This window comes from Treponema bryantii NK4A124 (assembly GCF_000421345.1).
In the GTDB taxonomy this organism is placed as follows: Bacteria; Spirochaetota; Spirochaetia; order Treponematales; family Treponemataceae; genus Treponema_D; species Treponema_D bryantii_B.
Map to the genome: position 1 here is coordinate 1 of NZ_ATWV01000007.1, position 115,343 is coordinate 115,343.

Sequence of the window (115,343 nt, forward strand, 5' to 3'; positions counted from 1 at the left end):
CAGAATTTATGGATTTCTCAGGAATTGAAAATTCTAAGGATGGAAGAAAAAGAACTTGTTTGTATTTTGCGCATCCTTATTGTGCAAGTGAGCGAGGAACTAATGAAAATCACAACAGGATATTCAGACGATTTTATCCAAAGGGAACAGATTTTTCTAAATTGAATCCAAAACTTTTTGCTGAAGTTCAGGAATGGATGAATAACTATCCGAGAAAAATCCTTAAAGGGTCAACTCCAGAATTGGAACTTCAAAAACATATAGGTATGAATTTTAAGATTCCAATATAAAAAAATATCACCAGTTTAAAGAAACTGGCGACATTATTATTTACAAGTTACAAAAAGATGTCTTTATAATCCTGAACGGTAGCCGCATGAACTATTCTGGCACGAAGGGCTGCCCCACCTGATATTCCTTTTGAATAGGCAGCAAAGCGCTTTCGCATTTCCAGGCAGGCATGCTGTTCACTTGTTTCTGCTACAAGACGTTCGAGTTCTGCAAAACCTGTTTTTACCCTTTCTTCCGGTGGAAGAGGTTCATAACTTCCTTTTGTCAGCAAATCTGTGGCATCACGGAATATAAAAGGGTTGCCCATAGCACCGCGCGCAAACATCACCGCGTCGGCCCCGGTCTCTTCCAGCATAGCCTTAGCATCCTCTGGCTTAAAGAGGTCTCCGCTGCCAAAAACAGGAACGTGGCGGCCAGGCTCACGGCTTTCCCACTCGCGAACCAGCTCAACAAGCCCCTTCATAATGCCCCAGTCCGAATGACCTTCGTAACCTTGCGCGCGGGTACGCGGATGAATCGTAATCGCGCTAACCCCGGCATCTAAAGCAGCCTGAGCCGCTTCCCGCCAGGTCATCTGTTTAGACTCCCAGCCAGAACGGATTTTTACTGTTACAGGAACTCCGCCTTCTTCCGGTCTGCCACCGGCCGCTTTCACAACCGCTTCTGCAATCTTGTACAAGCGATCCGGGTCACGGGTAAGGGCCGAACCAGCACCGGTTTTTATGATTTTAGGCACAGGACAGCCGCAGTTAATGTCTATAACCTCGCAGCCTGTTTTTTCAAGTACTATATGAGTCGCATCTGTCATGATATCAGGCTCGCCGCCAAAAATCTGAACAGAATAGGCTTTTTCGTTATAGGCTCGTCGCATAAGGATTTCTGTTTTAAGGTTTTTGCGGACAAGAGCCTCGGCGCTTACCATTTCGGTATAGGTAAAGCAGGCTCCGTTTTCTATGCAGACAGAACGAAAGGCCGCGTCACTGTAACCAGCGACCGGCGCTAAAAAGAGATTTCCTTTTAATTCGACATTTCCGATTTTTACCGGATGATAGAGTTTGGCGTCCACCGGCTACTCTGTTGGCAGGTTGAAAGCCTTACAGCTGTTTGTCCACAACTGCTCGCTGAGTGCTTCCAGATCCATATCCAGCATTTCTGCAAGGAAGCGGGCTGTAGAAGGCAGGTAAGCAGGCATTGTTCTCTTTTTCTCACGGAATTCAGCCGGAATCATAAACGGACTTTCTGTTTCAATCAAAATGCGGTCTACCGGAATGTTCAAAACTGTTTCGTGGAGGTTTCTTGCATTACGGTAAGTAAGGTTTCCTGCAAAGCTGAACCAGATATTCTTGTCGAGACACTTCTTTGCAAAAGCGGCATCCTCAGAATAGCAGTGCAGAATCGCACCTGCATCAGGCATACGCTCTGTAAGAACATCATAAAGGTCCTTGCCTGCGTCGCGGTTATGAATGATTACAGGAAGATTATGCTTCTGTGCAATTTCAAGCTGAGTAATAAAAAGTTCAATCTGGCTTCTCTTGTCGCCAAACTGTTTAAAATAGTCCAGACCAGTCTCGCCTACTGCGACAACATTAGGCAGAGAAAGAGACTTTTCAATTGTGTTAATCCAATCCTGGCCTGGGTTTGTAACTTCAGATGGAGCAACCCCTACAGCATGGTAAATTCCAGAAATAGATTTTAAATTAGGATAAACCTTGTTAAAATCGTAGAGACTATTATTAATGCTGACAATGCGGGCTACTCCTGCCTGCTTTGCCTGTTGAATTACGCGCAATTGCTCAATAGGATCATCGTATATCAGCCCGATGTGAGCGTGAGTATCAAAAAACTTCATGGCTTATTCTTCCTAAAGATGAGATATATGTATATTAAATATAACACTAGAATGATTTATCGTCAAATTTAAAAAACATGCCGATAATATGAAAGGAGGAAGAGCGTTTGACTTAATTCAACGCTATATGGTATAATTTTACGAATATGTCAAAAACTCAGAAAGCTTTAAAGAAGTTTGAAAAACAGGTAGCCTCAAATGTAAGCCATGGATTCGGTGCTTTTACGCATAAAATCGGTGGCTTCTTTGTGCGTATCTTCAAGGTTTTTGACAGCAAGCTTACCATCATGATTGTACCTCACTCTCAGAGTAAGGTTATCAACTTCCAGACAAATGTATTTGCACTTCTGCTTGGAGTTCTTGTTACTATCGGTATTCTTGCATCATTCTTCTATTATAACAGACGTTCTATTTCTGCAAACATGGAAATCTCTTCTCTCGTAGAACAGAACCGAGCAACACTTGCCAGCCTCGACGAACTTCGTGATGAAAACGCTAACCTCTTCCAGGCTGCAAAACGTTTCCAGACATCTCTTTCACAGAGCCTTTCTTTACTTGGAATTGACCAGGTTACAAATAATTCAGAAACATCAGCTTCTAACGGAGATCTTTCTGCTTTGTTCAACACAACAGAAGTTACCCAGGGCTCCCTCAAAGAAGTTGCAGATGTAAAAGAGCTTACAAGCTATCTTGAAGATGCTGTAAAGCCTATCGAACAGATTGGAAAAATGCTTAAGACTCAGCAGAACCTCTTTACAGAAATCCCAAGTATTTGTCCGGTTAAAAATCCTAACTATCATATTTCTATGGCCTTTGGTCCAAACATCCACCCTCTCAACGGAAGCTGGTACATTCACAAGGGTATGGACTTCTCTACCTGGCGTTCTGGAGATGCAGTTCTCGCTACAGCATCGGGTCAGGTTGTAACAGTAGGTTTTGACAACAGTTTTGGTAACTACGTAATCATTAAACATAATCATGGTATGTATACACGTTATGCACACCTCCAGTATGCAAGAGTTAAAAAAGGTGAGGCTGTAAGCCAGGGACAGATTATCGGAGCAATTGGTAACACTGGTGTTTCAACTGGTCCACACCTTCACTACGAGGTTCATATCGGTTCTGATGTAGTAGATCCTGCAAAATACATAAACATCAATTTTTCAAAATAGGTTTCTATGGCTTTACGAGTAGATGACATCTCCATAAACACAATAATCGGAAAAGGCTCTGCAATTTCCGGTAATATGAAGGTTAACGGATTTATCCGTATTGATGGTGATATCGACGGCAACCTTGAAACTGACGGAAATGTTATCGTAGGCGAAAATGCCAGAATCCACGGAGACCTTACTGCTAAATCTGTAATTATCGGTGGAATCATAAAAGGAAATATTACGGCAAACGAAAGCGTAAAGATTCTTGCAGAAGCTGCAGTAATCGGTGATGTTATTTCCCGCAAGGTTCAGGTTGATGGTTCTGCAATTATTCACGGACACTGTATTTCAATTAAAGACGAGGCTGAATTCGGAAAGACTTCCGGCGAATACCTTCAGTCAAAGGCAATTAAAGAAAAGGTAATTCTGTAAATGGCTGAAATTGATTCTCTGGGCACAAATTATTATTACTCTGGTGTTCAGAATGCCTCTAATGAAGCTATAAAACGTAACACAAAAAAAGAAGAAGTTAAAAAGGCCGGCGGTAAAAAGGTTAGCTTTGCTAAACTGATGCAGGGCGAAGAAGCCGAAGAATCCCAGTTTGTTACCGAAGGCTTAAATCTTCCACCTGAAGTTGCTGCAATGTCTATCGACGAAGCGGCAGTTTTTCTTGCAGATGCAGTTTCTATGGCAGGGAATGATTTTTCGGAAGAACAGACTCAGGAAAATCTGGATCAATTCAAAACCTCGGTACGACAATTTATAACCTTTATAGTAAATAATAATTTCGAGGTTAAAAATCACAAGCAGCAGCTCCGCCCTAAAAAAGGCCAGCTGCCTCCATCCAGATTATTTTATTTTTCTGATTATAATGTTCGCCCTAAAACTACCGAGACCCGTTTCAAAATTGATGTAATCAATAAAAAGCTTGATGAACTGGCTCGCGAAACTCTTTCCAATCAAATGAATAATCTGCAGATTCTTGCACAGGTAAATGAAATAAAAGGTCTCATCGTAGACTTGATGTCTTCTTAATTCGTGAGGTATACTGAATTATTATGAGTGATATTTTTGAAACTGATATAGATGATGAGAACGAAAACCTTTCGTCTCTTGAAGATAATGACATTGATGTAGCGGCATCAGAGAACCTTGTTTTTGATTATCCGCTTTATCATCTTAAACTCGACTATTCCTGCGAAACTCTTTATGCCAAAACTCCAGACAGCAAAATGCAGATTGCCGCCGGTGACTTTGTGATTGTTCCAACCCGTTATGGCAAAGACATGGCCCGTGTTCTCGGAGTTGCAAAAAAACCTATAGGAATAAAACAATCTGATATTGTAACTATTGACCGTAAAGCAAGTGAAGCAGATCTTAAAAGACGCGATGAACTGATACAAAAAGAGAAAGACGCCTTCCCGATTTTCAAGGAGAAGGTTGCATATCACAAGCTCGATATGAAGCTTGTTGAAACTCACTTTCTTTTTGATGAACAGAAGGCTCTCTTCTTCTTCAGTTCTGACAGCCGTGTAGACTTCCGCGAGCTGGTAAAGGATCTGGTTTCTGTTTTCAAGATGAGAATTGAACTCCGCCAGATTGGTGTTCGTGATGAATCCCGCATTACCGGAGGACTCGGAGTTTGCGGCCGTCCATTCTGCTGTCATGGAGTATCTGATAAGCTGCGTCCGGTTTCCATCAAAATGGCAAAAGACCAGAACCTTTCTTTGAATTCTATGAAGATTTCCGGTCAGTGCGGCCGCCTGCTTTGCTGTCTTTCTTACGAATACGACTGGTACAACGAAGCCCGCAAGAGTCTTCCTAATGAGGGCGTTAGACTTTCTTATGATGGAACTGATTTCCGCATTACAGAAGTAAATCCGCTTACCTCAATGGTAAAAATGCTTGGTGACGATGGCCGCCTCCTCGAGGTAAACGCAAAACGCTTCTACCGCGACGGCAACCGCTGGAAGATTAATTAGATTGCCACGTCGCCCTACGAGCTCCTCGCAATGACGAACAACTCTGTCATTGCGAGCGTAGCGAAGCAATCCATATTAAATAACTAAAAACTTGAATTTCTTCTGTTATGATTTATAATAGATAGTACTATGATTTACATTAAGAAGTGGACAGACTATTACGAAGATTTTTTCCCTATTGAACCGAATCAGTATGAATTTTTCTCGGCTATGGGAGATGAGTTTACGGCTCCGGCTAAATTTTTAAGCGTAGAGTGCGGGCCTGCATTACTTTCGGAAAAGCTGCAGGAAAAACACGATGTAACTCTTACAGACTCTTTTGCAGAGTTTGTTCAGATTGCAAATACACGTCAGGCAAATAAGGAAAACCCAGCCCATGTATTCAATTTGAATCCGGCAGATATTGCCCGCTATCTTGGTAAAAACTTTTTTAATGTTATCGTTTGTCTCTGTTACCGCATTATCTTTATGAAAGACCGCACCTTAATCAAAAAGTTCCTTTTTGATTCTAAAATGCTTCTTTCTGACGGCGGCTACCTCGTACTCGATATCTTAAACTTCTCTAAATATGATTTCTCTGAAACAAAAATCGATCTTCCTCCTAAAAAGGCTGAACGTGCAACCCTCTATTCTTCAGTAATCAAGAATTCTGATTCTGTTCAGTACAAGCTTTTCCAGCATGTTGTTACAGCCAGCGGAAAAGTTATTGATGAAGTAAAGGATGAACTTATCTGCCCAATCAGTATGGAAACAATCCGCTCTTACGCTAAGGAAGTAAAATATTCATCTTGCGAATTCTTCAGCGACTATAACCGCACTCCATACTCTCCAGATTCAGACAAAATCATCTGCGTGCTAAAAAAATAAAAACTCACGTCATGCTGAACTTGTTTCAGCATCTATCAATGAGACCCCGAACCCTGAAACAAGTTCAGGGTCGGGGTGACGGCGAACTATTGCCCGTTATCCTCATTTACACTAAAATAGTACGTTATGAAAGCTACAAAAACAATTATCTCTACACTGCGTGAAGCTCCAAACGACGCAGTTATTGCAAGCCATCAGCTTATGATGCGCAGCGGTCTTATCCGCAAACTTGGAAACGGACTTTATGCTTACATGCCATTCGGATTCCGTTCTTTGATGAAAGTTGAAAAAATTATCCGCGAAGAACTCGACAACGCAGGCCTTCTTGAAATCAAACCTACAGTAATCGTTCCCGGTGACCTCTGGAAGGAATCTGGACGCTGGGACAAAATGGCAGGCGAAATGCTTACTGCACAGAACCGCCAGGGTCAGGACATGGTAGTTTCTCCAACTGCAGAGGAAGCTTTTACAGCCATCGTTCGCGAAGGACTTTCTTCTTACAAGCAGCTTCCTTTCACCCTCTATCAGATTAATACAAAATACCGCGATGAAATCCGCCCACGTTATGGTGTAATGCGTGGCCGCGAGTTCACCATGATGGACGCTTATTCTTTTGATAAGGACCAGGCAGACCTCGACGCTTCTTACGACAACGTAGCAGCAGCTTACCGCCGCATCTTTAAGCGCATGGGTCTTACTACAATTTCTGTAAAGGCCGACACAGGTTCTATGGGTGGTTCTGGTTCAGAAGAGTTTATGGTTGAATCAGAAGTTGGTGATGATACACTTCTCCTTTGTCCAAACTGTGATTATGCCGCAAACGTTGAAAAGGCAGCTTGTAAAAGTGAAGTGCCTCTCGACAGCAATGGACAGCCACAGAAAAAGACAGACCTTGCAATTGAAGAAGTTGCAACTCCAAATGTATTCTCAATTGAAGACATGGAAAAGTTCTTTGGCGAAAAATCAACTACCTTCCTTAAAGCTCTCATTTACAAGGTTTATAACTGTGCTGTTGATTTGTCAGGAACAGAGTTCTATAAGAATGCCCAGACTGTTACAGAGGGTGGACAGACTTATATTCCTGAGACTTTCTTCTGCGTACTTATTCGCGGAGACCTGGATGTAAACGAAACAAAGCTTGCAGCTGAATTGAAGGCTTCGGGTGCTGAGTTAGCTAGTGATGAAGATGTATTGAAGTACAGCGGTGCTCCACACGGCTTTGTTGGCCCTGTTGGAATTAAGATTCCTATAATTGCAGATAAATCAACAATTGATATGCACGACTGTATCGCAGGTGCCGGCAAGAACGGCTTCCACATTAAGCACGTTGAACCGGGCCGCGACTACACTCCATTTATGACAGTTGATGTTCGCACCTGTAAAGAAGGCGACCTCTGTCCTGAATGTGGCGGAAAGTTCTACATGAAGAAGGGTAACGAGCTTGGACATATCTTTAAGCTTGGAACAAAATATACAAAATCAATGAACGTAACTTACCTTGGCGAAAGCGGAAAGCCTGTAACACCTCTTATGGGTTGTTATGGAATTGGTGTAGACCGAACTCTCGCAAGCATCATTGAAGGTCACCACGACGACAAGGGAATCATCTGGCCTATGACTGTAGCTCCATATCAGGTAGCAGTTATTCCAATCCAGTATAAGGACAAGATGAAGGAAGTTGCAGATAAGATTTATGAGGACTTGAAGGCAGACGGAATCGAAGTAATTCTCGACGACCGCAACGAACGCCCAGGCGTTAAGTTCACAGACTCAGAGCTTATCGGCTATCCTATCCGCATCGTAGTTGGCGACAAGAATCTTCCAAACGTAGAAATGAAGCTGCGTCAGGATGCTGAGGCTACTCTTGTCCCTGCTGACGAAGTTGCTAAGAAAGCAGCTGATATTGTGCGTGAAGAATTGAAAAAATTGAATGCTTAGATTGTGTAACGGTGGTTTCGATACACTTCGCTTCGCGAAGCACTCAACCACCGAGACATCTGAGACTTTCCGGTGGTTGAGTGACGCATAGCGTCGTATCGAAACCACCGTAACATTGCAAATACACCGGTGATTGAGTGATGCGTAGCATCGTATCGAAATCACCGTATTCAGGATCACCCATGAAAAAACTAATCCTATCCATCATAACATCAATTATCATAAGCGCTGCCGCTGTTGCCCTCCCCGGCTTTACATCCTTTATTCCGGACAGCGCCGGTGAATATGTTTACTACCGCGATTCTTCTTTTACCCGCGAAAGCTACATCGGAATACTTGGTTATGATGATGCTACAATACAAATCCGCTATTTTGCGCCGCAGGATGATGAAGCAAAACTTCCAGCCAAAGAAATTGCAATTTTAGTTACTGTAGACCCGAAGGCAGATGTCTGGACAATGACCGGCGAAAAAATCATCTCTACCATTCTTCCGGATACTGATGACACTGATATTGTAAACTACCTTCACGACCTGCTTTACGAATTCTCTGCCCGCCGCATTTCAGCTGTGGCAGTTGAAACAGACAGTCTGATTCTGGACCAGGATTTTGCTCAGTTTGGTGGTAGAGTGACACTCACTTTTGATGCCCGCATCCCACTTTTTAACATCAAAAGTATTACAGATGAAAAAGGAACAAAGGTTTTTGACTGTGTGACTATCGGTACAATCAAATCCAGCGAGGACAAAAGTTTCGAGGCCTTTACTGGAGTTACAGCACCTAAACCTGCAGTTACAAAAGAGACCCGCAAGGCTGCAAAAGCAAAAATCTGCAAGTTCGAAAACCGCCAGGTTACTTTAGACGAAGGCTGGGAACAGAAAATGGAAAACTTCTGGACTCTGGGAAACGACTCGCTTATTACAATGTCAGTACTCCCAAAGGTCGCAGAAAATCAGCTTTTGAACGATTTGTATGTTCAGCGTAAATTACTTGAAAGCACAGAAGGCTCATACACAGACTTCCAGAACTGCGAAATCATCTATACACAGGCAAAAGACTCTTACAAGCTTGTAAGTACATCTTTCTTCCTGGAAAGCAAGGCTTCGGTTTATCTTACTAAGATTCTTACAAGAAATAATGACGGAGGCTTTGATTATTTTTCGATTTCGACATATCAGACAGCGTATCTGAAAAATCCGTCTTATTTTGATAAGATTGTAAAGTCATACAAATAGACCCCTGCCCCTTCGCGGCACAGCCGCTCGGAGACTCGCTTAAAATGCTCCACTGGAGCATTTTATCGGCTTTCAGCCGTCGCTCCCTAAGTTCGGGGTGACGTAAACTTCTGTCATGCTGAACTTGTTTCAGCATCTCTAGAACGAGCTTCTCGAAAGAGGGCTCGCGATTAATACACCTTCACTTCCCAGATAATCTCGTTTTTCACCCTCAATTAAGAATTGTACACTGCTTACAGTTGAGAAGGCTGTAGCAGTATATACTATCTGCTCCAGCTGATGGATGTAGCCTTCTACACCATAAGTATTGATTTCAAAGGCTTCGTTAAAGTTCAGATAGGCAACACCACCCTGCACCTTGGCACTGAGCAGTTTAGTTCCGGCAGGAATCAGGCTCATCAGATTACGCTCAGCAGAGATGGTTGTATCCGGCCCTTTCAAAAGCAAATTGATAGAAGTTGTAAGCGGTGAATCACTCTTAGAAACCTTACGTTTTACAAGCTGACGTACAACAGAACCATCACCATCAATATTTACAAAGCAAAGCTGAAGCTCAGTGGTAGCTGTAGCGGCGGGCTTTTTCTCTGACTCAACTTTCTTTGGCTCTTCTTTTTTTTCTTTAGCAACGGTGCTTGCATTTGCAGACTCAGAACTGCTATTATCACCGGTGGTTGAGTAGTCCGAAGGACATATCGAAACCACTTCTTCGGCAGGTTTTGAAGGAGCAGCATCTTCCGTCTCAATCTTTATAGTAACCTCGTCATTTTTCAGAGGAATAGTTTCTGTTTTCTTAGGCGCAGCTGGCTCATGCTGTTCAATAGCAGTTGGAGTAGACCCAAAAACCTTATCAAAGAAAGCAGTTTCTTTAAGGTTAGTGAAAATCTGGTCTTTTTTTACAAGAAATACAATCAAAATAATCAGCAAGCCCAGCAAAACACAAGCAGCTGCAAACAAAGTTGAATTTTTTTTCTTAGATGATTTTTTCTTCTGTGCCATATTTTGATTATCGGAAGAAAAAGTCCGGTGGTTGAGTACTTCGCATAGCGAAGTGTATCGAAACCACCAGTATCCGTTTAAACGTATCGAATTCGCTACGTTTAAAATCTGCTTTATGAAAAAAACGTCACGCCTGCTTCATTTTTAACCGTGTCGAATTGCACACGGATAGAAATGGAAAGAAATCTCATCATCTGTTATATTAAAACAAAAATCGCCGAGAGGTGTCTTAGACGCCCTGTTCGCTGTTTTTTTTCAGCCGCGTCACTCAAGCCTTCGAATCTTTCGGGGGCTTAAATTTTTGCGACTCCTGATAATTAGAACTCTTTCTCATCTTCTATAAAAGATTCTTTAGTTCCGATTTCCTTTGCATTTTGGGAAGAAATAGTTTTACCACCACGTTTTTCGAGAGATTTCCGTGCATCAAGAGCTACCTCTGCACCAGACACCGCTATTTGTGCACTCTCTGTCAAACTTGATGGATTTTCATTCTGAGAAATCTCCGTAGCAGAAGCCTCTGCAAGCATATTCAGAATGAGTTCTATATTTGTCATATTATCGCGTAAGTTTTCTTTCTTGAGGCCTTTGAATTCCTTGTAATCTTTTGAAGACATTCCCGCCCAGATCTTATACATTAAATCTGTTAGGAGGGCATATTCTTTTCCCTTCCTTACACCAGACTTATCCCATTCATCAGTAAGAGCCTTTCGAACTTCTATAGCCTTTATTCTCTGATTAATCCAGCCTTCACTATAGCCAAGTTTTCTGTAATTCTGAATTGCCCTGTCTATTGAGAGCTCCGGATCCACTGACTCATTCAAAACTTCATTACCAACTTCAGCAAGCCACATCTTGAATGGTTCTGCTTTAGGAGATGGAATTGATTGAATTAAACGAAGAACATTTTTAGTTGAAAGGACGTCTGTTTCCCTTAATTTTCCATCAGGGGCAATCAACTTCAACTGTACGATTTTATCGTACAGTTCGCTACCTTCTTTCGTTAGTTTGATTTTTAAATCGCTCCAATAACGTCTTGGATTCTGACTTTCCGTCAGAACTTCGACAATATCCACAACTGAAAAATACCATTCCTCTTCCTCGGCATTCCAGACATAGCGAATCTTCTTGTTTTCAAATAATTTGAGATTGTTTTGAGATTTTTCCATACCTTTTCCTCATGAGTAAATAGTTTTTCAGCGCCTGTCCAACCCCCGGCCTGAATTATGGTAAAGAAAAAACGAAGATAATAAACTGTCATTGCCGTGCTCGCCACGGCAATCTAATAATCACGTGCATACTAATAAATGCAATTTGTTCGTTGGAAGCGGTCTTCTGCACGGAATGCTTTACAGTTTTAATATACTGAAAACTAAACGGAAAGACAATTATTGTACAGATTAAAAAATCCTGGCAAACTCTTGCCAGGATTTTTAATTGTCATAATTATTTAGAAATTAATATTTCTCAAATCTGAAAGATTTACATAGATTTCAGTTGGTACAGAATTGTGGTCGTTTTCATTCAGATTAGTATAAATTGTTGTGAAAACTCTCTGACTTGAACTAGTTCCACTAATTTTTGCTTTTGTTGGTTCTCTAGGTTCCATACCATATGAGAATCCATAACTTCCCAACTGTCTACCTAATGTACCATTATTTCCTACAGCGTTCTTCTTCAAAGTTCCTGAAGCATAAGTATAATCAACACCATTTGCTCGTTTCTTCTGAATACTTGATTTTTCAATCATAAATGTATAAATATAGTTATTATAAGTTACTCTATATGCAAGATAATTACTATAATTTATATCATCGTATTCATAAGGCTCACAAACGATTTTTGTGTATCCACTAGGAACATCTGATTCATCATACCAAGGATAAGTCCATTCTGTCCAGCAATATTTAATAGTAACATTTTCAGTAATAATGAAAGAACTATCTAATTCATATCTTACACCATTCACTTCAAAATGACTAAACCAATAACCACGAACATCTGGATAATATCTACCAATATTTCCTAATGTATACTGACCTTTCTTCATTGTTCTATTTGAAGGAAGATTACTATATGGTAAATCAGAAATATAAGTAATAGTATAATTCTTAATGGTAAAAGTTTTTTCAACTACTTCACTTGCTACAGTAACATGCTGATTATGATAGTAAGCAACTGCTTTAATAGTTACAGAATCAGCATTATAGGGTACATAATTTGCAAAATAGTTGCAATTGTTACCTCTCTGACCTCTATAGGTAGTGCAATTTCCTACATTACACCCATTATTTATTACACTAGGTTCTGAACCGTCTACTGTAAAGTAATAATTGATATACTGCAATTCATTTGCGTAGTTTGAAATACTTAAACCAAAACGATAATCCAAATCACAACTAGTTATTGAATCTGTGAAAGCAAGTATTGGTCTTTCATAAGTTGGTTCAGTTGGTGTTTCTGTCTGTCCTGTATTTCCAGTATTATTTTCTCCATTTTGATTTGTATTATTCCCAGAATTATTCTCTGTGCTTGTTTGTTGATTACCTGTAGTTTCACCACCAGTTGTAGTCTCTCCTTGTTCTGTATTTCCAGTATTATTTTCTCCGTTTTGATTTGTATTATTCCCAGAATTATTCTCTGTGCCTGTTTGTTGATTACCTGTAGTTTCACCACCAGTTGTATTTTCTGGTGAGTTCGAATTACTACCACTTTCATCTGGTGTAGCAGGTAATTGTTCATTCGGTGCATTATTTACTGGCTGATTACTTGTTGCCTGAGTTGGAGTATTTGAGGTGTCTGGAGCTGATGTCTCTGGGGATTGCGATTCTACTTTGGGTGTCTCAGATGTGGGCGAATCACAACTTGTAAATACAAAAATAACACTAAAAATAATTAATACAATCTTTTTCATATTGTGTCCTCCTTATGAATAAAAAAGTATTATTACAATATCTGTTCATTTTCTAACTGTTTTACTGTAGCCTCGAAGATTGCATGAAAGAGTTTTGCAGCAATTATTCTATTTTTTGCATTGTTACTCATTTTTTTTGGTAATTTGTTTTCAAAATCATCCTTTAGTAAAATTTTCGCATTCTCTAAATTTCTTACGACTTCTGTTGTCTCTCCTCTCTTTCTTGAAGAAACAACACCGATAAAACAATTGTATTCGTCTATTAATTTAATATTGTTTTTTACAGTTTTAGACTCATCCCCTTCTGTGCCTACATAAATATACTTCTCATTAATCTTAAACCATGCACAGGTATCCACATCTGATTCACGATAAATTTCAGCATAATCCGCAACTTCTGTAAGCAAATTGATAAGTATATTTAAAGTTGTAGATTTTCCTTCATCTTTATTGGCTACCAATGCAATAATTGAACTCATATCTATATTCCTCCTCCCTAAAATAATGTGATTATTTTGCAATTAGTAATCACATAATATTAGTACTAATTTATTATTATATCACTATATTATAGTATTAGCAAATTTTTTAACCACAGAATAATGTTATTATAGATTCATGACTTTTAGAGAACGCTTGCGTGAACAAATTGATTATTGCGGTTTTCTTGATAAGGAAGTTGCTTCTATGGCTGGAATAAGTAAAAGAACAATAGACAGTTATGTCGGTTCTGAAGCTTGTATGCCTTCAGCAGAAGTAGCTGTACGCATCGCAAAAGTTCTTGGAGTCACTGTAGAATATCTTGTAACAGGAGAAAAGGATTCTCGAACTCTTCAAAATAATGAAGCTGATATTTATAATGAAAAAACAAGAAACTTACTTAAGCATTTTTCGAAACTATCAAATCACGACAAAGACCTTCTAGTTTCGTTTGCAGAGACTATGGAAAAGGCTAAGTAATTTCCAAAATTGAAACTACTGAATTGTCAATAAAAACTAACTATCCAAAACCTTCGCAGCTTCGACAATATACGCAAATGATTCCAGATTTATTTTTCTCATAAAACTTAGTTTGCTGAATCTTGTTTTGCTTATATCTTCTTTTATATACAAATTGAAATCTGATATCTTTCTTAACGGCTTATTTTTCAAAATGCATGAAGCCACATACATAATTCTGCATGCATTAAAAGCCGCTGTTTCTCCTGTGTATTTTTCACTATAAATATGATTAACAATGCTTTTGATTCCCTTGAATAGCTGCGGATATTCTGTTCCTATTTTGCCTTTTCCAATGACACAACAGGCTGCATCAATAGTATCCAGCAAAACATCTTCTGATGTATTTTCTATTCCTCGGAAAGCCAGCTCTGCATTTACCGTTGCCATGTAAGATTCATAAATGTCTTCATAATTAGAAGAAGCCTCGAATAAGCAGGCTACATCATAAAGCTGTTTGATTATTTCAAGTTCTTTATCTTCCCCAAAATGTATTCCGGTTGTATGCGGAGCAAAGGCTGTTAATTTGTCTCCAAGAATACAGTCCGGTGTTGGAACAGAAACTTCCAGACAAGGATCTTCTGTTAACAGAAACTCATTCTTTATTGGTTTACTTATAAGTTTACTATAATGACATTCATCAAAAACTATATCCAGAAGTATGTAGAAATCTTCATTATTAACTGGCGAATCATAAATAAATTTATAATGCCGTTTTTCTATGTTGTTCTTTCCTATCCGAATTTGTTCTTTTACATCAACAAAAGGAAAGATTTTTGAAGCTTCTTCTATAAATGATTTTACATCGGTGCCAGGTTTTACAATAATATCAATATCTGTAGAAAGCCTGCGAGGACTTTCCAGAAGCAACATTAAACAACTTCCGCCTTTAAAAATAAACGGCATTCCAACTCTTGCCAACGCCTCAAGTAATCCTAAGGCATAAATGCTTCGTTCTAAAAGTAAAAGGTTAATACTCTTGCGGCTGCGCAGCTCATTTATATGTTCTAAGGTAAACGTTTCTTTTTTTATCACTGCATTTCCTCCGAATGAATTTTTACACTTGTTTTTTGCTTTAAAAAGTCTCTTATTTCATCTGCCTTGTTGCGTCGCTTTGCATACCGGAAGAGCTTTACCTGATCTATATAATATTTTGAAAACATATCTTCTATAGCAGCTGGATAATCTCCCCTTGTGAGAAATGAAGACATAAGTTTACTTGCAAACATATCTACAATTAGTTTTTCAAGAGTGATTTCATATTTGTCATTCCTTCCTCTTGGAGATTCACTTACAAGCCTTTGAATTATTATTCCGTCATCTTTTCCATATCTGTAAACTTCATCTGATGTTGGTTTTAACAAAACTTCATTTTGATATTTTTCTGATATGGTTTGATAAATAAAATCTGTTCCATCATTTTCAACTTCTACAAAGATTTTATTATGTGCAATCTGGTGATTAACAAATTCATTTAATAGCGTTAATTCCCATACACGAAAGTCTATTAATGGAAATTGTTCTGATATGATATCTTTTATTTCCTTTGCTTTTTTTGAATAATGAGGTTGATATTCTGAAAATCCGATTTCAGATTTTTTTTGATATTGATTTCTTCCAACCCGAACAATTAAATCTGAAGCAAGCAGTTTTTCTAATAAGTTGCGTATGTCGGTTTGTGAAAACTGCTGTTCTAAAGACACTGCAACCTTAAAAATGTCATTACGAGAAAAAGTCTGTTTATTAAGTTCAGAGATTATTGAAGTATCATTCATAACTTTACCATATCGGCAAATTATTATATTTTTGCCGATATGGTAATAATAACATATAACACTAAAAAATCAAATGAATTTCTGCTTTTATGTTAAAAAATATTCCCCGGTCAAGCCGGGGAATGACACATAGAGTGGCGGTGGTTTCGATACACTCGCTTCGCGAGTACTCAACCACCAGGGCTTTCTTTTATTTAGCGAGATATTCGTTTATGCCCGCAGCAGCCTTACGTCCTTCACCCATGGCGAGGATTACTGTAGCGGCACCGAGGACGATGTCGCCGCCGGCCCATACTTTGGCGTGGTGAGTAGCCTGCTTTTCGTCTACCAGGATGTGACCGCGCTTGTCGGCGTCGAGGCCTGGTGTTGTGCTTACGAGGAGTGGGTTTGAACCGTTTCCGAGGGCAACAATCATTGCGTCACAAGGAACGTCGTGCTCTGAGCCTGGAATTGGCACTGGAGAGCGGCGGCCAGATTCGTCTGGTTCACCAAGTTCGTAGCTGAGACAGCGAACACCTACAACCTTACCTTCTTCGTTACCGAGTACTTCTACAGGGTTTTCGAGGAAGCGGAAGTTTACGCCTTCTTCTTCTGCGTGGCCAATCTCTTCCAGACGGGCAGGCATTTCGTTTCTTGTACGGCGGTAAACTACATCAACAGTTTCTGCTCCAAGGCGGAAGGCCATGCGGGCAGCATCCATTGCAACGTTTCCGGCACCACAAACTACTACGTGCTTTGCTTCGTAGATTGGAGTTGCGGCGTGATCTTTATCGTAACCCTTCATAAGGTTTGCACGAGTAAGATATTCGTTAGCAGAGAATACACCAATAAGGTTTTCTCCAGGAATGTTTAAGAACTTTGGAAGACCTGCACCAGTTCCAACGAAAGCGGCATCAAAGCCCTTTTCTGAAAGAAGCTGATCCAGAGTATCTGTACGGCCAACAAGGAAGTTTGTTTCAAACTTTACGCCGATTTTCTTAAGATTTTCAATTTCATCCTGAACGATTTTCTTTGGAAGACGGAATTCAGGAATACCGTACATCATTACACCACCACACTTGTGGAAGGCTTCAAATACAGTAACTTCGTGACCGGCACGTGCACAGTCTGCAGCAACTGTAAGACCAGCAGGACCAGAACCGATAACTGCAACCTTCTTTCCTGTAGCTGGAGCAACCTCAGGCATTGTAACCTGATTGTTTTCGCGCTCCCAGTCTGCAACAAAGCGTTCCAGACGGCCGATAGAAACAGCCTTTTCCGGGTTCTTCCAAACCTTACCAACTGTACACTTACCCTGGCACTGTTTTTCCTGAGGACAAACACGTCCACAGATTGCAGGCAGAAGGCTAGTCTTTTTGATTGTATCAACAGCGGCCTTAAAGTTTTCGTTAGCGATTTCACGGATAAAGCCCGGAATATCAATATTTACAGGGCAGCCTTCCATACAGAAAGGTTTTGCACACTGAAGACAGCGGTTAGCTTCTACAATAGCCTGTTCCTTTGAAAAACCAAGGGCAACTTCTGCCATCTGGCGGGCACGAGTCTTTGGTTCAAGAGTAGGCATTTCCATCTGAGGAATGGCATTGCGGTCTTTAGCAGTGAGCTTGCCGTTAGCCTTAATCAAATCATTAATTTTATTAAGTTCTTCTGTTACATTAATTGCCATTTTCTTGCTCCTACTTTTCGATACCAAGACCAATCTTGCACTTGTGGAAATCTTCCTGCTCGCGTGGCTTGAAAGATTTCATACGCATCATCATGTTGTCCCAGTCTACAATGTGAGCATCGAACTCAGGACCGTCTACACAAACGAACTTTGTTTCTCCGCCAACAGATACACGACAGCCACCGCACATTCCGGTTCCGTCAATCATAATTGTGTTCAAAGAAACTGTAGTCTTAACGCCGTACTCCTTAGTTGTAGCAGCGCAGAACTTCATCATGATTGGAGGTCCGATTGCGATAACTTCAGCAGGTGGACACTGGCTTTCACACATTTCCTTTACAGGTACTGTAGAAACACCTTGGCGACCTGCAGAACCATCATCAGTCATAATGATTACTTCGTCTGCAAGGGCCTTCATTTCATCAACATAAATCAAAAGATCTTTATTGCGGGCACAGATAACCATGATTACCTTGTTACCGATAGCCTTGTGAGCCTGAACGATAGGGTAACATGGAGCAACACCAAAACCACCACCTACTACAAGTACAGGGCGGTCATATTTTTCGATTTTAGATGGATTTCCAAGAGGACCGAGCACAGCAGGAAGTTCTTCACCAGCCTCTTTCAAAGAAAGTTTCAAAGTAGATGCACCAACAGCCTGGAAAACGAGAGCAATCCAGCCCTCTTCGGCATTTGCATCAGCGATTGTAAGCGGAATGCGCTCACCAAAGTCCAGATCAACCTGAACGATAACAAACTGTCCTGCCTTGCGGTTGCGTGCAATTTCAGGAGCAGTAACCTTCATATAAAATACACCGGCAGAAAGCTGTTTTTTTTCAATAATTTTAAACATCTTCAGTCCTCTTAAAAAACAAATAGTAAATTATTTTACAATAAAAAAACGCGATGGGCAACATGCACCATCGCGTTTTTTTATGAAAAGGATTTTTTTTAGAATCCAAAAGTTACATAAGTATAAACACCAATTCCGGCGACAGACAGACTCTTTATGAAGTTTGAAGACTGTGTCGAAATACCAAGATCAAGCTGGAATACACGAACATTCAAAGTAGTACCAAACTGATGAATAAAGATCTGATCTGTATACTCTGTTGAAACTCCAACCTTTAAGATATTAATGAGATTAAGATTAATTCCAAGGTAGTATTCAGGATAGAATGATGCACTGTCGCTGAATGGTCTGCGTACTCCAAAACCGGCACCTGCACGGGCTGTAAACAATGAACCAAGAAGATTCTTGTCTGCATAAATGTTCAACTTGAGCGGACGAGTTACAGCAAGATCAGACTCTTCATTTGTAACAACAGTGTCTGATTTGTTGCTTTCAGAGCTGCCAAAATCTGTAAACTTCATAGCGTATCCTGATCCCTGCTGAATATCAGCTCTGTGATACAGATGTCCAGGAATAAGAGGAATGCGGCAGGTTGCCTCAAGAGCAAGGGTACCAGTCAACTGATATGAAACTCCACCACCAATATCAAATCCATAGCCTCTTGCCAGTGCTGTAGACAGCTGTGTAGAATCAAGCGAAATCTCTCCATCTCTTGACTCTAAGTCAGAAATAGAATAAACAGTCATGTTTGTATTCATATTTACAAAGAGGTTTCCGTCTGAATCATTAACGACATTTATAGTTCCTCCACTGTCACGAATTGAAAGGAGTGGCAGGAATACAGCCGGCTGAACATTAATCTTAAACTTTCCAAGTCTGAAGCCTACATCAACCTTTGAAAAAGCAAATATATCAGCATCTGTTTTGAAAGAAAAATCCATAGGTTCGCCAATGGTATTACCATAACCAAGGAAATCAAAAAGATCGTCTCCAACAGTCATGCTAGAATATACTTCTGAACCTGTAGAAAATCCTACATGAATATCTCTGATATTGATATTAAAAGCTATAGATGGCTGAGCATCTGCACGGATATTAAATCCACTGTCAGGACATTCATTAGCAATTTTTCTAAGATCGACAACAAGATCCTTCTTCAGAAAATCGTTGAGGCCAAAAAGGTTATTTGAAAAATCAGCCTCAGCTCCAACTTTTACTTCAAAAAAACGCTGAGAGAAGAAGTTCTTTGAAAAGGCAGCTGTAGTGATAACTGAAACTGCAAATATACAAGCAAGTAATTTTTTCATATCCTACCCCCTTATTTTACCTGAACAGTTCCATTAGTTGTAAAACCGATTTCGATATTCATATCAATTTTCTTTTCACGAGGAATTGAGAATCGTGTATCTTTATTGATAAAAATCTTAAAGTTAGGATTGATTTGAGATGCAGCCTTCATTCTCTGAATTGTAGTCTGCTTCAATTCCATAACACTCTTATCATCTTCTGTAATATTCTTGCCTTTTTCAACAAACTTTATTTCAGTTCCTCTTTCATAATTGCCGTCACCAACAAGGTCGATTCCAAGTGACATACCTGCCGAAGAATAAAGCGGAAGATTATAAATAATATATTTGAATGAAACTGCATCCATAACATTCAGATATTTAGAGAATTCATTTTCTTTTGTTTCTGTTACAGCGTCGTTGCTGGTTTCTGTTGCTTCAGCTGCTTCTTCTGAGCCGCCAGACATCTTATTTACGTCCATTGCGACATCTTCAAGAACGTCAAAGTACAGTGGAAGGTCGATTACGGCGTAAATTTGTATTGCAATACCATGTTCGTTTGCATATGCAACATCAAAACCTCGTTTAGCTTTTACGGCTGACAATTCATATGAAATACACAACTGTGACTCTTCCGGAATATTCTGCATGTTCAAATAGTCAGTAACAAAAACTTTGTTTACATAAGATGTATTGTCAAAATTTGTAATTACTGTATTATCTTCCATCTGAAAAGCAGGCTTAGGTTTATTTTCTATTCCATTATCAAAAATTACTTCTGGAGTAGTATTTTGAACCGGAGTGCTGTCTTTTGTTCCATAGAACATTTTCAATTCTACATTGGCATCCAGCCCTTCAGGCATAACACAATATAAATACATTGGAACTGAAGCAAACTTGATCTTACCTTCCAGGTCATTACCCATTGAAGAAGCCATATCGACAAGAATTGTTGAAGGATTAAAATCGAGACCAACAGTAGCAGTACTATTTTCAAGAGTATTAATTGGTACATCATCGGTTACTTCTGTTATTGATCCAAACACAGATGAAGATTTAGCTGTATCGCTAGATACTACCGTAGCATCAAGTACCTTTAAATCCAGCAGATAATGCTGGGTATTTTTATCGATTTTTCCAGGGAAATAATCGTACTTTGCAACGTTTGCAACTCCGTCCGAATTACCCAGCATAGAATCCTTATCCATGCTTTCATCAAGGTCATTTGTAAAATTACCTAAAGAAAAACTGTAATCTGCTTCTGTTTTTACAGCTACAGTCTGTGGAATCTGCCAGGAACAACCGGCAAATGCCATAACAACGCCCATAGAAATTATAGCTTTCGCTATTTTTTTCATAAGACACCTCCTGAAACCGCAGTTTCTGCGGAAAACTCTCATAGATATAACAATTTTCGGATTAAATTAAAAAGACTTTTTGTATTTTTAAATTGTACTCCTCTCTCGTGCCTATGGATTATAACACATAAGGCACGAAAAAAGAACACTTTTAGATGTTTTTTTGCTACTTTTTATTGTTGAAAAAAGCCGCAAATGGATTATAGCTCATTCCATCGTCATCACGGTCGGCCCGGTGGTTGAGTGAACGCGAAGCGTTTGTATCGAAGCCACCTTTTGATGAGGCACCGCCCTTCTTTACTACTACTACGCGGCGGCCTGTGCCATTTCCACTGCCTGAAGCGCCATCGCGTGGACTGTCGCGGCGGACAGAGCTCTTCTGGCCAGTACCTGCACGGCTTGCTGCATCACTCTTAAGGGAAAGTGCAATGCGGCGGCGGTCGCGGTCAAGTTCAATAATAGTAAACTCGTGAACATCACCGACCTTTACAACGTCCATAGGGTTTTCTACGAAGCTGTCTGAAAGCTCACTAAGGTGAACGAGACCTGTTTCGTGGAGGCCGATGTCAACAAAGGCACCAAAATCTACTACGTTTTTGATTTTTCCGGTTACCTTCATTCCTTCCTTGAGGTCTTCGAACTGCAAAACACCCTTCTGCATGATTGGAGCAGGATAGCCGTCGCGAGGGTCGCGGTTTGGCTTCTGAAGTTCGTCAACGATGTCTTTTACAGTTGTTTCGCCTATGTTATATTTTTCTGCAAGCTTTTTGATTAAGTCTGCAGGAACCTTTTCTTTTTTCTGAATATATGGAAGAACCTCGCGGGCTGCGTCGTAGTTTTCAGGGTGAACCCAGGTATTGTCCAGCGGGTCTGAGCTTTCTGCAATCTTAAGGAAGCCGGCACACTGCTCAAAGGCTTTTGGTCCAAGGCCAGGTACGTTTTTAAGGTCTTCGCGGCTCTTGATTTTGCCGTTCTGGTCGCGGTAGGCAACAATTTTCTTTGCTGTAGTGGCGTTGATGCCCGAAACGTACTTCAAAAGTGAGTAGGACGCAGTATTGAGGTTTACCCCAACGTTATTTACAACCGAGCCTACAACTTCATCAAGCTGTTCAGCAAGCTTTTTCTGATTTACATCGTGCTGATAAAGGCCTACACCAATTGCCTTAGGGTCAATTTTAACGAGTTCGCTGAGTGGGTCCTGCAGGCGGCGACCCATAGAGATGGCACCACGAATTGTAAGGTCCAGATCCGGGAATTCTTCGCGGGCAATATCACTTGCCGAATAAACCGAAGCACCTGATTCATCAACTACGGTGTAAACTACATCATTATAGTTATCGCTGATAACCTTGCTTACGATTGCCTGAACTTCCTGTGAGCCGGTACCGTTACCAACTGCAACTACCTGAATGTCGTATTTGTCGATGGCGTCGTTAATCATTTTGTAAGAGCCGTCCGGGTCTGTAACCTGAAAGAACTTAAAGTAGCCGAGGTACTTACCTGTTTCGTCGAGGGCAGCACACTTTGTACCTGTACGAATACCAGGGTCAACACCAAGCACGCGACTTCCCTTAATTGGCTGGGTCATCAAAAGGTTTTTGAGGTTTTCGCTGAAGATACCGATTCCGTGAACATCAGCCTCGTCTGCTTCGTCACTACGGATTTCGCGCACAACGGCAGGACTCAAAAGACGAACAACGCCGTCTTCAATAGCATCTTTATGATAGTTATTGTGAATGTCTGCACGACGCTGCAAATCAGCAATTGCTGCATCTACATCAACATCAATAGTAACTTCAAGGGCACCTTCGCGCTCGCCGCGGTTAATTGCGAGAATGCGGTGTGGTTTTACCTCGTTCAAAGGCTCACTGTAATCCCAGTACATTTTGTAGGTAGAAGTATTCTCTGCAACGGCAGCATCCTGTCCCTCAGGAACGATACCCTTTGTTTTAATTGTACCGGTTCTCATATAAAGGTCGTGAATTGCTTCGCGGTTAGAAGTTTCCTGGGAAACACGCTCTGCTATGATATCTTTTGCACCGGTGAGGGCGTCAGCGGCCGACTCCACATTCAAAGCCGGGTCTTCATTATCAGTTTTAATAAACTTTTCTGCTTCCTTCTCGCAGGCAGCGTCATCATTATCAGCCAAAATAAAATCAGCCAGAGGCTCAAGTCCCTTTTCTGCGGCAATCATTCCGCGGGTCTTCTTCTTTTTCTTGAATGGAGCCCAAAGGTCTTCAAGGGCAGTCATTGTAGTAGCCGACATAACGGCGTTATACAAAGTTTCAGTAAGTTTTCCCTGAGCAAAAATGCCTTTTACAATTTCAAGGCGGCGGTCTTCAAGGTTATGATATGATTTATAGAGGTGGTCACAGTCGCGAACCTGAACCTCATCAAGATTGTCATGCTTTTCCTTGCGGTAACGGCTGATGAATGGGATTGTACATCCTTCTTCAACCAGGCTGATAACAGCACTCACCTGCTGCACGCGGATATTAAGTTCTTCCGCGATTTTTTTCATAATTTCCACTTCATTAACTGAAAGTGCGTCGATAGTTTCTTGTGTAAATTCCATAGTGGGAGTAATTGTAGTGAAAAGAAGATTGTCGGGTCAAGTCCGAAAATCTCAGAACCATTTTATTTCTTCTACGCTGCAATTGCTCCATGCAATACATCAATCAATTCAAACACTGCGTCCGAATTATCATCAAAGATTTCTGTGTAATCAAGATTATTAAATGGTGCGTTTGAAATAATATTTGCTGGAACTATGTCGCCATTTTGTAATACATAAGTAACAATATGATGCAGGAACTCTTCCTGTGCAGAGTTAAAATTGTACTTTGACAAATATTCACTGAATATCTTATTTACAGCTTCTACATCAAGCCCTACAATCTTTCGTACAAAAACTGGCAGTGGTACACCATTTGCAATTTCTTCGTATTCTTCTTCAGAACCAAGTTCTTCACATAGAATATGCTGTAAAATATCGATATCCTTTTCTGTAATTGGAACAATGTTTTTGATTTTCCAGATAACAGCAGAATCATTGTTTTCAGCAAGGTAATCCAATACTCGCTGTTTGTAACTCTTAATACTTGGAGTTACATGGGTACCAGTCTTATCCTTATCAACAAGTTCATCTTCAAAATTTGTAACTTTGATAGGTGGTTTGATTTCAACCAGAAATTTCATCAAATCGCGTACTTCTGTTCTGACAAACTCAAGTTTATCTAGGCTTCTTTCCTGCCAAAACTCGGTAGAAATAATTTTCTTTAAGCTCTCAGTCTTTGCCGCGATCTGAGGAATCTGAGCTTTTTCCAGGAGCTGATAACATACAGTTGTTACTTTCTCAACAGCTTTGTTATAATCCTTTTCCCCAATGATTTCGGTAAGTTCCATGTTGAATAACCAGGCATCAAAGGTTTTTGCATATATATCATCTGCTTCACTTTCAACAAGATATGTAATCTGAGATTTTATCTGAGCAACCTTCAATTTATGCAAATCATACCACTCAGTTTCGTTTGAGTATTTGTCCACATAAGCAATTTCCCAGTTTACATTTACAAGATGACGATTCAAGCCTTTTACACAAGTCCATAGTTCTTTACGCCATTTGTCATAATACTTTTTATGATCTGGATTTTCCTGATGTTCAATTCCTTGAAGAGCTGCAACCATATCAAGCTTAAGATTAAAAATTCGTTCTGTAATTGAAAGTGTATGCTTTGGAATAACTCCCTTAGGGTTCATGCTGAAGAATGAAAAGTTATCGCAGAAATCAACAATAAAGAAGCCTTGTTTTGAATCATAATCTTTGCATTCAACTGGTTCTGCAGGTTCACTCTGCTCATGTTTTCCAAAAGTAGAAGCATCTGGAGAGAATACTTCAAAGTTTTTACAGATACGAGTTCCGCGACCTATCATTTGCCAGAACTTAATAGGAGAACGTACTCTCTTAAAGAAAACAAGATTTAAAACTTCAGGAACATCAACTCCTGTATCAAGCATATCAACACTAACAGCAATTACAGGTTCTTTATTTGGAACCTTAAAGTCATCAATTATGGCACTTGCATAATTAACAGAATAGTCTATCAGCTGACAGTAAGTGTCTCCTTTTTCTGGATATAAATACTTAAAACGCTCAACAATTTTTACCGCATGCTCATGGTCCACTGCAAACAAAATTGTTTTTCCAAGCTCCTCGCCACCTTTTGTTCTAAGACCTTGTGTCATCAATGTATTGATAACCAAATCTATGGTAGGAAGATTTATTATGTTTCTGTAAAATTCATCATGCGGGATTTCTTGAGGCATAACACCGTCTTCTGTAAATTCATCCTCATATTCTGATTTTTCTGAATCAGATAAATCAGAATACTTAAGCCCTCTTTTTAAAAGTTTTGTTGTCTTATCAATTACAGTATAATCAACAAGGAAGCCTTCTCTTACTGCAGTTTCATAATCATATTCATAAGTTGGTTTGTTTTTATCTACACCGAACAGAGTATAAGTATCTGCATCAACCTGGTCTTTTGGCGTGGCTGTTAATCCCAGAACCAGCGAATCAAAATATCTTAAGATTGCAAGGTATTTGTTATAAACAGAACGGTGACATTCATCAACAATTATCAAATCAAAATGACCTACTCCGAACTTTCTTTCATCAGCATCTATCAGGTTTAAGATACTCGGATAAGTTGAAACAACAATACGTGCATTTGGATCTAACTCTGTAGGTGAGCCAGAATAAACTGCACAACGTGAAGAATCCGGCAAATGTTTTTCAAATGCTTTAAATGCCTGGCTTACAAGTTCCTTTCTGTCTGCCAAAAATAAAACATGCTCTATCCAGTCATTACGCATTAAGATATCAACAAGAGAAATTGCAAAACGAGTTTTTCCAGTTCCTGTTGCCATTACATTTAAGGCACTACGGCGTTTTGCAGAATATGCATCACATACTGCAGTACATGCCATCTGAATAAATGGACGATCAGAAATATTTGTGTCTACACGATTATCTGTAATTTTATCTAGTTTTCTCTTTACTATAAGCGAATGTAACTCTTCTTTAGAATAATACCCAAAGACTCTTCTTGCAGGATATCCGCCATCCACCATATAAATCTGATACCCGTTAGTATAGAAGATTATAGGACAGACATTATATGTTTTTTCCAAACAGTCAGCATAAAGACGAGCCTGAACACTTCCGGCATCTACATCTTTTGATGTACGTTTAGCTTCAATGACTGCAAGTGGTTTATTATCATCATCAAAAAGAACATAATCCGCAAAACCATCACCACTTGTAGAAGGCATTCCTTTTACAGGGATTTCAATACTTGCAGTTCCAGCTTTTATAAGGCCTTTTGATTGACATACAGTCCAGCCAGCTTCTCGAAGTGCCGTATCAATAAAGATCTTACGAGTCTCAGCTTCTGAAAAATCAATTGATGAAGACATTTTTGAAGAAGTATCTATTTTCTTCTTATAGCCTTCAAAATCTTTTTTAACAATTACAACTTTATATTTTTTCTTTGGCTGCCCGTTTGAATCAAGGCTAACAGGTTCAGGAGTAACAGGACTGGCTGATGGGATTTTTGATTTATCAAAAACAGGATATGAATCTATTATTCCTAAGAATTTTAAAATCTCTCCTACAACGTTATGAAGAGCTTCCAGAACTTTTAATGATTCATTCTTTGATACAACTTCTGCATGACTGGCACTATTTCCAATCATACGAATTAAATGAATTGCGCTTAATAAAGGCTCATCAATATACGAAGTAAAATCAGCGGAGTTTACTAAATCAAATAAAGTTGAAGTTTCTGAATATTTACCTTTTTTAGTCAGATAAAAAAGTTTGACTACCCATTCCAACGCGTTACGAGCAGAGCGTGCTGAAACAGCAGGATAATTAACTGCAAAAATTTCTGTTTCATTACAAAGAGTGTACAATTCTTGAAGTTTTGTATTTCCCTTTAAATAATCAAAGTTCATTCTTCCTGCTCCATATATACAATTCTTCCGGAAGATTTTTCTTGATTTTCATCCGGATAATGTTTACAATATAATTAAAGCTAACTTGAGAAGGAAACAGGCTGGGTTCCCGAATGGGAGTAGGCGTAACGCTTAGAATCCTTTGCCCCTGGGGTTAGCTCTTTTTTTGTCCTTTTTCTTTTAGCTTATCCAAAATATTTTCTGGATCCTTTTTTATTTCTTCAATAATAAAATCAATTGCCTGCTGTGAATAAGAATATGTTGGTGTGGTATTTACTTTATATACATAACACCATTTTGGATTATCTTTAATTTTGTAGTATTTGCTAAAGAGCCCAAGATGGTACATGTTGAATGTACGTAGTTTCTCACCCTTATAAAGTATATTCAGTTTTTCACGTTCAATACGTTTTGCAACTTCGATACAAACTTTTTTAGAGGTATATCTATGAGTTTCATTTGGATCTTTGAGTTCTTTTACAATTTTAATTCCTGTAGTTGCATTCTTATCAATAAATACAGAATCTGTTGCTTTAGTCTTATCTTTTGTAATGTAAAAATCATGTTCAATTCTGATAGAAAAAGTAGAATTACTTTCAGATGAAATTTTAGAAATCTTTGTATTTAAACTAAGAAGTTTATCTGCAATTTGTTCTGAGTATTTTGCACGAACTTCATTTTCATCTAGTGCTTTTTCTTTTACAACAAGATTTAAGAAGTTTAAGGAAATTAGCTTTGTAACATCAAAATCATGAAATTGAAGCATTTTCTCAGAGAAATTAAAAATACATGACTGGAACAATGGAACATAGACCATTTCATATTCTTCTGTGATGAAATGTGTACTTGTATTACGAAGCTCAATGATTTTTTCCAGATTCATTCGGAGTGGATCTTTATCATTTGTAAAAACAATTTTTATACAGTTTTCCAATGTTTTGGTACGTTCTGGATTATCTTTATAGTAGATTTCCGATTCACCAAATTTGTTTATGATATGTGCTTTAAGCATTAATTCCCATGCGTTGCAAATAAAGAAAGCAAAACCTTCTACCCGATATCTAATGGTAGGTTTGTTATAAATTTCAATTGCGAGAACAAACGCTTCTTTTGACTTTTCAAGTAATTTTTCTGTTAAGCTGCTCATTTTATTTTCTTAAATATTATAGCATACTTTTTGATAAATTGTAGTTGTTGTTGCAATACAAATTTCGATTTGTCGATTTGTTGGACGAAAGCAGCAAATTTGTTTTGTAGATCTAATTCAATCATAGGTACAGTCATTTGCTTTAATCTATCAATTGTTAAAGCAGAATATGCGCTTCCAACAAGATTTTGTTGTTTAAATGCTTCAATCAGACTTTCAAGAATATATCTAAAGAAAGTTGAATTAAAAATCTTACATCTAATATAAACTAAATTTCCATCTTTATAATAAAATGGCTTATCTGTATTTACTTCCCAAAATTTGCCAATAGTTCCTACTGCAGTCATAAGAATATCACCAATTTCTGGAACACCATTTTTATTTTTTATTTCTTCATAACGTTCCTTTGATATAAATAACTCAACAGAAGGTTTTAAGTTTTTACTTAATTCGATTATTTCTTTACTGCGATAAAATGGAATTCCTGAAGAAACATATTCTGATGCAAATATACGCTTACTAGAACCAATTTCAGCAATCTTACCAAGAGTTGTAATTTTCCATTTTCCATTTTCAACGGGATTTTCTCCAAACATCTCGACAAATTCGGATTTGAAAATGTTCATACGCTAACCAATGTATTTTTTATGAGAAATTTTGACATTTTGCTGGTCAACCATGGCATATTCCATGGTTGTGTCTATTTTTTGATGACCTAAAAGCTTTTGGACCTGTTCTATAGGCATCCCCTTGTCTATTGCTTGGGTTGCCAGGGTTCTACGGAATTTATGAGGATGTACCTTGTGTATATTCAGGCTCCGGCCAAGCTTACGGAGTGCTATTTCAACACCACTGATTTGTAATCTGTTGTGCGGTTCAAGTAGGCTTACAAATAGAGCTGGATTATTATCTTTGCGCTCGTTCAAATAGTTTAGAAGATGAATTTTTGTTCGCGCATCAAAGTACACAGGTCGTTCTTTGGCACCTTTTCCAAATACCACACATTCACGGTTTACAAAATCTACATCTTGTTTGTTCAAAGTGATAAGTTCGCTTACACGCATACCTGTAGAAGCAAGCATATCTATAATTGCAAGATCACGAGCTGTTTTGCAATTATCACGAAGCAATACCAGCGTTTCATCAGAATAAGTTTCTTTTACAAGTTTTGCTGTTTTGATTTTGTGAATACGGCGAACAGGACTTTTTAGAATATAATTTTCATCTTCAAGCCAAGTGAAAAATGTTGAAAGAATGCGTCGGACATTATCTATTGTCATTCTGCTTGCATTGTTAATTTTCTGATAGTTAGAAAGATATTGTCGTAAATCTTCAGTTTCTATCTGGTTAAATGGTTTTTGTAGTATTGTAATGGCTTTCTGCAAAGTAGACTTATAATATTTTATAGAGCGTTCAGAACAACCTTCTACATGTTTTGCAGCTAGAAAGATTTCAAGTAAAGAAGAATTATCTTTAGCAGATTGATTGTTATCTGTTACGCCTGAAGAAACCGTTACTTCATAAAGACAATGTGTAAGGACTTCATGCAATTTTTGATTTTGTGCATTATTCAAGCTTGCACACATTTGCTGTTCGATGTTTTTTATAAGTGATTCTTTCATAGTTATAGACTCCTTATTTATCTATAACGAGTAAAAGAAGCTTTTCCTTGATATTATACTTTTTATATCATTTTTGTTTGAGGATAAATTTGAGTTCTTTAATAATTGTGATTCACATATCTAAAGAAACATAATATGAGATAAATTGTTTTAAGTACGCTGTATTCTCTTCCATCTCCTTTTGTATGCCTTTATCTTCGAAATAAAAAGTTTCATTTCCTTTTGTCCTTTCAAAATAAAATAACATAGAAGATTCAAATATTGCTTTCATTCTACTATCATGATTAATCCATAGTGGATAATCAGTTTGAAATCTTTGTATATGTCCATACATAACTGGATTGGATGCAATTAACGTATTAAAAATATCACGAATTGGATCCATATTATTATGATTTCTAAGTTCAAGAATTTGTTGATGATAATCATTATTTAAATGACTGTTTGCAAAATCAAAATTCGATTCTTGAGCAATGGCATAAAACAATTCATAAACGAGAACTGAAAAATCTTGTTTCTCATTATTTTGACATAGAATTCCATTAGCTAAAATTATTTTTTGAATAACCTGCTCAAGAACTCTAGGGGTTACAACAGCAGCTATAATTCTGATTTTTTCTATTATATCAAAAGTACATGTATTTATGTTGTCAAAAGAACTGAACAGAGAAGGATATTTCTTTTCAATTTCATTAGAATATTCGGCTTTAGGAACTTGCAGACCAAATGATATAAACTTGGAAAGATATTTTTTTATTCTATCTTGTTTTATTTTTTCATTATTATTTTCACTCATAAATATATGGGCAACATTATTCTCAATCTGTGTTTTATCAATTCCATATATGAATTGAATATTATTTACATTTTGGCTGATATGGTGCATCCTTTCCAAAACCTTTATTGCGTGTTTTGGTAAACAGCGATCCAATTCATCAACTAAAACTACAATAGTTTTATTGTCTGCAATTTTATTAAGTCCCTCAATTATTGAATTCATTAAAGTATTTAAATCATAATGAGGATCGTATTTTCTAATTTCATCCTTTATAGTTTCCTTATATTGTTCAATTTTTCTTTTTACTGTTGCGGCTGAACAGATTAAACCTGAAATATGAAAAAGACTTGAATCAATAACATTTATTAACGGAGATTTCTGGATTGCTTCTATACAATCTAGTAATGATTCTTTTATCAGTTTTTTTACAACTTTATAGTTTTCTTGAGCTTTCTGACTTTTGAAAAATACAGATTCAGATGCCTCAAACTGTTCTTTTAAACTGATTAATAATGAAATTAATGGTTCATCATAATAGTCATATTTCCAGGCATTATATCTGAAAACACAGTAACGTCCTCCAGCAATTTTTTCATCCTGAATATCGTATAACTGTTCAAAAACTCTATCTAAAATCCAAGATTTTCCACACCCCCATTCGCCTTGGATTGAAAAAGAAGTCTTTAATGAATTTTTTGAATGATATTCAACAGTTGAGATAATTTTCCCTATAAATTCAGTTCGATTGAGAATATCGATATCTTCTAACCGTTGAATTTCTTCCATAGTTTTCACCCAAAATACTCTTGCATTTTGCTGTCTAACAGTTCCTGTAAATCTGCAATCTGTTGTTTTACAACAAATTTCGATTTGTCGATTTGCTGGACGAAAGCGGCGAACTGTTTTTGGAGGCTGAGAGGAGGAACTGGTATCTCGAATTTTCGAATAAAATCCATCGAAGCTCTTGGCATTTTAGCTCCACCAGATTTTGAGTTTATTAATTCTACAAACGAATCGCTTCGTAATAAATATGCAAAATAAATCTTATTCATTTCTCTTTTCGGAAGAAATGGAACTAATTCACTAGAAGCATATCCAGCTTCATCAGGAAGAGCGACTTTATTCAAATATGGTCTTAATTTAGAATAAAGAACATGATCAGAAGAAAACTGAATGGTTGAATTACCAACCTCATCCATAGATACAAACTGTTTATCCAGTATTGTTCCTGTATCCTGTTCTATCATATCAAGATTTAATAGCCAAACAGAATCTGAAACAATTTGTAATTTAGCTTCCTGAATAGGACAAACATCTGTCATTCTTTTCTTTGGGAATGATTTGTCATTATCAATTGGATTCCCAAACATCTCGACAAATTCGGATTTGACAGCTTCATCAAGTAGAGAAAGTTGTTGTTTTTTGTTGTCTATGGCTGATTGGATTTTTTTCAAATTAGTGGCAATTTCTTTTTGCTCTTCAAGTGAAATATCAGGAATTGGGAGATTTCTAATAAAAGTTAATGAAATAAATTTTTGTGTTCCTCCTGTTTTATACTGTTCAAAAAATGACTTCATTCTATTTGAATTTAAAACATTAAGTAGAAAATCAAAATCAATGTTTTCGTTTTTTTTCTTTATCAATGCGACATTCTTTATAGCAAAATCTCTATCTTTTTTTACACGAACAGCTCCACCAATTGTTCCAATCATAGGCATGAGGATATCACCATCATCTACATGAGAACGTTTATCAAAATGCTGATAATCTTTTTCACAAATCAAAGAAGCTGTAGAAAAATCAATTGAACCATTCACAAGATTTTTTGTTGTGATGAAGGGATATCCCTCTGAATAATATGAAGGAGAATCATGTGTACCATCTCTAACATCACATATTTCACAGAGTTTTAGATTTTTCATTCCGCAGCTCCCTGCAACTCTTTCATAATCTGAGAAAACTGATTTTCCAGTTCATTGATAGAAGCAAAGATTTCTTTTACAGGACGATATTCTTTCTTTTCAACTTCCTTTTTCTGATATTTGTTAAAGCTGAAAACATAATCGTTATCAACAATTTCTTGCTTATCTACGAGGAATGATTTTTCATAATGAGTGCGTTCTGCTTCTTTATCACGATTGTTCCAGCGGTTGATGATATCTGGAATGTCGTTTGCTTCGATGGCATCGCGTTTCTGGTCTAGACTATAACCATCATTTTCCATGTTGTACATCCAGACTTTGTCGGTTCCGCCTGCGTCCGTTTTTGTAAAAATAAGGATTCCTGTCTGAACTCCGGAATATGGATAGAAAACTCCGCCCGGCATAAAGATTACGCCTTCAAGCTTCTGGTTTTCTACAAGTTCCTTGCGAAGTTTTGTGTAGGCTTTGTCATTTGTGTTGTTCAAAACACCAACAGGAATAATGCTTACACAGCGACCACCGGTTTTTAGAAGACGAAGGAAGAGACTTAAGAATAAAAGTTCCGTCTTTTTTGTTCCGCCACTTATCTGAATAAGTGATTTTGCAACTGTACTTGGATCAAGGCTTCCGCTGAATGGTGGGTTTGCAAGAATCAAAGAATAGAGTTCCTTATCTTCGTAATCCTCACCAACAGAGTTGTTGTATTTGATCGTAGGATTATTTACTCCGTGAAGTGTCATATTCATACAGCCGATGCGAAGCATGTCAGGGTCAGTGTCGTAACCAGTGAACATTACATTATCAAAATGTTTTCGCTTTTCTGTATCTGAAAGTTCTGCAGAGTAATGTTCTTCTATATATTTCGCAGTTTCAGCAAGGAATCCGGCAGAGCCCATAGCTGGGTCAATCATTGTATCTTTGAGAGTAGGTTTTGCAATTTCTACCATCATATCGATGATATGGCGAGGAGTACGGAACTGGCCGTTGTCACCAGATGTAGCCCATTTCGAAAGAAGGTATTCGTAGCAATCGCCCATGAGATCAGCTTTATCAAAACCAAGCCCCGGGTCATTAATTGCATCAACCATCTTCTGCAAAATGTATGGAGATGAAACTGCAAACTGTGCATCCTTCATAAAATCTGTAAAAGAAGTTGCCTTGTCACCGTGAAGAGTTTTGATAAATGGGAAAACATTATCTCGAAGATTTGCAAACATCTTCTTTGATTCAAAGTGAGAAAAAACATTCCAGCGAAGGTCAGCATAAGCAACCTTGATATTTAAATCATCATTTACATAACAACCTTCTTTGAAGATAAGGTCATTGTCATAATTATCAATCTTGATGCCTCTTGCTATCATATCGTTCAGCTTGCGTTCTTTCTTAATCTGCTGGTCATCGAGCATCTTAATAAAGATAAGATATGTAATCTGCTGAATATCTATAAGTGGGTTGGTCATCTGGTTAGACCACATTGCATCCCAAAGATTGTCGAGTTTATTTTTTACTTCACCAGTAATCATATTTTTCCTCTAACATATTTTATTAAATAAAAAGTTTTTTTGTTTTAGAATTTTTTTTTAAGGATAAGAAAAATTTAATTATTTTGAAAAAAAACTACAAGATGTCGTCGTCTGAAACTTCGATAGTTTTTTCGCTGTCTACGGATTCAAGTTCATCAACTTTTTCTGCTTCGTTCATCTGCTCATACATCTGATCCAGAATAGCATTACAGTTTACAGACAGGAGTTTATAAAGTGACGGAACAAGAAGTCCTCGAGTTCTGTCGTCAAGCCCGCTGGTTCCGGCAGAATTTACAAAAGCAAAAACATAAAGCATATCTCCGTTTATAGGTCGTTCCATTACAAGAACAGCATCTGAACGGAAAAGGAAGCCGCGAATATTAAAGTGGATATCAGAAAGCTTTTCATAAAGCTTAATTTCAAGCCCTACACCACTAACAAGAATTGTAAAATGAGAAAGGCTTATATCCTGCAAAACACCCGTCATAGAATCTTTGAACTGACCATATGTATAGGTATAGGTACAGGCAGAAGTACAGAGAGCACGGATTGTCTTACGCCTTCCCTGTGCCTGATTTGCATACAGAATCTTTGCAACAAGGTCAAAATTATGAGCCTTCTGATATTCAAGCTGGATACAACCACAGCGGATTCCCATTTCATACAGGTATTTACGCTCAATTAAGGATTTTTCTGCCTTTGTCTGGCGTTTTGCGTACATAATACCTACAGAAGAGGCATTGTTATTTTCATGGATATATTCGTAGATAAAATCATCCCAGTCAAAATTCGGGAGATTATAATCAATGTTAAAGAAGATTATTAAATCTTTGAAGAGAGAGGTTATTACCTTTACCTTTTTTTTGATATTAACTCGCTTGTCAAAAGGAACATAATAACATTCATAGCCTAAGGCGAAATAATCTTCGAGATAAGATTCAGGCATTAATGAGGTATCGGGTAAGATGAAGAAAGTTTTTCGTCCAGTTACAATGTCGTTTACAGAAATACCCAAAGCACACCTCTATCTAATCTTTGATATTATATCTCATATTTTGAAAAAAACAACACTTAAATAAAATGTGTAATTGAATGATGTTCAATATTCTTTGTTTTGACTGCTACAATATAATTTCCAACCATTGCGGTAAGTGTGTCAAACAAGGCCGCAAAAGAACAGATAATCATAGAAGCAGGCTTAAGCAGCAAAAAGCTTGTTTCAAAGCCCCGGGCATATTTTGAACAAAGAATTGTAAGCAGAACAAAGGCTCCTCCGGAAGGAATTCCTCCAAGCAGGAATGAAAGACCAAATGAAAGACCAAAAATCCAGAGAATATCAGATACCGGCATGCTCAGGCTTGAATATGAACGCCAGATTAAAATAAAGGAAATACTTGTTACCAGTGCCGAACCACCTCGTGCAAAAATAGAAAACATAGGGTATGTATAACCTCGGCAGCGGCGGCGAATTCCAAGACTGTCGCGTAAATGGCGGTTTACAAGAGGAATTACGAGGTTTGAATCTCCGCTGAAGAAGGAAAGAATGAGCGGTGCAATACTTGCATACAAAACCTTGTATGGATGGGGGTCATGGCATACAAAATGCAGGATAACCGGATATATAATACCAGCCACAATCACAAAATCTACAATAAACATAATAATCATAGGGGTATAGATTCCAGGCTCAATTACCTTGCGGAAATCCATAGTCCAATAACATACAATTGCAATTCCAAAAATTGCCATAATTTCTGTAAAGAAGTTTGCAATGTTATAGAAAAGATTTGAAAGTGAATCAGATAATGCAAAAACCGGCTTAAAGGCAATTTCTTCCGAAGCTGATTCCCAGCCGATTATGAAGGCAAAAACAAGACAAACCAGAAGGAAAGAACCTTCGCGTAAGGCTTCAAAACCTGAGTATGGGAAGAGTGAAAGAATCAGGCCCTTTACATCGAGTGAAAAAGTTTCTGTGGCAATGTCTACGGTAATAGGAATGCGGGGAAGCTTTACAATCAGAATGGAAGCAAGACCTACTAAAGTCAGGATCAAAGTCGATGCAACAATAATAAGAAGGGTTATTCCTGTAGTTTTTAAAAGGATTTTAGATGATCGCAGTTTGTTTACAGCAACAATTGCACTTGTAAAAAGCAGTGGAACAACCACATATCTTCCTACTCTTATAAAAAGCTCTGTAAGAAAAGCAACTGCATTTGCAAAGGCAGCATTTTCTGTAGGGAGAATAAAAGCTGCCAGCACACCTAGGGCTACACCAATCAAATATTTAATCCAAACTTTCATAGTTTTTCATTATAACATAGTATGGAATGCAATGCCATAGTGTGTTATAATCAAAATATGGCTAATACTCTGTTTATTGGAAAAGATTTGCCGGACGGGCTTGCTTTTGCAGAAGCACTTGCAGATTCAGGTCGTCAGGTTTTTTGTGTAGCAAAATCCGAAGCAGATGCTTCAAAATTTGAGTCTGAAAAGATTTATGCAACTACCTGGAACAAATCTTCTGCAGTTTCGGCTCATTCTGTAATTATTAAGGCTGAAACAAAGCTTGAATCCCTTGATGAAGTTGTTTTTTACTTTGATGCTTCTAATTTCTGCACCCAGTTTGAGCTGGACCGCACAGAAGATCTTTCCAACGGAATTGATACAATGATAAGCGGTTTTATTTTTTCCGCAACAGAGCTTTTAAAACGAATTGATCAGAGAAAAGAAAAGATTTCTGTTTTATTCCTTGTAAAAGAATATCCGTCTAAATACGATATGCTGTCTTCTAAAACATCAGGTCTTGTACCTGCAAGCACTCTTGTAAGTGCCGCTCAGGCAGCCTTCTGTGCAAGTGCAGAAAACTTTTCTACAAATGTTGCAGACCGCGATTTTCTTTCTGTTATTCTTGCAAAATGCGCCTATACAAACGATTTTTATAAAAATGAAGACGGCATTGCAGACTGGGTTGTTTCTGCCTTTGATTCTGTAAAAGCAATGAAAAATCCACAGACTGTAAAACAGGCAACTGTATGGAATAAGGTTGGTGCAAAACTTTCTACCGGCTTTTCATTATTTAAGTAAATAAGTGTCATTGTCGGGCTTGCCCCGACAATCTAGATTCCCCGGTCAAGCCGGGGAATGACAACAGGATGAGGATATCATGAATTATAATATTTATATTGATTATGCCGTAAGAATTGCCGTAAGCTTTGCATGCGGTTTTTGTCTTGGAATTGAACGAAAGTCCCGCCAGCATTCGGTTGGTATAAGAACTCTTGTTTTAATCAGTATTTCTTCTTGTCTGCTTTCTATTCTTTCTGTTTACATGGCAGAAGCCTTTAATGTAGAAGGCGACCCTACCCGTATTGCGGCCGGAGTTGCTTCGGGAATAGGCTTTATTGGTGGTGGTGCAATCATGCGCTATGGTCTTAATATCCGTGGCCTTACTACTGCCGCAATCATCTTTACCGCCTCTGCCGTAGGTCTTGCCTGTGGAGCCGCCCTTTATGTTCCTGCCCTGCTTACAATGCTGGCACTGGCAATTGTTCTGTTTATTATGAACCGCCTGGAAAAGAAAATCTTCCCGGCTGCAAAATCTAAACTTTTTACAATCACCTTTTCTGGAACTGATATTCAGAAAGAACTCTTGTCAGAAATTATGCTTCGATACGGCTTTATAATTCATGACATGAACATTGAATATAACAAACCTGAAAATCAGACTACACTTGTATTTACTACCAAAACACCAGACAGACTCAGCCTGGTTGATTTTATAAAAGAAATTGAGAATCTGGAAAATCTGGTGAATTTTAAGCTGGATGATAAAGTTGGAGATTGATAGGTTGTAACTGGTGGTTTCGATACATTCGCTTCGCGAACACTCAACCACCGGTGATTGAGTAGCCCGTAGGGCGTATCGAAATCACTATTCGGATTACTGGCGAGTAACTACCACAGAATTATCTGCATTGCTGAAAGGGGCTGGAATATATTTGTCGGCCTTCCAGTCGTTTTCCCAGCGGCAGCCGTCTAAAAGATAGCGGAACTGATATTCGCGGTCTGCAGCAAGGTCAAGGCTTACAGAAAAGCTTCCATCGTTTCCAAGGGTAAGGGGTGTATCAGTACTGCTCCAGCTGTTAAAGTCGCCGGCAAGATTAATTGTTTTTGCTCCCTGAGCAGCTTCTTTAGACACAATGAATGTAACAGTGCAGGTCTTGTTATCCTTTGAAAAAGATTTTTTTAATGACATTAATAAACTCCTGAGTTTTTAACTTTTTCCCCTAACCTTTTATAGTAAAAATATTGCATTTTTCTATTTTATGCAATATAGTACTTTTACAATTTATTCTACATCTATTACCCGTCGATTTATCCAAATTGCAGGGCGGGCTTTTCCTCGTATGAGGGAAAAAAATCTTGCTAAATAGGAGACCAATATGTCTATCTTATCTAACAATCATTATTTATTTACATCTGAATCTGTTGGTGAAGGTCACCCGGATAAGCTTTGTGATCAGGTTTCTGATGCAGTTCTCGATTACTGCCTTTCTCTTGACCCTGATGCCCACGTTGCCTGTGAATCTTTTTCTACAACCGACTTTTTGCTGGTTGGTGGTGAAATCGGCTTTCAGAATATCAAGGTTGATGCTGAATTTACAAAGAAATTCAATGCTCAGGTTGAAAAAATTGCTCGTGGCGTTGCCCTCGACATCGGTTACAACGCTCCTGAAGTAGGACTGGACGGTGCAAACTGTATTTTTATGAATCGTCTTCACGCTCAGTCAGCTGATATTAACCAGGGCGTTGTTGGCACTGGTCTTGCAGAATACGAAGGCCAGCAGGGTGCCGGAGACCAGGGTATGATGTTCGGTTATGCCTGCAACGAAACTCCTTCATTTATGCCGGCTCCGGTTTATTATTCACACCAGATTCTTTTGAAGGCTCATGAACTCCGCCATTCAGGTAAAATCGCCTGGCTGCGCCCGGATGCAAAGTCTCAGGTTACAGTTGAATATGATGAAATCAACAAGCCTTGCCGCATCGACACTGTTGTAGTTTCTCATCAGCATAATCCTGATGTTGATTACGACACAATCAAGAAGACTATAATAGAAGAAATCATTAAGCCTGTTCTTGAACCAACTGGACTTTTGAAGGATGATACAAAATACTTCATCAATCCTACAGGTAAGTTTGTAACTGGTGGACCAGACGGAGACTCCGGACTCACAGGACGTAAAATCATTGTAGATACTTACGGTGGAATGGGCCGCCATGGTGGTGGTGCATTTAGTGGTAAAGACCCGTCGAAAGTAGACCGTTCGGCTGCTTATATGGCCCGCTATATTGCAAAGAACGTTGTAGCAGCAGGTCTTGCAGACCGCGCCGAAGTTGAACTTGCTTATGCAATCGGTGTTCCTTTCCCTGTTTCTATCATGGTTGAAACCTTTGGAACAGAAAAGGCTCCACGCAACAAGATTGAAGCAGCCGTTGAAAAGGTATTCGACTGTACACCAGCCGGAATCATCAAGACTCTGAACCTTAAGCAGCCTATTTACCGAAAGACAGCATCTTACGGTCACTTTGGCCGCGAAGGCTTCCCTTGGGAACAGACAGATAAGGTTAGCGAACTTAAAGCCGCTTTGAACTAGATCCCCGGGTCAAGCCCGAGGATGACAAGATGTGTCATTGCGAGGAGCCCGGCAGGGCGACGTGGCAATCCATTATGAAACTTCTTTCCAAACAAGAAATGCACGAAGTCTTCTCCCGCTGGCAGGCCCGGAATCCCGAGCCTGCCTCGGAGTTGGATTATGTAAATGCCTATACCCTGCTGGTAGCGGTAGTTTTGAGCGCCCAGGCAACTGATAAGGGAGTGAACAAGGCAACAGGCCCGCTTTTTAAGGTTGCAGATACTCCCGAAAAAATGCTGGCACTGGGCGAAGAAGGTTTAATCTCCTACATCAAAACTATAGGCCTTTATAAAAATAAAGCAAAACACGTAATGGGCTTGAGCCAGAAACTGCTTGATGATTTTGGTGGAGAGGTTCCGGGCAGCCGGGAAGAGCTTATGACTCTGCCAGGTGTTGGCCGCAAAACTGCAAACGTTGTTCTGAACGTAATCTTCCACCAGCCGACCATGCCGGTAGATACCCATTTACTGAGGGTGTCTCCAAAAATAGGCCTTGCAGAAGGTGATACTCCGGAAACAGTAGAAAAATCCCTGCTGCAACGCATTCCCCCAGAATTCCTGCCAAACGCCCACCACTGGATCTTACTCCACGGCCGCTACGTCTGCACCGCCCGAAATCCTAAATGTGATGAATGTATTATTAATGACATTTGTAAGCATAATGAGTTATAATATAAGTTATGAACGATACAATTAATTCTATTGGTGAAGCTGCAAGTAATGCCGCCAACGATATTTTTTTCGACAAGACAAGTTCTTTTGTAAACTGGATTTTGAGTTTCCTGACCTGGGAAAATCTTTTTAAGTTGATTGGAAGCCTTTTGATTCTTTTTGTAATCTGGCTTGTTTTCCGCATTGTTGCAAAAGCAATCCGCCGGGTTCCTGAAACAAAGCTTCCGGCTCAGAGAGCAGCAATCGTTATTAAGTTTGTACGATACATCTTTTACATTGTCGTAGTACTTTACGTACTCGGCCTTTTTGGAATCAATCTTAAAGCCATCTGGGGAGCGGCGGGAATTGCCGGAGTTGCAATCGGTTTTGCAGCCCAGACTTCTGTGAGCAACCTGATCAGCGGTCTTTTCGTTTTGACTGAAGGTTCAATTCACGTTGGCGATACAATTATTGTTGGCGGAGTAACCGGTATTGTTGATGAAGTTAAGCTTCTTTCCATCCGCGTGCATACCTTTGATAATCAGATGGTGAGAATTCCTAACTCAACGATTATCGGAAGCAACCTTACAAATAATTCTTACCACGACAAGCGCCGCCTTACCCTTAACGTTGGCGTAGACTATTCAACTGATATGAAGCTTGCTCTGGAGACCCTGAAAAAGGCACCTGCCCTCTGCCCTACAGTTTTGAGCGACCCGGCTCCTGCAGTATGGTTCGACGGCTTTGCAGACAGTAGCATTAATCTTGTTGTTGCAGTATGGTTCAAGCCGGCAGATTTTCTTCAGACAAAAAATGACCTTTACATTGCAATCAAGCAGGTTCTGGACGAAGCGGGAATTTCTATTCCGTTTAATCAGCTTGATGTGAAAATCAAACAATAAATAAACATGGTGGTTTCGATACGGCCTATGGCCTACTCAACCACCGGAAGGTTTGATACGACCTATCGGTGGTTGAGTAGCCGTGTAACGGCGTATCGAAACCACCATGTAAAGCATATGACTAATTATTTTGATGCCTATAACTGGGACACAATGCTGAATGCACATACCCCAGTTCATTATGATATCTCCAAATATTTCAATATCCTTTGTCCGCGTGACGATTATCCGACATTTTTAGACCGCTATATAGCACTGCCGGTTATGCAGAGGCTTGCCGGTGTAGGACTTCTTTGCGGAACCGACTGGACACCCCTTTACCGAAACCGTTTTTATTATTCCCGTCTGGACCACAGCAAGGGAGTTGCCCTGATTGTCTGGCACTTTACCCACAACAAGGCTCAGACAATTGCGGGTTTACTGCATGATATTTCTACACCGGTTTTCAGTCATGTTTCTGATTTTCGTAAGGGAGATGCCCTGACACAAACTGCAACAGAAGAGCCTACGGCAAGAATTATCCGTGGTGATGCGGAACTTGGCCGCCTGCTCGCAGAAGACGGACTTAGGCCAGAAGAAGTTGAAGATTACCACATTTACCCTATTGCAGATAACGAGATACCGCAATTAAGTGCAGACCGTCTGGAATACATGTTTCCATCCGGAATGGCTCTGGATGGCAGCTGGACAATGGAAGAAATCCGCCGCTGCTATAATGACCTGGTGATTTTAAAAAATGAAAATGGAGATGATGAACTGGGCTTCCGAACGCTTGAGGTGGCCGAGCTTTACTGCGAACACTTTTGTATGATTGGCCATATTCTCCAGTTGAACGAAAACAAGCTTACCCTTCATATGCTTGGACAGATTATGAATATGGCTGAGAAGGCCGGAGTGGTTAGCGAAAATGATTTTATGACTTTGAGTGAAAAAGAGGTGATGGGGAAGCTTGATACGGTGGTTGAGTGCCCGCAAAGCGGGCCTATCGAAACCACCGTAAATCACGAAACGACTAAGAGTTCTGCGGTGGTTTCGATACGTCCTTCGGACTACTCAACCACCGTATTGGCACGTATGTACAAAACCTTCCGCACAATGACTAAGATTGAGCATACTAACCAGCCGCTGCCGGAAGACCAATACTTTTGTGTGAACCTCAAGGTTAAGCATAGATATATAAATCCGCTGGTGGTGGTTGAGTGCCCGCAAAACGGGTGTATCGAAACCACCGTAAAATCAAAGCGTCTTTCCGAGGTCTCCGAAAAGGCTTGCCGCATCATAGAAGATTTTAAGACCTTCAGCGACACTGCCTACGGTTGCGTCAAACTCATATAATCACTAAAATACCGTTATGATTGAATTAACAAGCAAACAGAGAAAGAATCTTGAAAAACTCGCACATGACCTTCAGCCGGTAGTAATTGTAGGCGGAGCTGGCGTAACAGACGGCGTTATTTCTATGGTAGACAATTCACTCGCCGCACACGAACTCATCAAAGTAAAATTCAACGAATATAAAGATGAAATCCGCGAACTCACAACAGAGCTCTGTGAAAAAACAGACGCTACTCTCGTCCGCATTATCGGTTTTACAGTAATACTTTTCCGCGAAGCAGAAGAGGAAGAAAACAGAAAGATTAAGCTGTAGATCCTGAAACATAGGGAGCGGCACTGCGTAGCAGGGCAAAAATAGTCCAGTGGACTATTTTTAGCGAGTCTCCGAGCAGCTGTGCTGCGAAGGTTCAGGATGACGCTATTCTACTGAAGGCCCAGCGCACGATTGCCAGGGCATACTTCATCTGCGACTCCGGCAGGAAGACATAATACTTCTGCTCGCCTTCTTCTCCGGCGGCAGTAAGCTGCATAACGCTGTTTGAAACAGAAAGCACTGCTGTAAGGCTGGAAAGCGGGAGTTCCGAAGTTCCTGTTTTTGAAAAAATCGCTACCCGCTTATCTGTAACAACAAAATCACCTTCATTATCTTTTTGAACAGTTTCCGTTGCATACAAAATCTTCTCGTTCTGATTCAGTTTGAGACGCTGAAAATGTACAAGCGGAGTTTTTGATTCTGCAGTTAGCGGCAGCTTATATAGATGGGTATCAACATAAGGATTTTCGTAATCAGTTTTTTTACCCGCAGCACGGAAGTTACGCCAGAGAACAAGAATAAGAATCACTAAGAAGAAAAGGAAAACATAAAAGGCCCTTCCAAGACTGCGGCCACTCTGTCTTTTTACGGAACGAGGAAGACGTTCTTGGTCCGGCTCGTCACTGGACTTTTCTGACTTTTCCTTTTTATCTGCTGCTGGAGAAATTTTCTTTTCTTTTTTTGATGGACGGCCCGGATTTGCAGGAGCGTCGTATGCAGTTTCACCGCCGGAGTATTTGAATGGAAGAGAAACTCCACCCGTATTATAAGAAGGCTCTAACAAAAGTATAAAGGCTACGATTGCAATGTAGAGAAGAGAACCGGCTCCTGTAATTATGATTTTCCGCTTTTTCTTCCAGGCAGTCATAAACCACATGAGGGCAAGACCAAGCGGAATAAGGACGATGCTGCAAAAACAAATTATTGTAATGATTGAAAGGACTTTATCTCTTTGCATTCGAAATCAACTCCAAATGTATACTTTAAGTTATCTGTATTCATTATATCAGAGGGAGAGCCGAAAAGCACGGATTTTTTTGAGTCCATAGTCCTTCCCGCCGGCGGCAGCAGGAGGATTTTGTCGGCAAAGCGGACCGCTAAGTTGATGTCGTGGACGGCCGCGAGAATGCCGAGATTTCTTTTGTGGGCGGTGTCGCGGAGCAGTTGCATCAGGTGCGGTTCGTAAACGTAGTCGAGGTTTGCGGCCGGCTCGTCGAGAAGAAGGAAGCACGGAGTTTGAGCAAGGGCTCGTGCCAGTCGGATTTTCTGAAACTCACCGCCCGAAAGCTCGTGGATATAGCGTTGAGAAAAATCAGAAAGGCCGAGTTCCCTCAAAACTTTGTCTACCACTTCGTAATCCGCCGCGGCATAGTTCGCAGGGCCGGCGCCAAACAAACTTCGTTTCGTATAAGCATAGCGCCCCTGAAGCACGTAGTCGTGCACAAGGAAGTTCCACTCCGAGTATTCGTTTTGCTGCATGAAAGCAATAAGTCGGGCAAGTTCGTGACGAGGTGGTTTCGATACACGCCGCTTCGCGTCGCACTCAACCACCATAATTTCCGAAGCACCGGTGGTTGAGTGATGCAAAGCATCGTATCGAAACCACCCGACTTGCCCAGATGCTTTAAGGCCCGCATCTGCCACTCCGGCCATCACACTCAGCAAAGTTGATTTACCGGCGCCGTTGGGTCCGCAGAGACAGACAAAGTCGCTCTGCTGTAAGCTAAAGCTAACACCAGATAAAACTATTTTATCGCCGTAAGAAGCAGAAAGGTTTTGTATTTTCAATTCACTCATTTCCGCCTCCCAAGACAAAGTGCCAGGAAGAATGGCACACCTAAAATCGAAGTAATGATTCCTGCAGGAAGTTCGCCCGGTGCAATTACAACTCGGGCAAAGGTATCTGAAAGCAAAAGAAGTGTCGCTCCAAAAATCATACTGAAAGGAAGGAGGGTGCGGGCACGAGGACCGAGAAATTTTCTTACGATGTGAGGAGCGATGAGCCCTACAAAACCAATGGTTCCGCCAGCACATACTGCACAGCTCACAGCAAGAGAGCCACACAAAAGCACCAGCACACGCAGGCGGTCAACTTCAACGCCGAGGGCAGCCGCCGATTTTTCTCCGCCGGTTAGAAGATCCAGCGGACCGGAAATACAAAACATCAGAACCAGCGAAAGCAGCGCAGGCAGCAAAATGAAAATCAGTTCATTCCAGCCACGACCATTAAAGCTTCCAAGTATCCAGGTGTAAATTGAATGAAGCTCTTTGTTGCAGGTGAGAAGCAGCATTGAACTAACGCTTGAGTAAAGCGTACCAAGTGCAGTTCCGCAAAGCAGCAGCATAACAGAAGAGGCCTTTCCACTGCGACTAAAGGCAAGAGAAGTCACGAGTACTCCCGCGCCCAGTGCACCCGCAAAGGCACAAAGATTCACAGGCGAAATAAAAGCCCCGACACCACCCTTACCAGTAAGAGCCATAAAGCCAGGAACAATACTCGCAATAACAGCACCAAGCGTAGCCCCGGAAGAGATTCCCATAATACCCGGCTCAGCCAGCGGGTTTCTAAAAAAGAGTTGGAAAACAGCCCCGCTTCCGCCGAGCAAAAGGCCAGTAATAAAAACAAGCAGCACACGTGGAAGACGCAGCTGCCATAAGATGATATTTTCGAATTTATCACCCTGCCCGAAAACTGCCGCAAGACTCACCTTTTCTGCGCCGAGAGTCAGGGCGAGCATCACTGAAATTATCAGGAGAATAGGAGAAAAGATTTTCCAGAAAAGAGAGATCTTATTTGTCACCCCGAACTTGTTTCGGGGTCTATAAAAAGATGCTGAAACAAGTTCAGCATGACTAGACTTCTTTGACAAAATTTCTTCCTTCTATTTCAACAATTCAGAAAGTTCCAGAACTACATCAGCAACGCGGGGGCCCGGCCTTGTGTAAACGTTATCATCTACAACAAAAACGCGGCTGCCCTTCACTGCAGGAATATCGGCCCAGCCATTACGAAGGCCAACTGCATCAGCCGCCATGCCTGTGCTGGCAGGAATCAGAATAACTGCAGGCTGGCGGGAAATAATCGACTCCTCACTTACCATAGGATAAGCATCCGGTAAATCAGCAAAAATATTTTCGCCACCCGCAGCCTTAATTACATCATTAATAAAAGAAGTGGCACCCGCAGACATATAAGGAGCGTTCCAGACTTCCCAGTAAACCTTTACGGCAGCGTCGCCGGCTCCGGACTTTGCACCGCTCTTATGAGCCGAAGCCTCAGCCTTCTTCAGTTTTTTCTCCATGCCGTCTACAACTTTTGCAGCTTCTTTTTCATGGCCGGTGATTTTACCAACCTCAAGAATCTCTGTCTCCACAGAAGCAATTGAATCACCCTTAGAAACATAGTAAGCAATTCCGTTGGCTTCCAGAGTCGCAATCAAAAAGTTGTGCATGCCTTCAGTGATGTAAACAAGATCCGGCTTGAAGGACATGATTGTTTCAAGGCTCAAAGTTTTTCCGTCAAAACCGCCAACCACAGGCTTAGCCTTTGCCGCCTCCGGAAAATCTGTAAACTCACTTACAGCAGAAACCTGTTCGCCCGCGCCAATTGTAAAAAGAATCTCAGCAGCACTTGGCGACAGGGCTACAATTGATTTTGGATAGTCCGAACTAACAGCCTGCTTTGGCTTTTTTGCAAAAGCGGCGAACACTAAAGAAGTAAAAAGTAAAATTGGTAAAAAAATTTTTTTATTCATTTTTTATCTCGTACAGGTGGTTTCGATACGATGCTTCGCATCACTCAACCACCATGTCTAATTTATCTGCAACCCCACTGAGAATAATAAGAATCAAGTTCCTTCTTAATCTCATCAGTAATTACCGACTTATCACCATTTGTATAAAGCGCATCAACAACATCGCTCATAGAAACAATTGCGCGAGCCGGGAAGCCGTACTTTTCTGTAATCACTTCGAGGGCAGACTTTGTAGTATCAGGAGCACGCTCTTCGCGGTTGAGACTTACAATTTCACCTACAATTTTGATTGCGCCAGGTGTAGTCTCCAGCGCCTTGATTTTCGGATAAACTTCTTCAATAGATTTTCCGCTGGTTGTAACGTCTTCAATAATCACAACCTTATCGCCATCCTGAATCTTATAGCCGAGGATTGCCCCCTTATCTGCACCGTGGTCTTTTTCTTCCTTGCGGTCGCAGCAGTATTTAATTTCTTTTCCATAAAGCTCGCTGTAGGCAACGGCAGTCACAACCGCCAGAGGAATTCCCTTGTAGGCCGGACCAAAGAAAACGTCGATGTCATCGCCAAAGTTGTCGTGAATTGCCTGCGCATAATATTTTCCAAGCTGAGCAAGCTGCCCTCCGGTCACATAAGCCCCCGCATTCATAAAAAAGGGCGACTGTCTTCCACTCTTGAGTGTGAACGACCCAAACTTAAGCACCTCGCAGCGCACCATAAAATCAATAAATTCTTTCTTGTAATTTTCCATAAACTTGATTATATAAAAAAAAGATTTCCAATTCTAGGTTGACGAATCATACTTTTGGCATTATTATTTTACTCGAATAAATCCGACTCGGTTTCAACCGAGTAAAAAAAAAGACAAGGAAGTTATATGATTAAAGAAGATCCATTTTTAGGAAGAAAAGAAAATATCAAAACAATCTCAAATTTCTTTAAATCAGACAAAGATGCGGCAGCCCTTATTTATGGACGGCGTCGTGTTGGCAAAACAGAACTGATAAAGCACTGTCTAAAAGAAACAAAAACAACTTCCATTTATTATGAGTGTAAGGAAACTTCTGAAAATAATAATGTAAAATCTCTTTCCGAAATTATCGCAGATACTTTTGGTCTGCCGCCCTTAGCTTTTGATACCTTTGAATCAACTCTATCATTTCTCTATAAAAAAGCTTCAGAAAAAGAATTAATTGTTGTGATTGATGAATATCCCTATATTCGGAAAGTTGTAGCAGGATTGGACAGCATAATTCAGTCATTTATCGACAATAACAAGTCCACTTCCAGATTAAAATTGATTTTATGTGGCTCTTATGTAGAGACCATGAAGTCTTTACTTTCTGAAAATAATCCTCTTTTTGGCCGTTTTGATCTGGTTATGAATCTTAAGGCTATGGATTATTATGAATCCGCTCTCTTCTATAAAGATTTCAATGACGAAGATAAGGTACGTTTGTATTCTGTTTTTGGGGGAATTCCTTATTACAACAGGCGCATTGATTCATCAAAGACTGTAAAACAGAATATAATTGATTTGATTGCAAGCTCTGGCAGCCGCTTTGAAAATGAAGTACAGATGCACCTGAAATCCGAAATCTCTAAAATGCAGAATGCATACGAGGTCTTTGAAGCTCTGTCAAAGGGCTTTGTTCGATTCAAGGACATTCTTTCACAATCGCAGGTTTCAAGTTCGCCTACTCTTGCAGATGTTCTTGATAAGTTAATTAATATGGATGTTGTTCTAAAAGAATCACCTATTAACGATGAAAATAATAAGAAAAAAGCTGGCTATTATATTTCGGACCAGCTGACTTTATTTTATTTCAAATACATTTACAGAAATCTTTCAAGGCTTGCCGTAATGGATTCGGAAGCTTTTTATGACAAATTTATTGAACCAGATTTTGAAGAACATTATGTGCCACAGGCTTTTGAACAGATCTGCAGACAATTTTTAACCCTTAAAAATCGTTCCGGTGAATTAACTGATTCTTTTGAAAAAATCGGGAAATACTGGTATGACGATCCGGTAAATCACAAAAACGGTGAATTTGATGTAGTCACCGAAAATGAAGGCCGCTATATTTTCTACGAAGCAAAATTCCGCGAAGGAAAATTAGACACAAACCTTATCTGGAACGAAATCCAACAGGTAAATAATACGGGTTTAGTTTGCAGTAAATACGGCTTCTTCTCTAAATCTGGTTATAAAGCAATTGATGAGTCACATAAAAAACAATTGATTCTTTATAAGCTTGAAGATTTATACAGGTGATTGATATGAGTGCAACATTTTTATTTCCAGATAAATCAGACTTCTCGCCGGATATGAAAGAAACTGCCCGCTACTTGGGTTACAGCAGATTTGTTTCGCCGGATCAGGATGTTTCGGAGCTATTAGAAAAGGCTGCTAGCGAGATGGCGGAGGTGATGAAGGTTCAGGCTGTTTTTGAAGTTTTTGATTTGTCGGTGGTTGAGTGCCGCGATAGCGGTGTATCGAAACCATCTTATGAGCCGACAGATCAGGTGGTTTCGATACGTCCTTCGGACTACTCAACCACCCTGTCTTTTGCGGATGTTACACTGCACTCTCGGGACCTGGGCAGAAACCTTAGCGGCTGTTCTCAGGTTGCCCTGCTCGCCGCAACTATCGGACCGCAGGTAGACACACTCATCCGTCGCTACTCTTCGCTCGACCCGGTGTATGCCAGTATCTTACAGGCGACCGGTGCAATGTTTATAGAAGAACTTGTTGATTTAGTAAATGCTGAAATAAAAAAAATAGCCGCAGCACAGGGACTGAAAACGAAGCCTCGTTACAGTCCGGGCTACGGCGATGTGCCTCTGCAAGTGCAGAAAGATTTTTTCAGGCTGCTGCCTTGTACCCGCATAGGGCTTACCCTCATGGATACACTGATTATGGCGCCGGAGAAGTCGGTTACGGCATTTGTAGGAATCGGTGGTTGAGTAGCCCGAAGGGCGTATCGAAACCACCTTATGAGCCGACATCTGCGGTGGTTTCGATACACTCGCTTCGCGAGCACTCAACCACCGTATTTGCAGTCTATTTCAAACAGCTACGGTCCAGACGGTCAAAACCGTCTGTGAGCTTGCGGGCAATTTCAACCAGCTTAGCCAGATCACCTTTTCTTGCACCTTCGATATTCAGCGGCATAACCGGGTCGTGAAGAGACAATCTCAAGAGCATCCAGCCCTGAACACTTTCACTCTTAAAGCTGATTCTAACACCTTCGAAAGATTCAGGCATTTCGTATTCTGCTTCGATTGCGCGGCGCTTGAATTCTGCGAGCACGCTCTGACCGTAAGTCTTAAAATCATCTCCGGAAATCTTAAAGCGGTATTCACCCTCTTCCACAAGTGGAGGAAGCTTTTCGATAAGGCTGTCGAGCTTCTTACCCTGACTAGCAGCCTGAGCCAGAGCAATTACAAGCTTAACAGCGAGGAAGGCACCATCATCAAGGAAGTAATTATCCTTCAAAGCTCCGTGACCAGAAGTCTCCATAGCGAGAGGTGCAACAATACCCTTTGCATTCAATTCCTTCTGTTTGTTGATTACGTTCTTGTAACCGCGCATGTAGCAGAGGTGCTTAAGGCCAAGCACATCCTGCAGGAAGTATGTAAGGCGGTCTGATGTAACACTGTCTGTAATAATAGTAGAACCCGGATATTCAGGAGCAAGAATTGCGGCTATCATAGCGATGATAGAGTCGCGGTTGATTTCGCTTCCGTCGCTGAGGACGGCAGACATACGGTCAACGTCGGTATCAAAAATCAAACCGAGGTCGGCCTTGTTGTTAAGCACTGCCGAGCGGATTGCTTCCATTGCCTGTTTATTTTCCGGATTAGGAATGTGGTTAGGAAACATACCATCCGGCTCAAGGAACTGACTTCCTGTAGTATCAGCTCCAAGAGGCTGAAGAATTTTATCAACAAAAAATCCTGAGGCACCGTTTCCACTGTCAACTACGATATGAAGACCAGTGAGAGGCTTGTCGCCCTTACCAAGATCTTTAAGACCATCAGCAATCTTTCCCTTGAGATAATCAGCATAAATTGAAAGCAGGTCAATTTTTTCGATATAAGCATTTACGGTAGCAGGATTCAACATGCCTGCAAGATTCAAAATCTCAGTAATATCTTCATGCTCAAGACCTCCATCAGCATCAAAAAACTTAATGCCATTGCGGTTGAAAGGAAGGTGGCTGGCAGTAATCATTGCTGAGCCGTTGAAATTTGTTTCCGGGAAAACAATAGACATAAACATTGCAGGAGTAGTTGCCATACCACAGTCTACAACAGTAGCACCTGCACTAATCATTCCGGCAATCAAAGCATCTGCAAGGGCAGGACCAGTAACACGAGAGTCACGGCCAACACCAATATGAAGGGCTGTAGAATCAACATCCAGCTTTTTAGCAAGCCAGCTTACATAAGCACAGCCAATCTGCTTTGCAATCTGTGGAGTAAGATTTACATTCTCACCTTCCACACCCTCTATAGCAACACCACGGATATCGCTTCCGTTCTGCAATTTCATTAAATCCATATTATCCGTCCTTAATAAATCGTTTTATTCAATTATATTCTGATAGACCGAAAACAACAAGACATACTTTCCGTATTGATTTTTACTTTACGAAAATTATCCTATTCACAGACAGTATTATCAATGTATAATTGATAATATGAATAAGGTTTTATTAACTCCGGCAAAATGTGCTCTGGATATGGGAGACGGCAGCGAACGCGGTCTTTATGTGAATCAGGATTATATTCTGCAGAAGCTTGGAAAAGTTCACCGCGGAATCAGTCTTATGTATACCTACTACCCTAATGATAAGGAATGGCCAACCCGTGCCTGCGAAATTGATTTAGGTCGTGAATCTGCAGGTGCATGGGATTCTCCATACGAAAATTATTTCCCTTACCGCGGTGGCCGCGAAGGCCTGCGCGATGGAGAGCCTTTCAATTTTATGAAGGAAATCCGCCGCCACGGAATGGATGTTGTTCTTACAATCACAATTGATCCTCACCTGAAGGAAGAAGATATCATTCTGCTTGCAAAGGATCTGCGACCTTATGGCCGTCTTCTCCTTCGCGTAAATCATGAATGTACCGGAGACTGGTTCTGCTATACCCGCCGTGCGACCTATCAGGAAATTGCTGATTTCTTTGTTATGGTTTGCCGTGTCATGCACAAATATGCTCCAAACGTAAAAATGATTTTATGTGCCGGCATGTGGCAGAAATCTACAGGTAAACTTGAAATGGAAGATATTTTCCTGGAAGCCCACAAGGCTGCCGATATCTGGTCCGGTGACAATTATCTTTCCCTTCACTGGGGCTGGCCTAATGATGTTGTTTCGAAAGAGACTGCAAACTATGCCCGCTACAGCGTTGCCGAGGTTTACGAAAAATGTAAGATGACGCTGAAGAGGCTGCGCAAAATAACAGGTCAGGACAAGCCTATGGTACTTTCTGAATTGAATGCCGATGGTGATGTTGCGGGTCCTTATGTTCAGTCAAATATGATGAAGCAGTTTATGGAACTTCTTCAGAAGGATAAAGAACACTGGCTCAGCGCCTTTACCTTCTACCAGTTCAGAGATGACGGCCGCCTGGGTATGGAGATTACAGACCCTAACAACAGCGAAGTTGGAATTGAACAGCCGGTTATGGCAATGTACAGAAAGCAGCTTCATAAGCCATTCTTTAGTCAGAAGATTGTAAAAGCTGAAAAGGCAGACATCAACTTGCCTGCTACTTTGCGCTGGGGTGGTTCTGAAGATGCTGAAGGAATTGAAGTTCCGGTAAAGTTAAACAGAAGTCCTGTTCAGTTTGAGCTTCACTTTGGAAAAGAACTCGAATCCCTTAATATGATGATTGAGTTTGAAGGCTGGTGGTTTTATAAAGCACCGGGCACAAAGGTTGTTGATTTAATGCCGTATTTTTATGAAAACAAAAATGCAATTAAAAAGCCGGCTACATGTAAACTCCACTACTTCCTACCACCTGCTGATGGAATGAATAAACCAAAAAACGGTGACCCTTACGAAGCAAAGGACGGAGACTGGCTTTACAACTACTACGCTGTGCTACCAGCCCTGCCTGAAATTAAAATTGAAGAAGTTCCGGTATGCCGGGGAATTACACACTTAAAATGACCGCAGTGCCGCAGAGAGAAGTTCTGCGGCTTTTTTATGCGTTAGGGCAGAAGGGTGCCAGTCTGCGCCGATTCCATCTGATTCAAGCTGCTGGGTAAAAAGTACAGCCTTTGCTTTTACAGCAGGAAAATCCTTTTTGAAAAGTTCTACTGCTTCCTTTACAGAGTCGTTCAGCGCCTCGCCCATAATTCCAAGGCAGCAGCAGATTGCGGCACCAGGGCTGCGGCGGTGAACTGCCTCAATCAGCTGACGAAGCTGGGCTGTATATTCCAGTCGGCGTTCTTCCATTCCGCGTACCCAGCTGATGTCATTTGTACCAAGATGAATTACTACAATATCAGGCTGGTAGCGCGAAGCATCCCAGACCTCTGGTTCAATTCCAAGTCTGAGCGAAAGTGATTTATCTGTATAAGGCCAGTTTGCCTGCATAAGCCAGTGGGTATCCGGCAGCATAATAGTTTCAGGGTCAACGTAATTAGAAATCAAACCGATGCCGCTCCAGCTGCAGAGTTGAACCTGGGCGCCAAGGGCTTTAGCAGTAAGAAAGGCATAGGCTTTGTCCGGGCGTTCCTGCTGGGTTGTAAAAGTATCTTTTTCCCAGACACCTTCTATACCGTAGCCGCAGGTAATGCTGTCGCCAATGAACTCGAGTTTGAGCTGGTGGTTGAGCTTGTCGAAACCACCATTCAAAGCCGGCTCAGTCTCAAGCACTCCGTCTATCTCAAGACTCTTAAAACCCGCATAGCCAAAGGCACATTCACTGAATTTCATAACGCGCACTGTCACAGTTTTTTCAACCGGTGAATCAAAAAGCACAAGGTGATTTTCGCACTCGGTCAATGTAATGCGCTGTGTCGGCTCTTCCGGAATTGCTCCAATACTTGTATCAGCGCCATCAGTTACAAAAATTCCAAGCACGCCCTTGTTAGCCTGGCTCCAGGAATCAGGGTCGCTCAAAATTACAGCCTCGGCCTTTTTGCCTTTCATAACAAAGCAGAAACCGCTGGCAGAATAATCAAAATAGCGGATGCCTTCGTGGTCCAGGTAGCGGCCGGACCAGATAATATCGTCTTTATTAATTTTTTTCATTTATTTCCTCAACCTAAACACTTTAGAACCGCGGCGAGGGTCCCAGATCTTACGGCGCTCTGCCGGAATAGACTCAATAGAATCTTCTTCAAAACCAAGTTTTTCAAACCAGTCGGCAGTCTGAGTTGTCATAATAAAAATTGAACTGGCTCCACCTTCACCGGCCTGGTCAATCAGAGAGTCTATAAGTTTTGGGCCGATTCCCATGTGGGCATAATTTTCATCAACTGCAACAGCCGCAATTTCTGCCTGACCGTCATCATAAAAATGAAGGGCTGCACAGGCATGAACTCCACCATCAAGCTCGTAGACAATATAATCTTCCAGCCTTGCAGCAACCTCTTCTTCTGTTCGAGACAAAAGCTTTCCGCTTTCTACAAAAGGCTTCATAATTGCAAGCACAGAAGGAATATCTGTCTGCTCCATTGCCCGAACCTTGCCGTAGTTTCCGGTATAGATCATTGTTCCCGAACCAAGGCCGCTGAAAATTTCACAGGGAAGAACACCATCAGAATCACCATTCAAAATATGAACACGGGTAACCCCTGCCCTGCAGGCTTCCTGAGCAGCCTTCAAAACATTTTTAATATCTCCATCAGCTTCGGCATTTTTTTCAAGAAAGAGGTCTACTTCTTCCAGATTCATTGCGGGAATATTTCCACTTTCAGAAAGTGCAAAGCCATCCGGAATAATATATTTTCCGGCAACAATTTCTTCCTTGAACATCATAAAGAAAAGCTTGTCTGCCTTGAGGTTCATTGCCACCTGTTTTGCAAGCAGCATAGAAGAAATATTGTAAGGGTGACCGGCCGCATTCCAGCCTATGCAAGGGAAGATTGGAATAAAACCATCATTCAAAACTGTGCGGATTGCTTCTGTTTCCAGCCTGTCTATTTCTCCGGCAGTTCCAAAATCAAAACCACCAAGTACACCTTTGCCACGGGCGCGAACCCAGTTACCGATTACCGCTGTAATATTGTTTGCAGCAAGGCTTGTCATTACTGTGTTTGAAACATCGAAGGCAGCCATTTTGATAAGAGGCATTGCGTCAGAAGATGTAACACGGAAGGTATCGTGGTAGGTCCATTTGATTTTTGCATTATTCAGTACTTCGTCTATTCGGCGGCGGGCACCAGGAATCAATACAACCTTGAGGCCAGCCTGATGCAGCATAGCAATATCGCGGATGTGCGAAGAGAAAAGCGGAGAGCTGATAGTTTTATCATCAAGATAAATTACTAAAAGAGCATTCTTAAATTTCTGAAGATAGCGGATTACGTCGCGAACGTTTTCTGCCTTTTTTGATGTAGTCATAAATCCTATTATAGCAGACTTTCTACTTGCGTGTGAATTGACTCATAAAGTTCCAGGCATGTTCACAGGTATGCTCACGGCAGTCGTGGCCCTGCCCGCTTATGCTTGCAAAAACACTGAGAATGCGGCCATCTGTAGAACGGAACTTCTGCATGGTAAGGGTGGCATCTCGGCTTTCGTCATAAGAAGTTTCCACTTCGTCACCATTAATTCCCCAGATTTTGTTTTCCCATTTGTCTTTGTTTTCAAGCTTTACTTCTTCCTCGTAGCGGTCTGCAAGTTCGGCATTGTTTAAGAGAAGCGTGTAGGCCATGCGGTCCAGACATTTCTGGGCCTGAAAAGGCAGTTCTGGAAGAGGTGTTACTTCACCACCGGCATAGAAAACCGGAACCGGCTCAGTTGTATTTATGCTGCCTGCAGTGTTTGAGTGCCCGTCAGGGCCTATCGAAACCACCTTGTTTCCATAAACATTGCAGCCAACATCGAAGGTTGCATCCATTGGAGCCGCTGCAGCCAAAACTTCCGGATATTCCTGAATCATATCCCAGGTTTTGCAGCCACCCATGGAAAAGCCTGTCGCATAAACGCGACTGCTGTCGATCGGGTATTTTTTCTTTAAGATTTCCAGAAGCTCGACCATCTCTGTTGCGGTTGAGTTCAGATGATTTTCAATTGTGACAAGCAGGAAGTTGTGTCTGTGGCAGATTTTTGCCCAGCCCGCCATTGTCGCAAAGAAGAAACAGGAGTCGCCGCCTCCGTGGAAGCCAAGCACAAGCGGCACTCCGCCTGCGGTCTTTTCGGCATTTGTGGCATTTTCAGCCTCGCTTTCAAAAAGCCCCTTGTTATAAAAAGCAAAGTAACCGATTTTGTGAGTCTTACTTCCTTTGTCATCGCCGCAATTATCCGGAGAAGTTTTTACTTCTGCGATACCGGGTTCAATTACAAGACCGTCTTTTTCCAAATCCGGGTCAATCTGCAGAGGGCCATTCATGCGGCGGAACTGACGGGCAAAGGAATAATAATCAGAAAGAAATTCCTGGGCAGACGGAGCAGCCTCGCGCTTCAAAAAATGCTTACAGCGGCTTTCAAAAAGTTCGTTGGCCTCTGCTCTGTTTCCATAAGAGATTACAGGAATATCATCCGCACCAACTTCGGGAGCCACAGACAAGCCTGTCAAAAGACAGGTCGCCGGAGCCAGATCGGAACGCCCCCAGAGCCCGTCACCTTCAAAATGATGAAGACAATTTTCAGCAATATAATCGGCACCAGTACCAAAGCCGCAGAGCAGAATTCTAAAAATGGCCCCGCGGATAAAATATCCGTCTATTGCATGGCGAAAAACATTGCTGGCAATAACAACGCCGTCTTTATGATACTGATGTATTTTCGAATTAGAAATTATCTCAGAAAGAATGTCGGGAGCAGCAGAAGCCCAGTCACAAGGCTGTCCGCTTCCTTCATCAAGAGGAGAAATAAAAACTACGCTGGAATCAAAATCAGCAGCAAGCTTTTCAAAACCATGCTGTCGGGCAAAGGCAACCTGCTCAGCTTCATCAAGAGCCTTTTCCGCAAACACCAGAAGATAAGGCGCATTAAAACCATAGTTCAAAATATCGCCCTGCAGCGGCGACTTTGGCACATAAACCCTCGCCTCAAACTTTTCGTAAGTATTTTTCCAAAAAGCTCCGTCGGAAGTTGTTGTAACCAGCGGCATTTTTTCCATTTTCATTTTTGAAATCTCCTTTTGCTCAAGTATATCACAAAAACAAAAATTTACAAAAAGTGCCGGAAGCCAGCTACTTCATCTGGGCGGTTTCGAGGTAGGTTCCAGAAGTGGATTCTACTGCGTAACCGAGGATTGGGTTTGCGGTGCCGTTACCATAGATGTTACCGTTGTCTCCAGTACTTGTATTGTCTGCCGAAGTTTTAGCGGTTACAACAGTTCCAAAGTGACTGTCATTACTATTAACAACTTTTCCTTCCCACTTCCACAGACCAATGTTCATCTTATCGTAATAATTTGTTGTCAAAACACTTGGGCTTGGAATAAGAGAGATTTCCCAGTTGCCGGTAAAGATGTCGTCCACTGTACCTTGTGCCTTGTAATTCATTTCACCATTTTCTGGAATTACAAGTTTAGCCATAGTTGGTTTACGAGCTGTTCCATTGAAATAGGTGATATATGGAACTACCACGTAATTTCCTGTATTAACAACCTGTTCCAGACCGACATCAAGATTGATTCTTTCACCAGTGATTGTAAATGAGTCTACACTAACTGAATCTGTCGCTTCAGAATATGTAGCATCATAGCTTGAAAGATATGCATACTTCAAACTACCATCTACATATGCCGCAATGTGAACTCCACCATTTGGATCAAACTTAACGGTACAATGTTCTCCACCTTCACTAAAGATTACTTTGTTTCCATCCCAACCGCCAGCACTACCATTATCCAGACCACTCGAAGGATTTGTGTTATAAGCATAGCGGCAATTTGTTCCATCAAACCAGACGGCAACTACGGTATCCTGAGCAGCCTCGCTTCCGGCTTTTGCATCGATTGCAACATACTTATATGCAGTATAGCCGGTGTTATAGCCGGATGGATATTTTTGTTTTTGATGGACAGGAATCTTTACAGTTTCAACTGTTGGTATAAGATACTCACAAGTATTCGCATCAACTGGTTTACCATCGTCTCCCTTAATTCGAACAAAAACAGGGTAACCATATCTATTAAGAGCTGCAACTTTTGCATCAGTTGAAGGATCTGCTACCTGGTAAGTAACTTGTCCATACAAAGCATCTGTATTCTTAAAGTTGTATTTAAGTTTTGTGTCATTGCCTTCGCCCTGTACAATATACGCCTTATCTTTATCATTTTTATAAAGATGTTTTACTCCATTAACAATTCTGAATTTAAAGAAATCATTACCATCTGTAACGATAGCGTTGTCCTCAATCTTTGTTTTTCGATATCTCACATATGTATCCCCGACTGCATTTCCATCATTATCAATTGCCGGGACAGATATTTGTCTATCTGCGATGTCTTCTACAATAAAGTCAGACTCATTCTTCCGACCATCACTATTCAACTGATAATCGGTTCCTGCAATTAAACTAAAGTGATCTGTATTTGCTTCCATATATGCCTGATAGTCTTTAGCTTTGTAGAAATATCCAAGGTTATCAACAAAGTCATCCTTATCATTTAATGCATGATGCATGTAGTCTGGGAAAGTTCCTTTGCTAGAAAATTTACCATTAGCATCAAGAGCAATTTCTGCCCCTGTCAAATACTCTTCATTATAATCCTCATTTACTGTCACGTTATTGTTACTATCAACAGACCATTTTTCAAATGTCGTTGATAGTGTTTCAGACTTATTATTCGAAGGATTTTTCCAGGTTTCTCCCTTAACCCAAGTCTTAGGAACTTCCTGACTATATCTGAATCTTATCTGTCCCTGTATACTGTCAAAGTATGCAAGATAAACAGCTGTCGTTGCAGAATTTCCACTTCCGTGAACTGTCGCAGCAAGAGATGGTGAATAGAATCTTGTTTCTGTAAGCGCAGGCTTTTCTGGAACAACCCCTTTTATAGGCAATTTGTACGATGTAGCTGTTGGAATTTCTCCAGCCTGATTTCGCATATAACTTGCCTCAAAATCCTTTGTAATCTTTGTCCAATAAGGTACAGCTGATTGAGTATTTGTCGTCATCGCCAATATCCAATCGCTATCACTTTTAAACCAGTTTGGAATAGCCAGTGCTTCAAGGCGAACTGAATTCAAACCAACATAGTTTGCACTTGTATCAGTTCCACTACGTCCCCATTTGTTATAAAAATATGAGAATCGACCGGCATGCAAAGAAGATGAACCAGGGTTTGTATCAAGACCTGTTGCTGTTGCATGTGCATATCCCAGACTGTCATAAGTAAAACAAATATTATTGTAAGTTGCATAGTTATTCTGCCACAGGTTATATGAATAAATATCTTTTGTTGCAGGGTCTGCATTTGCAGTAACATCAGCTTTGGCATTTACACTAGATCCACCTGCCATAGCAAAATCACCCGGTCCACTTACAAAGGCCAGACCAACCTTTCCTGTTACAGGGTTAATCTTCATAGAAGGTTCTCGTAACTCGCCACTCATTGGTACAGCCGCATCTTCATCAAACTCCCAGATGTCAACAAAAATATCATCTGTAAGCAGATTGTTGCTGTTCTTGTTTGGCATTCTGTTGTAAGCATAATTGCTCTTTAAGTCATAAGAGCTGGCTTCTGTAATTACTGTACCTGCAGTTCTGTAAGCACCGCAGGCATTATTGTCATTCAAATTATTCACAGTAGGAAGATTATTTACTGTAAGCACAATCTGTCTTGAAGTACCAATCGAACTAACAGGAAGGTTAACATTTCTGTTACTGTCAAAACTGAGATTTGTTTCTCCATACTTTGGAATTACTGTTGAGTTACCAAGGTTATATCCCTTTACAGCCAGAGTTTCTGTACTGCGGGCAATGTAATGGCCAAGGGCAGTACGACTGTATGCACTTTGAATACTGCTCTTAAGAGATTTTGACAGACCTGTATCTATACCTGTAATATAAGGCACAACATCAACCTGGTAAGTTGAGCGGGACTCTGCTGTTACATCATTTGAAATTTCACTAAATTTTGGACTTGTCGCATTATCTTTTGCCTGTACAATTACTCTTACATTTTCTGCGACTACATCTGTAATATGAGAAGTATCTACTGTAAGAGTCCACTTAACTCTGTGTCCGTTCTTATCGTGATATGCGCCATCGGCTTTTTCTTTAGAAACTACAAATTTATAATAATTATTTTCTAATGTTGCACTGCTTGTCCAGGTACCAGAATTGATATCGAAAGTTGCACCATTCTGCATTCCATTGTTAAAGAGATATGTTGGTGATGTATATGAGCCATCAGCAGGATCACTTACAATTGCCCACTTAAGTTCCTTCAAACACTTGTTATCATAAGCATAGCCGGAGAATTTTACGATACCAGAAACCTTGTCATCATCAGTTCCATAAGTTGTACCCAGAGCTGTTGTGCCAATATCGCTTATAAGTTCAACGTGACCCTTAGACTTTCCGTCTTCCCAATATATGCTGTTGTCTGCAGCATTCTTCCAGTACAAATCGTTAATTACTACACTTGGTGCAATAATATCGTTTACATCAACAGCCATTGCAATGCTGATTCTTGCCTTCTGGTTATTTTCCAGTACACTTATTGCAGCACTGGCGCCATCAGGTTCTGCCTCTGTACTATCGTAAATTACATAATCAAACCAGAACGGTCTGGAAATTGAAGTTGTATCTCCAGTATCAGTAAAGATTGAAGGATCATGTTCTATGTAAGAGTCTGTACGTACATTTCCTGCTCCAAGCTTACTTGTATTATTAGAAACTACATAAGTCTGACCGGCAGCCTTTTCCTCGTACTCATCATAATCATCTCGTCCATCTGCAAAATAAACTGCATCGTCTCCGCCGGCTTTTTTTACCACTGTTGTATCTTTAGAGCCATCTGTTTTTGAATCGTAAATGTTATAAGAATACCAGAGCTTTTTATTACCACCGACCATTTCCGGAATGATCCAGGTTTTACCCTTGATTGTATTTACACCCTTATAACCAGTAAAGTTACCACCTTCATCCTTAGCTTCATCATAAATTTCAAAATTGTCTGTAACAGTTACAGGCTTCTTTACAGCTTCACCATTAATAAGAACCGGTGTCTCGTTGAAGTAGTAAGTTGTTGGAGTTGCAGTTTCATAATTACCAGTTCCAATATAGTCTATCTTAACTGTAACTCCGGCAAGACGAGGTGCATTATTACTGATGTATGCAGGTCTTTCTGAATTATATGTATAAACATAAGATGCATACTGCCCATCAGTAATCTGAGTCTTATCTTTTATTTCATTAACTTCTGGAGTTGAATAAGATTCATAAGTACCTTTATCTTTATTTCCTACGACACCAACAGCATAGTTCAAAGAGGCATCATAAGCAGTGTAGTGAATCTCAATAGGACCGTCAGGAATATTGCGGGATACAATAGAAGCCTGCCATGAAGAAACAGTATTTGTTCCGCCAAGCTCTTCTATCATACTGTCGCCATCATCATTTTTGATTGAAGAATAATAGCCCGTAGTAGTATCCTTGGCAGAAGAAGCTTCGTATTCGGCCTTGCGGTTATCTACAAACTGGGCAAGGGCGATCTGAGCAGAAGTAAGACTTGTGTCTACACTTTCTTCAATTGTAACGTTATTTCCACTTACAGAAATAATCTTATACATTACACCATCGAGGCGGATATAAGAGCCGGCATGAATGTAAGCTGATTTTTCTGACAAACCAGTTCCAAGAGTAATTACACCTTCGCTGTTAATAGATACAGCTCCATTGAACCAGTAGAGACCGTCTGCATAAGTCAAATTATTTGTAGAAACCGGATCTGCACGTTTTTGCATTGGGTCATAAATAAGACCTTCACCGGCAGACTTACGGCGCATAAAGTAGAAGCCTACAGCCTTAACTCCACTTGGGGTTCCTGTTTGAGAAGCAGTTGAATCATTTACCTTTGAATAAAGCTTATAGAAACCGTTACTCTGGCGTACTGCTGCTTCAATATTAAAATCAGTTGATGAATCTTTAAGAAGCTTTGGTGCTTCATTATCATAATTGATTTCTATTTCATAGGTCCCAGAATTGTTTCCATCTTCTGCTACTATAGTTTGTTTGAATACACCTACTCCCTGGTCAGTTGCTAATGCATATCTTACTTTCCAGACTTTATCAGATTCTTCTGTAATATCTGCAGGAGGTATGGCAGTCTCAGCACCGCTTTCATCCTTAAACACAACTGAGGTTAAGCCATTATCATCTGTTGCGGTAAACTCCAGATACCACTTACCCTTTACATACATACCGGATCTTACTTCCTGAGAAGCAAGAGGATGTGCAAAACTTGTATCTGATGCGGCATACTGTTTCAGCATAACTTCAGAAATAACAGGAGCTCCCTTATCAATAACAAAATATCTGGTTACCGGATAACTCAGGTTTTTGTCATTATCACAGGCATAAACACGCATAGCCATATCATTTGTGCTGGTGCTGTTAAACTCCTGATTTTTATTAATCTTAAGATTCCATGAAGTTGTTCCTGTGAAGACAGCCTTAATACCATAATCAGCAGCAGTATCACTACCAGAAAGTGAACCAGGCTGATCTGTTGTACCAGTCCATTCTGTGTGAGTACCATCTGTTTCCGGCTTCATTTTGGCTACAGTAAAGCCATTTGATTTCCAGAAATCAAGGTCTTTTGTTGTTGGAGCAAAGCTTGTGACATTGTTGTTTGTAACAGCGACAGGTCCATACCCTGCAGCAGAACCGCCATTCTTTGCAGAAAGCAGCTGAACCCATACACTTTCTACAGTACCGTTTGAGTCTTCTGCAGAACCGTAAAGTTTTATTGTTCCACCCAGACTGGCTCCAGGGGTCTCAGGCGCCAGAATACTGACAGAAGGACGGTCGCCCTGAGGGTCTATGCAGACAAGGTGAGAATATTCTTTTGAGTTTCCAACTGTATCTTCTGCCTTAATCCAGATATAAAAGTTTACAAGGTCAGTAAATGTATTGAGGTTATCTGTGATTCCTAAAGAATGTACAAAATTCTTAAGAAGATCTGCATGGGCGCGCTGGGTGTCAGAAGTATTACCGTCAAAATGAACACCCCATGAAAGTGTTGTAGTAGGAATCAGTCTATAAACAGGAACCGTTGCATTAGTAATTGGACCAGAGGCTGCAGTCTTTGTTCCATCTTCAGACATTTGATAACCAGTCCAGCCGGTAAGAGTCTGACCAGCAGCAAGGCTTGGTTTATGAGCATCATCACCATAAGTAGAAACTGTATAATAGAAACTGCCTAACTCATCGGAAGAACCATTTACAGAAATTTCACCACTGTGAGTTGCATTAGAATCCGGGCTGGTAAAACTGATTACAGGCGGTGTATTGTCTACAGTTAAATCAAGCTTTGTAGAAGAAGAGTTAATGCCGTCTGACATTACAATTTCAATTCTATATTCTACAGAGGCTGTATTAGACTTAGATGAAGACTCCCAGCCTGTAACATCAATTTCTCCTGATGTAAAGCGGTAATAGATTTTACCATTAGGGCGTGCCTCTTCTGCAGGATTACTTGTCAGATCGTAAGTTTCATTAAACTTAGGAGTTTCATTTTCAGTGTCGTTAATAGTTTCTGTAATTTTTACAGTCATCGATTTAACGCCGTTTTTATCCCAGCCTGACTGTCTGATCTTAAATTTATTTTTACGGGTTCCACCAAAGGTCTGGGCACCAATACCAGAATTCCAGGTTACTCCATTATCAATAGAAAATTCTGCTGTCTCTACATCTGGAGCAACAGTATCTATAATAAGAGCAAGAGCATTTGCTGTAGTAGCGTTACCTGTAAGTCTGTAGCCGAATCTGTGACTACCGTCCGTTAGTTTATATGTACCACGGCTGTTTGTTTCGTCGTAAATTGTTGCTGTAGTGAAAGTAGTTGCCATATTGGCAAAATAATCTTTTCCACCGGCAGTTACTTTAAAGAATACTTTGTCTGTTCCGTCATCAGGGAGTGTTACTCTCCAGATTCCGTTATTAATTGTAATTGTCGTATAATCGCTATCAGTATAACTGATGTTATCACCACGGTAATAACCAATATAAGTTACCGAATCATCATCTGTAACAGTTCCGCCTATGGTACGATTCTGCCATTTTACAGAACCTGTTGCCAGATCTTCGATTGAAGTAGGACTTGTCACTGTAATTACAGGACGGTCCGAATCCTGAGAAACCTTTATTGTTTTTGTTCTTGCTGCCAGAGTTGTTGAACCGGCAGAATTGTCTGTAGAGTTACCAGCCACATCTGTTGCAGAAACACGAATGTCATATTCTGTTTCATCATCAAGCGCTGTTGTATCAAGTATACGCTTCCAGTTTGCAAGAGTTGAATTAGAAGGTGCGTTTGTAATTTCATGCCAGCTATCAGAGCCTGTGTGTTTCTTATATTCAACAATAACCGAAGCCAGTTTCTGGTTATCATTTGCAGTTCCACTAATTGAGATTGTTCCGTTTACATATACAGTAGTATCATCATCAGCACGCTCAACATTAAGGTTAGTAATATCGTTGATTTCGGCGGTAGGTGGATCCTGGTCCACAGTAATCGAGCCGACACTTATTTCTTTAGAATTTCCTACACCGGCATTATCCGTTGCTTTTGCATATACAGTATAAGTACCTGATGTAAATTGATCTGCAGAAATTATTTTTGACCAGGCTTTCTTCTTCGGATCATTCGGATAATCAGGATCTGTACTTAAAGTTGCTTTCTGATTAATTTCAACACTATTTTCATTTATTGAAACCCATACTTCTTTTATGCCTGAATCAACATCTTCCGCTTTTCCGCTGACAGTAATAGTTCCAGTTCCATTTGTAAATGCACCGGCAGTTATGCTTCCAGAAATTCCTGGTGCATTTGTATCTTTATTAATGCTGTAATAAGCAATTTCTCTATCATACTCTTCGGAGTTCCATTCACTTGTTCCATCATCAATTGCAGTTTCATTATTTATTCCACCAGTAGTTCCCTCTGTAACTGCAAGAGTATCTGCGGTACGGTTTCCTGCATTATCTTCTGCAACAAGAACCAGGTAATTACTTTCTGCATCAAAACCAGAAAGCCTTGTTCTGAAGTTTGTAATTACATCTTTAGCAGCTTTATTATCTGTATTATTTGTATTTTTAGCATATGGAACTTTCTTAGTTACAGGAGTGTCTAACGGTGCAAAACTTCCTAAAGCAGAAATATTCACGCTTTCAGATTTTTTAAGAGAGCCATCAATAAAGGCATCTATCAAAGAAACAGGATCTGATTCTCCTTCCCTTGTTATATTTGTTGTTACAGGATCAGAATCAAAGATCGCATAATGAATAGTTTTAAGTCCAGATTCATTTTCTGCTTCTTTAAAGTATCCGCGAATTTCTATTGTACTATCGTTACCCCAGCTGCCATAAGAATACTTCTTTCCCACATCCTGATTCTTAGGATTATTTGTAGTGTTTGGAGTATCTCCTGTTTCCCAACTTGTAATAGTACCTGCATCATTTTTAGTACAATCGTTATCTGCATCTCCAATGCGGAAGTAAATATCTTTATGATTTGCATCGGCCCAGTGCATAGCCATTGGACCTTCTGTATCAAAGTAAATTGTAAATGTTATTTTTTCCGAATTTCCAGCAAGATCTGTAACAGTAAGTTCTGCATTTACACTTGTTGTATAAGTACTTAAATCAATATTCTCAAATACCCATTCAGTAAGACTTGTAGAAGTTCTTGGAATAGTATCTGCGCCTACTTTAAGAGAAACATCCTTAAGACCATAACTATCAATTGCAATTCCACTAAGAGTAAATGTTGGAGCAACGTCATCTGTAGAAGGGTCACCATCATCAATATTGTTCAGATAATAATCATTTCCTTTTTTATAAGGCTTTTTATTTGTATTTGATGAAGTAAAATTGCTGATTGAAGGAACCGGCTTTTGATTATCAAAAGTAATATTAAAGACAGTTGTATTCTGAGATGATTTAGCAGGAGTAGCTCCGTTTGTTGCCTTTACTCTGAGAATTCCACACTCGGCGGCTGTATCTATTAATCCATGATCAAAGGTTGCTTTCCAGTATCTTACTGTCTTCATATCAGAAGGAGAAGTTACATAATTCAGGCTGGTCATGTTTGCACCCTCTGCAGGCTCTCCTGAAGCATACTGCAAAGATTTAGGCACTGCTGCTTCAGTGCTATCACCAATTGTAAATACCAAAGGATTAGTTGAATTTAATCCGCTTTGTAAATCATAAGCTTTACCATAAACAATTAAATCTTTTGAACCATTAACATAAATCTGGCCATTTGATTCTACAGCAGTATCATCTGTACCAAGCTGATAATAGAAAGAGCTTCCAATATTTGGCTCGGATGTATCAACGTTAATTTGATATGAAAGTCTGGTAGAAAGGTTACCAGATTTATCCAGAGCCTGAATATAAAGAGTATTTCCAACAGGATGGCCTTCATCGTCTACTGTATTATCTTTAAACTGATCTGCCTTAAATTCAAAAATTTTGCGGCCAGAAATAATAGCACCAGAGGCATCTCTTACATCAGAAATTTTAGAAGCTTCACCATCATGTGTAACAGCAATATTTGTAGGAACAGTTTCTCCACGGCCAAGGTAATCAATATAATAATAAACAGCCTCAAGGTTAGGCTCAGTCCATTCGCCGGTAATCTTTAAATTCTCTTTTCCATAGAATCTTTCAGAACTGTAATTATCATTTTCTACTTTGATTTGAGATTCTGGGGTTGTGCCATAAATTACAGGTTTATAATCATCGATAACAAACTGGACATTTTTTACTATAGAAACTGATTCTGCCCCACCTTTTACCTGGTAGCCGAGCGAGCTTTTATTATCATCCCTGTAAGATTCAATATCAGACAGACTCTTTTGTATTTCTGCAACAAAGACACCATCAATTTCATTTACTGTATCTGGAGAAATTTCTCTGCCATCTTCCCAATAAGTATAAGGAGCATTTCCGCCCTGAAATTTTAATGTTACTGTAAAGCTATTTTTCTCTGTTGAATCAGTATCATTTGTAGTTACATAAACAGGAGAAATTGTTGGAGAAAGCTCAATAGAATTGCCACTTGAAGACAGTTTGAATGCATAAACAGAATTGTTATAAGGAACAATTTTCATTCCGTTTTTGTCTTTTCCTGTTACAAAAATACGGTAGCAGTCTCCAATTTCAAGAGGATTATAGTTAAGTTTACTTATTACTTTTGCTGTCTTAAGTTTATAAGAATCTCCTGAAACTGTTAATTCACAATTTTCACTTGAATGGCCACTTGTTGCAGCATCATCAATAAATTCATCACTTGCAGCTTCAACAGGGTTAATCAGCCAGATTTTTGCAGCATCTGTATAAGGAATACCTTGTTCATTACATTTCTTAAGATATATACCTAACGTATTCTCTTCAATTGGCGAATTATCTAGTCCAGGATCTACCTGAATTTCAATAAAGTTGTTTCCAGATGTAAGCTGATAAGCTGCCTCATTTAATGACGGTATTGTTCCATTTTCGTTAGCTGCAGGAAGCGGTGTTCTCGCACTAACAACAAATGTCGGGCTGTTATCCGGGTTCAACTGAAATTGACCGATTTCTTTTTTATCACTTTCCAGACGAGCTGTCGTAGTCGCAGAATTTGCAGATTTATTTCCGCTAAGAATTTTATATAAACCAGTAGCCTTATATTCAGTAATCAGGTCAGAAATATCTTTATATAAATAATAGGAAGTCTGTTTGTTTCCTTCTTCCTCTATTGTTCCATCCGGATTATATTTTTTCGCAGTATCATAAATCTCAAGTTTAAAATAACGCTGAACATTACCATAACCTATAGTGGTATAACCATAAATCTCAGAATAATCATTGTTTACCCCTTCCTCAAAAGTTGCAACATTCAAGTCAATTGTAGGAGGAACATTACCAAGGGTAATTTTTTTAATAAAGCTTGATTCCACACAAGATGGAGCAGAATATACACTTACTTCTATTTTATCGACCAGACTATCATCAGAAGCCTGACCTACAATAGAAAAGTTCTGTCCAAATGTATCAAATAAAGTCGTATTTCCAGAAGAAGAAACAACCGTACTCGGCTTCTGCAAAATCATCACCGGTGGAGTATTATCAATCGTGAAGGTGCGGGCCATGGTGGTGGTGTGGCCGCCGTTGTCGCTTATGGAAACGAGGGCTTCGTAGGTGCCGTCTAAAAGAGATTCTTCAAGAGGATTAATGGAAACAGACCAGGTTCCGTTCTTTTCGCCTTCACTTACAGAGCCCGTAAAAGGATAGGCCTGGCCGTTATCCAGGCGGGTCATCGACACATTTACCTCAGAAATCGAGCCATCATCCGTCCAGCTACCAGAAATCACAAAGGCATCGCGGATAATCGCATCTGCAGGCGGCATCCCAATTTCCAGCGCAGGCGCCTCGGTATCAACCGCCGAGCCCAGACCAATCTCGCAGGAAAGAGTGAAAAGAATAATTATAGATAATAAACAAACTCCAAGTTTCTTCATTGTTGTACTCCCAATTTGTCACCGTATATCCGGCAACCTTTGTCCCGATCGACAATTTAAGAAACTTTATTAAATAGATATTATGATTCAACTTCTATTATCGGTTTGAGCGGATATTATCTTTAATAAGTTGTTATATGTAAAGCCTTAGGCCAATTTTTGCCCGAAAATAGGTAAATTTGCCGATAATTCCAGATTTTTTTCTGAAAAAGTGCCAGAAATGAACAAAGTGAGTCTATTTATATAGTGTGAGAATTTTACATGCCGGCCGGCCGGTATTTTAAAGTTCTCGACAAAAATAAATAGGAGACACATATGGCATTTTGGAACAGGAAGTATAAGGATTCTGTTTTTTCAGATTTATTCGGAAGTGACAAGACAGGAAAGGAAAACTTTCTTGCCCTCTACAATGCTCTTTCAGGAAATGATTTTCAACTGAAAGATGTTTCGCTTGAACGCAAAGTTATTGAACAGTCTCTTTATAAGACATTCAATAATGATGTCAGCTGGGAAATTAATGGTAAACTCATCGTACTCGTAGAACATCAATCTACAGTAAATGGAAATATGCCTTTCAGATGTCTGGAGTATGTAACCAGGATTTATGAAGGTATCGTTCCGGTTAAAAATCGATATGCAGAAAAGGTGTATAAGATACCTAATCCAGATTTCTATGTTGTCTACATGGGTAATAAAGAACAACCGCTGGAGAAAGAACTGAGACTGTCTGATGCATTTTATACAAAGGACAGCAGTAAACTCGAGCTTGTGGTAAAAGTAAAAAACTGCTCAGATTCAAAATTGTTGCCCTTAGCAAAAACTTGTGATATTCTTAGAGAGTATTGCCGGTTCATAGAAATTGTTGAACTGAATTTTAACAAATGGCATCCTAGAAGATCTTTCCAGAAAGCAATTGAACAGGCAATGGAAGAAGGAATCTTAGTAGATTATCTTGATCGAAAATCTAGGGAGGTCATTAACATGCTCTGCGCACAATACAGTTACAAAATGGATATTGCCGTAAAGAAGGAAGAAGCCTTTCAAGATGGATTAACGGAAGGTATTTCTCAAGGTGCACAACAGCAAGCCGTTGAATCTGCCCGTAGTTTCTATGCTAACGGAGCCTCTATAGAACTCATCGCAAAATCTCTGCACATGACCGAAGATCAGGTTCGCGAGATAGTGAACGAGCCATCTGCAGTAAAGGCTTAATTATATCGACATTAACACTAACTAACGTTCGTTAATTAGTATCATATTACTCCGTATAAAACTTCTTTTTTTCTACCTGAGTAAGTTCTGAGATTTTTTTACCCTGTGATTTTGCATAGGCTAAAAGACCACGGTAATCCATTGTGCCTTTTATTTCACTAAAAGGAATTGGTTTAGGAGTATTTAAAAGGCTTTCCTTATATCTTGTCATCCGGAGTAAATTGTATTCTGCAGCTATTCGTTGACGGACCTCTTCTTTCTGTTCCATTGCAAGCTGATGATCAAATTCTCTTACTTCCCATCCCATCTTTTCAAGATCTGGCTTAGTGTTAAAGAATTTGATTAAAAATCTTGAGAATTCTGAGTCCGGATCTTCTTTGATATAATCTAAATAACTTTTCTGAAACATAAGCGACCTTGCCGGAATTAACAAGTTGATTCTATTACCGCTCAATATTTTGATTTAGCAGGCAGGCCCCCAGTGTGCGAGCGCACGCTGGGAATCGCTGATTACTACTTCATCTGGGCGGTCTCTACGGCAGTACCGTTCTTAATATTGTATGCTAAGATTGGCTTGTTCGTACCGTTACCGGTAACATGGCCAAACTTCTTAGTACTGAAAGCCGCACCATTGTCTCCACCATGAGTATGACTAAGAGATGTGTTATTTGCAACCTTTTCTCTGCCAGTTACTGCATCTGCTGTTGATGAAAGCTTCAAAACTCCATCTTTGTCTTTCCAAGAACAGACATTAATATGGTTATACTGCTTACTATTCATTTGCAAATTACTTGGTGTTGGCAAAAGTGAACATTCCCATTCACCAGTAAACTTGTCTTCTACAGCCCCATCTTTTACATCATCAGCAGAAGAAATACCTTCTGGCAGAGTTGCAAGTTTTGGCTTTACATTGCTTGATGCGTAATAACCAATATATGGAATTGCTTTTCCATCATCTCCGGATTCAGTCATTGCAACATCAAGGCTGATGTTAGAACCAACAATACCATAGCTGTCTACAATACAACTTGTAAAGCTTTGTATATTATAAGCAGCCTTATATGCATAGACAAGATTACATTTTACAGAGTCATAAGCTGCAATATGAATACCGCCTTTGGCATCTACTGCAAGCTGAACAAACTGACCAGCTTTTGCATAAGGAGAATCTTCAGCAAATACACGACTTATATTCCAGTTTGTACCATTTCTAGGGGCTTCTACTCCAATTCCTGTATTTGGAGTTTCATTATATGCAAACCAAAGAGTACTATGTGTTTCATCATACCAAGTAAGCACAGCAACATCATTAGTTCCATGAGAATCAACTCCTATGCTCAGGTACTTTCCTGGCACAACAGTTGTATTAGAACTGGTTCCTCCAGAAATAATATCCATATATACTGCATCAGCATCATGGGTCATTGGCTTATCCTGACTTGCAGTATCCTTAAAGTCATTAAACTCACTTCTTGAACCAGTATTAATAGTACCTGCTTTATATCTAAGCTCTTTACTAATAGCATCATAATATGCGAAATAAACATTTGTTGAAGTTCCAGATACTGAGGTTGCTAAACTAGGATTCATGTTTCTTTGTTTATTCTGAACATTTTTACTATTTATACTCTGGCCTATCTGAGAAAGTCGTAACTTTGAATTATCAGTTCCATTACCCCAGCTTCCAGTTCCTTTGGAGCCACTTTGTGAACCATAGTCTGCATTACCCCACCTACCTGTAAAGAAACAGAATTTATCAGAAGAATCATCTGCAGAAATATCACCGCCAGCAGCAATTCCATATGAATTACCCAAAGCATCATAAGCAAATGCTATTGAAGTATAAGCATCAAATCCAGAAATCCAAGTATGATAAGAGTATTCTGGTCTAGTATCATCACCAGTAGCTGGTGCACCTGTTTTGTTACCTCTATTCTTATTGTCGTTATCGGCTTCTCTTGTTTTACCACCCATATTAAAGTTCAGTGGGCCATCAGCAAAGGCAAATCCAATTTTGTCTGTAACAGGGTTAATCTTCATAATAGGCTGATCTATAGTACCCTTCTTTGGAACTACAGCCGAAGAGTCAAATTCCCAGACATCAATTACAACATCATCTGTAAGAGTATTGTTATTTCTGTTGTTTGGCTGCTGGTTATATTCAACCTCATTTGAGTTCTTATTATTCAAGGTTACAACATCTGTGTTTACAGTATATCCAAAACTTCCACTTGTCGAAGGAAGAGGAATATCTGTAACCTGTGCATTACCAGTTGCAAGATTAAAACCATTCAACTTTAATGTATTACCACTTCGCTCAGGATAATGACCGCGTGCAGTTCTTGCATTGATATTTACAGCTCCATCTCCAATGCTTGTGACTACACTCGTAATATACGGTACAACATCCATCTGCATGTTATTATCTGCAGAAGTTTTACTTGCAGTATCTTTTGCCTGAATGAAAACCTTTACATCAGTTTTTGCAACTGTTGCAATGTATGATGTATCCCAGCTGAATTCCCAGTTTGCCTTGTGACCACGTGCATCATTGTATTCATCTGTAATAGTAAATGCCCAGTGATTTGTAAGATCATCTCCTTCGGTATCATCTTGTACGAGAGTCCAGCTTCCAGCTGAATATGAAGCAACCTTCTTGTAAGCATTAAACGGAAGTTCTGTGCTTGAACCAACACCGTCTATCTTTACATAGATTTCTTTAAGGCGGATGTTATCTTCTACCGAACCACGCATTGTAATTTTACCAGAAACCTTAGGGTCAAGGTCGTATTCGCCAGATGTTGCTGTTGCATTGTAAATTTTTTCACCATTTTCATCTTCAACATCCTTAAAGTCATCTGGAAGTTCGATATGACCATTTTCCTTTTTATTCTTGTACAAGCTGTTATCTTCACCGCTTGTCCAGTAGAAATCTTCCATATCGGTAGATGGATCAGAGTTATCTGTTTTTATAACCTCAAGAGCAACATCGAAGGTTACGCTAAGCTGCTTTGTGCCTGGTGTACTATCAGAAATTGTATATGTACACCAGGTAGGACTAGCAGCAGTTCCTTCAGCTAAACTTCCCAAGGCACAGGTAATTTTAGGTTTCAAACCTTCAATATATAACTGGCCATCTTCATCTTTTTTAGTATAAGCGCTTTCAGAAGTATGTCCTGTAATATCTGTATATGTATTATCATTGACTTTGACTTTCAATGCAGTTCGAGTAGATGTTGTAATTTCATCACCAGTATTGTAATAAAGTTTTCCATTACCACCAATAATTTCCGGTGTGAATACAACATCTTCATGAACCATTGTAAAGGCTGTACCACCTTCTGACGGACCTTTTCCATTACCAGAAATTACAAAGTAGTCTCTTATAGCATCTATAGGAGTGTCCCTTGTATACAGCTTATTATTTGCATCATCCTTAAACCAGCGGTCTGAATAAGAATAGTAACCTGTCTGACATTCTACTTCCTGTTCAATACTGTCTCCATTGTAGTCTGTCCAAACCTTTACGCTTGCAAGGCGAGGAGCGTTATTCTTTACAAGAGCGTCAATTTCTTCGTATTCAAGATTTCCAGCCTTATCAAATACAACATAAGTAAGCTTTATTGCACCATCTGGAAGCTTATCCTTTGTTTTTTCAATTACTTCTGACCAGCGTGTTTTTGTACCCAATGTAGTAATACCACCTCGGGAAACAACATTACCAAGAACAAAGTAAATCTTCTTACCTGCCAATGAACTATCTGGAGCAGAATCAAGAGTTATTTTTGTTCCATCAACACCTGTAATTGAGTAGATTGTTCCCCCAATCTTTGCAAGAGAACCTTTCTTAATTTCAGAATCTGCCGAATTTATTGTAACATCAAAACCGTCTATAGCGCTTGCTGTTTTTTCTTTCCAATACAAATGGTCTGCTGTATCTGGATTTCCTGTAATAGAAACTTCACTCCAGGAAGAATCATAAACTTTATCTCCATCCTCGTTAGTAAAGTAATAAACAGTTCTTAAGAAACCACTTTCTGCACTGCTTTCACTTGCTACAGATTCCATAGAATACTTTCCATTCTGATCATAAATATCAGATGAGATCTTATATTCTTCTGAAACAGAAGTTGCAAGAACAGGAGCATTATTATCATAATTAATCAGAATTTCCATTTCTGAAGTCTGATTATCATAGTCCTTTGCAGTAATCTTGTATTTCTTTTTTGCAGCACCAGTATTGCTTCCTACTGGAATTTTAAGACGATATCCTTTTGTAGCTTTTCCAGCATACTGCCATACGCCATTTACAGGAGTTGTATCGTAGGCATTTGCTATAACAGCACCAGTAGTTTCGTCTGTTACCACAATTGATTGAATTCCCTGAGCATCATCATCTTCAACACTACCGGTAAGATACCACTCACCTTTTATCCACATTCCTTCCTTATAGTTCAACAGTTTTTCATTTGCTGTATCCATATTCTGTTTAAGAATAAGCTGCTCGCTTGAACCAATTTTTGGAGCACCAGCATTTACTTCAAAGACATAAATCGTATTTTCTGTAGAACTTATATTGTTATTTGCATCTACTGCAAAGAGGCGTACTGCTATTTTATTGTTGGTATTATCACTTCGTTCAAATTCAGATTTCATATTAATAGTCTTTGACCATGAAAGTGAATTACCAATATAAATACCGCGCATTCCGGAATCACCTATGGCCTGTATATCATATTCCGAAGTATAATCACTGAAGTGTTTTGCTTCTTTAGGGAATTCTTTTTCTTCCCAGTCTTCCCAGTCATCTTCATCAAAAGTGTCATCATCATACTGTGGATAAATCTGCATATACAAAGCTTTTGGTTCATTTACAAAGTCTGCACTACCAGACAATCTGATTACACCACTAACAAGAGCATTGTTCGCAGGATATTCCAGAACAATATTTGGAATATCTCCCTGTGGATCCAGTACAAGAGGAAGTATTGTTACTTCACTAATATTACCAATACCGTCTACCGCAAAGAAGTTGAAATTGAAACTTTCATTGTGCATGTATTTTGTAGTTGTTACTACACCATTTTCTTTAAGGTATGCAATACCATCACTTCCAATACTTACTTTATCATGATACTCTCGCGCTATAAGATATTTTGGCAAGAGGTCGTGACAGTCCTGCCCCTCCTGATTTGTAACTGCTGCTGTTTTATCGAAATAAATCTTCCATTTTAATAAGTTGTTTCCTGTTACAGGATTCCAGCCGCTGCCGTTAAGTGAGGTTGCAGGTGTTGTGGCACCAGGTTTGGTAATTTTATAATAGAGCTTTGTATCTTTATCGCTGTCTATGTTGCCTTCAAGAACAAAGTCTTTATGTATAGTGTCTCCGTCCTCATGGCTGTCTACTGTTATAAGAGGCGGTGTATTATCAACAGTCAATGAAATTTCTTTTTTGCTTTCGTTAATTCCATCGCTAGCAATAATAATAAGTTTATTCTGGCCGCTTGGTAAACCTACGACAGAAATTTCTCCTTTATAAACAGATGAAGTTGGAGAAGTTTTCTCAAACGTAGAATAATCGTCTTCGTTAGTTGAATCTGGAGTAAAGGTTGCCTTTACAGAGTCTATCGGATTTGCATCTTCTACCTTTATCTGCAGGTATAAAGTTTGTCTTAAACCTCCAAGAGACTCTCCAAGAGTCAGGCTTGATGAGAAGTTTTCCCAAGCAGGAGGCGTAGCCCAGGATTTATAATATTTTTCTTCTGAAAGCTCAGGAGCTGTAGTGTCTACCTTGATTAAAAGCTTAGAAAGAGTTGATGTTGTTTTACTGCCACTTACTATCTTTCCTTTTATACGTGGGTTAGTAATTGGATTTGTAGCAAGGGAATCCTGTACCTTGAATTTTATTGCAGGTTTAGCATCTGGATTTGTACTTGAATCATAAGTACCGTCAGCAAGAGTAAGTGTAAAACTGCCGTTTGTAAGAGTAACTGGCGTATAACTTGTTCCATCATTTGTACTAACTTCAACTGTTACTTCACCATCATCATCGTAAACAGAACAGTAAATATTCTGGCTTTGGCTCAAAAGTGGAGTTTCTGCCTTCATTGTACTTACATCAAAATCTGTAAAGGTAATTACAGGAATGTCTGATGACTGATTTATGTATACAGTGTTTGAAGAGCTTACTTTTGTATTCTGTGCAGAGTCTATTGCTGTAGCACGGAATTCAACATTTTCCTCATCAATTTCTTTAAATGGAGAAGTTTCAGATTTAGTGTCAACATTAATACTCCAAGCTTCAAGACCTGTATTAAGAGTTGCATACGTTGTCCAATTACCAGTACCAATCTTATATTCAAGCTTAATTGAAGCCAGAGAGTTATTGTCGCTTGCTTTTCCTGAAATTGTAAATGTTCCGTTTACATCTATATCAGTTGTATCAGGGTCTGCATCTGTAACAGGGTCAATAGAAACCGCCGGTTTTTCATTATCCAGATCAATTACAAGATCAGAGATGTATTCATATTTATTATTTACATAATCAATTACTTCAAATACAAGTGCTCCAGAAGCAATGTCGTCTTTTGAAATAGTTATTGTGTAATAACCATCGCTTCCTGCCTCTGTAACAGGAGTACCACCCTTTACAGCAACAGACTTTATACCTGCCCCAGAAGCAGCATCTTCTGCTTCAAGTTTGATGGTCATATCTTTCTCACCATTTACAAGAACTGTACCACTGTTAGCTTCTATCTGAGTATCAACCTTTACTTCTTTAATTTCAGCATGATTTGGAGCATCTGTATCAATATAAACACTGTAAGGTTGTGATGTTTCTTTTCCAGCATTGTCTACAATCTTAACAGTAATAGAGTTTCCACCCTGGGCAGTACAATTGATTTTTCCGCCACTTGTATAAATGCCACTGTTTGCCGGAGTTTCGTTAAGAGAGAGCGGATACCAGTTAGTATTATCCGATGTAGCCTTAACCTGATAAATACCACTGCCACCTTCATCTTTTACATTTGTAAGAGTCAAATCTATATAAGAATCATTGTACCACTTATTAGCAGACGAATCTGTGTAAACAGGAGTTTCAATATCAAAGGTACCAGTCGGCGCTGCAGAATCTATCCATACAAACCTTTCTTCTGTCTTTTTTCTTCCTGCAGTATCTTTCGCTGTGATTACGATTTTATGTTTACCATCACTGAGAGTAAGCGGTACATCTACGTTACTTACAGCACCTTCAGTAATAGAAACAGGTATTTCAGTAAATGCAGCTGGTGTATCACCTGAAGCTACAGATACAGACTTAAGGGCATTTGTATCACTTGCATTTATAGTAAGAGTTGGAGAAACCTTTGAAACAACATATCCGTCTATGGTCTGGCCACCTGTAGGGCTTATTGCAGAACATGTTAATGACGGAGCAGCCTGATCAATCCAGAATGAAACCTTATCTATCTTAGAATTTCCTACACTGTCTTCAACATATACAAACAATGTATAATGGCCCTCAGCTAAATCTCCAGCTCCTGTATTACCACTTGCCTTAAGAGTTTTTTCAAAGGCAAAAGCAGAAGAAAGCTTTCCTGTAATAGCAGAAGCAGTAGTTACATCTGTCCAACTTCCGGATGGCTGTTCAGCATTTTCTGCATATCCTTCTATACAATATTTTAAGTTTTTAAGCTTTGAACCTGTATCCGAAAGGCTGATATTAAAGTTGTACTTTGCACCAGAAATTGAATTGTTTCCTTCATAAGTAGTAGACTTATCTGGTGTAATAAATGTAATTTCAGGCTCAGTTATATCATTCCAGATAGTATAATTCTTTTCAGAAGACTGACCCGCAATATCTGCTGCTGTTACCTTTATGCTTATTTCCTTATCATTTTCTGGAATTACAATATTTGAAACAGCAAAGGTATAGTCTGGTGCTGTGCCACTTACAGTAATGTTTGATGCATCTATAGAAACACCCTTAATCATTACACCTAATCCTGATTCTTCAAAACCATTTGATTCGGTAATTTTACCAGTTAATTTAAGTTTTGAAGCTGTATTTAAATATTTAATTGAACCTTCTGTAATTTCTTCTGCAGAAGCGCCTTCTGCCTGAATCTTTACATCAGAAAGCTCAGGAGCTGCCAAGTCTACATAGAATTCTTTTGCTGCTTCTGTATATGAGTTATCTGCAAGGTCTGTTACATCACAAGAAAGAGTATACTTCCCTTCCGGCAAGTCTTTTCCTGTACCAAGCTCTTTGCTGATTATTGTTGTTGTTTCACCAGCACCTGCAAGATTTATAGTTTCCTCAGGAACAGTAGTTGTGTTAGTACCCGAAATTGTATAATGCAGTTCTTTTAAACCAAGACCTGTATCTTTAGAAGTAATCTTTATTTCACCCAGACTTCCGTTTAAGATATTTGTATTCTCTGAACCAAATTTTACCTCTGTAATTTCAGGCTTCTTATTATCTACGCGAACAGTAATTGTTGAACTGTCTGTCGTTTTTCCGGCCTTATCCTTTGCACGTACAAAGTAATTATATACTTCGAAAGTATCAGCCGCTATTGTTGCTGCAGGTAAATCAGTAATTATCCAGGTTGCTGGATTAGTTGAAATAGAAGATTGCTTTTTACCAGTTGACACAGGATTATTATCAACAATTTTAAATAGCTCAATACTATCAAGTGCCCAGGAATCGCTTGCATTTACATGCAGACTGAAAACCTGCTTTGTATCAAAGTTTGTTTCCTGGAATGAAACTACAGGTTTTGCAAGATCGTAGTAGAAATCTTTTGACTGAACATCACTCTTGTTTCCAGCCGCATCTACAGTATAAAGCCAAAGCCTTTTCTTTCCCTGTGCCTGTGTCCAGGCAGCTGGATATGTATATTTATAATTCTGGTTACTTGTAGTAACAAAAGCTGAATCTTCAGGAGCAGTAGTTACATCGGCATCTGTAAATGCCCATCTATAAGATAATGGCGCTACACCCTGTGCTGTCACACTAACTTTGAATGTAAAAGATGTACCCGCATTATCTGTATCTGCAGGAACTGTTATATTATCTTCGTTTATTGTTTCATACCGGTTATCAATAAAGAAAACTGCAGGATCTGTTTCAGAAGCAGAGCTTGAGTTTCCGTTACTATCATAAACCTTATAGGCAATGCTGTATTCACCGGCAGCAAAATCAGTAGGCGGAGTATAAGTTTCTTTGTAAGTATAAGTTCCATCTGCATTTGCTGTAAGCCTTGAATCGCTGTCATCATCAATAGCAGTAAGGCTTCCAATTGCCTTGAAAGATTCTTTTTCTGTATTTGTATTTGTATCTTTATAAATTACCCTGCGTGTAATTTTAAATGGTTTTTCTGTTGAATCAATAATAACTTCCGGTTCAAGCTTAGTAATTGCCGAAGAAGTTATATTATTTGCACTTGTTGAATTTGTTACATAACGGCTGCTAAGGTCATTAATTCTTACAGAAGGTGCACTTGGTGTAATACGTACCCAGAATTCTTTTGTAGTTGTCTTACGGACTTCCTCATCATCACCAACCTTATCTGTTGCTGTTACAGTAATCTTATAAAATCCCGAAGTTGCTTCCGGAATTGTAAATGTTTCTTCTGCTCCATTTTCATCTGGAACACATTCTACTGCAGGAGGAGTTCTTACATCAGACCCATTTCCATCTTTATCATAATTCACTGTTACAGAAAGAGCCTTACCTACAAGACCATCATCATCAAAGAACTTGAGTTTAAAGGTAGGATCGTCTGCCACAAGTGTATTATAGTCATTCTGATTTTCTACACTTGTCTTTGTATTCTTTGTAAAAGTAAGAGGTTTTGAACCTGTCTGCTGAACAGGATAAATTTTTGGTAAATCTGTAGATTTATCCAGTTTATAAGATTTTGTTTCTTCAGTTTTATTACCACTCTTGTCATAGGCAGTTACTACAACCCGAACATTACGACCATCGTTAAAGCCAAGAGTGTCAGTGTCTACAGAAACTGTTTTAGTTTCTGCATTAAAGGTCTGAGTTAATTTTGGTTCTGTAATTCCTTCTTCGTAAACTTTTACCTCTGGTTTCTTCGCATCAAGATTTACTCCAGAACCATTGTCTTCATCTTTTACCTTATATTCGAACGTAAATGTTCCGTTTACATAATTTACATTATCTGCATAAGTAACTGTTTCACTGTCTGTAAACTTTCTTGCAAGAGGTCCAAGCTGAGTATTGTCATCTGCAGTTCCTGTAAACTTAAGTTCTACAGTTGGCTTTTGTGCATCGTACTTTATAGAAGTATCTGCATTCGGATTCGGGAATGAAATTGTATACGATTTTGTCACCGACTGATCGAACTTGCTTGCAGGTATAATATACTTAAAATGGTAAAGACGATCATTAGAAGAATCTTTGATATACGAAAGTCTACCTGCTGGTAAATCTGTAGCAGAAACTCCGTTATCATCTGCAACAGGTGATACAAGAGTTATTTTTGCACCAGACTCATCTATTAAGTCTAATGAGAAAACTCCATCTTCAATAAAGTTTACAGTACCATCAACTGTAACATTATCACCAGTCTTAAATACAGCATCATCAGAAGGAGAAGTAACTTCAACTGTTGGTAAAATTCCACTGGTAGTAAAATAGAAACCATAACCTTTTCTTACAGAAGGAATAATATTTTTCCCGTTATCATCTGTACCTTCTACACCAAGCTTGTAATATTCATTAGTTTTGAATTTACCGTCTTCAATTTTTCCGGCAGAGAAAGTAACTGCAATCTGATAAGAAGAACCAATTGAAACTGGTGTTGTTGAGGCCGGGTAAAGTTTGTTGTTATTAAGAAGATTTCCATTTGCATCACACTGTATTGCATATACTTTAAGAGATGATACATCTAAAGGAGAACCATCGAGACCAGGCGCAACTTCAACAACAAGCGAAGAGTTATTTATAAGTTTTGAATCGTCCTTAGAAATTCCATTACTGATTTCATATTTATTTGTAACAATGAATTTAGGGTTATTTTCCGGATCAAGGGCAAAAGCACCTAACCCAATTTCATTTGCTTTTAATACAGACAGTGGATCTATTGCAGCACGTGCAGTTCCATCCTCTGAATATGTACCAGCCATCATCTGGTACAAACCTGTAATTTTATATTGATTAATAAGTTGAGAAATAGCCTCGTTTTCACTCAGATAGTAAACATCTGCTGCATTTCCTTTTTTATCTTCAGCAGACTGCTCGCTTCCGTCTACCGGGTAATATTGTGCACCATCATAGGCTACAATTGTACAAAAGCGGTTACGTTCACCATCACTTATAGTAGAACCATAGATTTTTGCATAATCGTTATTTTCGCCTTCCTCGAATTCGGCAACCTTAAGCTTAATTGTGTTTGGTACATTTTTTAATTCAATAGTATGGAGTTTATTCTGCTTTGCAGCATCCGAGAAAACATTTACTTCAATAAGGTCTACACCATTATCATCTGCAGCCTGTCCATTAAGGGAGAAGACTGTACCATAGGTATCTAATGAAGAGTCTCCTGCAATTGTAGAAGGATGAGACAAAACAATAACCGGAGGAGTATTATCAATAACAATCTGACTTGAAGCAATAGAAGAATGTTCTGCAGTATCCTGAATTTTTACAGAAACATAATAAGAACCATCTTTTATTCCATTTTCATGAGGCGAAACAATACAAGACCAGGTTCCTTTGCCATTTTCAGTTGTTTGGACACTTGCATTACCTTCAAAAACGGTACTTGTATCATTTTTAATAGTAACAATTACAGATTCTATACTTCCATCATCAGACCAGACTCCAGTTACCGGAAAATCCCCTCGAATCACAGCAACTGAAGCTGGATTTGGGGTTTTGATTTCCTGTACAGGCACTTCTGTATCTACAGAGTTACCAAGTCCTATTTCGCAGGAGATAAACAGAGCAATTAATAATATAGAAAAAATTGAATATTTTAATACGTTTTTCATTTTATACCCCCACTCCCCTACTTTTTCTGAGCCGTCTCTATAGTATCGTCAGTTATTACATAACCCAATACAGGATTTGATGTACCGTTACCATAGATTTTTCCGCTCATGTCAGATGCTCCAGATCCTGTTAATGTTGATGTGGCAAAAGTAGAATTCTTTAATACACCTGCCCCTGTTTTCCATACACCAATGTTAATAGGATTATGCTGGTTACTCTGGGTTTCTACCTGTTTTGGAGTAGGTACTACTGTAATTTCCCAGTCTCCAGTCATATAACCATTTGCATCTGTTCCCGCATTTGTAGAAGCAGTTACCGCATAAGCCATCTTAGGACGAACACATCCCTGAGAGTAATAGCCAATATAAGGAACAGCATTTCCAGAAGTATCAAGGGCAACATCCAGTGTAAGGTACTCGCCAGAAGGAATGTTTCCATCTACAAGACAGGTAGTGAAGCTTGAATTATAAGAAGTTGCGTATGCATAAACAACATTGTTATTGGCCATATCAAAGGCCGCAATATGAACTCCACCACTTGCATCTACTGCAACTTTACAGTAACTGCCGGCCTTTTCCATATCTCCAGTAAATACTTCTTCCGGAGTTGACCAGCCATCATCTGTATTACTATCATTTCGCTTACCATTTGCCCTATCTGTTGTTGGACTTGTATTATAGGCATACCACATTTTGTAGTTTACTTCGTCATACCAGACTGCTACTACAACATCGTTCCCATTGTTGTCTTCTGTAACACCAATAGAAACCGATGATCCAGCCTTTGCGCCAGGGATATCATCTACACCAGTTGCTACAGGCGTTTCTCCTGATGCAAGAACCTGTGCATACTTACGGGCATCAGCATAAGATCCCCAACCATCTCTGGCAGTACAAGCATCTACAAAATTTCCAAAGTTTGATTTTGATTCTGCATTAAACTTTATATATAGCCTTTGCGTTGGGATACGAGTTCCATTGTTGTTATTTCTAAGTGTATACTCCCCATTCCAGAATTGCTTTCTGTCATTGTTTTTTCTATCTTCAAGATTCTGTCCATTCTCTTCTTTTGCAAGAGTAAACCACCAGTCTGTTGAATTATTATTATGACTTGCTTTTGAAACGAAATATTTTGCCCTATCACCCCAGCCAATATTTGCATATTCTTCTGCAGTTAATTCTTTGCCTGTTTCATCGCAGAAGGTAATTTGTATGTTGTTAGTAAATGCTGTCTGATTTGCTGGAAGAGTCACATGTCCATAAGTGTAGCCATTACCACCATTATCATAATAATCAATAGGGCAAACGTACATTGTTCCCGCTCTGAATCTTATCTGGTTATAAAGAGAATCAAAATATGCAAGATAAACATTTGTATTTTCATCATGTGTACTTACAGCTAAGGATGAGGATACAAATCTTTGCTTAGCGAATGCAGCATCAGAGTATTTGTTATCACATAATTCTTCTATACGTAGCGCATTGGAACCATCTCTTGAGGCAAGACCATCATCCCTTGGGGTATTACCAGCATTACTTACTCCCCAACGACTTGTAATAAAGTTATACTTATCTGCCATTTGTCCAGAATCGCCGCCTGCCATTACACCATAAGTATTACCATTCTTGTCATATATAAAACTGGTAGAAGTACAGAAGTCTTTAGATGTCATCCAGGTTCTGTATGAATTGCTGGCATCTGCCATACTAGTCCAGAATGAACCATTTACAAAAGCAAAGCCAATCTGGTCATTTACAGGGTTAATCTTCATTACTGCCTGTTCAATCTTTCCTTCAATTGGCACTGCAGCCTTAGAATTAAACTGCCATACATCAAGGAACACATTGTCTGTAAGCTTGTCGTTATTCTCCTTGTTAGGGCACTTATTATAATCCTTAGTATCGTCATTCTTGTTGTTTATTGATTTTATTTCATTGACTGTTACATCATATTCACCAGATACAGAGTCAGTCGTTACAGGGTATGTTGGATTTGCACCAAGATTAAAGCCCTTGTAAGTTATTGTCTCACCTTCTACCTTGTAAGTTATTTTCTCATCTTTTACATCTGGAATTATCACAATGTAAACCGGATAATGTCCAAGCGCAGTTCTACTATATACAGAAGGGTTTGTAGACTGTATTGAGCTGAGGCTTGTTTCTACATCTGTAATATATGGAACAACGTCTACTGTATAAGTAGTTGGAGTAACAGCATTTCCATCAGCATCTTTTGTTGAATCATTCTGTTTTCCACCACGCTCTTCATCTTTTGCATAGATTTCAAATACTACACCAGCCTTTGCTGTACCAGTAATCTTCGAAGTATCCCAACTGAAAGTCCAGTTAACTATATGTCCATTTACATCATCTTGTTCGTTTTTAACTGTACAAGTCCAGTTATTTGCTGCCATATCTGTAGATACAGGATTCCAGTTTGTTCCATCATAAGTTGCAATCTTTTTATCTGAAGTAAACAAACCTGCAATTGGTTTTACCCAAAGTTCTTTTACACGAATATTATCCGAAGCAGAACCACGCATTGTGATTTTACCAGAAACCTTATCGTGTTCTCCTCCATAAGCAGAAGTTTTCAATGCAGGTGTCAAATATTTCTTAAGTTCTATATGACCATTTTCTCGTGAATTCTGGTAAAGGCTGTTATCTTTTTCTGAATTCCAGTACAAAGGTGTAACAGAAATTGTTGGAGGCACATCATCAAAATACTTAATGTTCAAAGCACACTGGAATTCTACATTAAGGCTTCCACCTGCAGTGCTGTCGCTCAATGTATAATTAAACCAGGTTGGGCTTCCTTCCTTACTATTCTTTCCAAGAGAAGTCATCTCAGCTGTACCGAACAAAATTGGTTCTATAGGATGAGCTTCGTAATATGTTTCTTTTCCAGAAATCTTATAGTAACCATCCGAATCAGCTTCTTCATCAATTCCATCATCAAAACCTGCGGCACTCCATGTATCTGGTGATGAACCGGTTAATGTTTTTATAGTATTATCACTCTGAGTATGACTTACAGTGTAAGTATAAGATAATGCCCCGTTTCCACCTACAATTTCCGGTATAAATTCTATCTGGTCCTTTGCAGTCATAAAGGCGGTTCCGCCATTCTCTGCATCTTTTTTATTTCCAGAAACAATCAATTTAGTTGTAAGGTCTGTTGCACGAGGTTCGTATACACCGTTAATTTTGCGTGAGTGCTGTTCATAATAGAAGGTTTCGCTTATTGCACCTGATGTTACTTTAAGACCAGCAAGACGAGGTGCATTATTACCAACTACAACCTTTGTTTCTCCTTCTGATTTTACAACTCCATGAGCATAGTTTCCTGCCGCATCAAATACTACATAGTGAATCTCAATTTCACCATCTGGAATGTTATTACTGTTAATGCTTGCAGACCATATAGTCTCCGTACCTGGAGAAACACTTTCTATCATACGGTCACCATCATCATCTGTAAGAGTTTTGTAATAACCGTAATAAGCCTCAGCAGACTTTTCTATATCAGCCGAAGTTGACGGTGTTTCACTTCCTTCATGATCTACTACATGTCCAATTGCAACATAGAGTTTATCGCTTGAAGCAATAGAAAGCTCATCCAATGATTCATCAAGAGTTACTTCTGTACCAGAAACGTTATCAATTCTATAGTATGCACCTTTAAGTTTTGCAAGACCGCCTTTGTGAATGTTTGCAGATTCTGTAGAAATATTTACAGTAGAACCTGATACACTTGAAATATCAATTTCTTTCCAGTAAAGACCTTCATCACCATACATTAAACCTGCATATGCTAATTGATTTTCGACATGACTCTTTTTGAGATATGAGTCATATACGTATTCAAGACCAGTAAGATCACGCTTAAAGTAGAATACAGCCCTGAGGAATCCACTTTCATTGCTGTTTTCTTTTGCAGATGCCTGCAGAGAATAGAATCCATAACTATTCTTTACGTTTACTGGTATATTATAATTGCTTCCTTCCGTAACGAGAGTTGGAGGTTTATTATCGTATTTTATTACAATGGTTTCTGTTGCATACGTTGGATTAGAGTCTGTATCCAATACTGTAACTACATAACTCAATGAAGAAGAATTTTTATCTTTACTTCCTACTTTATATTTAAATGTGAAACCACTTGTATTAGTTGCAGACCATGTTTTTGACTCTGCGGAACCGTTGTCATTAGCAACAGTTTCTATTTCATTCGTTGTACTATTTCTTTGTACCAGCGTATTACCATCTATGATAAGTGAAGAAATACCATTCGCATCTTCTACGCTACCGTAAATCCACCATATACCTTTTACCCACATATTCTTTTCATATCTGATTTCTTTTGTAACGGTACCAGTACCATTATCATTATCAGAATACTGACGGAGAACAAGAGGGATACTTGAACCAATCTTTGGCGCTCCAGAATCCAGACGAATAACAAACAGGTCATCGTCATCTGTAAGGCTTATATTGTTATTTTTATCTACAACATAAAGTCTGATTGCAATTATATTCTTTTCATTGCCTGTATTTTCGAACTCTGACTGCTTATTGAATGCAAAACTCCAGGTCTGGCCACTTGCTATTCTTATACCATACAAGTTGCTATTACCCATTCTTTCATAATCCAACTTGAGATCTGAATAATTATCCTTAATCGTTACAGATGTAGGTGTATTATTGATTTTTATTGTATTTGGAAGAGTTTCTTCTGCCCAATTATCATTGAAACTAATTCCATTAAAGCTTGGGTCTACCTGCATGTAAATTGCTTTAATACCATTCTGTGCATTTGCAGTTCCACTTATGCGGGCTACACCACTCATAAGGGCAGCAGGATAAGATTTATCATAACCTGCTGGAGCAGGAGCATCTTTTGAAAGTCCCCAGTTATTGTCATTTGAGACATACCATGTTCCTGTTGATGTAACCCAGCCGTTTACTTCATCATCAGTTTCTGTACGTCTAACAACAGGAATATCACCAGTTGGATCTATTCTACACTGATAATATGAACTGTTTTCATTTCCATATTTATCTTTTACAAGGAAGTGGAAATAGTAATTTTCTGTAGTTCTGTAAACCGTTCCCGCATTTGCACCTTCGCTAGCCGCATAAACTATTGCTCCACCAGCATTTTTTTCAAGTGCAGGAGAAGTGGTTAATGCAAGTATAAGTTCTTTAGGACTTAGTGAGTGTGTTGAAGTTTCATCTGTTGTTCCGTCATCAAATGAAACAGACCATTTTCCAGTACCAATACCTACAACCTCGCCTGCTGTATTATCGGCTTTTGTCCATACAGTTGGTTCTGTATCAGATTTTGTTACAGCGTACCAGAGCTGGGTTCCGTCATCACTACCGCGGATATCACCCTTAAGATTAAAGGCAGAACTTATGAGTTCATCAGCTTCATGGTTATTTACCTGAACAAGAGGAGCATCGTTATCTACCTTAATTGTATATTTCATTTCAGTTGGTTTAGTACCATCATCAACCTTAATCGAAAGATTATAAGTACCGCTCTCATAACCACTTACATCAAAAGGGGATGCCATTGTGTAAGGTATATAGCCATCTTCTTCTGATTGTGTTCCTGCATTAAAGTTTTTCGTAACAGGAGTAAAGCCTTCTCCACCAGTTAATTTTGCGGTTACAGATACTATTCCGTTTATATCATAAGCCTCCAGCTGGAGCCAGAATTTATTATGGTCGCTGTCGCCACCAACTGTGGTTCCTGTAATATCTCCGCTGTATTCTGTAGCCGTTGCAGAAGTTTTAATTCCAATATTACGTACAGAAGGAGCTGTTCGGTCTATTATGAGGTAAAGACCTTCTGTGCTTAAATCTGCGGCACCGCTTCCTGTTGGACCTTTTGCAAATTTTGGAGTACCTGTAATAGCTGATGTATCAGACTGAGTTATAAATGTGCCGCCTTCTGTATCTACAACCTTAAACTTAATAGTTGGTTTTTCATCTTCGCCACTGTAAGTACCTTCTGCAGGTTCAGTCCAGGTAAAGGTTGTGTTAGTTGAAGCAGCCTGTGCAAGTGTTATAGGAAGCCAGTTTGTACCATCGTCTACACTGTAGTAAAGTTCGGTAACTCCATCGTCATCTGTAATGCGGCCAGAAACTGAGCTTTCAGAAAGCTTTACCAGATTGTTTGCAGACATGCTTCTTATATCAAGTCCATTCAAGGTAATCTCAGGACGGTCACCATCCTGATTAAGAGTAATTTCTTCTATTGAAGTTGGTGATGCGCTGGTAATTTCTGTTGGTGTTTGAGCAGGCTTTCCATCACTACCCAACGCAATATTACATTTTCCAGCCTCATCGTAAACTACTGTGAGAATATAAATCTTTGTATTGTCTGTAACTCCAGCACTTGTAAAGGCTGCAGTGTCGAGACGAGTATCTGTTACAGTTCCATCTTCTGCTACTGTTTTCTCAAGTTTCCAGTTTGCAGAAGGCTTGTGTTCGTCTGTTGTATCTGTAGCAGCTGTGTATACATCGTGATAGCAGCTAACCCACTTTTTGTAGCCAGTTACATTTGAATCAACATAATAGAATACATCTACAGACTTAAATGCCGAACGGTTGTCGTAAACTGTACCGCTAAGGGCAAGTTTTCCATTTACTGCAGAAGGAACATTTGTTTTCTTTACTTCAGGTGGTGTGTTATCAAGCGTAATCTTTAAGCCTGTATTTAATGTTTTTACTTTTCCTACTTTGTCAGTTGCTGTAAGAACAATTGGTCCAGACTTAAATTTTGCCGTTGGAATAGTAATCAGGTATACTCCAGGGGCATTTGTAGAATCTTCTTCTGTGGTTACTTCAATTGCAGTATCTACAGGTTTTGTAAGTGTTACTTTTGCAATACCACTTGCCTTGTCTGTAGCTGAAGCATTTGCATCTACTGCTCTTGCTCTGATTGTAATACCACTTGTTTCACTTCCATTTACAAGAATATCTGTAAGTCCTGTAACTGTTCTTTCTTGTCCGTCAACTTCTATCTTTGTAATTTCCAAAGTATCTGGTTCTTCTGTATCAATATAAACAAGTCGGGAATTAGAATTATCTACATTACCGGCATTATCGGTAACTTTCAGGCTTATAGTATTTTCACCCTGGGCAGAACAGTATGCACTGCCGGTATAGGTTCCTGCCACAGACGAAGAAAGTTCTGTCCAACTGCTTCCGTTAGAAGAAACTTCTACTTTCTTTATACCTGTTCCGGTTCCATCTGAAACACCTGTTACAGTTACTCCTACATATTCAGACTTGTACCATTTCTGGGCCGGACTTGATCCAATTTCTGCATCAGCAGTTGCAATTTCCATTGATGTAATTGTTGGCTTTGTTGTGTCTACTGTAACAGAAAGCTTTTCTTCTGTTGTTTTTCCTGCACTATCTTCTGCAATAATCGTTAATTCATGGGCTCCATCTGTAAGTTTATATTTTCCTGTCTGAGCTGCAGTATCGCCTGTAATAAAATCTATAGTAAATGTTTTTTCACCATTTTCAGTTGATGTAATTGTAACCGCTGCAGCTGGAATAGTATCTGTATTATCTTTTACGGTTATAGAAGCAATACCATTAGCATCTCTTGCTTTTCCACTGAGAGTGAAGCCTTCATTATATATTTCGTTAAGACTTGTAAGATCTGAAATAACAGGAACTGCCTGATCTATCCAGAATAAGCGGCCTGCTGTTTCGCCATTTCCTTCTGCATCCTCAGCATAGATATAAAGATTCCATTCTCCTTCGTAAAGTTTACTTGTGTCTGTGCCGCTTGTTCCATTTCCCAGCTGTTTTGTAATTGTCCAGTTACCAGTTGAACCTGGAGTTGCTGCTGTACCATTACTACCTGTAGCTGCAGCCTTAATTTCAGCTTCATTTGTAAGTTCATCTTTTGTAAAGATATAATTAAACTTACCTTCTTTTAAGCCACTTCCGCTTGTACCACTTTCATTTGCCTTATCTTTTACCGTAGCACTAAAGATGAATGATGCACCCGCAATAGAGCTTGTACCGCTTACATTAGTAGCCGGGTTATCAATTGAAATTTCAGGTTTTTCTGTATCATTATAAATCTTGTAAGTTACAGAGTTTTCGCGACCAGCGATATCCTTTAAGTCAAGTTTAATATCAATTGCTTTATTTGCATTTGTACCAGTGTAGCTTGCAGCAGGTATTGTATATTCAAAAATATAATTTCCGTCTGCATCTGGGGCTGTAATTGTCTGAGTGTCATTATTGATTTTTACTTCATCAAGACCATTTGTTTCTTTAACAATAAAACTAACTTTTACAAGTGAACTTGATTCTGCCTTAAAGTAGTTAAGGCCACTGCCTGTTATAGCAGCTTCATCACTTCCAACTATAAGCTTTGCAGACGCAACCTCTGGCTTTGCATAATCAACAATAAATGAAGAAACTGGTGTTGAAGCATAACCTATAGAATGCGTATTGTCAGAAACATTATCTGCCTTATCTTTTGCACGGGCATAAAGCTTATATTTACCCTCGTAAAGAGTATACTTTCCTGCAGCAGCATCCCAGGTTATTGCATTTGTACCGGTTTCAGGTTTACCTGCAAGAGTTTCTACAGAAAGGCGCCAGCTTGTGCTTAAAGTAGGAGACAGTTCACTTGCATTCAATGAAGAATCTGCAGGGTCTTCACTTCCATCTGCCACAATCTTATGAAGCAGAGACTTTAATCCAAGACCTTCATCGCTTGCTCTTCCGCTAAAGGCAACAAGACCATTAAGTGGAGCTGATGAAATGTCATTAAGAGTAAGCGCAGGTGCTGTCTGATCTATCTGAACAAAGACTTCTGAGCTTGCTGTTGTTTTTTCTGCCTTATCTGTAGCTTTAAGTGTATATTTATATTCTGCTGTGTCTAAACCTGTGCTTGGAAGATTTAATGTAGTATCATCAGCCTTCTTTAAAACTCCGCTATCAAGCTTTACTGCTATTGGAGAACCTGTGGTTGCTATACCATCCTTTGTTTTTGTTTCGATTAATTCAAGACTATCAATTGCCCAGTCATCTTCTGCACTTGCAGAAAGAGTAAAGAGACCTTTTGCAAAGAATTTATTTTCTGTAATAGTAGTTACTTCACTTCCAATTGTATAACCTGTAATTGCAGCAGAAGGGTCGCCTTTATCGTAATTAAATTCTGTTGAGAATTCGTTGCTTATGTTTCCAACAGAATCCTGTACCTTTACATAAACAACTTTCTTTCCACTATTTGGAGCATCTGCTGTTCCAAAGACTGCAGGAAGATTTGTATAAGTAAGTGGATATGACTTTAATGAAGTTGCATCAAGCCAGCCTGTGCGATTAGAAATTGTACCGCTAACATCATCTGCTTTGTTTGCAAAGGCAATAAAGTATTTTGCCGGATAAGCAGAATCACCATCTGTATCACTTGCACTTATATCAAAATCCCATGAGTTACCTTCTGTTTCAGCAGCAGTAGGTGTAGCAACACCAGTATTTGCTGTAACAACAGGCTGTGAATTATCTATGTAGAAATCAAGTGGTGTATTCTGAAGTCCTTCGTTATGGTTCTTATCAAAAACCTTAAGCTGGAGCTTAAAGGCCTTTTTGTTACCTGCTGTCCAGCTAGTCTCTGGTGTAATTTCATATGACCAGAGCTGAGTTGAACTGTCATAATTTGCTGCAGTTAATTCAGTTGCAGAGTTTTCGGCATCAAAATCTTTAATCAAAGTTCCATCAGCTGCAGTAATTTTGTATGTCAGTTTAAATGGTGCCGATGTTGAATTAATTTTAAAGCTTGCCTTTATCTTCTTTTTTGCATTTGAAAATGGTTCTGTTGCTGTTGCTGGAGCAATTGAATCTCCATTTGTAGTAACATATTTATTGTCAATTGAAATATTGCTGAGTCTTGGAGCTGCCGCTGTAATATTAATCCAGGTTTCCTTAGATGCATCTGCACCGGCTCCATTCTTATCAAGAGCAGTTACTACTACCCTGTATTTTCCTTCATCCAGATTTTTAGTTTCAAAATAACAGGTACACTCTTTTTTACCTGCAGAAAAATCTTTTACACTTGTTACTGCAGTATCAGTAATTTCACTTCCATCTGCCTTATAAACTTTTACTGATACAGACTGTAATCCATTGTCATCATCATCAACAAGCTTAAAATAGACCTTCTTTACCTGAAGAAGATTTCTTGTAAAATCTTCATCAAAGTTTGCATTGTCTGTGTTATAGAAAGCCATCCAGTCTTTACCTGGCAGAATAACAGGCTTATCTGTGTCCTGGTCTACTATGTATGGACCAATTACAGATGAATTAGCTTCGTTTCCAGAATTATCTTTTACATTAACTCTGAAATATACATTACCATTTGTAAGTCCTGTAAGATTTTCTGTATCTACTGAATATGTATTTGTTCCCTTAAGAATTTCTGCAGCTGTATAATCTCTCCAGCCGGAAGTTCCGTTTGTACTGTTGTACTGCAAATGAGTATTTTCCAAGTCAACATCACTGCCGCCTGTATCTTTTACATTTGCCTTAATTTTGATTGTCTTGTTTAAATAATCGCCAGTCTGCTGCTCTCCTGCGTACGAATATTTATGTGCTATAGGCTCTGGTGCAAATATAGATGCTTCCGGATTCTCAACATCATAAACAACGCTGCGAGATTTTGAGACAGTAATGCTGTCTCCACTTGCCTGTACTTCAATTTTGTATTTGTCTGATGAAGTCTGATTAAAACTGGTTGCAGGAATTGTGTAAGTATAATAATACTTTGTAGTAATATCATTATCCTGAGTTATACCTGTAGCTGAACCCGAGGTTGTATCATAAGAGAATATGGTTACAGGAGTTTCTCCCATTCTATTCAATAAAATCTCAAGAAGTCCGTTTTCTGTAAATTCGACATTTCCAGAAATTGTTACTGTATCCCCGGCTTTTTTATCAACGTTTACTTCTTCTGGGAGAGTAATTTCAAGCTTTGGACCATCGCCAACTTTTCGGCAGTAGAAACCATATCCGTTTCCTTCTGGTTCTACGCCAATATTCTCTTTATCTTTACCTTCGAGAACTATACGGTAGCATTTATTCGTTTCAAAACCATTGCTTTCGCTGATGAGACCTTCAATTTTATAAACTGTAGTACCATCACTTGTTGAGCTCTGCTTACGGCTTAAAACTTCAATCTCAAGCTTGTTTTCTCCACCTGCCGGCTCCGGATACTCAATAGCATAAGGAATAAGGGTATTCTCAAGCAGCGAAACCCCATCAAGTCCAGGTATAACATTAAACTGAATTGAAGAGCCTAAAGAAAGTACAATATTATCATGATTCCCTGTAGCAAAAAACTCACCACACTCCGAAATATTTGGACTAGGTAGTTCAAGTCTGTCGCCACCAGAAAGTGTATAAGTTGGAGTATTTGCAGGATTTAATGAAAACTTACCTGCAGAAACCTGTTTCTGTTGTAATTGATTTAAAACAGTTGAAGATTGACCTGCAGAACGGCCTGCCTCACTTGTATCATATGTTCCGGCAAGAATTTTATAAAGACCTGTTACTTTGTAAGAAGTAATTAATTCTGAGATATCATCATAAAGATAATAAACAGTAGCAGGATTACCAAATGTATCTTCTGCAGTCTGTGTTCCATTTGGTTCATATTTCTGAGCCCCATCATAGGCTGTAAGGTTAAAATAAGCTTCCTTAGTGCCGTTAAGAGTTGTTGACTCATAAATATTTGAATATGCATTCTGTTTATTTAATTCAAAACGTGCAATATCAAAGTTAATTGTATCTGGAACTTTTGAAAGTTCAATTTCTGTTGGTGTATCTGACAAATCACTGTTATGGTAGAAATTCAACTTCATTAAGGTTACACCGTTTTCATCTGTAGACTGTCCAATCAAAGAAAACGTTTTACCGTAAGGATCAAAAGAATTGTCAGAAAGAATTGTCGAAGGTCTTTGAAGAACAATAAGAGGAGGTGTATTATCTATTCGAATTTGACTCGATGTTTCTGTTGAATGTCCAACTGTATCTTCTATTGTAATATTTACAGAATAAGCACCATCGAGGATTCCTTCAGCTTCAGGCTCAAAAAAGACTGACCAGGAGCCACCTGTTTCGCCTTTTGCCGGAGTAGTAAATTCTGCATTTTTTGTAAATTGCTGGTTAGAGGAGTTTGAAGTAATTACAACTTTAATTGATTCTATTTCTCCATCATCACTCCAATTACCCATAATTGGGAAACTGTCTCTTATGACAGCAACCGATTCTGGATTAGGCACAGTAATATTGATATTTGGAGCTTCAGTATCAACAGCTGCTCCTAAACCAATCTCACAAGAAAAAATTGAAATAATAGATAAGGTAGTAATAAATGCAAATAAACTTACTTTTACTTTTTCAAATTTACTCATAGCACCTCAACTTTTAAATAAACTATATAATACTCCACTTCTCCTCTTAGAGTTTCGGCATTTTTTGCGAAAACCTTAATTTTACAAAAAAAAGGGGCTTCCATGATGTAAAATCAAAGAAACCCCTCTCAAGTCAATAATAGACCGTCTTAGGTAAATTTGCAAATTTTTTCTATATAATAAGAAGAATCTTATTTTTCGTCATGCTGAACTTGTTTCAGCATCTAATTAGACCCCGAAACAAGTTCGGGGTGACAGTTCAAGTTCGGGGTGACAGTTTACGTCGATGTAACGGTCTACTTCTTTCCAAAAATATCGAAATATCCGGCAATGAATACTACCAGGATGATAAGTGGAGCGATGTAGCGCAGGTAGAACTTAACTACCTTGTTCTTAGGGAACTTAATTCCGTCTCCGGCATCAGCTTCGGCAATAAAGCCGTCCCAGCCCCAGCCCTTCTTAAGAGTACAGAAGAGGAGGAAGAGCATAGATCCAAGTGGCAGGAGGTTCTGGCTGACGATGAAGTCTTCCAGAGCGTCGATAGAACCAATGTGAGCTCCGAAGTGAACTCCAGACCATACGTTCATACCAAGGGCAGCAGGTGTAGCCAAAATCAGCATTGCAACAAAGTTGATGAGAACTGACTTGCGGCGGCTCCAGCCAAACTTATCCATTGGGAAGGCTACGATATTCTCGAATACGGCAATTACTGTAGACAGAGCAGCAAAGCTCATAAACAAGAAGAAGAAAGCACCAACAATGCGGCCAGCTACAGGTCCCATTGAGTTGAATACGTTTGGAAGTGACATAAATGCAAGTCCTGCACCAGAAGAAGCTTCTACATTGAAAGCAGCACAAGCAGGGAAGATGATAAGGCCGGCACAAATTGCTACGAAAGTATCAAGACCAATTACACGGAGAGCTTCGCCAGTGAGTGAGTGTTCCTTACCGATGTAAGAACCAAAAATCTCCATAGAACCAATACCAAGAGACAAAGTGAAGAAGGCCTGACCCATAGCGGCATAAATAGTGTCCCAAAGACCATGTTCGCCACCAACAAGAGCCTTAAAATCAGGTTTGAGGTAGAAGGCATAACCGGCACCAGAGCCCGGAATAAAGGCAACGTAAATTGCAAGACCAACCATAATAACAAAGAGGGCGCTCATCATAATTTTTGTGATGCGCTCAACACCCTTCTGAAGACCAAGGAAGCAGGCACCAAAGCCGATGATGATTACAACGACCATCCAGATTAAAAGAGTTGATGCACTGCCAACTGTTTCGCCAACAAATACATTTACAATGGCATCTCCATTAAGACCTACAAACTTTCCGCCAATCATCTGGAAGAAATATTTAAGGAACCAGCCAGAAACAACAGTGTAGAACATCATCAAAAGATAGTTTCCTGCAACTGCAAAGCCACCATAAATGTGCCACTTAGTTCCGGCAGGCTCAAGCTGCTGGAAGGCTGCCGACATACTCTTTTTAGAAGCACGGCCAACAGCAAATTCACAAACCATAACCGGCAATCCCAAAATTACAAGGAAAACCAGATAAATCAAAACAAAGGCTGCTCCGCCGTATTTACCAGTGATATAAGGGAAGCGCCAAACATTTCCCAAACCAATAGCACAACCAGCCGACAAAAGCAAAAAGCCAAGGCGGCTGCCAAGATTCTCGCGATTCTGCGATTCCATAATAAACTCCTGAATTTTTTAGAGATAGTGTTATTATAGGTAGAAACAGAGGATATCGTCAAGGAAAAAAATGGATTGCTTCAATGTCATCCTCGGGCTTGACCCGAGGATCCAGAAAGTACAGTCATGTCTAGATTCCCCGGTCAAGCCGGGGAATGACAACCTACTTTCTTAATCGTACTTTGATACGGCTCTTCAAATGCTCCAGCTCATCCTTGTACTGAATAGACTTCATTGTTGGGAAGTGGGCCATAAAGCTTTCGGCGGCCTTGTTGCGGGCGTTCTGGAAGCGGTCAATTTTTTCGAGAATGCTCTGGCTGATCTTGTCTTTGTCTGATTCAGCATGCTCCTTTACCGAAGCCAGCATTGCTTCAAAGCTTTCGCTGCGGAACCAGACCTCGTTGCCGTAGTGGTCGCGCAAGCTCTCGCCAAAGGTTTTGATTTTTTCCATTGTGGCGCTGAAGTCCACAAGCTTGCGGACAGTTACAATCATATCAACCGCTAGAGCAAGGCCAATCAGGTCGCTGGAAATCATAGTCACAAAATCTCCCAGCCAGTTCAAAAAGCGCAGCATCTGAGGATAAACAAAATGAATCACGCCCAGGCCCATAAAGCCAAAAAGCACCGAGTTCAACAAACAAATGCGGCCGTTCAAATTAAACTTATAGTGCGAATAATCCCACCAGCGGGCATGAAAGGTCTTTTCCATCACCCAGCTGACAAAATATTCCACAGCCGTACACAAAATCATAGAAGCAAAAAAGAGGGGCAGCCAGGTTGAATAGAGGGCCGCCGGCAGCAGCAAAATCACAACACCGCCAAAGCCGTAAACAGGACAAAGCGGCCCGTGCAAAAATCCGCGGTTTACAAATTTGTGCTCGTGGAAAATACCCACATAAAGCACTTCCGAAATCCAGCCGACTACGCTGAACATTATAAAAATCAAAAAAGCCTGTCTGAAAGGCAGTTCGTAAATAGCCATTGTATTCATATCTTTAAATATAATTATTTTTTCTATATAATTCAAATTTATGGAAGTATTTCTCGGAATCCCTGCGGCCGACGGAACTGGTATTGGAACCGCTTTTGTAATTCCAGACCCGGTAAAACGTGCAATTCCGCAGCATCACATAAACATCGATCAGTTAAATAAAGGCTGGAGCCGTTTTGAGGCTGCCGTTCAGACCGTTACGCTCGGACTTTCGGAGCACCTGGATTCACTTTCCAAAACCAGTGAACGTGACCGTGCTCAGCGCGAGGTTTTTGAGACCTACATTCTCATGCTCGAAGACCCGGTTTTTAAGCAGGAAGTGCGCGACTTTTACGAAAATCAGCTCTTTAATATAGAATATACCGTGCAGTTTAAGGCAGAAGAGTATGCGGCAAAGCTGCGCCAGGCCGGAAACTACTATCTTTCTGAGCGTGCCCAGGATATAACTGATGTTTTTGGCCGTGTCCTGGACGAAATGCTGGACATTCATCCTTTTGATATCAATACGGTTCCGGATGGTTCGGTGATTTTAGCGACCTCTTTGAGTTCTGCCGACACAATCATCCTGAGTAAGAGAAAGATTGCCGGCCTTGCCCTGAGCGAAGGCGGTGTTTCTTCCCACGTGGTAATTCTTGCCCGCAACTACGGCATTCCAACGGTTGTCGGCCTTGAAGATATCAGTAAAAAAGTTCGCAACGGTGAAACTGTAATTATCGACGGTAAATCGGCTGAAATTCTTGTAAGCCCGGACCGCAATACAATAGAAGAATATAAAGGAAAAATCCGCGAGGAATATCAGCGTAAGCTCAGCCTGCGCTCCTTCCTCAATAAGCCGGCCGAAACTAAGGACGGCACCCGCTTTAAGCTTTATGCAAACATCGGTACTCCCGAGGAGGCCGAAGTTGCCCTTGCAGAAGGAGCTGATGGAATCGGGCTTTTCCGTACTGAATTCCTTTACATGGCACAGAGCGGCGCTTCTTTGAACGCTGCTGCCCGTTCCTTCAGTGAGCAAACTCAGTTTGAAGCTTATAAATCAGTTTTGCAGATGATGGGTGATAAGCCGGTTACAATCCGAACTCTGGATGCCGGTGGTGATAAACTGATTAACTCGGTTGACCTGCCGAACATCGAAGAAAAGAACCCTCTTATGGGTCTGCGTGCGGTGCGCCTCAGCCTTGAATACCCTAATATTTTGAAGACCCAGCTGCGTGCCCTTTACCGCGCCAGCGTTTACGGCAATCTCGAAATTATGTTCCCGCTGATTACCAGTGTGGACCAGGTTAAAGAGTGCCTTGAAATTGTGAATGCTGTAAAGCAGGAATTAAAGGCAGAAAATATTCCTTTCCAGGAAGACACCCCTGTTGGTATTATGATTGAGACTGCAGCTGCGGCTCTTATTTCTGATTGTTTGAGCAAGGTTAGCGACTTCTTCAGTCTTGGTACAAACGACCTTACCCAGTACACCCTTGGAATTGACCGCGAAAATCCTCATGTAAGCGGACTTTATAACGAGTTCAGCCTTGCAGTTTTGCGCCTTATTGAGATGACCGTTCGTTCTGCCAAGGAAAACAATGTTCCGCTTGCAGTCTGCGGTGAAATGGCAGGCCGTCAGGACAGCGTTATGGTACTGGCCGGAATGGGAATCCGCAATTTGAGTATGAGCCCTAAGCTGATTTCAAGCACAAAGGAATTGCTTTCAAGATTTACAATCGCCGAGCTCGAAGCAATTTCGGCTAAACATTTGAATAATTTGTAAAAACGGTGGTCACGGTGATTGAGTAGACCGAAGGGCGTATCGAAATCACTAGAGAACATCGGCTCATAAGGTGGTTTCGATACAGCCGCTACGCGGCCACTCAACCACCGGCTGCAATGTGACGGTGGTTGAGTAGTACGGAGCTAAAGCTCCTACCGTATCGAAACCACCGCAAAAACTGGAGATATATGGCCAAAAAGAAATCAAAACCCGACTTCTCCCGCCCGAAGGAAGAGGTTCTGGAAGAAAAAAGACAGAAAGCCGCAGAAAAGGCCCGCGCCGAAGAAGCTGATTTTATTACGCCCGGCGCAGTAAACGGAATCACCGTGGCCCCGGACGGCACTGTAACCGCTACCGGCGACACAGACCCGGAAGACGCTGAATACGACGGCCTTCCTCTCGTTGTAATTGCCGGCCGCCCTAACGTTGGAAAATCTACCCTCTTCAACCGCTTTTTGCACCACCGCGTGGCTATTGTAAACGACCAGCCAGGTGTTACCCGCGACCCGGTTGAGGCCACTGCAATCATAAAGGGAAAACCAGTTCATCTTGTTGATACCGGCGGATACAAGCTTACCCGCGACATCGGAACAAAAGAGGCCGAGCTGGACGACTACGTAGTTGAGCGTTCCCTTGACATGATTGACCGCGCCGATGTTGTAATTCTCCTGCTCGACGCTACAGAAATTACCGGCGAAGATGAAGAGTTCATCATCAAAATGCGCCCTTACTGGAATAAGATGATTGCGGCCGTAAACAAAACCGAAGGCGGCAAAAACGAAGCCGAGGCCTGGAACTACGCAAAGTACGGTTTTAACGAGCTCATGCTGATTTCTGCAGAACACGGCGACCATATCAGTGAGCTGGCAGACGCAATTACTGACCGCTGCGACTTCAGTAAGGTTCAGGTGCTTTCGAGCGACCGCCCTATCAAAATCGCAATTCTTGGAAAACCAAATACAGGAAAATCTACCCTTTCCAACCGCCTCACACATTCAGAAAACTCTATCGTTTGTGACTACGCCGGAACTACCCGCGACGTTGTTGAAGGTGAGTTTGAATATGCCGGCCGCCGCTTTAAGGTTCTGGACACTGCCGGAATCCGCCGTAAGGCTAAGGTTCACGACGACGTTGAATACTATTCTGTAAACCGCGCCATCAAAACCCTGGACGAATGTGATGTTGTCTTTTTGATGATTGATGCGGTGGAAGGACTTGCCGAGCAGGATAAGAAAATCTGTTCCCTGGCTTTTGAAAAGGGCCGCGGAATCATCTTTGTTTTGAATAAATGGGATTTGCGCGAAGAAAAGGACAATAAGGCTGTAAAAGCTGTTCGCGAATGGATGAACATTATGTTTGCCCACATGGATTTTGCCCCGATTCTTCCGCTCAGCGCCCTTGAGGGAAAAGGCATTAAAGATTTGCTCAATACCGCAATTGACCTTTACGGCCAGCTGACTAAAAAAATCGGAACTGCTTCGCTCAACAATGCCCTGCAGGACTGGCTGGAGCGCTATCCGCCACCAGCAAGTAAAACTGCCCACTTCAAAATCCGCTATATGACTCAGGCCAGTGTGAATCCGGTTTCCTTCATCATTTTTGCAACAAGACCAGAAGTTGTACCGGAGCCTTATGTTACATACCTGAAAAACCGCATCCGCGAGGACCTGGGCTTTGACCAGATTCCGGTTCAGGTAGAGTTCAAGGGCAGCAGACAAAAGTGGGAAGACCGCGAACGGTGATAAAATACCGAAGTCCGGTGATTGAGTAGCCCGAAGGGCGTATCGAAATCACCAGTATTTTCGGCTCATAAGGTGGTTTCGATACAGCCGCTACGCGGCCACTCAACCACCGTTGGTTGAGTACTCGCGAAGCGAGTGTATCGAAACCACCATCACAGGAGAGTAAATGTACACAATCGGACAAATAGAAGACTTAACAGGCGTAAAAGCCCATGTTCTCCGCTACTGGGAAGAAGTCGTTCCAGGCTTTACCCCACGTAAGGATATGTCCGGCCGCCGTCTCTACTCCCAGCGCGAGGTAGACCTGATTCTCCGCCTCAAGTATCTGATTACCGAAAAAAAGTTCACCGCCGAAGGTGCCGGCCAGCAGATTATTGAAGAAGCCCAGGCCGTCCAAGACAACGCCGACCTGATCAACCAGATCCGCGAGTGCCGGCAGATATTAACTGAGTTATATATGAAATTTGCCGGAGATTCCCCGGTGATTGAGTAGGCGAAGCCGTATCGAAATCACCTTATGAACAGTGATTCACGGTGGTTTCGATACAGCCGCTACGCGGCCACTCAACCACCGACTATACAGGAAATTTTATGACACAAAAATCAAAACCCCGTCATTGCGAGGAGCGCAGCGACGAAGCAATCCATACTTCTCTCTTCGACACAAGTCGCCTTTCCAAAAACTCTGTCGCAATCCTCAATTCATTCGACGAAATAATCCAGGGTGTACGGCCGCTGAATTCGCGGCAGCTGCAACAGTTGCCGGAACATATCCGAGACCTTTCTCATCAGCTGACCGACGACCGCGCCAGCCGTCGTCTGGGCTATATGAACGACAATATTCAGCTCAGCTCTTATGTGCGCTACTACACCTGGTGGAATCTTGTACGCTTAACAAGGCTTTTTGCCAATCTGCCGGATTCTGTTTTCCCGACTGCCGACACCATCTGCATTGACCTGGGAAGCGGCCCTCTTACTGTGGTTACCGCCCTCTGGCTTGCCCGCCCGGAACTGCGCAAACTGAGCCTTACCTGGTACTGCCTCGATGTTTCTGCAAACTCCATGGCTTTGGGTGAAGATATCTTTCTTTCTATTGCCGCTAAAGCCAAGGCTGCCGCCCCTTCTATTGAGCCCTGGAAAATTATCCGTGTAAAGGGGCCTTTCGGCACTCCAATCAGAGAAAAAGCAGGCTTTCTGACATGCGCAAATATGTTTAATGAATTAGACCAGGCCAGCGACATGCCGCCTGAATTTCAGACTAAAAAATATTACGAGCAGCTGACCCGCTACACTGAAAAAGACGCAGGCATTCTGCTTGTAGAGCCTGGCGTTCCAAAGGCGGCCCGAACTCTCAGCCTGCTGCGCACCCGCTATATAAAAGATGGCCGCACAATTGCAGCCCCTTGTCCTCATGCCGGCGACTGCCCTATGAGCGGCTTTAAAGCATATACGGGAAGTAAGAACAAGTGGTGTAACTTTGCCTTCTCCACAGAAGATGCCCCTGCCCGCCTGCAGAAGCTTTCGGTTGCGGCAAAACTGCCAAAGGAAAGGGCTACACTTAGTTTTATGGCGGTGGAAAATGCACGATGGTTGAGTGCCTGCGAAGCAGGTGTATCGAAACCATCTTATGAGCCGAAATCTGCGGTGGTTTCGATACGTCCTTCGGACTACTCAACCACCGGACGGTTGTCATCAAGCTACTCAACCACCGACTCCACCACCATCCGTATCACATCCGACAAGCTTCGCCTGCCAAACTATATGTGCGGCTACTACGGCTGCAGCCAGCACGGCCTTGTGCTCGTCACCCTTCCGGACGAAAACAACACCCGCCTGCCAAAACCGCCTTTCCGCCCCCAGTCCGGCGACCTGATCAGCGTTAAAACAAAAAGGCCGGATTCTCTCCCTAAGGACGAAAAATCCGGCGCTTTGATAATAAAGCTATAGACCCTGAAACAAGTTCAGGGTGACAGCTTTACTTACCAGTAACTGCTCCGCAAACAGCGGCTACAATTCCAACTACTACCATGTAGAAGCCGAACATAGCGTTCTTCAAGAAAGCTTTACCGATTTTCTTGTAAATTCCACCGTTTGTAGTGAAGCCGATTATCAGAACAATTGCACCTGCAAGAACACAAATAGCAAAAATCAATTTAAGACCTTTGAGCTGTGGAACAAAATTTGCAACAATACCTGCAATTGCTCCAGCAAAAATCAAGATAGCTCCGATTGCAGCAAAACCACCCTCTTTTGCATTCTTGATAAAATCAAAACCATTTGCAGAAGATCCGAAAAGTCCCTTGAACATAGGACAACAGAATCCAATTGCAACTAATGCCATACCAATAAGATACAGATAGCCAAGTACGCTAACTTTCTTTCCCATAAAAATCACTCCTTTTTATTGGGTTATAGTTTTTTTCCAAACTCTCTACGAAAAAACTTTTAACCATAATGTTATTTTATCACAGTTTTCGGGATTATCAAGAAAATAGATTGCCACGTCGCTGCGCTCCTCGCAATGACGGTGGTTTCGATATGCCCTTCGGGCTACTCAACCACCGCAGTGTACACCACTTCACGGCACTCAACCACCGTAGGGTCACACAAATGTCTCGCCGAAGTCGCGGCAGAGGTACTGCACCGCCTGGCGGCCTGTGTAAACTGCAATCGGTAAGCCGCCCGGCATCTGAAGGCGCTGGCCGGCAAAATAAACGCCGAACATGCTGTCCAGGCTCTGCGGGTAGTTATACTGCTTACCACCCTTTTCCCATACGCTCATCCAGCTGCCTTCATAGGAACCGGTGTAGCGCTCGTAGGTACATGGCGTAGCCACATCAATTACTTCAAGAGCCGAACCTACCTCAGGAATAAATTCTGCCAGCTGCTTTACAAAAAGCTCTCCCAGTTCCTTCTTTTTATCTTTATAAGTTCCGTCTGCCTTTGCAGCCTTCCAGAAAGCATAACTTTCGCCAAGTAAAAGACAGGTAAGGGCCGTACAGCCTTCCGGAGCATGTTCTTTATAAGCGGCGTAATTGTAAATTCTCAATTCGTTGTATTTACAGCCCGCATATTCAAACGGCTTTTTCAGAGGGAATATGCAGCAGTAAGGCAGACGCGACAAATCAGCTTTAACACCCATACCAATAAAGATATTCTGCTCTGTAACTGCCTTGTGGCGCATTGTGTTTACCCATGGTTCATCAACCATAGTATCAAAAAGACTGTCAACCGCAGCACGCGCATCCTGAGTAATAATTACAGCGTCGGCCTCCAGCTCACAGGTCTCGCCGGCCGCAGCCCCGGAACCACTGCCGCTCACTTCAACTCCGCGTACTTCATAATCATCTACATGAATATTTTCTGCCTTTGTACGGAACATAATTTTTCCGCCCAGGCTCTTATAGGTCTCAAGCATATTATTAGCCATGCGAACAGAACCACCGGCAGGATATCCGCAGTCGCCGCTTGCAAAAGAGCCCAGTGTATAAATAAAAGCCAGGGCATTGTAACGGTAGCCTATTACACTAGTCAAAAGATGCCTCAGATTCTTATTTTTAAATCGGGCAACATACTCTGTATATGAGGTATTTTTAAGATATGGAACTCTAAGAACTGCCGGAAGCATTTTGATAAATTCTCCCGGATGAATTTTTACCGGATTTTCACACTGACAGCCTCTTACATCGAAAATGGGCATATGAAAATTCGTAAAATCCCTGATTTCCCGGCACATTTTTTTGATTCTGGACTTATCTTCCGGTGCATAATCAATAAGTGCCTTTTCCATTTGCGGAAGATAGCGGTAGAGACTCAAAGTTTTGCCATTTTCATCAATTAAATTATAAATAGGATCCCGGTTTTCTATTGGATTATTATCTTTAAGGGCACCAACTTGGCGCCAGATCTTATTTAAAGGCATTTTCGGGCTTGAACCTGTGAGCCAGTGCATTCCGCCTTCAAAATAATAGCCTTTTCGGCTCCAGCTGGTAGAAAGTCCACCCGGAATATTGTGCTGTTCAACAATTGTAACATCAAAACCTGCGCGGGCAGCATAAATTCCCGCAGAAAGGCCGGAAATACCAGCCCCAATAACAACAACTTTAGGCATATAATAGGATTTTAACATAGGGTTTCGGGTAAAATCAAGAAAAACCTCAATTGCTTGACTTTTAATTTCTTTACTATATAATTTTAATGATATGTCACAAAGTATATTCATAGTTCTGGCAGGACTTTTATCTATAATCTCAATGCCAATAATCATAAAACTCTGTAAAAAATTCAGTTTGTATGATTACCAGAACGCCCGAAAAATTCATTCCGGAAACATACCTCGTTTAGGCGGCGTTGGAATTTTCTTCAGTTTTATTGTTTCTGCCTGTATTTTCATTATTAAAACTAATCCCGCTAATCTGAACAGAATTCTTCCAATTCTCATTGCAGGAACTATTGTTTTTACCTTTGCCCTTCTTGATGATCTTCTTACTCTTCCGGCTCTGGCAAAACTCATTGTTCAGCTTATTGCAGTTTCTGTTGTAGTTTTTAATGGTTTCCATTTTAAGCAGATTTTTTCATGGGTTCTTCCAACCCCTGTAAGTTTGATTCTTACCTTTGGCTGGATTCTCGGTGTAATCAACGCCTATAATCTTATTGATGGTCTTGATGGCCTTTGCGGAAGTTTTTCAATTTCTACTATTATTACCCTTGGTATTCTTTATACTCTCACAGGAAATCCGGAATCTATTCTCTGCTTTATTCTTGCCGCTTCTATTTTCGGCTTCCTCTGCTTTAACTGGCCGCCGGCTAAGCTTTTTATGGGTGACGCAGGAAGCCAGTTCCTTGGTTTTATGATTTCGGTATTCCCGCTTTTTGATTCAAGCAATACATTCGAATTCAACAAACTTCTTATTATGCTTGTGATTACCGCTTTCCCGGTTTTCGATACAATTGCCGCTATCTGGCGCCGTATCCGCGACAAAAAGCCTATTATGTCGGCAGACCGTTCTCACCTGCACCATAAACTTTTGAACATGGGCTACTCTAAAAAAAGTGCCCTCTATCTTCTCTGCTTTCTGCAGATTCTTTTGTGTACCTCTGTTGTAATTTCTTACTTCCTTGGTGCAATGCGTGGTATGGCACTTTTGCTTGAGTCTACTGCTTTTGTAACTCTTTTCTTCAGCTTTGTTCATTATACAAACCGCGCCGTAATCATTAAGCAGATGAATGATTCTTCTGAAGCTGGTAAACCTGCAGACGCTGCTCCAGCCGATTCAGAAAAAGCTCCGGAAGCTGCAGAAAACAAGGACGCTTCCGAAAAAAATAATCTGTAATTATCCGAATATTTCCTTTTTGTGAATAAGGCCCAGCTCGTGAATGTTAGATTCCAGCGGGGCCTTTTCTTTTTTACCGGCCTCAATAAAGTCGCCGAGATCTATAGTAAAGCGGTTCATGGAAAAATGCTGGAAGACGTAAACCCGCGCCCAGGCCTCGGGGCTGCAGAAAGCTTTAAGTTCGTCGCGATAGGGGCAGAAAATGCGGCGCGGTTTTAGCTCAGAGTAGCCAACAAGCCAGAGCTCAGTACCAAGGGCGGCGTGAAGCTGAGCTGTTTTTTCTGCCATCCAGAGCTGAGACTCTTTAATGAGGCCGGCTATTTTTTCGCCCCCCTGCTTTGCTATTGTGTTGAGCTGAGCAGTTTTTGCACTGTGAATAGGAGTTTTATTGAGAATAATTACATTCTTGCGAAAATCAACTCCAAGCTCCGGATTTTTACGAAAGTAACCCTCGGCAATTTTTCCGGCCTGGCCTACAAGGTAGCGGTTGTTTTTTGCCAGCTGCTCGTCTTTTCCGGGATTGTCTCCTATAACAATAAGCTTTATCTGGTCTTCAGGAGTGATATCATCCAAAGCACGGTTATAAACAACAGTAGTTTCAAAGGGGTATTCCGGTGTTTTTGCAAGAAGGGCTGCCTGACGCTGGAGTTCTGTAAGCTCCGGAGCGGCCTTTTTCCACTCTTCTACCTTGTTTTTGAACTGATCTTTAAAATCACAAAAATACTTCCACTGGTCCGACGTCATGGCTTTTCCTTTTTCTTTTACTTTTCTGAGATTATAGTATAAAATAATAATATTGCATAAGCAAATAAAGAATTAAACATAAAAATCTGGAGGATTTATGAAAAAACTTCTCGCTTTTACTATTGCTGCCGGCCTTACTCTTTCGCTTTTTGCAGCAGATGTCTTTAAATACGCACCAGTTACAGGTAACGTAAAGTCTTATACTGAAACTGATTTTTCCATTGCAACACGCTTTGGCACATTATACAGAACTCCAAGCTCTAAAATTATGCATGTTTTCGATTCCAACGGAAAAGAAATCTCATCTTCTGAACTTACTCCAAAGGATGCCGTAATCAATACAATTACTGCAAAATACGACACTGCCGGTAATCTTGTTGAACAGCTTTGCACAAGCGCAGACGGCGAAGTTGTATGGAAGAGCACAAATGCCTATAAAAGCGGTCTTAAAGTTGATGCTTCTGAATACGACCGCAAGGGTAACCTCCGTGCCCGCACAATTTATACTTATGATAACAATCTTCTTGTTGATGAATCAAGCTATGACGGCGAAGGTGCTTTAATCTGGAAGACAATTTATAAGTATGATGAAAATGGTCGCACTGTTTCGGTAAACGAATACAATCCGGATGGTTCTCTCAGTGAAAAAACTGAATATAACTACACTGAATCTGGTGCTATTGATTCTATCGGCCAGTTTGATGCTTTTGCCGGCAAACAGACTTCTCTTGTTTTCCGTTACGGTGCAAACGGTGCTTTGAATGAAATTACTACTTATGATTCTGATAAGCAGGTAATTAAGAGAACTCTTCTTAAGTATGATGCAAAAGGAAACGTAAACAAGGTTTCTGAATATGATGTTGCAGAAAAGTTCGGTACAACAGTAAACGAACTGGTTGCTATGTCAGAATACAGTTATGAATATGCAGGAGATACAGCAGGCTCAACACCAAGTGCTGCGGATGCTAAATAAAGCCTGAAAAAGAAAACGGTGGTTTCGATACGATGCTTCGCATCACTCAACCACCGTTTTATACAAATACCGAACCCCGGTGGTTGAGTAGTCCGAAGGACGTATCGAAACCACCGGGGTATTTTTTTTAGTAATTCTGAGCTTCAATCTGGAAATAAGCCTGTGGGTGTGCACAAACAGGGCAAACCTTTGGTGCTTCTTTTCCGATTACAATATGACCGCAGTTGCGGCACTGCCAGATTGCATCTCCGTCGCTTGAGAAAACAATCTTGTCTTCGATATTCTTAAGAAGCTTGCGGTAGCGCTCTTCGTGGTGCTTTTCAATTGCAGCTACGCCTTCAAAAAGCTTTGCAATATATTCAAAGCCTTCTTCGCGGGCTGTTTTAGCAAAACCATCATACATATCTGTCCATTCGTAGTTTTCGCCGTCTGCTGCAGCCTTGAGGTTTTCTTCTGTAGTTCCTACACCGCCGTTCAAGAGCTTGTACCACATTTTAGCGTGCTCTTTTTCGTTATCTGCTGTTTCAAGGAAGATTGCGGCAATCTGCTCATAGCCTTCCTTCTTTGCCTGACTTGCATAATAAGTGTACTTATTGCGTGCCTGTGATTCACCTGCAAATGCTGTCTGCAGATTCTTTTCGGTCTGTGTTCCTTTGATATCCATAGTTTTTGCTCCTATATAAATAATATTATTAAAAATATAATCTAGAAAATGCTTATTGTAAATGGAAAAAACTGTTAATCACTTGAAAACTGACTTAGAATGTTTTACCATATAATATTGAGAGGAATTGTATGAAAACTATAGGAATCAAACTGGCAGATGGTTCGTTTTACCCTGTTTTAGAGGATAATAAGCCTTCGGAAAAGCAACTTGAACTCACCACTGCGCACAACAATCAGACTAAGGTTATGGTTGACCTGTATCGTTCTGCTACCTGTTCTATGGACGATGCCGAATATGTTGATTCTCTGCAGATTGAAAATTTGAATGCCCGCCCTAATGGTGAGGCTGACATTAAATTTTCTGTTTCTCTCGACGAAGATAACAAGCTTTCTGCAAAAATTGTAGACAGCGAAACCGGTAACGAAAGCAATACAAATATAACTCTTGTTTCCCGAACTCTCGAAGAGCGCCTTGTTACTGATGAATATGGAATTAATGATTCTGAAGAAAAGAAAGGAAATGGTGCTGCAGCCGTAGCTGCCGGCGCCCTTGCCGCAGGTGGTTTGCTTGCCGCCGCTGCTGCCATGAGAGACAAGCAGAAGGAAGAAGCTGAACCTGAGATTGAAGAAGAGCCTGTTGTTGAAGATGTTGATGAAGGTGTTCCTTTTGGCGATGAGACTTTTGTAGATGAGCCGATTGTGGAAGATGAGGCTGATGCAGTAGAGGAAACTGCAGCGGAAGATGAAAGTGCAGAGATTCCGGCTGATGTGCCGGCTGAAGAGACTATTACAGAAGAAAGTTCTAATGAAGAAATCAGTTCAGAATCTGACGAAATGACATTTGATTTACCAGACGATGCTGCAGAAAATACCGCAGAATCATCAATCTCAGAATCTGACAGTCTTGATGATATGAACTTTGATTTGCCTGATGATACAACAGAGACTTCTGAAGAAACTGTGGCCGACGAGACAATAGCTGATGACGACTTCACAACTTCAGACGACCTGCCTGATATGGATTTTGACATTCCGGATGATACTACAGAAAGCAGCGAAGACGACAACCCTATGCCGGATGACTTCTTTAATACTGATGACCTTGATAATACAGAAACTACAGAGGAAACTATGAGAGAGCCTACATTTGATTCTGAAAGCCCTGTTTCAGGCGGCCTCAACTTTGACGGTCTTTACGACGAAGAAACTGAACGCGGAACTCCTGCTCAAGATGATGAAGAAGATGTAAAGAAAAAGACAAAGGCACCGGTAATCATCTGCATTATCTGCGCAATTATCTGTATTCTCGCTACCCTTTTGATTCTCTTTATTATTCCTTCTAAATATAATCTGCTTACAAAAAAGCACGCTAAAGATAACTGCACACCAGTTGCAATTGAAGAGCCGGCTGCAGAAGCTGCTGCCGTGGCTGAGCCAGAACCTGAGCCGGAGCCGGAACCAGCTGTTCCTGAAGCTAAAGAAGATGAAATTGTAATCATCGAAAAGGCAGAAGAAGTTGTTCCGGCCCAACCACCTGTTGCAGAAGAAAAGCCAAAGAATATCACTTACAAAATCAAGTGGGGCGATACTCTCTGGGATATTGCTGATACTTACTATAAGAATCCTTGGCGCTACAAGTATATTGCCCGCTACAACGGAATCAAGAATCCTGACTATATTATTTCTGGAACAAAGATAATTATTCCGGCTGAGTAGGAGTATAATGCGTCCTGTTCTGCTAGCCCGCTGCCTGCCTGATTTTCGCCGCCTCACATCCTGGTTTCTCGCAAGCTTTTTACTGCTGAGCGCAGTGTCCTGCAAGGCCGCGCCCCAGAGCCAAGGTCAGAAAAAGTTCGGCGACGATGCGAATTATTTTATTGGCCTTAGATTTCTCCAGGAAGGCAATGAAAAAGCTGCCCGCGAAAAATTCAAATACTGCATAAAAAAGGGCAGCCCCGTGGTCGCGCAGAAAAGCGCCGAGACCCTCTGTTCAATCGGTAACGTTCAGGAAAAAAATGCCGCCGCCGAAAATCTGCTGCGCCTTTTTCCGGGAGACGACAGCCTTCTTATTGCCGCCCGCCAGTTTGCAGCCTCCGGTGAAAGTAACCGGCTCATAGAGTGTACCGGCGGTCTGGACTACGCTAAGGCAAAAAACGAAGTAATCCGTCTGCGTCTTGAGGCAATGGGTCGCCGCGGCGATTCCGCTTACGAAGACGAAGTTTACCGCTGGTTTACCGAGTGTCCTGTCTCAACAGAGCACTATCAGTTTTACCGTGACTACTATCGCCACCCCGACTTCGAAGGGGCTTATGAAAATCCGGAATCGGATGCGGCCCAGGCCCTGCTCTACACTCCACAGCAGTTTGCAATTAATTACAGAATTGAATCTTACAAGCGGAATTATTCTTATACGACAAAATGTGCGGAAAAGCTTGCCGGCTATTTTCTGGACGGAACTTTGGCCCCTGCCCCTCAGCTGATTTCTGATTTTGGAAAAAACACTCTTTACGGAACTATGGATTTTGCAAAAAATGCCGCCTGGTTTAGTCAGCTGGCAGAGACCTTTAAGGGGAGTCCCACTGAGTTTTACTTCTGGTTTTACGCCGGCCGCTTTTATGAAAAAGCCGGTATGTATTACCGCCAGAGCCGTAAATGCTTTGTTGCCGCTATGGCATCTGCCGGCTCGCCTTCCCAAAAAGACAATGCCCTCTGGTATCTTTTGAATACCTCGCTCAATTTTTCAATTGACTCGATTATTGATTCTATAGGCGAGTATTCACGTGAGTGGACTGACTGCGAGTATTTTGAAGATTTCTTTGAGCAGCTGGTTACGGCTCTGCTGGCCGCGGGAAGGTGGAATGAGTTTGGACGGATTTATAAGGCGGTGGATGGTTATGCTTCTGATTTAACTACCGCTCAGTTTGCCTATATCTACGGCCGCTTAATTCAGGAAGGCCTTGCAGACGGTACTGATTCTGATGTTCAGGCTGCTTTTAAGCGGGCCTGTCAGGGCGGAAGCTCGGTGTATTATAAAACACTCGCGGCCTATAGACTGGGGCTAGGCAAAAATCCGGTGGAGCTCCAGAAAATTCTTTGTGAGCCGACAAGTGCCCGTAGTCAAAATCAGCTAGGGTCGCCAGACCCAACAAAGCCTGCGAATACAGCTGACACCGCCGACAGCGCCGTCGACACTGCCCTTGAAAATCTTCTTCTTGGTTATGCATACTTTGGCTTTCCGGAGCTGATTTACCCTGAATGGCAAAAATGCCAGGGTCAGGGTCTTTCTACCGAGACTAATTTTTATCTGGCTGATTTTCTTGCTAAATGTGCCGACCCGGACTCTCCAGAAAGTTCTGACTACTATACTCAGTCCCTGCGAATTGCAGCCCGGGCCCAGCGTCTTGCCGGACACGGAATCAGCCGCGAAGAGCTTGCCCTGGTCTACCCTGCTTACTACAATGACTTTATTTCAAAATACTGCGGAGAATACAAAATCAGCGAGTCTGTGATGTATGCCCTGATTCGCAGTGAAAGTTTTTTTGATGCTGATGTAATCAGCTCTGCCGGAGCAATAGGTCTTACCCAGCTTATGGAATTCACCGGCAGCGACATTGCCCGCCGCTTCAAAATGTCCGACTACTCACTTACAGACCCGGAGACAAATATCCGCTTTGGAAGCTGGTATCTTGCCAGCCTGATTTCCCGCTGTGAAGATTCTGCTCTTCTCGGCTTTTTCTCTTACAATGCCGGAATTACCAGAGTTCGCCGCTGGCTGCAGTCATCTCTTATTGAATTTGGAAAAAAGAAAAACATGCCTCTGGACCTCTTTCTCGAAACTGTACCTTTTGCCGAAACCCGTGAATATGGCCGCAAGCTGATTTCTGCCACCATCGCCTACGACTGGCTGGCAGCGCCGACACGCTTCGACCAGACCGTAGAAAGCCTTCTGAAATAACCGTCATCCTCTCCGTCATCCCGAACTTGTTTCGGGATCCAGATGCTGAAACAAGTTCAGCATGACAATTTTTTTCACCTTGCCCTAAGCCTTTTTTTTTATTATCTTATATGCGTAAGGTGGTAAACATGATTGAAGATCCAAAATTGCTTGAAACTGTAAAAGAAGCACTGGAAATGTTCCGTCCTCAGCTCCAGGCAGACGGCGGAGACATGGAGTTTGTTTGCATTGATGATGATTATAAAGTTCATCTTAATTTGACCGGAGCTTGCGGCGGATGCCCTATGGCTGTAATGACTCTTAAAATGGGAATTGAACGTTATCTTATTGATGCCTGTCCTGAAATCAAAGAAGTTATACAGGACAACGCACAGAACCTCGACGAAATGGGAATGGGATTCTAATGAAAATTGAAAACGATAAGTGGGTAGAAATCCACTACACTCTTAAAAATGATGAAGGCGTTCAGCTTGATTCTTCTGTTGGAAATGAGCCTTTAGGTTATGTTCACGGCAGAGGCTATTTGATTTCCGGACTGGAAAGCCTGCTTGAAGGTCACGAGCCTGGTGATAAATTTACTGCTCACATTGAGCCAAAAGACGGCTACGGCGAATACGACGAGCGCCTGATTGTTGAACTGGACCGCGATAAGTTCGAGTTCGACGGAGAAATCACTGTGGGTATGCCTTTCCAGATGATGACTCCTTCGGGACTTTCTATTGTTCATGTAACCAAGGTTGAAGGTGATAAAATCACTATTGACGGAAACCATGAGCTGGCCGGAAAAGCTCTGAACTTTGACATTGAAGTTGTTGGAGTTCGCGATGCTACAGAAGAAGAGCTTGCTCCTACAAGCGGCGGCTGCGGCGGAGGCTGTGGTGGCTGCGGAGGATGCGGCGGCGGTGACTGTGGAAGCGGTTGCGGAGACGGTGGTTGCGGCGGCTGCGGCTGTAACTAAGCAGCTCCGGTGGTTGAGTGCCTGCGAAGCAGGTGTATCGAAACCACCGCAGACTTCGACATCTATTTAATATGAAGTGCGTCGAGAAGGGTTTTAAAATTCTCTTCTACCGGCGCATTTTTTATGTCCACAATAACATCAGCTAGTCTTGCATACTGCTGATATCTTTCTTCATATTTTTTCTGTAAGATTGTTTGAATATCATCCAGAGTTTGGGGATTTTCAGTCATAACATAAGCAGGAGCCCCTTTGAAAACCCCGGGAGAAGTCTCTTCAATTTTTGCCATTATGCGTTCAATAGAATGGTTGATATCCAGACGAAGAAAAACAAAAGTACCGCATTCACGCAGAGCCTGAAGGGCCGGCGGATTATCACAGATTCCGCCACCGGTCGCAATCACAATACGATTTTCTGAATTATTTTTTAAGATTTCGCAGCAGGCTTCCTCTTCCGCAAGGATGAACTCAGCAACTCCCTTAGTTCTGTAAAGTGTACGGGCATCGATTCCACGCAGACGGACAATCTCATCATCAGTATCAAAAAAAGAAAGGCCCAGCTTCTGAGCAAGAAGCTTGCCCTGAGTAGATTTTCCGCAATGTTTACAGCCCATAAGGACCAGTGAGTTTTTCATTCCTTCGCTCATGTCTTTATTATAACATACGAATTGTAAAATTCTAGTGATTAAGGTATTCTTTTAATATGTCATTGCGAGGAGCGCAGCGATAAGTCTCAACGTCATTGCGAGGAACGCAGCGACGAAGCAATCCATATTATCAAGGAGTCTGTGGTGGGTTTGATTCTCTGTTTTGTTCCATTAATTCTTGTTGTTGCTTTATTTACCTTTGCTTTCAAATTAAAACTGCTGTATCAGTTGATTGCGGTTTTCCTCGGCCTGATTGCCGTTCTGCCGATTTCTTTTATTCAGTATTTTCTTCCGGAGTTGCCGGGCATCGGTTTTTCCCCGATTTTACACGCCCTCTTAAAATCACTTTTGCTTTACGGCCTGATTGAAGAACTTTTTAAGACCCTTATTTTGATTTTTCTTCCTCATAAAAATCTGACGGAATCACACGAGGCCCGCGACTTTCTTCAGCTTGCCTTTGTTGCCGGCCTTGCCCTGGGCTGCTTTGAATCAGTTGTTTATTATTTTGACCACCTGCAGATTGCAAACAGCCGCGGCGCCACACTGCTCTACGGCCAGATTGCAGTAAGAATCATGACTTCTGATGTAATTCACATGACCTGCACTGGACTTTGCGGTCTTTTTATTTACAGCTGCAGAAATACACCGCGCCACACTTCCTTCCTTGTGGTGGCAGTACTGCTTCACGGCATCTACGACTTTTTTGCCGGCTTTGCAAACAATCTGCGCTGGTTCTCTGTGGCAGTTGTGCTGATGGCAATCATTGAGTGCCGCATAAAATACTCTGCTTTGACTAATCCCGAAAAAGAGTAATCCGCGCCGCCTTGTCAGCCCCTGCACCGTAATAAACCGCGCCAAACCGCAATAAAACGCAAAAAAAATCCCAAAATTTCGCAATTTTTTTGCTAAATTCCGCAAAATCACCGCCCCCAACTCTTGACAATTACCGCCAACTCACCTATAATACCCAAACAATACGACGCGGGGTAGAGCAGTTGGCAGCTCGTCGGGCTCATAACCCGGAGGCCGCAGGTTCGAGTCCTGCCCCCGCTATAATTCAAGGCTTACACTTCAAAGTGTGAGCCTATTTTTTTGCCATAAACTGTGTTATAATAGAAGAAACAAAAAGCAAAGGACATCATCATGGCAAAATCAAAATCCCCAAAAGCTAAATCATCTTCCGCCACAATCGGATTTGAACAGCAGATTTGGGATGCAGCCTGCGAACTTTGGGGACACATTCCCGCTGCAGATTACCGCAAAATCTTTACAGGACTTATCTTCTTAAAATATATCTCAACCGCATTTGAAAAGAAATACGCAGAACTCGTTGCAGAAGGGGACGGGTTTGAAGACGACCCGGACGCTTACGAAGCAGACAACATCTTCTTTGTTCCTCCGGAAGCCCGCTGGTCAGAAATTGCAAAAGCAGCCCATACACCGGAAATCGGCACAATCTTAGACAAAGCCATGATTGCCATAGAA

The 115,343-nt window shown here is 40.5% G+C and carries 75 protein-coding genes and 1 tRNA gene (1 of these 76 running past the window's edge); 33 read left to right on the forward strand and 43 right to left on the reverse strand.

Going from position 1 to position 115,343, the window contains the following annotated elements; all coding sequences use genetic code 11:
• The coding region (locus G626_RS18200; RefSeq protein ID WP_196800471.1) for an IS30 family transposase at positions 1–290 on the forward strand (290 nt) is incomplete at its 5' end.
• A gap of 47 nt (positions 291–337) precedes the next feature.
• Here the strand turns inward: G626_RS18200 and dusB are convergent.
• Together dusB and G626_RS0108310 are read right to left on the reverse strand one after the other, a co-directional pair.
• Positions 338–1,357: a tRNA dihydrouridine synthase DusB gene (dusB, locus tag G626_RS0108305; RefSeq protein WP_022932326.1), complete on the reverse strand. Its 1,020-nt coding sequence runs from the start codon at positions 1,355–1,357 to the stop codon at positions 338–340.
• A 3-nt stretch (positions 1,358–1,360) separates the two neighbouring features.
• Positions 1,361–2,140, reverse strand: a complete 780-nt coding sequence (locus G626_RS0108310) for a TatD family hydrolase (RefSeq protein WP_022932327.1) — start codon at positions 2,138–2,140, stop codon at positions 1,361–1,363.
• A 146-nt stretch (positions 2,141–2,286) separates the two neighbouring features.
• On the opposite strand from G626_RS0108310, the gene G626_RS0108315 reads away from it, so the two are divergent.
• The 7 genes from G626_RS0108315 (at position 2,287) to G626_RS0108345 (ending at position 9,319) form a co-directional block, all read left to right on the forward strand.
• Complete coding sequence (locus tag G626_RS0108315; protein ID WP_022932328.1) at positions 2,287–3,312, forward strand: M23 family metallopeptidase; 1,026 nt, start codon at positions 2,287–2,289, stop codon at positions 3,310–3,312.
• A 6-nt stretch (positions 3,313–3,318) separates the two neighbouring features.
• Positions 3,319–3,729 carry a bactofilin family protein gene (locus G626_RS0108320; protein WP_022932329.1) on the forward strand — a complete coding sequence of 137 codons (411 nt, stop codon included), beginning with the start codon at positions 3,319–3,321 and terminating at the stop codon, positions 3,727–3,729.
• On the forward strand, positions 3,730–4,332 hold the full coding sequence (locus G626_RS0108325; RefSeq protein WP_022932330.1) for a YaaR family protein: 603 nt from the start codon (positions 3,730–3,732) through the stop codon (positions 4,330–4,332). It begins immediately after the preceding gene.
• A gap of 23 nt (positions 4,333–4,355) precedes the next feature.
• A complete protein-coding gene (locus G626_RS0108330; RefSeq protein ID WP_022932331.1) occupies positions 4,356–5,279 on the forward strand; it encodes a PSP1 domain-containing protein in 924 nt (307 codons plus the stop codon).
• Between the two features lie 129 nt (positions 5,280–5,408).
• Positions 5,409–6,146, forward strand: a complete 738-nt coding sequence (locus G626_RS0108335; RefSeq protein ID WP_022932332.1) for a hypothetical protein — start codon at positions 5,409–5,411, stop codon at positions 6,144–6,146.
• Between the two features lie 126 nt (positions 6,147–6,272).
• Positions 6,273–8,084: a proline--tRNA ligase gene (locus tag G626_RS0108340; RefSeq protein ID WP_022932333.1), complete on the forward strand. Its 1,812-nt coding sequence runs from the start codon at positions 6,273–6,275 to the stop codon at positions 8,082–8,084.
• A gap of 182 nt (positions 8,085–8,266) precedes the next feature.
• A complete protein-coding gene (locus G626_RS0108345; protein WP_022932334.1) occupies positions 8,267–9,319 on the forward strand; it encodes a hypothetical protein in 1,053 nt (350 codons plus the stop codon).
• A gap of 138 nt (positions 9,320–9,457) precedes the next feature.
• Here the strand turns inward: G626_RS0108345 and G626_RS17425 are convergent, their stop codons facing one another.
• The 4 genes from G626_RS17425 to G626_RS0108365 form a co-directional block, all read right to left on the reverse strand.
• Positions 9,458–10,315 (reverse strand): GerMN domain-containing protein, encoded by an 858-nt coding sequence (locus G626_RS17425; protein WP_022932335.1) that lies wholly within the window; start codon positions 10,313–10,315, stop codon positions 9,458–9,460.
• Between the two features lie 317 nt (positions 10,316–10,632).
• Positions 10,633–11,481, reverse strand: a complete 849-nt coding sequence (locus G626_RS0108355; protein WP_022932336.1) for a BRO family protein — start codon at positions 11,479–11,481, stop codon at positions 10,633–10,635.
• A 281-nt stretch (positions 11,482–11,762) separates the two neighbouring features.
• Complete coding sequence (locus G626_RS0108360) at positions 11,763–13,226, reverse strand: hypothetical protein (protein WP_022932337.1); 1,464 nt, start codon at positions 13,224–13,226, stop codon at positions 11,763–11,765.
• A gap of 32 nt (positions 13,227–13,258) precedes the next feature.
• Positions 13,259–13,705 (reverse strand): hypothetical protein, encoded by a 447-nt coding sequence (locus G626_RS0108365; RefSeq protein ID WP_022932338.1) that lies wholly within the window; start codon positions 13,703–13,705, stop codon positions 13,259–13,261.
• Positions 13,706–13,844: 139 nt separating this feature from the next.
• Between G626_RS0108365 and G626_RS0108370 the strand changes: the two genes are divergently transcribed.
• On the forward strand, positions 13,845–14,186 hold the full coding sequence (locus G626_RS0108370) for a helix-turn-helix domain-containing protein (protein ID WP_022932339.1): 342 nt from the start codon (positions 13,845–13,847) through the stop codon (positions 14,184–14,186).
• A gap of 36 nt (positions 14,187–14,222) precedes the next feature.
• On the opposite strand, the gene G626_RS0108375 is transcribed toward G626_RS0108370, so the two are convergent.
• From G626_RS0108375 to G626_RS0108450, 16 genes are all read right to left on the reverse strand, one after another.
• Positions 14,223–15,260: a nucleotidyl transferase AbiEii/AbiGii toxin family protein gene (locus G626_RS0108375; protein ID WP_022932340.1), complete on the reverse strand. Its 1,038-nt coding sequence runs from the start codon at positions 15,258–15,260 to the stop codon at positions 14,223–14,225.
• Positions 15,257–16,000 (reverse strand): DUF6577 family protein, encoded by a 744-nt coding sequence (locus G626_RS15890; RefSeq protein ID WP_022932341.1) that lies wholly within the window; start codon positions 15,998–16,000, stop codon positions 15,257–15,259. The genes G626_RS0108375 and G626_RS15890 overlap by 4 nt, the downstream gene beginning before the upstream one ends.
• A 190-nt stretch (positions 16,001–16,190) precedes the next feature.
• The gene (gltA, locus tag G626_RS0108385) at positions 16,191–17,666 is read right to left on the reverse strand and encodes an NADPH-dependent glutamate synthase (RefSeq protein WP_022932342.1); all 1,476 of its coding nucleotides are present in this window, start codon (positions 17,664–17,666) and stop codon (positions 16,191–16,193) included.
• A 10-nt stretch (positions 17,667–17,676) separates the two neighbouring features.
• Positions 17,677–18,522 carry a sulfide/dihydroorotate dehydrogenase-like FAD/NAD-binding protein gene (locus G626_RS0108390; protein WP_022932343.1) on the reverse strand — a complete coding sequence of 282 codons (846 nt, stop codon included), beginning with the start codon at positions 18,520–18,522 and terminating at the stop codon, positions 17,677–17,679.
• 98 nt (positions 18,523–18,620) lie between these two features.
• Complete coding sequence (locus G626_RS0108395; RefSeq protein WP_022932344.1) at positions 18,621–19,829, reverse strand: hypothetical protein; 1,209 nt, start codon at positions 19,827–19,829, stop codon at positions 18,621–18,623.
• Between the two features lie 11 nt (positions 19,830–19,840).
• Entirely contained in the window at positions 19,841–21,166 is a 1,326-nt protein-coding gene (locus G626_RS0108400) for a hypothetical protein (protein ID WP_022932345.1), read from the reverse strand.
• A 166-nt stretch (positions 21,167–21,332) separates the two neighbouring features.
• Entirely contained in the window at positions 21,333–23,741 is a 2,409-nt protein-coding gene (locus G626_RS0108405) for a helix-hairpin-helix domain-containing protein (protein ID WP_022932346.1), read from the reverse strand.
• 71 nt (positions 23,742–23,812) lie between these two features.
• Positions 23,813–27,184, reverse strand: coding sequence for a DEAD/DEAH box helicase family protein (locus G626_RS15895; RefSeq protein WP_022932347.1), 3,372 nt, complete (start codon positions 27,182–27,184; stop codon positions 23,813–23,815).
• 154 nt (positions 27,185–27,338) lie between these two features.
• Complete coding sequence (locus tag G626_RS0108415; protein WP_022932348.1) at positions 27,339–28,331, reverse strand: DUF3644 domain-containing protein; 993 nt, start codon at positions 28,329–28,331, stop codon at positions 27,339–27,341.
• Positions 28,328–28,957, reverse strand: coding sequence for a restriction endonuclease subunit S (locus G626_RS15900; RefSeq protein ID WP_022932349.1), 630 nt, complete (start codon positions 28,955–28,957; stop codon positions 28,328–28,330). The genes G626_RS0108415 and G626_RS15900 overlap by 4 nt, the downstream gene beginning before the upstream one ends.
• A 3-nt stretch (positions 28,958–28,960) precedes the next feature.
• Positions 28,961–29,953: a site-specific tyrosine recombinase/integron integrase gene (gene xerA / locus G626_RS0108425; RefSeq protein WP_022932350.1), complete on the reverse strand. Its 993-nt coding sequence runs from the start codon at positions 29,951–29,953 to the stop codon at positions 28,961–28,963.
• A gap of 112 nt (positions 29,954–30,065) precedes the next feature.
• Positions 30,066–31,517 (reverse strand): KAP family P-loop NTPase fold protein, encoded by a 1,452-nt coding sequence (locus G626_RS0108430; RefSeq protein WP_022932351.1) that lies wholly within the window; start codon positions 31,515–31,517, stop codon positions 30,066–30,068.
• Positions 31,518–31,522: 5 nt separating this feature from the next.
• Entirely contained in the window at positions 31,523–32,653 is a 1,131-nt protein-coding gene (locus G626_RS17430; RefSeq protein WP_022932352.1) for a restriction endonuclease subunit S, read from the reverse strand.
• Positions 32,650–34,176, reverse strand: coding sequence for a type I restriction-modification system subunit M (locus G626_RS0108440; protein ID WP_022932353.1), 1,527 nt, complete (start codon positions 34,174–34,176; stop codon positions 32,650–32,652). The genes G626_RS17430 and G626_RS0108440 overlap by 4 nt, the downstream gene beginning before the upstream one ends.
• Positions 34,177–34,270: 94 nt before the next feature.
• On the reverse strand, positions 34,271–35,191 hold the full coding sequence (locus tag G626_RS0108445) for a hypothetical protein (RefSeq protein ID WP_022932354.1): 921 nt from the start codon (positions 35,189–35,191) through the stop codon (positions 34,271–34,273).
• A 56-nt stretch (positions 35,192–35,247) separates the two neighbouring features.
• A complete protein-coding gene (locus G626_RS0108450) occupies positions 35,248–36,477 on the reverse strand; it encodes a dicarboxylate/amino acid:cation symporter (RefSeq protein ID WP_022932355.1) in 1,230 nt (409 codons plus the stop codon).
• A 57-nt stretch (positions 36,478–36,534) separates the two neighbouring features.
• Here G626_RS0108450 and G626_RS18205 point away from each other — a divergent pair, with 57 nt between their 5' ends.
• On the forward strand, positions 36,535–37,260 hold the full coding sequence (locus tag G626_RS18205; RefSeq protein WP_022932356.1) for a hypothetical protein: 726 nt from the start codon (positions 36,535–36,537) through the stop codon (positions 37,258–37,260).
• 79 nt (positions 37,261–37,339) lie between these two features.
• Positions 37,340–38,020 (forward strand): MgtC/SapB family protein, encoded by a 681-nt coding sequence (locus tag G626_RS17435; RefSeq protein ID WP_022932357.1) that lies wholly within the window; start codon positions 37,340–37,342, stop codon positions 38,018–38,020.
• A gap of 96 nt (positions 38,021–38,116) precedes the next feature.
• On the opposite strand, the gene G626_RS0108465 is transcribed toward G626_RS17435, so the two are convergent.
• Complete coding sequence (locus G626_RS0108465; RefSeq protein WP_022932358.1) at positions 38,117–38,431, reverse strand: isoamylase early set domain-containing protein; 315 nt, start codon at positions 38,429–38,431, stop codon at positions 38,117–38,119.
• Positions 38,432–38,618: 187 nt separating this feature from the next.
• Here G626_RS0108465 and metK point away from each other — a divergent pair, with 187 nt between their 5' ends.
• The 5 genes from metK to G626_RS0108490 all read left to right on the forward strand — a co-directional run bounded on the left by metK (position 38,619) and on the right by G626_RS0108490 (position 43,072).
• A complete protein-coding gene (gene metK, locus G626_RS0108470; RefSeq protein ID WP_022932359.1) occupies positions 38,619–39,833 on the forward strand; it encodes a methionine adenosyltransferase in 1,215 nt (404 codons plus the stop codon).
• 74 nt (positions 39,834–39,907) lie between these two features.
• The gene (nth, locus tag G626_RS0108475) at positions 39,908–40,543 is read left to right on the forward strand and encodes an endonuclease III (RefSeq protein WP_022932360.1); all 636 of its coding nucleotides are present in this window, start codon (positions 39,908–39,910) and stop codon (positions 40,541–40,543) included.
• Between the two features lie 8 nt (positions 40,544–40,551).
• The gene (locus G626_RS15915; RefSeq protein WP_051142213.1) at positions 40,552–41,424 is read left to right on the forward strand and encodes a mechanosensitive ion channel family protein; all 873 of its coding nucleotides are present in this window, start codon (positions 40,552–40,554) and stop codon (positions 41,422–41,424) included.
• A gap of 117 nt (positions 41,425–41,541) precedes the next feature.
• The gene (locus G626_RS0108485; RefSeq protein WP_027727059.1) at positions 41,542–42,759 is read left to right on the forward strand and encodes an HD domain-containing protein; all 1,218 of its coding nucleotides are present in this window, start codon (positions 41,542–41,544) and stop codon (positions 42,757–42,759) included.
• Positions 42,760–42,775: 16 nt separating this feature from the next.
• Positions 42,776–43,072: a YhbY family RNA-binding protein gene (locus tag G626_RS0108490; RefSeq protein WP_022932361.1), complete on the forward strand. Its 297-nt coding sequence runs from the start codon at positions 42,776–42,778 to the stop codon at positions 43,070–43,072.
• Positions 43,073–43,166: 94 nt separating this feature from the next.
• Here the strand turns inward: G626_RS0108490 and G626_RS0108495 are convergent, their stop codons facing one another.
• From G626_RS0108495 to pyrE, 5 genes are all read right to left on the reverse strand, one after another.
• Positions 43,167–44,030 carry a hypothetical protein gene (locus G626_RS0108495; protein ID WP_022932362.1) on the reverse strand — a complete coding sequence of 288 codons (864 nt, stop codon included), beginning with the start codon at positions 44,028–44,030 and terminating at the stop codon, positions 43,167–43,169.
• On the reverse strand, positions 43,994–44,869 hold the full coding sequence (locus tag G626_RS0108500; RefSeq protein WP_022932363.1) for an ABC transporter ATP-binding protein: 876 nt from the start codon (positions 44,867–44,869) through the stop codon (positions 43,994–43,996). Before G626_RS0108500 ends, G626_RS0108495 begins: the two co-directional genes overlap by 37 nt.
• Entirely contained in the window at positions 44,866–45,942 is a 1,077-nt protein-coding gene (locus G626_RS15920) for a FecCD family ABC transporter permease (RefSeq protein ID WP_022932364.1), read from the reverse strand. The genes G626_RS0108500 and G626_RS15920 overlap by 4 nt, the downstream gene beginning before the upstream one ends.
• A gap of 12 nt (positions 45,943–45,954) precedes the next feature.
• Positions 45,955–46,827: an ABC transporter substrate-binding protein gene (locus G626_RS0108510; protein WP_022932365.1), complete on the reverse strand. Its 873-nt coding sequence runs from the start codon at positions 46,825–46,827 to the stop codon at positions 45,955–45,957.
• Positions 46,828–46,889: 62 nt separating this feature from the next.
• Positions 46,890–47,576, reverse strand: coding sequence for an orotate phosphoribosyltransferase (gene pyrE / locus G626_RS0108515; RefSeq protein ID WP_022932366.1), 687 nt, complete (start codon positions 47,574–47,576; stop codon positions 46,890–46,892).
• Between the two features lie 126 nt (positions 47,577–47,702).
• On the opposite strand from pyrE, the gene G626_RS0108520 reads away from it, so the two are divergent.
• On the forward strand, positions 47,703–49,103 hold the full coding sequence (locus G626_RS0108520; protein ID WP_022932367.1) for an ATP-binding protein: 1,401 nt from the start codon (positions 47,703–47,705) through the stop codon (positions 49,101–49,103).
• 5 nt (positions 49,104–49,108) lie between these two features.
• Positions 49,109–49,795, forward strand: coding sequence for a vitamin B12 dependent-methionine synthase activation domain-containing protein (locus tag G626_RS17440; protein WP_022932368.1), 687 nt, complete (start codon positions 49,109–49,111; stop codon positions 49,793–49,795).
• 97 nt (positions 49,796–49,892) lie between these two features.
• On the opposite strand, the gene G626_RS0108530 is transcribed toward G626_RS17440, so the two are convergent.
• Entirely contained in the window at positions 49,893–51,395 is a 1,503-nt protein-coding gene (locus G626_RS0108530; protein ID WP_022932369.1) for a phosphohexomutase domain-containing protein, read from the reverse strand.
• A 139-nt stretch (positions 51,396–51,534) separates the two neighbouring features.
• Here G626_RS0108530 and G626_RS0108535 point away from each other — a divergent pair, with 139 nt between their 5' ends.
• Positions 51,535–53,013: a hypothetical protein gene (locus G626_RS0108535; protein WP_022932370.1), complete on the forward strand. Its 1,479-nt coding sequence runs from the start codon at positions 51,535–51,537 to the stop codon at positions 53,011–53,013.
• Here G626_RS0108535 and G626_RS15930 read toward each other — a convergent pair.
• The 4 genes from G626_RS15930 to G626_RS0108555 all read right to left on the reverse strand — a co-directional run bounded on the left by G626_RS15930 (position 53,005) and on the right by G626_RS0108555 (position 68,702).
• Positions 53,005–54,102, reverse strand: coding sequence for a GDSL-type esterase/lipase family protein (locus tag G626_RS15930; RefSeq protein WP_022932371.1), 1,098 nt, complete (start codon positions 54,100–54,102; stop codon positions 53,005–53,007). The two genes, G626_RS0108535 and G626_RS15930, sit on opposite strands and share 9 nt — an antisense overlap.
• A complete protein-coding gene (argA, locus tag G626_RS0108545) occupies positions 54,103–55,416 on the reverse strand; it encodes an amino-acid N-acetyltransferase (protein WP_022932372.1) in 1,314 nt (437 codons plus the stop codon).
• A 22-nt stretch (positions 55,417–55,438) separates the two neighbouring features.
• Positions 55,439–57,145, reverse strand: a complete 1,707-nt coding sequence (locus G626_RS0108550; protein WP_022932373.1) for an alpha/beta hydrolase family protein — start codon at positions 57,143–57,145, stop codon at positions 55,439–55,441.
• 67 nt (positions 57,146–57,212) lie between these two features.
• Entirely contained in the window at positions 57,213–68,702 is an 11,490-nt protein-coding gene (locus G626_RS0108555; protein WP_022932374.1) for an Ig-like domain-containing protein, read from the reverse strand.
• Positions 68,703–69,017: 315 nt separating this feature from the next.
• Between G626_RS0108555 and G626_RS0108560 the strand changes: the two genes are divergently transcribed.
• Positions 69,018–69,914, forward strand: a complete 897-nt coding sequence (locus tag G626_RS0108560) for an Rpn family recombination-promoting nuclease/putative transposase (RefSeq protein WP_022932375.1) — start codon at positions 69,018–69,020, stop codon at positions 69,912–69,914.
• A 46-nt stretch (positions 69,915–69,960) separates the two neighbouring features.
• Here G626_RS0108560 and G626_RS15935 read toward each other — a convergent pair whose 3' ends face one another.
• From G626_RS15935 to G626_RS0108590, 5 genes are all read right to left on the reverse strand, one after another.
• Positions 69,961–70,323: a hypothetical protein gene (locus G626_RS15935; protein WP_022932376.1), complete on the reverse strand. Its 363-nt coding sequence runs from the start codon at positions 70,321–70,323 to the stop codon at positions 69,961–69,963.
• A 104-nt stretch (positions 70,324–70,427) separates the two neighbouring features.
• Positions 70,428–81,941, reverse strand: a complete 11,514-nt coding sequence (locus G626_RS0108570) for a hypothetical protein (RefSeq protein WP_022932377.1) — start codon at positions 81,939–81,941, stop codon at positions 70,428–70,430.
• 17 nt (positions 81,942–81,958) lie between these two features.
• Positions 81,959–94,396, reverse strand: a complete 12,438-nt coding sequence (locus G626_RS0108575; RefSeq protein ID WP_022932378.1) for an Ig-like domain-containing protein — start codon at positions 94,394–94,396, stop codon at positions 81,959–81,961.
• 296 nt (positions 94,397–94,692) lie between these two features.
• Complete coding sequence (locus G626_RS0108585) at positions 94,693–96,096, reverse strand: sodium-dependent transporter (RefSeq protein WP_022932380.1); 1,404 nt, start codon at positions 96,094–96,096, stop codon at positions 94,693–94,695.
• A 163-nt stretch (positions 96,097–96,259) separates the two neighbouring features.
• On the reverse strand, positions 96,260–97,087 hold the full coding sequence (locus G626_RS0108590; protein ID WP_156003268.1) for a putative ABC transporter permease: 828 nt from the start codon (positions 97,085–97,087) through the stop codon (positions 96,260–96,262).
• 40 nt (positions 97,088–97,127) lie between these two features.
• Here G626_RS0108590 and ptsP point away from each other — a divergent pair, with 40 nt between their 5' ends.
• The 4 genes from ptsP (at position 97,128) to G626_RS0108610 (ending at position 102,532) form a co-directional block, all read left to right on the forward strand.
• Positions 97,128–98,843, forward strand: coding sequence for a phosphoenolpyruvate--protein phosphotransferase (gene ptsP, locus G626_RS0108595; RefSeq protein ID WP_022932382.1), 1,716 nt, complete (start codon positions 97,128–97,130; stop codon positions 98,841–98,843).
• A gap of 188 nt (positions 98,844–99,031) precedes the next feature.
• On the forward strand, positions 99,032–100,585 hold the full coding sequence (der, locus tag G626_RS0108600; RefSeq protein ID WP_022932383.1) for a ribosome biogenesis GTPase Der: 1,554 nt from the start codon (positions 99,032–99,034) through the stop codon (positions 100,583–100,585).
• A gap of 166 nt (positions 100,586–100,751) precedes the next feature.
• Positions 100,752–101,078, forward strand: coding sequence for a MerR family transcriptional regulator (locus tag G626_RS0108605; protein WP_022932384.1), 327 nt, complete (start codon positions 100,752–100,754; stop codon positions 101,076–101,078).
• Between the two features lie 98 nt (positions 101,079–101,176).
• The gene (locus tag G626_RS0108610; protein WP_022932385.1) at positions 101,177–102,532 is read left to right on the forward strand and encodes a small ribosomal subunit Rsm22 family protein; all 1,356 of its coding nucleotides are present in this window, start codon (positions 101,177–101,179) and stop codon (positions 102,530–102,532) included.
• Positions 102,533–102,560: 28 nt separating this feature from the next.
• On the opposite strand, the gene G626_RS0108615 is transcribed toward G626_RS0108610, so the two are convergent.
• Both G626_RS0108615 and G626_RS0108620 read right to left on the reverse strand, forming a co-directional pair.
• Positions 102,561–102,971 (reverse strand): hypothetical protein, encoded by a 411-nt coding sequence (locus G626_RS0108615; protein ID WP_022932386.1) that lies wholly within the window; start codon positions 102,969–102,971, stop codon positions 102,561–102,563.
• 216 nt (positions 102,972–103,187) lie between these two features.
• Entirely contained in the window at positions 103,188–104,696 is a 1,509-nt protein-coding gene (locus G626_RS0108620; RefSeq protein WP_027727062.1) for a phytoene desaturase family protein, read from the reverse strand.
• A 91-nt stretch (positions 104,697–104,787) separates the two neighbouring features.
• On the opposite strand from G626_RS0108620, the gene G626_RS15940 reads away from it, so the two are divergent.
• The gene (locus G626_RS15940; RefSeq protein ID WP_022932388.1) at positions 104,788–105,918 is read left to right on the forward strand and encodes an MraY family glycosyltransferase; all 1,131 of its coding nucleotides are present in this window, start codon (positions 104,788–104,790) and stop codon (positions 105,916–105,918) included.
• Here the strand turns inward: G626_RS15940 and G626_RS0108630 are convergent, their stop codons facing one another.
• On the reverse strand, positions 105,919–106,662 hold the full coding sequence (locus tag G626_RS0108630; protein WP_022932389.1) for a uracil-DNA glycosylase family protein: 744 nt from the start codon (positions 106,660–106,662) through the stop codon (positions 105,919–105,921).
• A 97-nt stretch (positions 106,663–106,759) separates the two neighbouring features.
• Between G626_RS0108630 and G626_RS0108635 the strand changes: the two genes are divergently transcribed.
• Positions 106,760–107,635 carry a hypothetical protein gene (locus G626_RS0108635; RefSeq protein WP_022932390.1) on the forward strand — a complete coding sequence of 292 codons (876 nt, stop codon included), beginning with the start codon at positions 106,760–106,762 and terminating at the stop codon, positions 107,633–107,635.
• A 127-nt stretch (positions 107,636–107,762) separates the two neighbouring features.
• On the opposite strand, the gene rbr is transcribed toward G626_RS0108635, so the two are convergent.
• A complete protein-coding gene (gene rbr, locus G626_RS0108640; protein WP_022932391.1) occupies positions 107,763–108,299 on the reverse strand; it encodes a rubrerythrin in 537 nt (178 codons plus the stop codon).
• 131 nt (positions 108,300–108,430) lie between these two features.
• Here rbr and G626_RS18270 point away from each other — a divergent pair, with 131 nt between their 5' ends.
• The 4 genes from G626_RS18270 (at position 108,431) to G626_RS0108660 (ending at position 113,214) form a co-directional block, all read left to right on the forward strand.
• Complete coding sequence (locus G626_RS18270) at positions 108,431–110,017, forward strand: Hsp70 family protein (RefSeq protein ID WP_022932392.1); 1,587 nt, start codon at positions 108,431–108,433, stop codon at positions 110,015–110,017.
• 7 nt (positions 110,018–110,024) lie between these two features.
• Positions 110,025–112,256: a flagellar assembly lytic transglycosylase gene (locus G626_RS17445; protein ID WP_022932393.1), complete on the forward strand. Its 2,232-nt coding sequence runs from the start codon at positions 110,025–110,027 to the stop codon at positions 112,254–112,256.
• Between the two features lie 128 nt (positions 112,257–112,384).
• A complete protein-coding gene (locus G626_RS15955) occupies positions 112,385–112,660 on the forward strand; it encodes a NifU family protein (RefSeq protein WP_022932394.1) in 276 nt (91 codons plus the stop codon).
• Entirely contained in the window at positions 112,660–113,214 is a 555-nt protein-coding gene (locus tag G626_RS0108660; protein ID WP_022932395.1) for an FKBP-type peptidyl-prolyl cis-trans isomerase, read from the forward strand. The genes G626_RS15955 and G626_RS0108660 overlap by 1 nt, the downstream gene beginning before the upstream one ends.
• Before the next feature lie 62 nt (positions 113,215–113,276).
• Here the strand turns inward: G626_RS0108660 and G626_RS17450 are convergent, their stop codons facing one another.
• A complete protein-coding gene (locus G626_RS17450) occupies positions 113,277–113,858 on the reverse strand; it encodes a shikimate kinase (protein WP_081647512.1) in 582 nt (193 codons plus the stop codon).
• Positions 113,859–114,008: 150 nt separating this feature from the next.
• Here G626_RS17450 and G626_RS0108670 point away from each other — a divergent pair, with 150 nt between their 5' ends.
• The 3 genes from G626_RS0108670 to G626_RS0108685 form a co-directional block, all read left to right on the forward strand.
• Positions 114,009–114,671: a PrsW family glutamic-type intramembrane protease gene (locus tag G626_RS0108670; protein ID WP_196800473.1), complete on the forward strand. Its 663-nt coding sequence runs from the start codon at positions 114,009–114,011 to the stop codon at positions 114,669–114,671.
• 167 nt (positions 114,672–114,838) lie between these two features.
• Positions 114,839–114,911, forward strand: a tRNA-Met gene (locus tag G626_RS0108680).
• A 90-nt stretch (positions 114,912–115,001) separates the two neighbouring features.
• Positions 115,002–115,343, forward strand: partial view of a type I restriction-modification system subunit M gene (locus G626_RS0108685; protein WP_022932399.1) — the start only. 1,185 nt of this gene lie beyond the right edge of the window; 342 of the gene's 1,527 nt are visible here — the first part of the coding sequence; its start codon is at positions 115,002–115,004; its stop codon lies beyond the right edge, outside the window.

Excerpts from the sequence above, each read along its gene's own strand:
- G626_RS17445 (WP_022932393.1), top strand. The coding sequence starts at position 110,025 with ATGCGTCCTGTTCTGCTAGCCCGCTGCCTGCCTGATTTTCGCCGCCTC.
- G626_RS0108555 (WP_022932374.1), bottom strand. The coding sequence starts at position 68,702 with ATGAAGAAACTTGGAGTTTGTTTATTATCTATAATTATTCTTTTCACT.
- G626_RS0108415 (WP_022932348.1), bottom strand. The coding sequence starts at position 28,331 with ATGAGCAGCTTAACAGAAAAATTACTTGAAAAGTCAAAAGAAGCGTTT.
- G626_RS0108360 (WP_022932337.1), bottom strand. The coding sequence starts at position 13,226 with ATGAAAAAGATTGTATTAATTATTTTTAGTGTTATTTTTGTATTTACA.
- G626_RS0108495 (WP_022932362.1), bottom strand. The coding sequence starts at position 44,030 with ATGCAAAGAGATAAAGTCCTTTCAATCATTACAATAATTTGTTTTTGC.
- G626_RS18270 (WP_022932392.1), top strand. The coding sequence starts at position 108,431 with ATGAAAACTATAGGAATCAAACTGGCAGATGGTTCGTTTTACCCTGTT.
- der (WP_022932383.1), top strand. The coding sequence starts at position 99,032 with ATGGCCAAAAAGAAATCAAAACCCGACTTCTCCCGCCCGAAGGAAGAG.
- G626_RS0108510 (WP_022932365.1), bottom strand. The coding sequence starts at position 46,827 with ATGAATAAAAAAATTTTTTTACCAATTTTACTTTTTACTTCTTTAGTG.
- G626_RS0108590 (WP_156003268.1), bottom strand. The coding sequence starts at position 97,087 with ATGAATACAATGGCTATTTACGAACTGCCTTTCAGACAGGCTTTTTTG.
- G626_RS0108310 (WP_022932327.1), bottom strand. The coding sequence starts at position 2,140 with ATGAAGTTTTTTGATACTCACGCTCACATCGGGCTGATATACGATGAT.
- G626_RS15900 (WP_022932349.1), bottom strand. The coding sequence starts at position 28,957 with ATGAACATTTTCAAATCCGAATTTGTCGAGATGTTTGGAGAAAATCCC.
- G626_RS0108465 (WP_022932358.1), bottom strand. The coding sequence starts at position 38,431 with ATGTCATTAAAAAAATCTTTTTCAAAGGATAACAAGACCTGCACTGTT.
- G626_RS0108520 (WP_022932367.1), top strand. The coding sequence starts at position 47,703 with ATGATTAAAGAAGATCCATTTTTAGGAAGAAAAGAAAATATCAAAACA.
- G626_RS0108535 (WP_022932370.1), top strand. The coding sequence starts at position 51,535 with ATGAATAAGGTTTTATTAACTCCGGCAAAATGTGCTCTGGATATGGGA.
- G626_RS0108585 (WP_022932380.1), bottom strand. The coding sequence starts at position 96,096 with ATGGAATCGCAGAATCGCGAGAATCTTGGCAGCCGCCTTGGCTTTTTG.
- G626_RS0108485 (WP_027727059.1), top strand. The coding sequence starts at position 41,542 with ATGACTAATTATTTTGATGCCTATAACTGGGACACAATGCTGAATGCA.
- G626_RS0108370 (WP_022932339.1), top strand. The coding sequence starts at position 13,845 with ATGACTTTTAGAGAACGCTTGCGTGAACAAATTGATTATTGCGGTTTT.
- G626_RS17425 (WP_022932335.1), bottom strand. The coding sequence starts at position 10,315 with ATGGCACAGAAGAAAAAATCATCTAAGAAAAAAAATTCAACTTTGTTT.
- G626_RS0108630 (WP_022932389.1), bottom strand. The coding sequence starts at position 106,662 with ATGACGTCGGACCAGTGGAAGTATTTTTGTGATTTTAAAGATCAGTTC.
- G626_RS0108325 (WP_022932330.1), top strand. The coding sequence starts at position 3,730 with ATGGCTGAAATTGATTCTCTGGGCACAAATTATTATTACTCTGGTGTT.
- G626_RS0108315 (WP_022932328.1), top strand. The coding sequence starts at position 2,287 with ATGTCAAAAACTCAGAAAGCTTTAAAGAAGTTTGAAAAACAGGTAGCC.
- G626_RS0108660 (WP_022932395.1), top strand. The coding sequence starts at position 112,660 with ATGAAAATTGAAAACGATAAGTGGGTAGAAATCCACTACACTCTTAAA.
- G626_RS0108440 (WP_022932353.1), bottom strand. The coding sequence starts at position 34,176 with ATGATTACTGGTGAAGTAAAAAATAAACTCGACAATCTTTGGGATGCA.
- G626_RS0108400 (WP_022932345.1), bottom strand. The coding sequence starts at position 21,166 with ATGAAAAAAATAGCGAAAGCTATAATTTCTATGGGCGTTGTTATGGCA.
- ptsP (WP_022932382.1), top strand. The coding sequence starts at position 97,128 with ATGGAAGTATTTCTCGGAATCCCTGCGGCCGACGGAACTGGTATTGGA.
- G626_RS0108570 (WP_022932377.1), bottom strand. The coding sequence starts at position 81,941 with ATGAAAAACGTATTAAAATATTCAATTTTTTCTATATTATTAATTGCT.
- G626_RS0108330 (WP_022932331.1), top strand. The coding sequence starts at position 4,356 with ATGAGTGATATTTTTGAAACTGATATAGATGATGAGAACGAAAACCTT.
- G626_RS15930 (WP_022932371.1), bottom strand. The coding sequence starts at position 54,102 with ATGAAAAAAATTAATAAAGACGATATTATCTGGTCCGGCCGCTACCTG.
- G626_RS0108405 (WP_022932346.1), bottom strand. The coding sequence starts at position 23,741 with ATGGAATTTACACAAGAAACTATCGACGCACTTTCAGTTAATGAAGTG.
- G626_RS15955 (WP_022932394.1), top strand. The coding sequence starts at position 112,385 with ATGATTGAAGATCCAAAATTGCTTGAAACTGTAAAAGAAGCACTGGAA.
- G626_RS0108620 (WP_027727062.1), bottom strand. The coding sequence starts at position 104,696 with ATGCCTAAAGTTGTTGTTATTGGGGCTGGTATTTCCGGCCTTTCTGCG.
- argA (WP_022932372.1), bottom strand. The coding sequence starts at position 55,416 with ATGACTACATCAAAAAAGGCAGAAAACGTTCGCGACGTAATCCGCTAT.
- pyrE (WP_022932366.1), bottom strand. The coding sequence starts at position 47,576 with ATGGAAAATTACAAGAAAGAATTTATTGATTTTATGGTGCGCTGCGAG.
- G626_RS0108320 (WP_022932329.1), top strand. The coding sequence starts at position 3,319 with ATGGCTTTACGAGTAGATGACATCTCCATAAACACAATAATCGGAAAA.
- G626_RS15915 (WP_051142213.1), top strand. The coding sequence starts at position 40,552 with ATGAACGATACAATTAATTCTATTGGTGAAGCTGCAAGTAATGCCGCC.
- G626_RS0108560 (WP_022932375.1), top strand. The coding sequence starts at position 69,018 with ATGGCATTTTGGAACAGGAAGTATAAGGATTCTGTTTTTTCAGATTTA.
- G626_RS0108340 (WP_022932333.1), top strand. The coding sequence starts at position 6,273 with ATGAAAGCTACAAAAACAATTATCTCTACACTGCGTGAAGCTCCAAAC.
- G626_RS0108605 (WP_022932384.1), top strand. The coding sequence starts at position 100,752 with ATGTACACAATCGGACAAATAGAAGACTTAACAGGCGTAAAAGCCCAT.
- G626_RS0108450 (WP_022932355.1), bottom strand. The coding sequence starts at position 36,477 with ATGAAAGTTTGGATTAAATATTTGATTGGTGTAGCCCTAGGTGTGCTG.
- G626_RS17435 (WP_022932357.1), top strand. The coding sequence starts at position 37,340 with ATGAATTATAATATTTATATTGATTATGCCGTAAGAATTGCCGTAAGC.
- G626_RS0108395 (WP_022932344.1), bottom strand. The coding sequence starts at position 19,829 with ATGAAAAAATTACTTGCTTGTATATTTGCAGTTTCAGTTATCACTACA.
- G626_RS0108530 (WP_022932369.1), bottom strand. The coding sequence starts at position 51,395 with ATGGATTTAATGAAATTGCAGAACGGAAGCGATATCCGTGGTGTTGCT.
- G626_RS0108550 (WP_022932373.1), bottom strand. The coding sequence starts at position 57,145 with ATGAAAATGGAAAAAATGCCGCTGGTTACAACAACTTCCGACGGAGCT.
- G626_RS0108500 (WP_022932363.1), bottom strand. The coding sequence starts at position 44,869 with ATGAGTGAATTGAAAATACAAAACCTTTCTGCTTCTTACGGCGATAAA.
- G626_RS0108335 (WP_022932332.1), top strand. The coding sequence starts at position 5,409 with ATGATTTACATTAAGAAGTGGACAGACTATTACGAAGATTTTTTCCCT.
- G626_RS0108365 (WP_022932338.1), bottom strand. The coding sequence starts at position 13,705 with ATGAGTTCAATTATTGCATTGGTAGCCAATAAAGATGAAGGAAAATCT.
- G626_RS0108610 (WP_022932385.1), top strand. The coding sequence starts at position 101,177 with ATGACACAAAAATCAAAACCCCGTCATTGCGAGGAGCGCAGCGACGAA.
- G626_RS0108635 (WP_022932390.1), top strand. The coding sequence starts at position 106,760 with ATGAAAAAACTTCTCGCTTTTACTATTGCTGCCGGCCTTACTCTTTCG.
- G626_RS0108430 (WP_022932351.1), bottom strand. The coding sequence starts at position 31,517 with ATGGAAGAAATTCAACGGTTAGAAGATATCGATATTCTCAATCGAACT.
- metK (WP_022932359.1), top strand. The coding sequence starts at position 38,619 with ATGTCTATCTTATCTAACAATCATTATTTATTTACATCTGAATCTGTT.
- G626_RS15935 (WP_022932376.1), bottom strand. The coding sequence starts at position 70,323 with ATGTTTCAGAAAAGTTATTTAGATTATATCAAAGAAGATCCGGACTCA.
- G626_RS0108355 (WP_022932336.1), bottom strand. The coding sequence starts at position 11,481 with ATGGAAAAATCTCAAAACAATCTCAAATTATTTGAAAACAAGAAGATT.
- G626_RS0108390 (WP_022932343.1), bottom strand. The coding sequence starts at position 18,522 with ATGTTTAAAATTATTGAAAAAAAACAGCTTTCTGCCGGTGTATTTTAT.
- G626_RS17450 (WP_081647512.1), bottom strand. The coding sequence starts at position 113,858 with ATGAGCGAAGGAATGAAAAACTCACTGGTCCTTATGGGCTGTAAACAT.
- G626_RS15890 (WP_022932341.1), bottom strand. The coding sequence starts at position 16,000 with ATGAATGATACTTCAATAATCTCTGAACTTAATAAACAGACTTTTTCT.
- G626_RS15895 (WP_022932347.1), bottom strand. The coding sequence starts at position 27,184 with ATGAACTTTGATTATTTAAAGGGAAATACAAAACTTCAAGAATTGTAC.
- G626_RS0108345 (WP_022932334.1), top strand. The coding sequence starts at position 8,267 with ATGAAAAAACTAATCCTATCCATCATAACATCAATTATCATAAGCGCT.
- G626_RS17430 (WP_022932352.1), bottom strand. The coding sequence starts at position 32,653 with ATGAAAAATCTAAAACTCTGTGAAATATGTGATGTTAGAGATGGTACA.
- gltA (WP_022932342.1), bottom strand. The coding sequence starts at position 17,666 with ATGGCAATTAATGTAACAGAAGAACTTAATAAAATTAATGATTTGATT.
- G626_RS17440 (WP_022932368.1), top strand. The coding sequence starts at position 49,109 with ATGAGTGCAACATTTTTATTTCCAGATAAATCAGACTTCTCGCCGGAT.
- rbr (WP_022932391.1), bottom strand. The coding sequence starts at position 108,299 with ATGGATATCAAAGGAACACAGACCGAAAAGAATCTGCAGACAGCATTT.
- G626_RS0108615 (WP_022932386.1), bottom strand. The coding sequence starts at position 102,971 with ATGGGAAAGAAAGTTAGCGTACTTGGCTATCTGTATCTTATTGGTATG.
- G626_RS0108490 (WP_022932361.1), top strand. The coding sequence starts at position 42,776 with ATGATTGAATTAACAAGCAAACAGAGAAAGAATCTTGAAAAACTCGCA.
- nth (WP_022932360.1), top strand. The coding sequence starts at position 39,908 with ATGAAACTTCTTTCCAAACAAGAAATGCACGAAGTCTTCTCCCGCTGG.
- xerA (WP_022932350.1), bottom strand. The coding sequence starts at position 29,953 with ATGAAAGAATCACTTATAAAAAACATCGAACAGCAAATGTGTGCAAGC.
- G626_RS0108575 (WP_022932378.1), bottom strand. The coding sequence starts at position 94,396 with ATGAGTAAATTTGAAAAAGTAAAAGTAAGTTTATTTGCATTTATTACT.
- G626_RS18205 (WP_022932356.1), top strand. The coding sequence starts at position 36,535 with ATGGCTAATACTCTGTTTATTGGAAAAGATTTGCCGGACGGGCTTGCT.
- G626_RS15940 (WP_022932388.1), top strand. The coding sequence starts at position 104,788 with ATGTCACAAAGTATATTCATAGTTCTGGCAGGACTTTTATCTATAATC.